At 67.3% G+C, this 115,343-nt stretch carries 98 protein-coding genes and 1 rRNA gene (1 of these 99 running past the window's edge); 62 read left to right on the forward strand and 37 right to left on the reverse strand.

From position 1 onward, the window contains the following. Nucleotides 1-65, reverse strand: a 16S ribosomal RNA gene (locus E6C76_RS13225); the annotation flags it as partial. 399 nt (nt 66-464) lie between these two features. Next, the gene (locus E6C76_RS13230; protein WP_136348716.1) at nt 465-1,862 is read right to left on the reverse strand and encodes a hypothetical protein; all 1,398 of its coding nucleotides are present in this window, start codon (nt 1,860-1,862) and stop codon (nt 465-467) included. Between the two features lie 119 nt (nt 1,863-1,981). Between E6C76_RS13230 and E6C76_RS13235 the strand changes: the two genes are divergently transcribed. After that, the gene (locus E6C76_RS13235; RefSeq protein WP_136348717.1) at nt 1,982-2,776 is read left to right on the forward strand and encodes a thymidylate synthase; all 795 of its coding nucleotides are present in this window, start codon (nt 1,982-1,984) and stop codon (nt 2,774-2,776) included. After that, entirely contained in the window at nt 2,773-3,276 is a 504-nt protein-coding gene (locus E6C76_RS13240) for a dihydrofolate reductase (protein ID WP_136348718.1), read from the forward strand. Before E6C76_RS13235 ends, E6C76_RS13240 begins: the two co-directional genes overlap by 4 nt. A 51-nt stretch (nt 3,277-3,327) precedes the next feature. On the opposite strand, the gene E6C76_RS13245 is transcribed toward E6C76_RS13240, so the two are convergent. From E6C76_RS13245 to apbC, 3 genes are all read right to left on the reverse strand, one after another. Then, nucleotides 3,328-5,580, reverse strand: a complete 2,253-nt coding sequence (locus E6C76_RS13245) for an arginine/lysine/ornithine decarboxylase (RefSeq protein WP_136348719.1) — start codon at nt 5,578-5,580, stop codon at nt 3,328-3,330. 141 nt (nt 5,581-5,721) lie between these two features. Then, nucleotides 5,722-6,288: a dCTP deaminase gene (gene dcd / locus E6C76_RS13250; RefSeq protein ID WP_136348720.1), complete on the reverse strand. Its 567-nt coding sequence runs from the start codon at nt 6,286-6,288 to the stop codon at nt 5,722-5,724. A gap of 123 nt (nt 6,289-6,411) precedes the next feature. Beyond that, complete coding sequence (apbC, locus tag E6C76_RS13255) at nt 6,412-7,503, reverse strand: iron-sulfur cluster carrier protein ApbC (protein ID WP_136348721.1); 1,092 nt, start codon at nt 7,501-7,503, stop codon at nt 6,412-6,414. Nucleotides 7,504-7,654: 151 nt separating this feature from the next. Between apbC and E6C76_RS13260 the strand changes: the two genes are divergently transcribed. Further along, nucleotides 7,655-8,221 (forward strand): OmpA family protein, encoded by a 567-nt coding sequence (locus tag E6C76_RS13260; protein WP_136348722.1) that lies wholly within the window; start codon nt 7,655-7,657, stop codon nt 8,219-8,221. Between the two features lie 142 nt (nt 8,222-8,363). Then, nucleotides 8,364-10,538 (forward strand): methionine--tRNA ligase, encoded by a 2,175-nt coding sequence (gene metG / locus E6C76_RS13265; RefSeq protein ID WP_136348723.1) that lies wholly within the window; start codon nt 8,364-8,366, stop codon nt 10,536-10,538. A gap of 8 nt (nt 10,539-10,546) precedes the next feature. On the opposite strand, the gene E6C76_RS22575 is transcribed toward metG, so the two are convergent. Then, nucleotides 10,547-10,681, reverse strand: a complete 135-nt coding sequence (locus E6C76_RS22575) for a hypothetical protein (protein WP_269140168.1) — start codon at nt 10,679-10,681, stop codon at nt 10,547-10,549. Between E6C76_RS22575 and E6C76_RS13270 the strand changes: the two genes are divergently transcribed. The 6 genes from E6C76_RS13270 (at nt 10,677) to E6C76_RS13295 (ending at nt 16,197) form a co-directional block, all read left to right on the forward strand. Next, nucleotides 10,677-12,371, forward strand: coding sequence for a SulP family inorganic anion transporter (locus E6C76_RS13270; protein WP_136348724.1), 1,695 nt, complete (start codon nt 10,677-10,679; stop codon nt 12,369-12,371). The two genes, E6C76_RS22575 and E6C76_RS13270, sit on opposite strands and share 5 nt — an antisense overlap. Continuing rightward, nucleotides 12,364-12,663 carry an acylphosphatase gene (locus E6C76_RS13275; RefSeq protein ID WP_136348725.1) on the forward strand — a complete coding sequence of 100 codons (300 nt, stop codon included), beginning with the start codon at nt 12,364-12,366 and terminating at the stop codon, nt 12,661-12,663. The genes E6C76_RS13270 and E6C76_RS13275 overlap by 8 nt, the downstream gene beginning before the upstream one ends. Nucleotides 12,664-12,802: 139 nt before the next feature. Then, nucleotides 12,803-13,474, forward strand: a complete 672-nt coding sequence (locus E6C76_RS13280; protein WP_136348726.1) for a response regulator transcription factor — start codon at nt 12,803-12,805, stop codon at nt 13,472-13,474. A gap of 92 nt (nt 13,475-13,566) precedes the next feature. Further along, complete coding sequence (locus E6C76_RS13285; protein ID WP_136348727.1) at nt 13,567-14,259, forward strand: class I SAM-dependent methyltransferase; 693 nt, start codon at nt 13,567-13,569, stop codon at nt 14,257-14,259. Next, nucleotides 14,240-14,914 carry a lipopolysaccharide kinase InaA family protein gene (locus tag E6C76_RS13290; protein ID WP_136348728.1) on the forward strand — a complete coding sequence of 225 codons (675 nt, stop codon included), beginning with the start codon at nt 14,240-14,242 and terminating at the stop codon, nt 14,912-14,914. The genes E6C76_RS13285 and E6C76_RS13290 overlap by 20 nt, the downstream gene beginning before the upstream one ends. Continuing rightward, nucleotides 14,911-16,197, forward strand: a complete 1,287-nt coding sequence (locus E6C76_RS13295) for a HAMP domain-containing sensor histidine kinase (RefSeq protein ID WP_136348729.1) — start codon at nt 14,911-14,913, stop codon at nt 16,195-16,197. Before E6C76_RS13290 ends, E6C76_RS13295 begins: the two co-directional genes overlap by 4 nt. A 5-nt stretch (nt 16,198-16,202) precedes the next feature. Here E6C76_RS13295 and E6C76_RS13300 read toward each other — a convergent pair whose 3' ends face one another. From E6C76_RS13300 to E6C76_RS13365, 14 genes are all read right to left on the reverse strand, one after another. After that, nucleotides 16,203-17,591 (reverse strand): fused MFS/spermidine synthase, encoded by a 1,389-nt coding sequence (locus tag E6C76_RS13300; RefSeq protein ID WP_136348730.1) that lies wholly within the window; start codon nt 17,589-17,591, stop codon nt 16,203-16,205. A gap of 454 nt (nt 17,592-18,045) precedes the next feature. Next, on the reverse strand, nt 18,046-18,435 hold the full coding sequence (locus tag E6C76_RS13305; RefSeq protein ID WP_136348731.1) for a type II toxin-antitoxin system VapC family toxin: 390 nt from the start codon (nt 18,433-18,435) through the stop codon (nt 18,046-18,048). Beyond that, complete coding sequence (locus tag E6C76_RS13310; protein ID WP_136348732.1) at nt 18,435-18,647, reverse strand: AbrB/MazE/SpoVT family DNA-binding domain-containing protein; 213 nt, start codon at nt 18,645-18,647, stop codon at nt 18,435-18,437. Before E6C76_RS13310 ends, E6C76_RS13305 begins: the two co-directional genes overlap by 1 nt. 296 nt (nt 18,648-18,943) lie before the next feature. After that, nucleotides 18,944-20,932, reverse strand: a complete 1,989-nt coding sequence (locus E6C76_RS13315) for a cytochrome C (RefSeq protein ID WP_230976277.1) — start codon at nt 20,930-20,932, stop codon at nt 18,944-18,946. A gap of 116 nt (nt 20,933-21,048) precedes the next feature. Further along, nucleotides 21,049-23,256: an MtrB/PioB family decaheme-associated outer membrane protein gene (locus E6C76_RS13320; RefSeq protein WP_136348733.1), complete on the reverse strand. Its 2,208-nt coding sequence runs from the start codon at nt 23,254-23,256 to the stop codon at nt 21,049-21,051. An 18-nt stretch (nt 23,257-23,274) separates the two neighbouring features. Continuing rightward, nucleotides 23,275-24,201 carry a DmsE family decaheme c-type cytochrome gene (locus tag E6C76_RS13325; protein WP_230976278.1) on the reverse strand — a complete coding sequence of 309 codons (927 nt, stop codon included), beginning with the start codon at nt 24,199-24,201 and terminating at the stop codon, nt 23,275-23,277. 263 nt (nt 24,202-24,464) lie between these two features. After that, on the reverse strand, nt 24,465-24,809 hold the full coding sequence (locus E6C76_RS13330) for a c-type cytochrome (RefSeq protein ID WP_136348735.1): 345 nt from the start codon (nt 24,807-24,809) through the stop codon (nt 24,465-24,467). 451 nt (nt 24,810-25,260) lie between these two features. Continuing rightward, the gene (locus E6C76_RS13335; protein WP_136348736.1) at nt 25,261-25,917 is read right to left on the reverse strand and encodes a response regulator; all 657 of its coding nucleotides are present in this window, start codon (nt 25,915-25,917) and stop codon (nt 25,261-25,263) included. Continuing rightward, complete coding sequence (locus E6C76_RS13340; protein ID WP_168734339.1) at nt 25,914-27,923, reverse strand: PAS domain S-box protein; 2,010 nt, start codon at nt 27,921-27,923, stop codon at nt 25,914-25,916. The genes E6C76_RS13335 and E6C76_RS13340 overlap by 4 nt, the downstream gene beginning before the upstream one ends. Before the next feature lie 141 nt (nt 27,924-28,064). Beyond that, nucleotides 28,065-31,574 carry a DNA polymerase III subunit alpha gene (gene dnaE / locus E6C76_RS13345; protein ID WP_136348738.1) on the reverse strand — a complete coding sequence of 1,170 codons (3,510 nt, stop codon included), beginning with the start codon at nt 31,572-31,574 and terminating at the stop codon, nt 28,065-28,067. Nucleotides 31,575-31,677: 103 nt separating this feature from the next. Next, complete coding sequence (locus E6C76_RS13350; protein ID WP_136348739.1) at nt 31,678-33,153, reverse strand: mechanosensitive ion channel; 1,476 nt, start codon at nt 33,151-33,153, stop codon at nt 31,678-31,680. A gap of 233 nt (nt 33,154-33,386) precedes the next feature. Beyond that, nucleotides 33,387-33,761 carry a hypothetical protein gene (locus tag E6C76_RS13355; RefSeq protein WP_230976279.1) on the reverse strand — a complete coding sequence of 125 codons (375 nt, stop codon included), beginning with the start codon at nt 33,759-33,761 and terminating at the stop codon, nt 33,387-33,389. Further along, nucleotides 33,758-34,732: a quinone oxidoreductase family protein gene (locus E6C76_RS13360; protein WP_136348740.1), complete on the reverse strand. Its 975-nt coding sequence runs from the start codon at nt 34,730-34,732 to the stop codon at nt 33,758-33,760. Before E6C76_RS13360 ends, E6C76_RS13355 begins: the two co-directional genes overlap by 4 nt. 129 nt (nt 34,733-34,861) lie before the next feature. Then, on the reverse strand, nt 34,862-37,156 hold the full coding sequence (locus E6C76_RS13365) for an NADP-dependent malic enzyme (RefSeq protein ID WP_136348741.1): 2,295 nt from the start codon (nt 37,154-37,156) through the stop codon (nt 34,862-34,864). A 461-nt stretch (nt 37,157-37,617) separates the two neighbouring features. On the opposite strand from E6C76_RS13365, the gene E6C76_RS13370 reads away from it, so the two are divergent. The 16 genes from E6C76_RS13370 to E6C76_RS13445 all read left to right on the forward strand — a co-directional run bounded on the left by E6C76_RS13370 (nt 37,618) and on the right by E6C76_RS13445 (nt 54,378). Next, a complete protein-coding gene (locus E6C76_RS13370; protein ID WP_136348742.1) occupies nt 37,618-38,550 on the forward strand; it encodes a type IV pilus biogenesis protein PilM in 933 nt (310 codons plus the stop codon). Further along, nucleotides 38,547-39,188: a hypothetical protein gene (locus E6C76_RS13375; protein WP_136348743.1), complete on the forward strand. Its 642-nt coding sequence runs from the start codon at nt 38,547-38,549 to the stop codon at nt 39,186-39,188. The genes E6C76_RS13370 and E6C76_RS13375 overlap by 4 nt, the downstream gene beginning before the upstream one ends. Then, nucleotides 39,185-39,865 carry a type II secretion system protein GspM gene (locus E6C76_RS13380; RefSeq protein WP_136348744.1) on the forward strand — a complete coding sequence of 227 codons (681 nt, stop codon included), beginning with the start codon at nt 39,185-39,187 and terminating at the stop codon, nt 39,863-39,865. Before E6C76_RS13375 ends, E6C76_RS13380 begins: the two co-directional genes overlap by 4 nt. Next, nucleotides 39,858-40,229: a hypothetical protein gene (locus E6C76_RS13385; protein ID WP_136348745.1), complete on the forward strand. Its 372-nt coding sequence runs from the start codon at nt 39,858-39,860 to the stop codon at nt 40,227-40,229. Before E6C76_RS13380 ends, E6C76_RS13385 begins: the two co-directional genes overlap by 8 nt. Beyond that, entirely contained in the window at nt 40,226-41,941 is a 1,716-nt protein-coding gene (gene mshL, locus E6C76_RS13390; RefSeq protein WP_136348746.1) for a pilus (MSHA type) biogenesis protein MshL, read from the forward strand. The genes E6C76_RS13385 and mshL overlap by 4 nt, the downstream gene beginning before the upstream one ends. Nucleotides 41,942-41,951: 10 nt before the next feature. After that, nucleotides 41,952-42,857, forward strand: coding sequence for an ExeA family protein (locus tag E6C76_RS13395; protein ID WP_136348747.1), 906 nt, complete (start codon nt 41,952-41,954; stop codon nt 42,855-42,857). Continuing rightward, complete coding sequence (locus E6C76_RS13400; protein ID WP_136348748.1) at nt 42,854-44,224, forward strand: SH3 domain-containing protein; 1,371 nt, start codon at nt 42,854-42,856, stop codon at nt 44,222-44,224. The genes E6C76_RS13395 and E6C76_RS13400 overlap by 4 nt, the downstream gene beginning before the upstream one ends. Nucleotides 44,225-44,308: 84 nt before the next feature. Beyond that, nucleotides 44,309-46,081 (forward strand): GspE/PulE family protein, encoded by a 1,773-nt coding sequence (locus E6C76_RS13405; protein ID WP_136348749.1) that lies wholly within the window; start codon nt 44,309-44,311, stop codon nt 46,079-46,081. Nucleotides 46,082-46,109: 28 nt separating this feature from the next. After that, nucleotides 46,110-47,333 (forward strand): type II secretion system F family protein, encoded by a 1,224-nt coding sequence (locus E6C76_RS13410; RefSeq protein ID WP_136348750.1) that lies wholly within the window; start codon nt 46,110-46,112, stop codon nt 47,331-47,333. Next, nucleotides 47,330-47,932: a prepilin-type N-terminal cleavage/methylation domain-containing protein gene (locus E6C76_RS13415; RefSeq protein WP_136348751.1), complete on the forward strand. Its 603-nt coding sequence runs from the start codon at nt 47,330-47,332 to the stop codon at nt 47,930-47,932. The genes E6C76_RS13410 and E6C76_RS13415 overlap by 4 nt, the downstream gene beginning before the upstream one ends. 32 nt (nt 47,933-47,964) lie before the next feature. Further along, nucleotides 47,965-48,378, forward strand: a complete 414-nt coding sequence (locus E6C76_RS22635; protein ID WP_136348752.1) for a type IV pilin protein — start codon at nt 47,965-47,967, stop codon at nt 48,376-48,378. Nucleotides 48,379-48,497: 119 nt separating this feature from the next. Further along, complete coding sequence (locus E6C76_RS22580; protein WP_211090223.1) at nt 48,498-48,938, forward strand: GspH/FimT family pseudopilin; 441 nt, start codon at nt 48,498-48,500, stop codon at nt 48,936-48,938. Further along, nucleotides 48,928-49,371, forward strand: a complete 444-nt coding sequence (locus tag E6C76_RS13430; RefSeq protein WP_136348754.1) for a prepilin-type N-terminal cleavage/methylation domain-containing protein — start codon at nt 48,928-48,930, stop codon at nt 49,369-49,371. Before E6C76_RS22580 ends, E6C76_RS13430 begins: the two co-directional genes overlap by 11 nt. Nucleotides 49,372-49,382: 11 nt before the next feature. Further along, complete coding sequence (locus E6C76_RS13435; RefSeq protein WP_136348755.1) at nt 49,383-50,234, forward strand: prepilin-type N-terminal cleavage/methylation domain-containing protein; 852 nt, start codon at nt 49,383-49,385, stop codon at nt 50,232-50,234. Next, on the forward strand, nt 50,231-50,614 hold the full coding sequence (locus E6C76_RS13440) for a hypothetical protein (protein WP_136348756.1): 384 nt from the start codon (nt 50,231-50,233) through the stop codon (nt 50,612-50,614). The genes E6C76_RS13435 and E6C76_RS13440 overlap by 4 nt, the downstream gene beginning before the upstream one ends. Continuing rightward, nucleotides 50,611-54,378 (forward strand): DUF6701 domain-containing protein, encoded by a 3,768-nt coding sequence (locus E6C76_RS13445; protein ID WP_136348757.1) that lies wholly within the window; start codon nt 50,611-50,613, stop codon nt 54,376-54,378. The genes E6C76_RS13440 and E6C76_RS13445 overlap by 4 nt, the downstream gene beginning before the upstream one ends. A gap of 222 nt (nt 54,379-54,600) precedes the next feature. Here E6C76_RS13445 and E6C76_RS13450 read toward each other — a convergent pair whose 3' ends face one another. Together E6C76_RS13450 and E6C76_RS13455 are read right to left on the reverse strand one after the other, a co-directional pair. Beyond that, nucleotides 54,601-54,789 carry a DUF2283 domain-containing protein gene (locus E6C76_RS13450; protein ID WP_136348758.1) on the reverse strand — a complete coding sequence of 63 codons (189 nt, stop codon included), beginning with the start codon at nt 54,787-54,789 and terminating at the stop codon, nt 54,601-54,603. Then, on the reverse strand, nt 54,779-55,033 hold the full coding sequence (locus tag E6C76_RS13455; RefSeq protein WP_136348759.1) for a DUF4258 domain-containing protein: 255 nt from the start codon (nt 55,031-55,033) through the stop codon (nt 54,779-54,781). Before E6C76_RS13455 ends, E6C76_RS13450 begins: the two co-directional genes overlap by 11 nt. 229 nt (nt 55,034-55,262) lie before the next feature. Here E6C76_RS13455 and E6C76_RS13460 point away from each other — a divergent pair, with 229 nt between their 5' ends. Together E6C76_RS13460 and E6C76_RS13465 are read left to right on the forward strand one after the other, a co-directional pair. Then, a complete protein-coding gene (locus E6C76_RS13460; protein ID WP_136348760.1) occupies nt 55,263-56,042 on the forward strand; it encodes a ParA family protein in 780 nt (259 codons plus the stop codon). Nucleotides 56,043-56,128: 86 nt separating this feature from the next. Next, nucleotides 56,129-56,383 carry a type II toxin-antitoxin system Phd/YefM family antitoxin gene (locus E6C76_RS13465; protein WP_136348761.1) on the forward strand — a complete coding sequence of 85 codons (255 nt, stop codon included), beginning with the start codon at nt 56,129-56,131 and terminating at the stop codon, nt 56,381-56,383. 40 nt (nt 56,384-56,423) lie between these two features. Here the strand turns inward: E6C76_RS13465 and E6C76_RS13470 are convergent, their stop codons facing one another. Then, the gene (locus E6C76_RS13470) at nt 56,424-57,548 is read right to left on the reverse strand and encodes a Fic family protein (RefSeq protein ID WP_136348762.1); all 1,125 of its coding nucleotides are present in this window, start codon (nt 57,546-57,548) and stop codon (nt 56,424-56,426) included. Between the two features lie 205 nt (nt 57,549-57,753). Next, nucleotides 57,754-59,973, reverse strand: coding sequence for a UvrD-helicase domain-containing protein (locus tag E6C76_RS13475; protein WP_136348763.1), 2,220 nt, complete (start codon nt 59,971-59,973; stop codon nt 57,754-57,756). 312 nt (nt 59,974-60,285) lie between these two features. Between E6C76_RS13475 and E6C76_RS13480 the strand changes: the two genes are divergently transcribed. From E6C76_RS13480 to E6C76_RS13515, 8 genes are all read left to right on the forward strand, one after another. Further along, on the forward strand, nt 60,286-60,612 hold the full coding sequence (locus tag E6C76_RS13480; protein WP_136348764.1) for a hypothetical protein: 327 nt from the start codon (nt 60,286-60,288) through the stop codon (nt 60,610-60,612). 246 nt (nt 60,613-60,858) lie between these two features. Beyond that, nucleotides 60,859-63,480 (forward strand): leucine--tRNA ligase, encoded by a 2,622-nt coding sequence (gene leuS / locus E6C76_RS13485; protein WP_136348765.1) that lies wholly within the window; start codon nt 60,859-60,861, stop codon nt 63,478-63,480. A gap of 9 nt (nt 63,481-63,489) precedes the next feature. Further along, nucleotides 63,490-63,996, forward strand: a complete 507-nt coding sequence (locus tag E6C76_RS13490; protein ID WP_136348766.1) for an LPS-assembly lipoprotein LptE — start codon at nt 63,490-63,492, stop codon at nt 63,994-63,996. Beyond that, the gene (gene holA / locus E6C76_RS13495) at nt 63,993-65,003 is read left to right on the forward strand and encodes a DNA polymerase III subunit delta (RefSeq protein WP_136348767.1); all 1,011 of its coding nucleotides are present in this window, start codon (nt 63,993-63,995) and stop codon (nt 65,001-65,003) included. The genes E6C76_RS13490 and holA overlap by 4 nt, the downstream gene beginning before the upstream one ends. Nucleotides 65,004-65,089: 86 nt before the next feature. After that, complete coding sequence (locus tag E6C76_RS13500; RefSeq protein WP_136348768.1) at nt 65,090-66,367, forward strand: glutamate-5-semialdehyde dehydrogenase; 1,278 nt, start codon at nt 65,090-65,092, stop codon at nt 66,365-66,367. Between the two features lie 7 nt (nt 66,368-66,374). Next, nucleotides 66,375-67,289, forward strand: a complete 915-nt coding sequence (gene xerD, locus E6C76_RS13505) for a site-specific tyrosine recombinase XerD (protein ID WP_136348769.1) — start codon at nt 66,375-66,377, stop codon at nt 67,287-67,289. A 59-nt stretch (nt 67,290-67,348) separates the two neighbouring features. After that, nucleotides 67,349-67,837, forward strand: a complete 489-nt coding sequence (gene ybaK, locus E6C76_RS13510; RefSeq protein ID WP_136348770.1) for a Cys-tRNA(Pro) deacylase — start codon at nt 67,349-67,351, stop codon at nt 67,835-67,837. A gap of 156 nt (nt 67,838-67,993) precedes the next feature. Then, nucleotides 67,994-68,368: an H-NS histone family protein gene (locus E6C76_RS13515; RefSeq protein WP_136348771.1), complete on the forward strand. Its 375-nt coding sequence runs from the start codon at nt 67,994-67,996 to the stop codon at nt 68,366-68,368. Nucleotides 68,369-68,432: 64 nt separating this feature from the next. Here E6C76_RS13515 and E6C76_RS13520 read toward each other — a convergent pair whose 3' ends face one another. Next, entirely contained in the window at nt 68,433-68,810 is a 378-nt protein-coding gene (locus E6C76_RS13520; RefSeq protein ID WP_136348772.1) for a dihydroneopterin aldolase, read from the reverse strand. A gap of 261 nt (nt 68,811-69,071) precedes the next feature. Here E6C76_RS13520 and plsY point away from each other — a divergent pair, with 261 nt between their 5' ends. Beyond that, nucleotides 69,072-69,677 carry a glycerol-3-phosphate 1-O-acyltransferase PlsY gene (gene plsY, locus E6C76_RS13525; RefSeq protein ID WP_136348773.1) on the forward strand — a complete coding sequence of 202 codons (606 nt, stop codon included), beginning with the start codon at nt 69,072-69,074 and terminating at the stop codon, nt 69,675-69,677. Here plsY and tsaD read toward each other — a convergent pair whose 3' ends face one another. The 6 genes from tsaD to ffh are packed head-to-tail and all read right to left on the reverse strand — an operon-like array spanning nt 69,678 to nt 74,814. Further along, nucleotides 69,678-70,700, reverse strand: coding sequence for a tRNA (adenosine(37)-N6)-threonylcarbamoyltransferase complex transferase subunit TsaD (tsaD, locus tag E6C76_RS13530; protein ID WP_136348774.1), 1,023 nt, complete (start codon nt 70,698-70,700; stop codon nt 69,678-69,680). Between the two features lie 42 nt (nt 70,701-70,742). Beyond that, nucleotides 70,743-71,126 carry a lactoylglutathione lyase gene (gene gloA / locus E6C76_RS13535; protein ID WP_136348775.1) on the reverse strand — a complete coding sequence of 128 codons (384 nt, stop codon included), beginning with the start codon at nt 71,124-71,126 and terminating at the stop codon, nt 70,743-70,745. 5 nt (nt 71,127-71,131) lie between these two features. Beyond that, nucleotides 71,132-71,932, reverse strand: a complete 801-nt coding sequence (locus E6C76_RS13540; protein ID WP_230976280.1) for a M48 family metallopeptidase — start codon at nt 71,930-71,932, stop codon at nt 71,132-71,134. Continuing rightward, on the reverse strand, nt 71,914-72,663 hold the full coding sequence (locus tag E6C76_RS13545) for a competence/damage-inducible protein A (protein ID WP_136348776.1): 750 nt from the start codon (nt 72,661-72,663) through the stop codon (nt 71,914-71,916). The genes E6C76_RS13540 and E6C76_RS13545 overlap by 19 nt, the downstream gene beginning before the upstream one ends. Next, nucleotides 72,645-73,436, reverse strand: a complete 792-nt coding sequence (locus E6C76_RS13550; protein ID WP_136348777.1) for an EI24 domain-containing protein — start codon at nt 73,434-73,436, stop codon at nt 72,645-72,647. The genes E6C76_RS13545 and E6C76_RS13550 overlap by 19 nt, the downstream gene beginning before the upstream one ends. A 16-nt stretch (nt 73,437-73,452) precedes the next feature. Next, a complete protein-coding gene (gene ffh / locus E6C76_RS13555; protein WP_136348778.1) occupies nt 73,453-74,814 on the reverse strand; it encodes a signal recognition particle protein in 1,362 nt (453 codons plus the stop codon). A 41-nt stretch (nt 74,815-74,855) separates the two neighbouring features. Here ffh and E6C76_RS13560 point away from each other — a divergent pair, with 41 nt between their 5' ends. The 21 genes from E6C76_RS13560 (at nt 74,856) to E6C76_RS13655 (ending at nt 106,828) form a co-directional block, all read left to right on the forward strand. Next, complete coding sequence (locus E6C76_RS13560) at nt 74,856-75,683, forward strand: cytochrome C assembly family protein (RefSeq protein ID WP_136348779.1); 828 nt, start codon at nt 74,856-74,858, stop codon at nt 75,681-75,683. 198 nt (nt 75,684-75,881) lie between these two features. Continuing rightward, nucleotides 75,882-77,603, forward strand: a complete 1,722-nt coding sequence (gene pilB, locus E6C76_RS13565; RefSeq protein ID WP_136348780.1) for a type IV-A pilus assembly ATPase PilB — start codon at nt 75,882-75,884, stop codon at nt 77,601-77,603. Nucleotides 77,604-77,619: 16 nt separating this feature from the next. Beyond that, nucleotides 77,620-78,849 carry a type II secretion system F family protein gene (locus E6C76_RS13570; RefSeq protein WP_136348781.1) on the forward strand — a complete coding sequence of 410 codons (1,230 nt, stop codon included), beginning with the start codon at nt 77,620-77,622 and terminating at the stop codon, nt 78,847-78,849. Nucleotides 78,850-78,901: 52 nt separating this feature from the next. After that, a complete protein-coding gene (locus E6C76_RS13575; protein ID WP_136348782.1) occupies nt 78,902-79,756 on the forward strand; it encodes a prepilin peptidase in 855 nt (284 codons plus the stop codon). A gap of 269 nt (nt 79,757-80,025) precedes the next feature. Next, the gene (locus tag E6C76_RS13580) at nt 80,026-80,289 is read left to right on the forward strand and encodes an FmdB family zinc ribbon protein (RefSeq protein ID WP_136348783.1); all 264 of its coding nucleotides are present in this window, start codon (nt 80,026-80,028) and stop codon (nt 80,287-80,289) included. A 6-nt stretch (nt 80,290-80,295) separates the two neighbouring features. Then, nucleotides 80,296-80,919, forward strand: a complete 624-nt coding sequence (locus E6C76_RS13585; protein WP_136348784.1) for a DUF502 domain-containing protein — start codon at nt 80,296-80,298, stop codon at nt 80,917-80,919. A gap of 64 nt (nt 80,920-80,983) precedes the next feature. Next, a complete protein-coding gene (gene aspS, locus E6C76_RS13590; protein WP_136348785.1) occupies nt 80,984-82,795 on the forward strand; it encodes an aspartate--tRNA ligase in 1,812 nt (603 codons plus the stop codon). A gap of 260 nt (nt 82,796-83,055) precedes the next feature. Further along, complete coding sequence (locus tag E6C76_RS13595; protein ID WP_211090224.1) at nt 83,056-84,594, forward strand: TolC family protein; 1,539 nt, start codon at nt 83,056-83,058, stop codon at nt 84,592-84,594. Nucleotides 84,595-84,602: 8 nt separating this feature from the next. Then, nucleotides 84,603-85,391 carry an efflux RND transporter periplasmic adaptor subunit gene (locus E6C76_RS13600; RefSeq protein WP_136348786.1) on the forward strand — a complete coding sequence of 263 codons (789 nt, stop codon included), beginning with the start codon at nt 84,603-84,605 and terminating at the stop codon, nt 85,389-85,391. A gap of 40 nt (nt 85,392-85,431) precedes the next feature. Next, the gene (locus E6C76_RS13605) at nt 85,432-86,229 is read left to right on the forward strand and encodes a phage tail protein (protein ID WP_136348787.1); all 798 of its coding nucleotides are present in this window, start codon (nt 85,432-85,434) and stop codon (nt 86,227-86,229) included. 95 nt (nt 86,230-86,324) lie between these two features. Further along, nucleotides 86,325-87,386, forward strand: a complete 1,062-nt coding sequence (locus tag E6C76_RS13610; protein ID WP_136348788.1) for a tetratricopeptide repeat protein — start codon at nt 86,325-86,327, stop codon at nt 87,384-87,386. Nucleotides 87,387-87,409: 23 nt separating this feature from the next. After that, on the forward strand, nt 87,410-94,336 hold the full coding sequence (locus E6C76_RS13615) for a DUF4347 domain-containing protein (protein WP_136348789.1): 6,927 nt from the start codon (nt 87,410-87,412) through the stop codon (nt 94,334-94,336). Then, a complete protein-coding gene (locus E6C76_RS22275) occupies nt 94,333-94,836 on the forward strand; it encodes a hypothetical protein (RefSeq protein WP_211090225.1) in 504 nt (167 codons plus the stop codon). The genes E6C76_RS13615 and E6C76_RS22275 overlap by 4 nt, the downstream gene beginning before the upstream one ends. Next, entirely contained in the window at nt 94,737-95,765 is a 1,029-nt protein-coding gene (locus E6C76_RS13620; protein ID WP_211090226.1) for an HlyD family efflux transporter periplasmic adaptor subunit, read from the forward strand. Before E6C76_RS22275 ends, E6C76_RS13620 begins: the two co-directional genes overlap by 100 nt. Beyond that, nucleotides 95,765-97,873 carry a site-2 protease family protein gene (locus tag E6C76_RS13625; RefSeq protein ID WP_211090227.1) on the forward strand — a complete coding sequence of 703 codons (2,109 nt, stop codon included), beginning with the start codon at nt 95,765-95,767 and terminating at the stop codon, nt 97,871-97,873. Before E6C76_RS13620 ends, E6C76_RS13625 begins: the two co-directional genes overlap by 1 nt. 14 nt (nt 97,874-97,887) lie before the next feature. After that, the gene (locus E6C76_RS13630; RefSeq protein WP_136348790.1) at nt 97,888-98,610 is read left to right on the forward strand and encodes a LuxR family transcriptional regulator; all 723 of its coding nucleotides are present in this window, start codon (nt 97,888-97,890) and stop codon (nt 98,608-98,610) included. Nucleotides 98,611-98,813: 203 nt separating this feature from the next. Further along, on the forward strand, nt 98,814-103,535 hold the full coding sequence (locus tag E6C76_RS13635; protein WP_136348791.1) for a cadherin-like beta sandwich domain-containing protein: 4,722 nt from the start codon (nt 98,814-98,816) through the stop codon (nt 103,533-103,535). 308 nt (nt 103,536-103,843) lie between these two features. Beyond that, a complete protein-coding gene (locus E6C76_RS13640; RefSeq protein WP_136348792.1) occupies nt 103,844-105,496 on the forward strand; it encodes a response regulator in 1,653 nt (550 codons plus the stop codon). Between the two features lie 26 nt (nt 105,497-105,522). Continuing rightward, nucleotides 105,523-105,894 carry a ribonuclease domain-containing protein gene (locus E6C76_RS13645; protein WP_136348793.1) on the forward strand — a complete coding sequence of 124 codons (372 nt, stop codon included), beginning with the start codon at nt 105,523-105,525 and terminating at the stop codon, nt 105,892-105,894. Then, nucleotides 105,891-106,289: a barstar family protein gene (locus tag E6C76_RS13650; protein ID WP_136348794.1), complete on the forward strand. Its 399-nt coding sequence runs from the start codon at nt 105,891-105,893 to the stop codon at nt 106,287-106,289. Before E6C76_RS13645 ends, E6C76_RS13650 begins: the two co-directional genes overlap by 4 nt. A 122-nt stretch (nt 106,290-106,411) precedes the next feature. Beyond that, entirely contained in the window at nt 106,412-106,828 is a 417-nt protein-coding gene (locus E6C76_RS13655; RefSeq protein WP_136348795.1) for an Hsp20/alpha crystallin family protein, read from the forward strand. Nucleotides 106,829-106,880: 52 nt separating this feature from the next. On the opposite strand, the gene E6C76_RS13660 is transcribed toward E6C76_RS13655, so the two are convergent. Both E6C76_RS13660 and E6C76_RS13665 read right to left on the reverse strand, forming a co-directional pair. Continuing rightward, a complete protein-coding gene (locus tag E6C76_RS13660; RefSeq protein ID WP_136348796.1) occupies nt 106,881-107,432 on the reverse strand; it encodes a glutathione peroxidase in 552 nt (183 codons plus the stop codon). A 36-nt stretch (nt 107,433-107,468) separates the two neighbouring features. Then, nucleotides 107,469-107,849, reverse strand: coding sequence for a hypothetical protein (locus E6C76_RS13665; RefSeq protein WP_136348797.1), 381 nt, complete (start codon nt 107,847-107,849; stop codon nt 107,469-107,471). A 179-nt stretch (nt 107,850-108,028) separates the two neighbouring features. Here E6C76_RS13665 and E6C76_RS13670 point away from each other — a divergent pair, with 179 nt between their 5' ends. The 3 genes from E6C76_RS13670 to E6C76_RS13680 are packed head-to-tail and all read left to right on the forward strand — an operon-like array spanning nt 108,029 to nt 111,987. Then, nucleotides 108,029-108,859: an AraC family transcriptional regulator gene (locus E6C76_RS13670; RefSeq protein WP_168734341.1), complete on the forward strand. Its 831-nt coding sequence runs from the start codon at nt 108,029-108,031 to the stop codon at nt 108,857-108,859. A 29-nt stretch (nt 108,860-108,888) separates the two neighbouring features. Next, on the forward strand, nt 108,889-109,791 hold the full coding sequence (gene argB / locus E6C76_RS13675; protein WP_136348799.1) for an acetylglutamate kinase: 903 nt from the start codon (nt 108,889-108,891) through the stop codon (nt 109,789-109,791). A gap of 36 nt (nt 109,792-109,827) precedes the next feature. Then, complete coding sequence (locus E6C76_RS13680; RefSeq protein WP_136348800.1) at nt 109,828-111,987, forward strand: VanZ family protein; 2,160 nt, start codon at nt 109,828-109,830, stop codon at nt 111,985-111,987. On the opposite strand, the gene E6C76_RS13685 is transcribed toward E6C76_RS13680, so the two are convergent. From E6C76_RS13685 to E6C76_RS13700, 4 genes are read right to left on the reverse strand one after another with little or no spacing between them, the layout of a single operon-like run. Continuing rightward, nucleotides 111,980-112,642: a tetratricopeptide repeat protein gene (locus tag E6C76_RS13685; RefSeq protein WP_136348801.1), complete on the reverse strand. Its 663-nt coding sequence runs from the start codon at nt 112,640-112,642 to the stop codon at nt 111,980-111,982. The genes E6C76_RS13680 and E6C76_RS13685 overlap by 8 nt on opposite strands. Next, the gene (locus E6C76_RS13690) at nt 112,563-113,558 is read right to left on the reverse strand and encodes a hydrolase 1, exosortase A system-associated (RefSeq protein WP_136348802.1); all 996 of its coding nucleotides are present in this window, start codon (nt 113,556-113,558) and stop codon (nt 112,563-112,565) included. The genes E6C76_RS13685 and E6C76_RS13690 overlap by 80 nt, the downstream gene beginning before the upstream one ends. After that, nucleotides 113,555-114,379: a hydrolase 2, exosortase A system-associated gene (locus tag E6C76_RS13695; protein ID WP_230976281.1), complete on the reverse strand. Its 825-nt coding sequence runs from the start codon at nt 114,377-114,379 to the stop codon at nt 113,555-113,557. The genes E6C76_RS13690 and E6C76_RS13695 overlap by 4 nt, the downstream gene beginning before the upstream one ends. A 28-nt stretch (nt 114,380-114,407) precedes the next feature. Next, a complete protein-coding gene (locus tag E6C76_RS13700) occupies nt 114,408-114,656 on the reverse strand; it encodes an acyl carrier protein (RefSeq protein ID WP_211090228.1) in 249 nt (82 codons plus the stop codon). Nucleotides 114,657-114,826: 170 nt separating this feature from the next. Here E6C76_RS13700 and E6C76_RS13705 point away from each other — a divergent pair, with 170 nt between their 5' ends. Continuing rightward, nucleotides 114,827-115,343, forward strand: partial view of a GNAT family N-acetyltransferase gene (locus tag E6C76_RS13705; RefSeq protein WP_211090229.1) — the 5' portion only. Its footprint extends 224 nt past the window's final position; the window shows 517 of its 741 coding nt (coding positions 1-517); it begins with the start codon at nt 114,827-114,829; the stop codon falls past the right edge of the window.

A 115,343-nucleotide genomic window follows, 5' to 3' on the forward strand; every position in this document is an offset into this window, starting at 1 on the left:
TCGACTTGCATGTGTAAAGCATGCCGCCAGCGTTCAATCTGAGCCAGGATCAAACTCTTAAGTTCAATCCAGCAAAGTACTCAAAAATCATTACTGACTTTCGCGAGCACTTGAATCATTGCGAAACCATTGCCATCCGAAGATGGCTCGGCCGCACAACAACCAAGCACCCACACTTATCGGTTGTTCAACTTTTTAAAGAACTGCTGCACCAGCAGCGAAGAAGCGAGATTGTGGGGCAATCCAGAAAACTCGTCAACCCCCCTCAAACCAACCAACCCCGGACAACCCAAACCGCCAAATCGCCCGAAAGCCGCTTCTGCGCTCGACCAGAGGGCCGGAAAACACACCGCCCTGCAGCAAAGAGCCGCGAATTATAGGCATAGAAAAAAAACTGTCAACCTGGCAACGGAAATCCGCAGCCGGCAAGCTGCGTCCCAGGATGCCGGGCAGGAACCGCCCGTTCAGAGCACCTGATAGACGCGCAGTTCGAAGTCGCGTCCGCTCGCCGCCGCATCGAGCGGCTTGAGCTTGTGCAGACCGCCGTTGGCACTGACGAACAGGGGCACACCGGACATCAGCGCATCCGGAGACACCAGCACGCGGACTGCCTCGCCCTTGAGCAACGGATCGCACAGCAGGACTTCAGCTGCGGCACGGCCATCGTCGGCGGAAATGATTTCCGGACGCTGGGACACGGTTTCCACGCCGACCAGCCGCCCCTCGCCAGTTGCCCGCTTGCGTCGAACGATGCCGAGGTGCCAGGCATCTCCATCTGCCGAACGCAGGCCGACCAGGTCGCCCATCTGCACTGCGTCGTCCCCTGCGCGGGGAACCAGGGCGCCGATGCCTCCCCGACTGACATCGTACATCTGCCATTCACCGCTCGCCGACGTGCAGGCGCCGCCCTGCAGCAGGGTCTTCAATTCATCGAAGCCACGCACGGCTTCGAGGCGGCCATCGAGCAGATGCCGCCGGTAGCGGCGCAGTGGGGGCATGCTGGACCAGTGACGCAGCAAGGTCTGCAAGGCGAGCGCGAGCCCCGCTTCGCCGTGACGTCCATTGCCAGCCAGTTCAGCGGGTACGCTGCCCTGGGCCAGTTGCCCGCTGAGCCCATTGAGAATGCGTACCGCGGCGCCGGGGATCAGGTGCAGCATGCCGGCCATCTGCTCGCCGTGCTCCACCAGACGGCGCGGCGGCTCGCCATCCGCGGGAACGATACCGTACAGGCTGCTGCCCGCGGGCGAGGAAAGCAGGGAAAGATGGGGCAGCAGCAGATCGATCAGGCGGTCCACGGCGCCGACGGCATTGGGAGGAATCTGATCCATGCCACAACTCGCGTAGGCCACCGCGCGCAGATACTCCGCATGCAATGCGCGATGCTCCGGGCGGCGCCCGCGCAATTCGCCGATCAACCGCCAGAGGGTGGCATGACGAGGGCCGCAGGACAGGAATTCCCATTTCACGCGCTGGGCGGCGGCGGCGCACAAGCGCAGGTCGATCTGTTCCGCGACGTCTTCGCTCGCCCCTCCTTGCCCGGCCAGGCCGGCATAGGCATCGAGCAGCATGCCGGACACCGCGCATGCTTCGTCGGCCAGACGCGGCCAGCCGGCCAGGCCGCGCGACGGCAGGCCTGCGGGATGGTCGAGGACGCGGGCGAGATTCTCGCGCGCATCGTCTTCCAGTTGGGAAATCAGCGAAAGGCGGGCGGAAGGCGGCAGGCGGTCCGGAATCATCAGGCCGCGCAGCGAGGCTGCCAAGGCCTGCAACCCGGCGATGGCCTGACTGGCGGTGGACGCCCCCGCACCGCCGGAGGCGGCCGGAGATGGCCGCTCAGCAGCGGTGAGCCTTGCTTCTTCCATTCCTGTTCTCCCTCGCGCGCCGCGCCGGCCGGTGTGTTCGGCCAGGCGATCGAATGCCCGGAGATTAGCATAGGCAGTCCGCGCTAGAATCATGACTTCACCCCACGGGAAACGGATTCATGCGCCAGTACCACGAACTCATGCGGCATGTGCTCGAACACGGGCACCGCAAGACCGACCGCACCGGCACGGGCACCTTGTCGGTGTTCGGCTGGCAGATGCGCTTCGATCTGGGGGAAGGCTTTCCGCTGCTGACCACCAAGAAGCTGCACACGCGCTCGATCATCCATGAGCTGCTGTGGTTCCTGCGCGGCGACACCAACATCCAGTATTTGAAGGACAACGGGGTGTCGATCTGGGACGAATGGGCCGACGAGAACGGCGACCTGGGTCCGGTGTACGGCAAGCAGTGGCGGCGCTGGGAGACCGCCGACGGACGCACGGTGGACCAGATCGCCCAATTGGTGGAAGGGTTGAAGAACAACCCGGATTCGCGCCGCCATCTGGTGTGCGCGTGGAACCCCGGCGAAGTCGGCAGCATGGCGCTGCCGCCCTGCCACGCGCTGTTCCAGTTCTACGTGGCGGACGGCAAGTTGTCCTGCCAGCTCTACCAGCGCAGCGCGGACATCTTCCTCGGCGTACCGTTCAACATCGCTTCCTACGCGCTGTTTACTTTGATGATGGCGCAGGTGTGCGGCTACGAGCCGGGCGATTTCGTGTGGACCGGCGGCGACTGCCATCTGTACGCCAACCATCTCGATCAGGCCCGCCTGCAACTGAGCCGCGAGCTGCGCCCGTTGCCGACGCTGCGCCTGAACCCGGCGGTGAAGGATCTGCTTGCCTTCCGCTTCGAGGACTTCACCCTGGAAGGTTACGATCCGCACCCGCACATCAAGGCGGAGGTAGCAGTATGAACAATCCAGAGTTGGTGCTGATCGCCGCGGTGGCGCGCAACGGCGTGATCGGCCGCGAGAACGCGCTGCCCTGGCGGCTGCGCGCCGATCTGGCGCATTTCAAGGCCACCACCACCGGGCATCCGGTGTTGATGGGGCGCAAGACCTGGGAATCCCTCGGCCGACCGCTGCCGGGACGGCGCAATCTGGTGCTGAGCCGCGACCCGGCCTGGCGGGCGGACGGCGCGGAAGGCTTCACCAGCGCGGCGGCGGCACTGCGGGCCGCAGGCGGCGCCGAACGCGTGTTCGTGATCGGCGGCGCCGAGTTGTACCGCCAGTTGATCGACCAGGCCGACACGGTCATGCTCACCGAGGTGTGGGCCGACGTGGAGGGCGATGCGCACTTCCCCGGATTCGATCGCCAGCAGTTCGAGGAAATTGCCCGCGAACCGCGCCAGGCCGACGCCGACAACGAGTTCGACTTCGACTTCGTCACCTATCGCCGACGGCGCGCGCACTGAGCCGGAATACAAAAGGCCGCCCTGGGGCGGCCTTTTTTCATCGTGCGTCGTTCAATCCTGGCGCACGCAATCCACGAAGTAGTGCAGCTCACCGTTGCGCTCCTCGCGTACGAGGCCGTGGATGTCGGTCTCGAAACCCGGGAAGGCCGCATTGAAGTCGCGCGCGAAGCGCAGGTAGCGGCAGATCGTCCCGTTGAAGCGCTCGCCCGGGATCAGCAGGGGGATGCCCGGCGGGTACGGGGTGACCAGCATGGCGGTGACCCGGCCTTCCAGTTCGTCGATGGCCACACGCTCGATCTCGCGGTGGGCCATCTTGGCGAAGGCGTCGGCCGGCTTCATGGCCGGCACCATGTCCGACAAATACATCTCGGTGGTCAGGCGGGCGACGTCGTGCGCCTTGTAGAAGCTGTGGATCTGCGCGCACAGGTCCTTCAGGCCGACCTTCTCGTAGCGCGGGTGCTTGGCGATGAAGTCCGGCATCACGCGCCACAGGGGCTGGTTGCGGTCGTAGTCGTCCTTGAACTGCTGCAGTTCGGTCACCAGGGTGTTCCAGCGCCCCTTGGTGATGCCGATGGTGAACATGATGAAGAAGGAGTACAGCCCGGTCTTCTCGACGATGATGCCGTGCTCGGCCAGATAGCGCGTGAGGATGCCGGCGGGAATGCCCGAATCGGCGAAGTCGCCATCCACGTCCAGCCCCGGGGTGATCACCGTGGCCTTGATCGGGTCGAGCATGTTGAAGCCTTCGGCCAGTTCGCCGAAGCCGTGCCAGCGCTCGCCGGCCTTGAGCATCCAGTCTTCGCGGGTGCCCATGCCCTCCTCGGCCAGATATTCCGGCCCCCACACCTTGAACCACCAGTCGTCGGCGCCGAAGTCCGCCTCCACCTTGCGCATCGCGCGGCGGAATTCCACGGCCTCGGCCAGCGATTCCTCGACCAGCGCAGTGCCGCCCGGCGGCTCCATCATCGCCGCGGCCACGTCGCACGAGGCGATGATGGCGTACTGCGGGCTGGTGGAGGTGTGCATCAGATAGGCTTCGTTGAAGATGTCGCGGTCCAGCTTGCGGGTCTCGGAGTCCTGCACGAGGATCTGCGAGGCTTGGCTGAGGCCGGCCAGCAGTTTGTGGGTGGACTGGGTGGAGAACACCATGGATTCGCGGCAGCGCGGGCGGTCCGCGCCGATGGCGTGGTAGTCGCCATAGAAATCGTGGAAGGCCGCATGCGGCAGCCAGGCTTCGTCGAAGTGCAGGGTGTCGATCTGCCCGTCCAGCATCTCCTTGATGGCTTCCACGTTGTACAGCACGCCGTCGTAGGTGGATTGCGTAATGGTCAGGATGCGCGGTTTCTTGCCGCCGGCGCCGTTGGCGAACGGGTTGGCGGCGATCTTCTTGCGGATGTTCTCCATGGAGAACTCGGCGAGCGGAATCGGGCCGATGATGCCGTAGTGGTTGCGCGTGGGGGTGAGGAACACCGGCACCGCGCCGGTCATGATGATGGAGTGCAGGATGGATTTGTGGCAGTTGCGGTCCACCACCACGATATCGCCCGGCGCCACGGTGGTGTGCCAGACCATCTTGTTGGACGTGGAGGTGCCGTTGGTGACGAAGTACAGGTGATCGCAGTTGAAGATGCGCGCGGCGTTGCGCTCCGAGGCGGCCACCGGGCCGGTGTGGTCGAGCAGCTGGCCGAGTTCTTCCACCGCGTTGCACACGTCGGCACGCAGCATGTTCTCACCGAAGAACTGGTGGAACATCTGCCCCACCGGGCTCTTCAGGAAAGCCACGCCGCCCGAGTGCCCCGGGCAGTGCCAGGAGTAGGAGCCGTCCGCCGCGTAGTGGGTCAGCGCGCGGAAGAACGGCGGGGCCAGCGTTTCCAGGTAGTTCTTGGCCTCGCGCACCACGTAGCGCGCGATGAACTCCGGGGTGTCCTCGAACATGTGGATGAAGCCGTGCATCTCGCGCAGCACGTCGTTGGGGATGTGCCGGCTGGTGCGTGTCTCGCCGTGCAGGAAGATGGGGATGTCGGCGTTGCGGAAGCGGATTTCCTCGACGAAGGCGCGCAGCCCGGCGATGGCCTTGTCCGAGGCTTCCGACGAGGAGAACTCCTCGTCGTCGATGGACAGGATGAAGGCCGAGCCGCGGCTCTGCTGCTGGGCGAAGGAGGTCAGGTCGCCGTAGCTGGTGACGCCGAGCACCTCCATGCCTTCGTCCTCGATGGCCTTGGCCAGCGCGCGGATGCCCAGGCCCGAGGTGTTCTCGGAGCGGAAGTCTTCATCGATGATGATGACCGGGAAATGAAAGCGCATCCTTCTCTCCTGCGTCCCGCCCCGGCGCGGTGCCGGGGCAAAAGGGCATGTTACCCGTGTGGTGGTTGCCGCCGCGTTACCGCCGGAAAGCACAAGGGGCCGGCAACCGGCCCCCATGATTCCGCCGTCGCGCGTGGGCGTTCAGATTTTCGGCAGGGTCACGCCGGTCTGTCCGAGATACTTGCCGCCACGGTCCTTGTACGAGGTTTCGCAGACCTCGTCGGACTCGAAGAACAGCATCTGCGCCACGCCCTCGTTGGCGTAGATCTTGGCCGGCAGCGGCGTGGTGTTGGAGAACTCCAGCGTCACGTGGCCTTCCCATTCGGGCTCCAGCGGGGTGACGTTGACGATGATGCCGCAGCGCGCGTAGGTGCTCTTGCCCAGGCACACGGTGAGGATGCTGCGCGGAATGCGGAAGTACTCGACGGTGCGCGCCAGCGCGAAGGAGTTCGGCGGGATGATGCACACGTCGCCGGTGAAATCGACGAAGTTGCGCGCGTCGAAATCCTTGGGGTCGACGATGGTCGAGTTGATGTTGGTGAAGATCTTGAATTCGTTCGCGCAGCGCACGTCGTAGCCGTAGCTCGAGGTGCCGTAGGACACGATGCGGCCATTCTCGTTGGTGCGCACCAGCTCGGGTGCGAACGGCTCGATCATGCCGTGCTGTTCCGCCATGCGGCGGATCCACTTGTCGGACTTGATGGACATCGGCGCGAATTCCTTGGCCGCCGGGGCCGGCGGGTGAAAAATCCGCGTAGTGTAGGGCAAGCGCACGCGAATCGAAAGCGCCGCGGCGGACGGGCCGGCAGGGGCCCGTCCGCCGCCCGGTGCTCAGGTGTTCTGCACCACGATGTTGGGGAATTTGTGGCTCATGTCCTTGGCCTTTTCGGCCACGCGCACGGCCACCTTGCGGGCGATCTCGCGGTACAGCGCGGCCACCCGGCCGTCCGGATCGGCCACCACGGTGGGCGCGCCGCCGTCGGCCTGCTGGCGGATGTGCAGGTCCAGCGGCAGGGCGCCGAGGAAGGGGATGCCGTAGTCCGCACAGAGCTTCTGCCCGCCGCCGGTGCCGAAGATGTGTTCTTCGTGGCCGCAGTTGGAACAGATGTGGATGCTCATGTTCTCCACCACGCCGACGATGGGCACGCCGACCTTCTCGAACATCTTCAACCCCTTGCGCGCGTCCAGCAGGGCGATGTCCTGCGGGGTGGTGACGATCACCGCGCCGGTCACCGGCACGCTCTGCGACAGGGTGAGCTGGATGTCGCCGGTGCCCGGCGGCATGTCGATGATCAGGTAGTCCAGATCCTTCCAGTTGGTGTCCTTGAGCAACTGGTTGAGGGCCTGCGTGGCCATCGGGCCGCGCCACACCATGGGCGTTTCCTGATCGACCAGGAAGCCGATGGACATCGCCTGGATGCCGTGCGCCTCCAGCGGCTCCATGCTCTTGCCGTCCAGCGATTGCGGGCGCTCGGCGCCGATGCCCAGCATCTGCGGCTGCGAGGGGCCGTAGATGTCGGCGTCCAGCAGCCCGACGCGCGCGCCCTCGGCAGCCAGCGCCAGCGCCAGGTTGACCGCCGTGGTGCTCTTGCCCACGCCGCCCTTGCCGGAGGCCACGGCGATGATGTTGCGCACGCCGGGCAGCAGCTTCACGCCATGCTGCACCGCATGCGCGACGATCTTGCTGCGCACGTCCACTTCCACGCTGGTCACGCCCGGCAGCTTGCCCACGGCCTCGGCCAACAGGGCGCGGATCGGCTCGATCTGGCTGTTCGCCGGATAGCCCAGTTCCACCGTGAAGCTCACCCGGCCGTCGCGCACGGCGAGGTCGCGGATACCTCGCGCGGAGGCGAAATCCTTGCCGGTGTTCGGATCGATCACGCTCTTCAGCGCATCGTTGATGGATTCGACGGTCACACTCATTTGATTCGGTCCTCAGGGGGCCCGCCGGGCGGGCGCAACGCAGCGGATGATACCGGAGCGCCGGACGGCGCTCACCCTCTTCGCCGGCAGGGTTTATCGACACGGGCGCGGCGCGCTACCATCCCCGCCTTGCGCTTTCCAGGCTTCGACCATGTCCGTGCCGTTCCGCTCCCTGCCGCTCGCCGCATTGCTCTGCGCGCTGCTCGCGGCCTGTGCCACCGTACCCGGCGACACGCCGCCGCCCCCTGCGAGCAGCCCCGCCTCCACGCCGGCCCGCCCGGTGATCGACTGGGCGGGCATCTCCGCCGGGCTGGCCCGCGAACTGGAGGCATTGCCGGGCATCCAGCTGGATCGACAGGATGAGGGCGCGCTGCGCCTGCGCATTCCGGCAGCCGACGGTTTTGCTTCCGGGCAGAACACCCCGCGCGCCGAACTCGCCGCCCGGCTCGACCGCATCGCGGCCGTCCTGCGCACCCAGCCGATGGCGGCGGTGGAGGTGATCGGCCACACCGACAGCCTGGGCAGCGAACTCTTCAACCTGCGACTGTCCATCGAACGCGCGGAGGCGGTCATGGAAGCCCTGCGCGGCCGCGGCGTCGAACTGTTGCGTCTGTCCGCCGACGGACGCGGCGAGGCCGAACCGATCGCCGACAACGGCACGCCGGAGGGCCGCGCCACCAACCGGCGGGTCGAACTGATCCTGCGCCCACTTTACTAGCCCCCTGCAGGAGCAGCCTTGGCCGCGATCCGTGGCAGTTCGGACGCTGTTATCCCGGGCAAGCCCGCTCCTGCGCCACAATCGTCCGCGTGCGGGCGCCAGCGTTTGTTAAGATTTCGGTTTTCGCCTCAGCCCATACGACATGTCCCGCAAGATCCTCGTCACCAGCGCCCTGCCCTACGCCAACGGCGACATCCACCTCGGCCACCTGGTGGGCTACATCCAGGCCGACATCTGGGTGCGCTACCAGCGCATGCGCGGCAACACGGTGCATTACGTATGCGCGGACGACACCCACGGCACACCCATCATGCTGCGCGCCGAGAAGGAAGGCGTGAGCCCGGAGCAGCTCATCGCCCGCGTGCATGGCGAGCACCTGCGCGACTTCACCGACTTCGGCGTGGCCTTCGACCACTACCACTCCACCCACAGCGAGGAAAACCGCGCCTACGCGGAAGATTTCTACGCCAAGCTGAAGGCCGCCGGCTTCATCGACACGCGCGCCATCGAGCAGTACTACGACCCGGTCAAGAACATGTTCCTGCCGGACCGCTTCATCAAGGGCGAGTGCCCGAAGTGCAGCGCGGCCGACCAGTACGGCGACAACTGTGAGGTGTGCGGCGCGGCCTACGCGCCCACCGAGTTGAAGAACCCGTATTCCGCGGTGTCCGGCGCCAAGCCGGAACTGCGCAGCTCCGAGCACTTCTTCTTCCGCCTCTCCGATCCGCGCGCGGTAGCCTTCCTGCGCGAATGGACGCGCGGCACCAACGCCAACGGCCAGCGCCGCCTGCAGAGCGAGGCGGCCAACAAGATGCAGGAATGGCTGGGCGGCGAGGACGAGAACAAGCTCTCCGACTGGGACATCTCGCGCGATGCACCCTATTTCGGCTTCGAGATTCCCGGCGCACCGGGCAAGTACTTCTACGTCTGGCTGGACGCGCCGATCGGCTACCTGGCGAGCTTCCGCCACCTGGCCGGCAAGCGCGGCGCGGCGGGTGAGCAGATCGCCGTGGAGGACTACACCGACCCCGCACGCGCGGCCGCCACCGGCACCGAGATGGTGCACTTCATCGGCAAGGACATCCTCTACTTCCACGCCCTGTTCTGGCCCGCCATGCTGCAGTTTGCCGGCTACCGCACGCCCACCCAGCTGTGCGTGAATGGCTTCCTGACCGTGGACGGCGCCAAGATGAGCAAGAGCCGCGGCACCTTCATCACCGCGCGCTCCTACACCGAGCAGAAACTGGACCCAGAATGGCTGCGCTACTACTTCGCCAGCAAGTCCAACGGCAGCATGGAAGACGTGGACCTCAACCTCGACGACCTGATCGCCAAGGTCAATGCGGACCTGGTCGGCAAGTTCGTCAACATCGCCAGCCGCTGCGCGGGCTTCATCGCCAAGCGCTTCGACGGCAGGCTGGGCGCGAGCGACCCGCGCGCCACCGGCGAGTTCGAGACCGCCTATGAAGCGGCGCTGATCGCGCGCGCCTACGAGGAGCGCGACTACGGCCGCGCGCTGCGCGAGATCATGCGCCTGGCCGACCTGGCCAACCAGTACGTCAATGACCACAAGCCGTGGGAACTGGCCAAGCAGGCAGACCAGGAAGCGCAGCTGCACAGCGTGTGCAGCACCGCGCTGACCCTGTTCCGCGACCTCACCCTGTACCTCAAGCCAGTGCTGCCGGCCCTGGCCGCCAAGGTGGAAGCCTTCCTGGCCATCGAGCCGCTGACCTGGAACGCCGGCTGGCACCCGCTGCCCGCCGGCCATGCCATCAACGCCTACCAGCACCTGATGACCCGCGTGGAGCGCAAGCAGATCGACGCCCTGCTGGCGGCCAACCGCGAATCGCTCGCCCCGGCCGCCGCCGAGCCGGCCAAGACGAACAGCTCGCAGCAGCGCCACGCGGAAAAGCAGCAGCACGACGCCCAGGCGGCCGAGGCAACGCAAACGAGCGCCGCCGCGCACATCTCCATCGACGACTTCGCCAAGGTGGATCTGCGCATCGCGCGCATCGTCGATGCCCAGCACGTGGAAGGTGCCGACAAGCTGATCCGCCTGCAACTGGACATCGGCGAAACCGACGAGGCCGGCAACCCCAAAGCGCGCCAGGTGTTCGCCGGCATCAAGTCGGCCTACGATCCGGCCGCGCTGGTCGGCCGGCTCACCGTGATGGTCGCCAACCTGGCGCCGCGCAAGATGAAGTTCGGCCTTTCCGAAGGCATGGTGCTGGCCGCCTCCGACGCGGACGGCGCCACGCCGGGCCTGTACATCCTGTCGCCGGACGCGGGCGCGGCGCCCGGCATGCGGGTCAAGTAAGCCCCGCGTCAGCAAAACACGCTTTCATGCCTCTGACTCCTTCCAAGCGCTGGATCGCGCATCAGCACAACGGCTTCGGGCATCTTCGCCCGCAAGCCGCGCTGTTCGCCCGCCAGTTCATGGAAGAAATCCGGAGGCATCATGATCGCGTTCCGCCCCAAGCTGCTTGACACCCTGCCCGGCTACGGCCGGGCGGCCTTCGCCGCCGACCTGTCGGCCGGCGTCACCGTGGGCGTGCTGGCCCTGCCGCTGGCCATGGCCTTCGCCATCGCCAGCGGATTGAGCCCGGCCGCCGGCATCTGGACGGCCATCGTCGCCGGTTTCCTGGTTTCCGCACTGGGCGGTTCGCGCGTGCAGATCGGCGGCCCCACCGGCGCCTTCATCCCCATCATCTACGCCATCGTCGTCGATTACGGCGTGGCCAACCTGCTGATCGCCACGATGATGTCGGGCGTGCTGCTGCTGGCGATGGGCGCGTTCAAGCTCGGCAGCATGATCCGCTTCATCCCGTTGTCGGTGGTCATCGGCTTCACCAACGGCATCGCGGTGGTCATCTTCATCTCGCAGATCAAGGATTTCCTCGGGCTGGAGATCGAACAGCTGCCCGGCGAATTCTTCGCCCGCATGGAGGCGCTGGGCACCCATCTGCACACCATCCACCTGCCCACCGTGGCACTCGCGGTGGCCTCGCTGGCCGTGCTGCTGAGCTGGAACCGCCTGGCCGCCACGCGCTACGCCTGGATGCGCCGCCTGCCCGGCCCGCTGGCCGTGCTGATCATCGCCACCGCGTTCAACGCGCTGTTCGCCCTGCCGGTGGACACCATCGGCAGCCGCTTCGGCGGCATCCCGCAGAGCCTGCCGGATTTCGGCCTGCCTGAGCTGTCGCTGAGCACGCTGGGCAAGCTGATCACCCCGGCGATCACCATCGCGCTGCTCGGCGCCATCGAATCGCTGCTCTCCGCGCGCGTGGCCGACAGCCAGGTCGACGACCGCCACGACCCCAACCAGGAACTCATGGCGCAAGGCATCGCCAACGTCGCCGCGCCGCTGTTCGGCGGCTTCGCCGCCACCGGGGCGATCGCGCGCACCGCCACCAACATCCGCACCGGCGGGCGCACCCCGGTGGCCGGCATGGTGCATGCCGGGGTGCTGCTCGCCATCGTGCTGGTGCTGGCGCCGCTGGCCAGCCACATCCCGCTCGCCACGCTGTCGGCCATCGTAGTGGTGGTGGCAGTGAACATGGGCGAATGGCACGCGTTCGCACCGGGCGAGCTGAAGCGCTATTCGCTGAACTATCGCACCATCCTGCTCGGCACCTTCCTGATCACCGTGGTGTTCGATCTGACCCTGGCGGTGGAGATCGGCCTGGTGATGGCCAGCCTGTTCTTCATCTACCGCATGTCGGACCTGACCCGCATCGAACGCATCTCCCTGGATGCGCGGCCCGGCGCCGAAAACCTCCTGCGCGCCGACGGCAGCCCGCGCGTGGTGGCCTACCGCATGTACGGCAGCCTGTTCTTCGGCGCGGCGAACAAACTGGAAAACCTGCTGCTGATGCAGGACGGCCATCCGGAGGTGGTGATCCTCGACCTCAACAAGGTGATCAACATCGACACCACTGGCCTGGACATCCTGCAGACCCTGCAGCGCAACCTGGACAAGCGCGGCGCCCAGCTCATCCTGTGCGACCTGAACACCCAGCCCGCCTCCCTGGTGCGCCGCTCCGGCTTTTTCGACAAACTGGGAGAACCCAACGTGGTCGCCAATCTGGCCGAGGCGCTTGCGCGCGCGGGACAGCTCGGCGGCCGGGACGCGGAGATCGCCTATGCCTGATGCCACTTCCACCAGCCCCATCGTCCGCCACCTGCACATCCACGGGCATGTGCAGGGCGTGTGGTACCGCGCCAGCGCCAAGGCCGAGGCCGATCGCCTCGGCCTCGCCGGCTGGACCCGCAACCTGCAGGACGACAGCGTCGAGGCGCTGGTGGCCGGCCCCGCACAGGCCGTGGCCGAATTCATCGCCTGGGCCCACCAGGGACCCCCCAAGGCACGTGTGGAGCGCATCGACGTTTCCGACAGGGAGGCCCCAGCAGACACGGGCTTCCACATCCTTCCGGACGCCTGAACGCTCCGCCCCGGCCTCGCCGCGCGGCAGCACGAACTGCCCGCGCTGCGGAAACGCTTCGGCACGCGACGCCCCCGCGCCACCAGGGCGCCCGCCACCGCCTGCTGGAAATCCCCCCACCCAACCTTTTGAAACCGCCATGCGCCTGCTGGTCATCGAAGACAATCGCGACATCCTCGCCAACCTCGCCGACTACCTGGGCATGAAGGGCTATGTGGTGGACTGCGCCGCCGACGGCCTGACCGGCCTGCATCTGGCGGCCACCCAGCACTACGACCTGCTCGTGCTCGACGTGATGCTGCCAGGGCTGGACGGCTTCAGCCTGTGCGAGCGCCTGCGCGGCGGCGAGCGCAGGAACGTCCCGGTGATCATGCTGACCGCGCGCGACGCGCTCGACGACCGCCTGCAAGGCTTCCGCACCGGGGCCGACGACTACCTCACCAAACCGTTCGCCCTGCCCGAACTGGCCGCACGCATCGAAGCGGTACTCAAGCGCAGCCAGGGCGGCGCGCGCCACGAACTGCGCGTCGGCGATCTGAGCTACGATCTGGACACCCTCGAAGTGCGCCGCGCCGGGCAGGTGCTGCACCCCGGACCGATCGGCCTCAAGCTGCTCGCCGAGCTGATGCGCAGAAGCCCCGCCGTGGTCCGCCGCGAAGTGCTCGAAGAAGCCTTGTGGGGCGACAGCCCGCCGGACAGCGACGCGCTGCGCAGCCACATCCACGCGCTGCGCCAGCAGATCGACAAGCCGTTCGAAAGCGCGCTGCTGCATACCGTGCATGGCATCGGCTACCGCTTGGCCGAACGCTGACCCGCCGCCTTGACGTTTTCTTCACATCCCCCCGACTTTTCCTTGACTACCGCTGGACCAAGCTACGCGCTCACGCATCCGCTGGAGCCGTCATGTCCCGCAACACCGCCTCGGCCAGCATCGAGCTGCCGTTCAGCGACAAGTACACCCCGAACCATTCGCAGGCCTACCACGACAAGCACCAGGGAGACCTGCGCCGCCGCCTGTCCAACCTGCGCGATCAGCAACTCGCACGCCGCGCGCTCGCCCTCGCCGGCCAACCCCGACTGGTGCTCGATCTGCCCTGCGGTGCCGGGCGTTTCTGGGAAACCCTGGCCGAGCACCCCGAACGCCAGATCATCGCCGCCGACAATTCGGCCGCCATGCTGGAGGTGGCGCTCAAGAACGCCGATGCAGGCCTGCTTGAACGCATCCGCCCGCTGCACACTTCAGCCTTCTCCATCGACCTGCCGGATCAGTCGGTCGATAGCATTTTCTGCATGCGCCTGATGCATCACATCGGCGAAGCCGAGCACCGCCTGAGCATGCTGCGCGAATTCCATCGCGTAACCCGCGGCACGGTGATACTCTCGCTGTGGGTGGATGGCAACTACATGAGCTGGCGGCGCAAGCGGCAGGAAGAACGCCGCAAAACGCGCGGCCAGCATGGATACCAGAACCGTTTCGTGCTTCGCCGCTCCACGGTCGAAGCCGAATTCGCGTTCACCGGCTTCGACGTCGCCGCCCACCTGGACTTCCTACCGATGCATTCCATGTGGCGTACCTATGTCTTGCGAAGAAGCTGACCTCTCGCACTCAATTCACACGATTTCCGATTTCGAATACTGGTGGTCGCTGCCCGGCGACTGGGTCGAACCCCCGAACGAACGCCGCGGCGGCTGGAGTGGGGTGGTCCGCGCCGAGGTCAACGGGCGCATCCTGTACATCAAACGTCAGCTCAATCACCTGTACCGCAACCTGCGCCATCCGTTCGGCCACCCCACGGTCAGTCGCGAATGGCATTACCTGTGCGCGCTGGAAAGCCTGGGCATCCCGGCGCCACGCCCGGTGTTTCATCAAGCCAGACGCACTCGGGGCGGCGTCGAGGCAGTACTGGCGACCGAAGCCCTGGACGGATACCGGGCGATGTCGGAGTTTGGTTCGCTGCCCACCGAACAACGCGTCTTGCTGGCACGCAAGCTGGGCACCCTGCTCGGCCGCCTGCACCGCGCCCGTCTGCAGCACAGCTGTCTGTACGACAAGCATGTGATGATCCGTCCGAACGGCGAAGGCGAACTGGACGTCGCCCTGCTCGATCTGGAAAAGATGCGACCGCGCCTGACCCGCAACCGGGCCGCCCGTCACGACCTCTCCCAACTGCGCAGACGCCAGTCCCTGCTCGATGATCAGGACTGGCGCGTTCTGATGGAAGCCCACGCCCGCCAGATCGACAGCGTGTGAAAACCTCCTTATCCCGCCGCCTGTTCCGCACGCTCTTCGCCATCAGCCTGATCAACGTCGGGGTCACGCTGATGGTTCTGGAGTTCGTGTACGAGGACATGGAAGAAACCATCCTGCAGCAGGAGCTCGCACTGGAGCGCAGGTTCCTCGAAGAGCGCATTACCGAGGCGCGCGCGCGCACCTGGAGCACCGCGCTGCTGAACGCCGTATACATTCCGGATGGTGATGAGGAGTTCGAGCTCCCTTCCCTGTTCCAGGGTCGTGAAATCCCCTTTTCCGCTGAGGTGGAAGTGGGAGCGCTGACCTTTCTGATTTCCATTGAGCGCACCACCGAACCACCCGGCGTCCTGTACCTCGCCCAGGAAATCACCTTGATGGAAAATCGCGAGGACGTACTGCAAATCGGCGTCGGCCTGTTCGCCCTCTTCGCCCTGGGCATGGTGCTGCTGCTCGCACGCATCGGCACCCGGCGCGTCGTCGGCCCGCTGGAGAATCTGGCCCGCGAGATCGCCCGCGTTCGCCCGGGCACCCTCTACGCCCGCATCCAGACACCCTACGCGGACGCCGAACTGGCCAACATCGCCGATACCCTCAACCAGCTTCTGAATGAACTCGACGCCTACGTGCAGCGCGAGAAATCCCTGGTCAGCCTGGCCAGCCACGAACTGCGCACGCCGGTCGCCGTCATCTCCGGCGCGCTCGACGTGCTGGAGCAACGCGATTCACTCGGCGAGGCCGACCGCCGGACGGTGGCGCGCATCCGCCGCGCCGCCGACGAAATGCATGCCGATGTGCAGACCCTGCTCAAGCTCGCCCGCCGCTCCAGCGAGCACGAGCAGAGCGAGGCGGTCGACCTGGCCGCCAGCGTACGCGCGGTGATCACCGATCTCAGTGGCGGAAATCCGGCCCTGAAGGAGCGCATCGAATGCGTCTGGCCCGCCCAGGCTCCCGTGATCGATGCCGATCCGGCGCTGGTGCGCATGCTGCTGCGCAATCTGGTGCAGAACGCGGTACGCCATACCACGGGGCAGGTCCGCATCGCACTGGGTCCGCACAGCCTGAGCATCATCGACACCGGCGCAGGGCTGCCGGAGCACATCCGCGCGCGCCTCAGCGGCCCGCAGGACCGGCGGATCCCGGAAGACGGCCTGGGGCTGTTCATCGTCCGGCTGATCTGCGAACGCCTCGGCTGGCTGCTGCAGGCCCGGCGCGGCGATACTGGCGGCACCATCTTCGATCTGCTGTTCCTGCCGGACGCGGCCCGCGCCATGCCCTCCGACTGAGCATCCTAGCGCGAACGCAACACGTCCAGATCGGCCTGATTGCGCTCATCCGAATACAGGACAGCCTCATCCATCGGTGCATCGGCGAAGCACTGCACCAGCACATTGCTCAGCGACCGGTCGTGAAACAGGATTTCCACCGCGCAGCGTCCATATTCGGCCTCGATGGTCGCCAGCAGGTTGCGCGCATAAGGCGTGGCCAGACGTGCATCGAGCAGCAGATTGGCGAACAGGATGCCGTCCGGCGCCAGCGCGCGCCGCGTATCGCGCCAGAACTCCCGCGTGACCAGATGCGCCGGAATGCTGGTGAGCGCACTGTAGGCATCGACCACCACCACATCGAAGCGCTCGCGCGTCGTGGCGACGAACTGGCGCGCATCGTCGGCCACGAAGCGGCCCCGGATCGGCTCCCCAAGAAAATCGCGCTCGGCCAGTTCGCGGATCGCCGGGTCGATGTCCACATAGACGAACTCGTTCTCCTCCGCGCGGTGCGACAGCGTGAACCCGCCCGCGCCGAGCACCGCGATGCGCCTGCCGCGCAGCCCCATTTCCTCGAATCGCGCGCGCAGGCGCTCGATGTAGCGGCTGTAGCGCGGCGGCTCGTGGCGGTCGATGATCGACGCCACTGAATTGTTGACCCAGAAAACCCGGGGCTGCTGCAGGCCGGGCAGACGCACCTGCTCCACCCGGTACGTGGCATAGGCGGTTTCGGTGTGCTGGGGCAGCAGCAGATTCGCCCCCAGCGCCCCCAGGCCGATCGACAGCGCGGCGAACCATTCCCGTCCGCCCCCCGGCGCCGGGCCGATGAACGGCGCCACCGCCAGCAGCATGCCGGCGCATACCAGCACCGCGGCGGAAACCCCCAGCCACTGCATGACCAGCAGCGAAAGCGACAGCGAGCCGAGAAAGGAGCCCAGCGTGGACCAGTACAGGGCCATGCCGCTGCGCGCGCCCACATGCTCGTGGCGCAGCAGGTTGGTGAGGATGGGCACGGTCTGCCCGAGCAGCCAGGCCACCGGGCACAGCACGCCAAGAACGAACACCAGATAGGCCAGCAGCACCGGCTGCAGCGCGGCGAACAGCGCATCGACCACCGGCCCGGCCAGGCCGAAGGCGATCAGCGCGGCGGAGATCAGGAAGTTGCGCCGCACCCGCGCCAGGTAATCGCCCGCCACCCGCCCCCCGGCGTGATAACCCAGCGCCAGGGCCAGCAGGAAGAAGCCGATGGTGGGCGCGGTGACGGTGATCGCGCTGCCCATGTAGGGCACCAGCCGGCGCAGGGCGATGATCTCCGCGCCGAGCGAGGAGAAGCCTTCGACGAACACCATGACGAACAGCAAGGCGCCTGGCAGGGCACTCGCCGGCGCGGGGCCGGCATTTTCGGCAGAGGACATGAACTGGACCAGAGGACGCAGAAATCGGCAACGCATCGGGGGTCACATCACCCGGTGCGTGCCCCCGGGCCGATGATCCGGACAGGCGGCGCGCTGTCAATGCCGTTCCACCATGTTGCCCGCCACCTTGCGGGTTTCCAGCCAGCCGGCCATCAACGCACGGCACACCTCCACCGGCAGCAGCACGCGCAACTGCTCGGCGGTGACCTGCTCACTCGCCTGCCGGTACGGACACTGCCGTCCCGCTGGACGCGTAGCCGCTCCGAATCGCCGTCGGGCGATACAAAAGCTCGATGAGCTTTGTTAGCTGATCGTCAAAGCTCCGGAACTTTCAAAGATAGGCGGGGCACCATCGAACCATCCATCGAGATGGATTCGCGGGCATTGGATCTCCTTCTTGCCGGCGAGCAGCCACATGAAAGGTGCGAGCGTGCGAGACATTTCCTTCACGCTCTCAGGCGGTCTTGGCGAACAAGGCCACGTCCCGCAGCCCTTTGAAGTGCGCATCGCAGGTGAGCAGTTCGGCGCCCTGGTGCCGTGCCGTCGCGTAGACGATGGCATCGGCGGTGGCCAGCTTGTGCTCGCGATGCAGGTCTGCCGCCAACAGGGCGATGCGGGTATCCAGCGGCACAACGACGCATTTTTGCGTGTAGGCAATCACCTGGTCGGCCTGTTCCTCGCCCAGTTCGCGCACCAGCCACTTCGACAGTTCGAGCTGCACGATGGTGGGCACGATGCACTGCGGCTTGTCCGGGAACTGCTTGCCCAGCTTCTTGCCGACCGCGCTGCCGGTGAGCCATTCGATCCAGGCCGAGGTATCGACCACGCGCAGCGGCGCCGCCATTAGTAACGGTCCTCGCGGTCGCGGTAGCCGTCGGTGCGCGCCCCCTTGGCGATGCCGGCCAACTGCTCCAGCTCGAGCACCGGCATGACCAGCACGCCCTTGCCCTTGGGAATGAACACGAACTCCTGCCCGGCTTCCCAGTGCTGCTCCTCGCGCACGGCCTTGGGGATGGAAATCTGGAACTTGCTGGACAGGGTGGCGGTGGCGGTCATTTTCGTACCCTCAAAGCGTCGATAACGATTTGGTAAGAATACACCCCTGCGCCCTGGGCAGCCAGCCACGTTCATCCCACCTCCATCCCCCGCTGCCAGCCGAATCCCCAGCTCACGCTGCCGCCGCGCACCACCACGCCCCTGGACTCACGTAAATCATTGATAAACCTGACACAGCAGGCTAGATCGTAGTCCAGCGAAGTTCGGCGCTGGAGTCAGCTTGAAACAGAAAAAGGCCGGGGAAGTCTCCCCGGCCTTTTCCATGCGATGGCACGCCGGCGGCATGCCGGCCGCCGTCAGTGGGTGAAGAAACCGACTCCCACCAGCACCAGCAGCACCAGCCCGATGGTAATCAGCGTCAGCCCCAGGACCACCGAACCGACATGCAGCGGCCTGGACGGCTCATCCACCAGATACTTCTCCAGCTCGCCACTGGCCAGCAGGCGCTGGTACTGGGCCGGATGCTCGCGGCGAAACTCTTCCAGCGACTGCGTGCCGGTGAACATCACCACGTCGGGCGGCGGCAGCTTGTCGGGGCGGAAGTGGTTGTTGAAGAAATGCACGGTGAAGAGGAACACCGCCGCGAGGAAGGCTTCCTCACCATGCACCAGCGTCGCCACGTTGAACACCCAGCCCGGCAGGAAGCTCGCGGTGACGTGCGGGAAGGCCAGCATCAGCCCGCTCCAGCCGATCACGTTCACCCCCCAGAATACCGCCCAGTAGTCGAACTTCTCGAAATAGGTCCAGCGGTCGAACTTCGGCTTCGGACCCTTGCCCAGGAACCACTTGAACATGCCCACGCAGTCGTCCAGATCCTTCCAGTTGGGCAACAGCGAATCCGGGCCGAACCAGCGGAAGTTCCTGTCGCGCAGCAGCTTCTGCATCACGTAGAGGAAGTGGATCAGGAAGATGCCGACGAAGAAGCCCGCGGCGATCCGGTGCACGATGCCCATGTTGCGCGGACCGCCCAGGGCCGCGGCCACCTGCGGCGCCCAGTCGGTATGGGCGAACAGTGCCGCCGTGCCGGTGACGATGAGCGTCATGGTCACCAGCGCGAACACCAGGTGGGCAACGCGCCAGCCCCACGGGAAGCGGCGGAAGTGCTTCTCCGGCAAGGCCAGGGTGGCGGTATCCACATGGGTCTCCAGCCTGTGTTCCTTGCGCTCCTTCCACTCGCGGTAGTACCACAGCGCGCAATGCGTCCAGAAGAAGGCGAACACGACGATCAGCAGCCCCACCATGAAGCGGGTGGCGATCCACATCTGCGGATACTTCTCGAAGTCGTGGCTGTTGGCGTGCGGGCCGAAGGTGACGAAGCCCGCGGTGGCCGTGACCATGCCCGGCTTGCGGTCGTTGTGGCACTGCTGGCAGGTCTTCAGGCGGTTGTCCATGTGCACCTTGGAGTCCGGATCTTCCGCCCCCAGGATGCCGTGGCTGCCGTGGCAGTCGGAGCACTTGGCCGTGTAGGTCCAGCCCAGCTTGCTGACCTGGCCGTGGTAGGTGTCGCGATAGCTGTTCAGCTCCGCCAGGTGGCAGCCGCCGCAAGCCTCGATGTTCTCCAGTTTGAACGGATCGGACGACGCGCCGCGCACCTCGTGGGTGGTGTGGCAATCGGTGCACACCGCCCCCTTGGCGTCGCCCTCGCCCATCACCAGTTGGCCATGCACCGAGGTCTCGAAGTCCTCCAACTGGTCCTCGTGGCAGGCCAGCCCGCAAGTCTGCGGAATGGACAGCCGCCATTGCTCGCGCTCCGGCGTGCCCGCCTTGGGTACGGCGAAATCGTGCGTGTTGTGGCAGTCGCTGCAGGCAGCCTTGGGCCGGTCCGGATAATCGGTATCCGGGCGGGCATGGAAGGAGTCCTTGTACGCGGCGATGTTGGCGGCCACCACGCCCAGGCGGTCCTTGTTCTTCGACTCGCCGCGCGCCTGCGCTTCGTCCCACAGCTTCGCGTGGCAGCTGGAGCACTCGGCAGGCGCCACGCCCTCGGCCTTGACGTGGTTTTCCTGGGCGTCGACGATCTCGGCATGGCATGAGACGCAGCTCATGCCGGCATGCACGCCCTTGCCGAAGCGCTCCGCATGGATCGTGGCAAGCGGCCTCGGCTCGTCGTCCAGGCCGGGCACTTCGATTTCCTCCGCACCATCCGCGTGGCAGGAGAGACAGGTGGCATCATCCAGGGCTGCGTGCGGACTGGCCGGCGAGGCCGCGGTCGCGTGGGCCGTGGCGAAGCCCGCCACACAGGCGCAGACCATCAGCAGGCGCGCCACGAGATTCTTGGTTGGCATATCACTGTTCCAGAAACGGGCTCTCCGGCCGCCTGCGGCAGTCCTGGAACCGCCAAGACCCCGACGTCCCGGTGAATCATGGACGCGGCGGAGTCTCGGCGGCCCGAGCCTTTTATTTATTGGAATTTGTAGATGTAACGCACGCTGAAGAAGTTGGAGACCTGCTTCGGCTTGGTATAGACCGTGGTGCCATCGACGTTCGCGTTGGCGCCATAGACGAAGGGCGAGCCGTCGGCGAACTGCCAGGTCCAGTCATCCGTCTTCCAGCGTTCGTGGATGAAGTCGAAGCGCACGTCGGCGGATTTGTCGATCGCGTAGGTCGAGAACAGCGAGAGGCGCAGGAGCTTGTTCTCGATGTCCGGCACGCCCAGCGAGAGGTTGGCCTGCGTGGGGAACACGGCCACGCCGCCAGCGGCCAGCGGGGAGACATCCTGGCCATACTTGCTGACCGAGCGGAACCATTCCAGATCCGCGCCGAAGTTCAGGCGGGAAGTGAATTCCCAGCGCAGGCCCAGGCCCAGGGAGTTGCCCGTATCCTGCAGGTCCGTGTACTTGACCGCCGGATCGCCGAAGCCGCCGCCGGATCCGCCCGTGGTATGGGTGCGGTAGTGGGACTGCTCGGCCTTGTTCTGGTCGTAGCTGTACCAGGCGGTGAGCTTCAGTTCGTCGCTCACCGTGTAGACCGCATCAATGCTGTACAGGCGGTTCGTCCCCTTGTCCAGGCCGTGGGTCATGGTGGCCTGGTTGTCGTAGTCATCCCGCCCTTCCTCGGCGCTGAACTGGAAGGACAGCGCCTCGGACGGCGACCAGTCCACGCTCAGCCGCAGCCGGTCGCGGTCGCGCCCGGCCATGTGCAAGGGGTTAGTCAGGTTGCGGATGTCCTGCAGGCCGCCGAGGCCGACGTCGTCGGAGTGGTCCCACAGCGCCCGCTTGTAGCGGTTGCCGCTGCGGCGGCTGTGCAGGTAGGAGATGCGCCCGTTGGCGACGTCGGATAGGGAACGGCGCAGCTCCAGCCGCCCCGTCGTCTCATCCACCTGGCTGCGCAGGGGCACCACGATCTCTTTCTCCGCGCCGGTCACGCGCAGGGGCCGGTCCCGGTCCTGACGCTTGTCCTCCACCCCGGCGGTGAAGCTGTAGACCTTGGCGAAGCGGTAGGTGCCTTCCAGCTTGCTGGTGACGGTCGTGTAGGAGTTGCGCACGTAATCCGGAGAGGTGGCGTTGTACGCGGCGCCCGCCGTGGAGTAGGTGCGGATCGGCGTCTTGTCCTCGACATCGTGGTAGCGCAGGCTGGCGTTCAGGGAAAAGTTCTTGAACGGCCGGGAGGTCAGGCCCAGATGGACCAGCCTGGTATCCACCTTGCCATCCAACTTGTCCGGGCCAACGGCCCGCTGGTGTTCAGACGGCCAGTCGGTGACGCCATTGGTGGGCAGGGAATCGTCCTGGATGGCGCGGGCGTACTCCAGCTTGAGGGTGGCGCGCGTGGTCGGCGTAAAGTTGTAGCCGCCGTTCAGGAAGAACTGATGCGCCTCGTTGTCTCCCGGGAAGGAGAGATAGGTCGGATTGGTGACGGACCCCGCGCCGGTGTAGCCGACCCGCACCAGCGGATTGTTGTTTTTATACCAACTGCCGTTGTAGCCCCCGCGCAACTGCCATTTCTTGGTGGTGTAGGAGAGGGCCGTCTCGATCTGGCGCGTGGTGCTGTCGACGGGCTCGGTGACGAAATGCACGGAATGGCCCGGGCTCCAGGCACGCGTGCCGGTCTTTTCCTCGTGCTGGTAGTTGATGTTGAGGTCCAGCCCCGGCAGGAGGTTCTTGTAGAGCCCCAGGCTGGTCTGCTCACGCAGGGTCCCCAGGGTGAGGTCGCGGCGCGGGGCCGTGTCGAGCCCGGTATTGACGACGGTCTGCTTCGTCGTGCCGGCGCCCTGCAGCGGGGTGTTGAAGGTCTGGGGCGATTCGCGGGTGATACGGTTGTATTCCAGCTTGATGCCGATATCCCCCTGGCGCAGGTATTCCCCCTGCAGCGAGCGGCTGCCGTCCACCCCCAGGCTGTCGGTCTTCAGGGTCATCCACGTTCCAGTGACCTCGTCCCGCTTGACGATGTCCGCATCCAGCAGCCAGAACGCCTTGTCCCCCTCGCGCATGCCGTCGTAGATACCCTGCTGGGCCCGGTCTTTCGACCAGACGCCGATGCCCACGGAAACCTTGCTTTCCGGCTTGATCAGTTCGTCCAGTTCATCCATTTCCTGGGCCCAGGCGGTGCCGCCGAAGGCGGAATACAGGGCCATGGCCACGGCGCTCAGGCGGAAGCTCTTGTGCATGTTCATGATCGTTCTCCCTGTCGATTAGCGGCGCAGGCTCTGAGATTGGACGTAGCCGCCCGCGGTGCCGTCGGCGCTGTTCTGGGTGCTGTTGCTGCCGTGGATGTTGGTGTGGCAGTTCAGGCAAGCACGCCCCACGGTCTGGAACTGGCCACTGCCCGGACCTTGCGGCAGGGAAGCCGCCGCGCCGTGGTGGCTCAGGCCGTCGTGGCAGCTCTGGCACAGGAAGGGCGGGCGCGACTTCAGCAGGTTGGGGCTGGTCGTGCCATGCGGGTTGTGGCAGATGGCGCAGTCCTCGGTCACCGGCTGGTGGCTATGCACGAACGGGCCGCGCTTTTCCATGTGGCAGGAATAGCAGGTGTCGTTGGTGCTGCTCTTGATGAGCGTCTTCGGGTTGTCGTTATGCACGTCGTGGCAGGAAGTGCACGCCACCTTGCCTTCGAGCACCGGGTGGTGGGACGGGCGGTTCACCTGGACGCGCTGTTCCTTGTGGCAGGCGAAGCAGACCTCGGTCTGGGCCTTCTTGTCGCGCACCTTGTCATGGTCCGTATGCACCTTGTGGCAGGAGGTGCAGGCCACGTCGCTGTTGGCATGCACGCTGGACTGCCAGTTGATGTGCTTGCCGCCCTGGTGGCAGCTCAGGCAGCTTTCGTTGCGCAGGAGGGCGGGCGTATCGGTGTTCTTGCCGAACCACAGATCCGGCTTCGGCGGCTTGCCGCTGCCCTTGTGGTTCAAGTGCGATTCGCTTTCGCCGTGGCAGTCCGTGCAGGTCGGCGTGCGGCCGTCGGCGGTGACGCCGTGCCTGGTCTTGCCGATGGCGAGCACCGATGGCCGCAGCTCCAGCATCGTCGGTTTGGAATCGTCGGCGTCATCGTGACAGGAGGTGCATTGCGCATCTCCTCTCAGGATCAGATCGTCGTCACCCTTTTCCGCGGCGTACGCGGTACTCAAAAAAAATGCGCTGACGCAAAGCGCCAACGCATAAGCCGTTCTCGAACTTATCATTATTTTCTCCACGCAGCCTCAGGCCCAATGCAGCGCTCCGGTCGCATCAGCGGCCTGCCCTGCAAGCTTTCTTGCGGGTTATCAAATCGCAGCATTTGGCGCATTTGCTGCGGCATCCGGACCGCCCGGCCATCACCCCTCACCCTGGGAATTCCCCGGGCCTGCGCTTGCCCCGGGAACGGTGTGGCCGGCGTTTCTCATGCACGGATTTAGTGCCCCAGTATCCAGGCGATCAGGTTCTGGAGTTCGGCGTCATCCTTGACTTCGATGATTCTGTGCTCCTCTTCGGAACCGTCTTCCAGCTTGACCACGGGGCCCGACTTCATGTGCTCGATGAGCTTTGCCGCGGCGTCGGCCTGCCCCCTGTGGTCTTCGGCGATCTTCTTCAGCGAAGGGCCTTTCTTGGATCTGGCGGGCGCATGGCACTTGGTACAGTCTTCCTTCTTGAACAGCCTCGAGGCGGCATCCGCATCGACGGCGCTGGCGCCTGCGGAGAACGACAGCAAGGCAACGGAAGAAACGAGCAAAGTTAGGCGGGAGGGATTGAGCTTCATGATTTCTCCTCTTCTGTAAAAACGTTTGGGGGAGTGTTTCCCCATGTAAATTTCCGGCGAATCTTCCCCCCGCAAGAAGGGAAATAAAATCGGAAGAAATTTAAAGTGCACGTAGGATGAAGCCTCTTTCCATAGGAAATTTCCTACACGCCCGGTGACGGTTTTTCAGTGCCGTACGGCACTCATGACTTAGGTCAAAAACCGCGCACGGCCGGGCGCAACGCACCATTAACCACTTTTCTAAAGGGGGTAAGGCGAGCAGAGGGAAATGCGATTCCTTCTCGACTCTGTACTTCGTCCAGAACACGGGCACTACCCCGATCGGAGTATTCCGACACAGCCCTCTTCCGCCCAAGAAAAAGCCCCGACATTTCTGCCGGGGCCGGTTGAAAGCGCACTGCCGGGTGTACGAAATACAACAGCAGGACTGCCTGCCGATACCGATGAAGTGTTACGTCCCACCCTCCGGCATGCGATCGAGCAGGTCGTGGGCAATCGCGTAGCGGATCAGTTCGGACAGGCTGGTCAGGTTCATCTTCGCCAGGATGCGCGTCTTGTGCGTGCTCACCGTCTTGACGCTCAGGTTCAGTTCGGTGGCGATGTCCGAAAGCCCCTTGCCGACGATGAGCATCTGGAAGATCTGGTACTCGCGGTCGGACAACCGGGTGTGCGGCGGCCCTTCCGTCACGCTCGGGATCAGGCCGCGCGCGAGCTGCTCGGCCATCGCCGGGCTCAGGTAGACGCCCCCGTTCATCACCTTCCGGATGATCGTGACCAACTGCTCGGCATCATTCTCCTTGGTCACATAGCCCGACGCCCCGGCGCGCAGCGCGCGCAACGCATATTGCCCTTCCTGGTGCATGGTGAGCACCAGGATCGGCATCAGCGGCTTCTCGGTGCGGATCTGCTTGATCAGATCCAGCCCGTTGCGGCCCGGCATCGAGATGTCGAGCAGCAGGATGTCCCAGTCGCGCTCGCGGATCTTCGCCAGCACCTCGTGGCCGTTGGCCGCCTCGCCGACCACGGCGAACTCTTCCTCGTCGGCCAGGATCATCTTCAGCCCGTCGCGGATGATGGCGTGATCGTCGGCAATCAGAACGCTGCTCATGCTTGAACCTCCTCGGTCACTGGACGCGACATCGGCACCACGACTTCCACCGTCGTTCCCCTGCCGATCTCGCTCGTGATGTACACCTCGCCGCCCAGCATCCACACTCTCTCGCGGATGCCGATCAGGCCAAACGAACCGTGCGGCCGGCCATGCTCCTCGAGCCGGATGCCCTTGCCGTCGTCCGCGACACGCAACTGCAGGCGCTCGCAGTCGACCTTCAGCGCCACCCTCACGTGCCTCGCCTCGGCGTGGCGCACCACGTTGGTCAGCGATTCCTGCAGGATGCGGAACAGCGCGCTCGACGCCTCGTCGCTGATTTCCAGCGGTACCTCGTCGTCCAGGTCCGCATCGATGAGCAGCCCGCTCTTCTGCGCCACGTCGTCGATCAGCCAGCCCACCGCGGGGAACAAGCCCAGATCGTCGAGCATCAGCGGACGCAATTCGGTTCCCAGCCGGCGCACGGAACTGATCGCCATGTCGATCTGCCCCTGCACGGTAACGACGCGCTCTTCCAGATCCGGACAATCCTTGCGCAGCCTCGCACGGATCGACGACAGGCCCAGCTTGAGTCCAGAGAGCTGCTGGCCGAGATCGTCGTGCAGTTCGCGGGCGATGCGCGTGCGCTCCTCTTCGCGCACCGATTGCAGCGAAGCGGAAAACTCGCGCAACTGCCGGTTCAGCCGGCGCAGTTCGGCCTCGTGCTCGAGGCGCATGGTGATGTCGCGCAGGATCGCCGTGAACAGCTTCTTGCCCGCGACGTTCAACTGCGAGATCGACGCATCCACGATGACCTCCTCGCCGGTCACGCGGCGGGCGACGATGTCCGCCCGCGCGCGCTTGATCCGCGCCGTCTGGCCGCTTTCGGAAAATTTGTCGATGTGGCTGCGGTGGCCGAAACGGTAGCGCTCGGGGATGAAGCGCTCGAGGGGCGTGCCCAGCGCATCGGCGGCGGAACAGCCGAACAGCTTTTCCGCCGCCGGGTTGAACAGCACGATGCGCTGGTTCTCGTCGATGGTGACGATCGCGTCCATCGCCGAACTGATGGTGCCCTGCAGCCGGGCCTGGCTTTCGCGCAGCGACTGCTCCAGCCCTTCCTCGCGCCTGAGCTCCCGGGCCAGCGCGAACGCCCCCAGCCCGAGCAGCACGATCACCCCCACCACCCATCCGGCGGTAAACATGGCCTGATCGTTCCAGGCGCTCAGCGAGGTGCTCACGGAGACCGAGATGGTGGCCATCAGCGGAAAGCCGTCCACGTCGCGCAAGGCGACGATGCGCGGCTCGCTTCCATGCGTGCGGTGCAGGATCTGCGGCGGGTCGCGTTCGGTGGCGCGCCACATCTCCCGGTCGCCGGTCAGCTCCTCGAGGAGCTCGCTCGACATGTATTCGGTGTACAGCGGCACGCCGTCGCGCTTGAAGAGCGCGATCGAAGCACTGTCGTCGGGGGTGATCGAACGATACAGCTCGTCGAAGTAGTTCACCGGCACGCTTGCGACCACCACGCCGAGGTAGCGGCCATCCTCCCCCTCCAGCCTGCGGCTGACGAAGATCGACCACGCCCCGTCGACGCGGTTGCGCACGCGCAGCCCGATGAATGCCCCGTCGACCGTGCCATTGCGCTGCGCCACCACGTAATCGCGGTCGCCGACGAAGATGCCGACCGGAGACCCCAGCGCCGAATAGGCGACCCGGCCGTCCTCGCCGACGATGAACAGGGAACGCACCTGCTTGGCGCCGTGCATACGCGCATTCAGGATGGCGTTGATCGCGCCGACGTGGCTGCCGTCCCTCCGGGTCCACACCTCCTCCTGATGGAGACGCTCCACGGTGCCCTGCAGGATCAGATCGACACTCTGGAAAGCGCGGGCGGTCTGCTCGGAGAGGATCAGGCTGAGCGCGGAGAGGTTGCGCTCGATGCTGTCGACCTGCCGGCTGCGCGCATTCCACAGCGTCAGCGCGGCGGTCAGCGCCAGCACGCAGGAAACGATCAGCCAGAAGCACAGCACGGCCCGCGCCGGCCGTACATGCAGCCTGCCCGGCGGCCTCAGGCCATCGGCCCTAGGGTCTGTCGAGACCCTGTTCGACGTCGCATCCATCGCTTTCCCGTGTTGATCGAAGCAACATCCCCGTGCTGCCACTCCCGCAACTCAGCCGTAGATCACATCCACCGAATCCGACGACAACCATTCACGCAGACTTTCCAGCAAGGCGTCTTCCGGACGCACCCGCCAATCCGCGCCCAGCGGCAGATCGGCCTCGGCCTCGACGTTGCGGTAGCGCACGCGCACCGGGCAGCCGCCATCGCGGAACGGCGTCAACAGATGCTGCAGGCGCTCGGCGGCGGCCAGCGCACCGCCCGGGGCCGACGCTTCGCCATTGATGCGGATCTGCACGGCGCGCGCATGGCGCGCACGCGCCTCGCCCAGCGTGTACAGCCGGTCGGCGATGATGCGCAGGCCGCCCTCGCCGTTGAAATCGTCCTTGCTCACCTTGCCTTCGACCACCAGGATTTCGTCGGTGACGATCTTGCCCCGGTTGGCGTCGAGCACTTCCGAATACACCGCCACCTCGCGCGCCTGCGTGCCGTCGTCGAGCTGCACGAAGGCCATCTTGCCGCGGTTGCCCATCTTGGTGCGCGCTTCCATCACCACGCCGACCATCGTCACCGGCTCGCGCGAGGGTTCGAGCTGCGCCAGCGTGCGGCGCAGGAAACGGCGCACCTCGGCCTTGAAGGCATTGAACGGATGGCCGGAAAGGAAGAAGCCGATCGCGGTCTTTTCTTCCTTCAGGCGCTCGCGCTCGGTCCACGGGCGCACCGTGGCGAACTGGGGCGCCGCGCCGGCGGCCTCCGGAATCAGGTCGAACAGCCCGCCCTGCATGGCGTTGGCGGCGGCCTGCTCGGCGGCCTCCATGGCCAGGCCGACGGTGGCCAGCATCTGCGCGCGGTCGATGCCCGCATGGCCGGCCAGGGTGTCCACGGCGCCGGCGCGGATCAGCGCCTCGATGACGCGGCGGTTCACCATGCGGCGGTCGACGCGCTCGCAGAAATCGAACAGATCGCGGAACGCCCCGCCGCCCTCGCGCGCGGCAAGGATGGCGCGCACCGCCGGCTCGCCGCAGCCCTTCACCGCACCCAGGCCGTAGCGGATGGTCTTGCGGTCCACCGGCACGAAGCGGTAGTCGGACTCGTTCACGTCCGGCGGCAGCACGGCGATGCCGTTGGCTACCGTGTCTTCGTAGAAGATCTTGACGGTGTCGGTGTTGTCCAGGTCGGACGACATGGTCGCCGCCATGAAGGCCGCACAGTGGTGCGCCTTCAGCCACGCGGTGTGGTAGGTCACCACCGCGTAGGCTGCGGTGTGCGACTTGTTGAAGCCGTACTCCGCAAACTTGGTCATCAGGTCGAAGAGCTGCTCGGCGAGCTGAGGGTCGTAGCCCTTCTGCTTGGCCCCCTCGGCGATGGTGGCGCGGTGCTTGGCCATCTCCTCGGGCTTCTTCTTGCCCATCGCGCGGCGCAGCATGTCGGCGCCGCCCAGGGTGTAGCCGCCGATGATCTGGCTGATCTGCATCACCTGTTCCTGGTACACGATCACGCCGTAGGTCGGCTCCAGGCAGGCTTTGAGGTCCGGGTGGAAGTAGTCGATCTCCTGCTGGCCTTTCTTGCGCAGGATGAAGTCGTCCACCATCCCGGAACCCAACGGGCCGGGACGGTAGAGCGCGAGCACCGCGATGATGTCCTCGAAACGGTCGGGCGCGAGCTTCTTCAGCAGCTTCTTCATCCCGTCCGATTCCACCTGGAAGATCGCCGTGGTGTTGGCGTCCTTGAGGATCTGGTAGGCGGCGGGGTCTTCGAAGCCCAGGCTCATCAGGTCGATGCGCTCGCCGGTGAGGCGCTGCACGTAGTCCAGGGCGAGCTCGATGATGGTGAGGTTGCGCAGGCCGAGGAAGTCGAACTTGACCAGGCCGACGGCCTCCACGTCGTCCTTGTCGAACTGCGACACCGGCGAGGCGTCGTCGCCGTCGGCAATGTACAGCGGGCAGAAGTCGGTGAGCTTGCCCGGCGCGATCAGCACGCCGCCGGCGTGCATGCCCACGCCGCGGGTCAGGCCTTCCAGCGGTTCGGCCAGGCTCCACAGTTCCTGCACCGATTCGCCGTCGTTGCCGTCGGCCATCATCTCGGCGATCTGCGGCTCCATGTCGTAGGCCTTGGCCAGCGACACCGGCTTGGCGCCCTCGATGGGCACCAGCTTGGACAGGCGGTCGCACAGGCCGTAGGGCAGGTCCAGCACCCGGCCCACGTCGCGCACCACCGCCTTGGAGGCCATGGTGCCGAAGGTGGCGATCTGGCTCACCGCGTCCTTACCGTAGCGCTCGCGCACGTACTCGATGACGCGGTAGCGGTTGTCCTGGCAGAAGTCGATGTCGAAGTCGGGCATGGAGACCCGCTCCGGGTTCAGGAAGCGCTCGAACAGCAGCGCATACTCCAGCGGGTCGAGGTCGGTGATTTCCAGTGAGTAGGCCACCAGCGAACCCGCGCCCGACCCACGCCCCGGCCCCACCGGCACGCCGTTGCGCTTGCCCCAGCGGATGAAGTCCGCAACGATGAGGAAGTAGCCCGGAAAGCCCATCTGGATGATGGTGTCGGTCTCGAACTTCAGACGCTCTTCGTAGCGCGGGCGCTGCTTCTCCCGTTCGTCCGGATGCGGGTAGAGCTGCGCAAGGCGCTCTTCCAGCCCTTTCTTCGCTTCCTGCACCAGGAAGTCGTCCAGGCTCATGCCCTCCGGCGTGGGGAACTGCGGCAGGAAGTTCTTGCCCAACTGCACCGTCAGCGAGCAGCGCCGGGCGATCTCCACGGCGTTTTCCAGCGCTTCGGGCAGATCGGCGAACAACTCGCACATCTGCGCCTGGGTCTTGAAGTATTGCTCTTCGGTGAAGTTCTTCGGCCGCCGCTTGTCGGCCAGCACGTAGCCCTCGGCAATGCACACGCGCGCCTCGTGTGCGCGGAAATCATCCGGCTTGAGGAACTGCACCGGATGCGTGGCCACCACCGGCAGACCGAGCCGCCCCGCCAGTTGCACCGCCTCGCGGATGTAGCGCTCCGTGCCCGGATGCCCGGCACGCTGCAGCTCGATGTAGAACCCACCGGGGAACAGCCGCGCCCAGTCGGCGGCCAGTTGCTCGGCCAGCACGCTGTTGCCGTGGGCCAGCGCCACGCCCACGTCGCCGTGCATCGCGCCCGACAGGCACAGCAACTGACTGGCCGCGCCGTGCTCGAACCACTCGCGGCGCAGTTCGGCGCGGCCGCGGTACTTGTTCTCCAGATAGGCGCGGGTGAGCAGTTCGCACAGCTGGCCGTAGCCTTCGCGGTTCTTGCAGATCAGCAGCACGCGCGTGGGCTTGTCGCGCTCCGCATCGTTGGTGATCCACACATCCACCCCGACGATGGGCTTGATCCCGCGCCCGCGCGCGCCCTTGTAGAACTTGACCATGCCGAACAGGTTGCCCAGGTCGGCGATGCCCAGGGCCGGCATGCCGTCGTCGGCGGCGGCCTTGAGGGCCTGGTCGATCTGCACGATGCCGTCCACCACCGAGAACTCGGTGTGCATGCGCAGGTGGACGAAACGGGGTTGCGTGGGAGATGCGGCGGCTTGACTCATGGCGCAATTCTACCCGACCCCCTCCCCCGCCGTGGCCCGTCAACGCAAACGGGGCGGACCGCAAAACGCTCCGCCCCGCCGATTCTTCAGGCAGGAAGCCGGCTTATTCCTTGCCGCCGTCCTTCTTGCGCAGTTGCGCCAGCCAGTACTCCATCTGCCGGCCGGCCGCCTCGCGGCCGCCCAGGCCGAAGGACAGCGCCACGGCAACGGCCACGGCGCCCAGCGTGAGGCCGAAGGCCAGATTGACGATGTCGTCGGCGATGCCCATGGCGCGCAGGCCCATGGCGATCACCAGGCCGAGGATGGCCACGCGGGCCACGCGGGCCAGCCCGGTGGTGTGCTCGCCGCTGGCCTTGTTGATCGCCGCGTAGGCCAGATTGGCCAGCCAGAAGCCGATCACCAGGATCACGCCGCCGAGCAGGATGTCGCCGCCGAACTGGATGAACAGCGCGACGATGTCGCCGACCTGCTCGAAGCCCAGGCGGTTGGCCGCTTCCACGGTGGCGAACAGCATGGCGAAGAACAGCACCAGGCGGCCGACCAGGGCCGAGGCGGTCAGCTCACCCTTGAAGACGTGCGCGAAACCCAGGCGCTCCGGCAGCAGATCGAAGCCCACGCCGGCCAGCAGCTTGCCGATCAGACCGGCGGCGAAGCGCGCGACGAACCAGGTCACCACCAGGATCAGCGCGGCGGCGAGGATCTGCGGCACGGCGGCGAAGAACTGCTCCAGCATGCCGATGGCCGGACCGGACACCGCTTCGATCTTCAGCGCGTCCAGCGCGGCGATCAGCGAGGGCACGAACACCAGGATGAACACCACGATGCCGGCCAGGCGCGAGAGCTTCACGTCCTCCGCCAGCCCCAGGCAACCGCTCAGCTTGTCGGCGCCGGCGGCGGCCAGCAGATTGGCCACCAGCCCGCGCAGCACGCTGGCGACCAGCCAGCCGACGAAACCGATCACCGCCGCGGCGAAGATGTTCGGCACCATGCCCAGCGCCTGGTCGATCATCGACTGCACCGGCTCCAGCAAGCCGTGCAGCTGGAAGGCGCCCAGCACCGCCGGCAGGAACAGCAGGATCACCAGCCAGAACAGCACGTTGGCCAGATTGGCGCTCATCGGCTCCATGCCCGCCTCGGCGGACAGACGATCATCCAGCGTGGTGGCTTCCAGCGCCTTGCGCGCCAGCGCGCGCAGCACGCCGGCCAGCGCCCAGGCCACCAGCGCCAGCACGCTGCCGGCAAGCAGGTGCGGCAGATAGGTGGTGATGCGTTCGAGCAGCGCGGCGAACGGTTCGGAGACGGTCTGCAGGTTCAGCGTGTTGAGCACCGCAATCAGCGTCACCAGCAGCACCAGCCAGAACACGCCGAGCGCCAGCGCGTTCTGCACGTCCAGCGTGTGCCCGGTGCTCCTGCCGAGGCGCTCGTTGAGGTGGGCGGCCCCCAGCAGGCGGCGCACCAGCGCGCGCAGGGCGACCGCCGCGAACCAGCCGATGGCCAGAATCGCCAACGCCCCCAGAATGTTCAACAGGCCGGTGCCGAAAGCGGCTCCCAGCGCACCCCACATCGTGCTTTGCTCCATACCGTGTTCTCCCCTGAGCAAGAGTGAAAAAAGAAAAAAGCCCCCACGCTCCGCCGCTGCGCGGGTCGCTGCCCCCCGAGGGGGCGCTTTTTGCCTTGGGGCGGCCCGGCGGCAAAAAAGGGACCGCGCGCAGCGGCGCTTATCTGTCCACCATAAACGGTAGACGTCTCGGGCGTTTGTTGCAATTCGAAACTTTTGCGCCGCACAATCGGCGGGCCGGCGCACGCCGCGGCTCAGCGTCCGGGCAGATGTGCGTTGACCGCGCTCAGCGCGGCCTTGCGGCGCTCGTCGGCATCCAGGATGGCGCGCTTCTGTTCCTCGCTCAGCGCCCGGCCCAGATCCTGTTCCAGTGCGGCGATCAAGCGCGTGCCGACGGCGGTGATGCGCCGCTCCTCGGGCATGGCCGCGCGCACGCGCGCATGCCCGAGCCCGACCACGCCGGCCACCTCCGCGATGAAACGCTCTTCCACGTTGCGGCTCGCCGCCTTGGCGTAGGCGGCCTGCGCCGGCGTCGGCACGGGCGGCTGCGCCGTCACGCCGGCCGCTCCGCCGGCCAGCAGGAAAGCCAGCAGCGCGAGGCGCGCGTGGCGGCGGGCCGTCCTGCTCACGGCAGCAGCACGGTCGATCCGGTGGTGCGGCGCCCTTCCAGGTCGCGGTGCGCCTGGGCGGCGTCGCGCAGGGCGTGGTGCTGATTGACCTGGATGCGCACCTGTCCGCCAAGCACCACGTCGAACAGTTCGGCGGCCATGGCGAGCAGATCGGCACGCTTGGCAGCGTAAGTGAACAGCGTGGGCCGCGTCAGGAACAGCGAGCCATGCTTGGCGAGCAGGCCGACGTCGAACGGCGGCACCGGGCCGGAAGCTGCGCCGAACAGCACCATGGTGCCGAGCGGACGCAGGCAGGACAGCGAATCCAGGAAGGTATCAGCGCCGATGGAGTCGTACACCACCGGCACGCCCTCGCCGCCGGTGATCTCGCGCACGCGCTCGGCGAACTTCTCACGGGTGTACAGGATGGGATGGTCGCAACCGTGCGCGCGGGCCAGCGCGGCCTTTTCCTCGGAACCCACGGTGCCGATCACCGTGGCGCCCAGGGCCTTGGCCCATTGGCAGACGATCAGCCCGACCCCGCCGGCGGCAGCATGGATCAGGATGGTATCGCCGGGCTGCACGCGGTAGGTACGGCGCAGCAGGTACTGCGCGGTGAGGCCCTGCAGCATCATCGCCGCACCCTGCTCGAAGGACAGTGCATCCGGCAGCCCAACCAGCCGGTCGGCCGGTAGATTGCGCACTTCCGCGTAGGCGCCCAGCGGGCCGCCAGCATAGGCCACGCGGTCGCCCGGCGCGAGGTCGGTGACGTCCGCGCCCACCGCCTCCACCACGCCGGCGCCTTCCAGACCGATGCCCGAGGGCAGCGGCACCGGATACAGGCCGCTGCGGTGGTAGGTGTCGATGTAGTTCAGGCCGACGGCATGGTGGCGCACCTGCGCCTCGCCGGGGCCGGGCGGCGGCACGGCCACCTCTTCCCATTGCAGCACTTCGGGGCCACCGGTACGGTGGAAACGGATGGCATGGGTCATGACGGCCTCCCAGGATCGGCGGGGCGGCGCCCCGCATTGCGGCGGATGCTGCACGATGGCGTCCTGCCCCGCCCATGGAGCGGGGCAGGGCGCCGGCCGCGGGACGGGGCACCCCGTCCCGCGGGCCACTCAGCTTTTCTGCTGGCGCAGTTCGGCGGCGTCGACCACCGACACGGCAGTGATGTTGACCAGCCGGCGCACGGTGGCCGTCGGCGTGAGGATGTGCACCGGCAGCGCCGCGCCCAGCAGGATCGGCCCCACCGAGACGCCGTCGCCGTTGGCGATCTTCATCAGGTTGAAGGAGATGTTGGCCGCGTCCAGGTTGGGCATGACCAGCAGGTTGGCTTCGCCGACCAGCGTCGAGTCCGGATTGACCTGGGCGCGGATTTCCGCGCTCAGCGCGGCGTCGCCGTGCATTTCGCCGTCGCAGATCAGATCCGGGTCGCTGGCGCGCAGCAGGTCGGCGGCCGCGCGCATCTTGCGCGCCGAGGCCGACGAGGAACTGCCGAAATTGGAATGCGACAGCAGCGCGGCGCGCGGCTCCACGCCGAAGCGGCGCAGTTCGTCGGCGGCCATGCGGGTGATCTCGGCGACCTCCTCGGCGCTCGGGTTCTCGTTCACATAGGTGTCGGTCACCGCCAGCGTGCGCTTGGGCAGCAGCAGGATGTTCATCGCCGCGTACTGCTTGCAGCCGGGCTTGAGGCCGATGACGTCCTGCACCTGCTTGAAGTGGTAATCGTAGGTGCCGAAGGTGCCGCACACCAGCGCGTCGGCATCGCCGGTGCGCAGCAGCATGGCGCCGATCAGCGTGGTATCGCGGCGCATCTTGGCCTTGGCGATGTCCGGGGTCACCCCGTCGCGGTTCATCAGGCGGAAGTATTCCTGCCACAGATCGCGGTAGCGCGGGTCGGATTCGGGATTGACGATGTCGAAATCGCGCTCGGGCACCAGATTCAGGCCGATCTTCTGGATGCGGCGCTCGATCACGCCGGGGCGGCCGATGAGGATCGGGCGCGCCAGGCCTTCATCGATCACCACGCGTGCGGCGTGCAGCACGCGCTCGTCCTCGCCTTCCGCGTATACCACGCGTTTTTGCTCGATCGGCAGATTCTTCGCGGCAGAGAACACCGGCTTCATGATCACGCCGGACTGGTACACGAAGTCGCTCAGGCTGGCGGTATAGGCCGCCAGGTCGTCGATCGGTTTGGTGGCCACGCCGGAATCCATCGCGGCCTTGGCGACCGCCGGGGCGATCTTGACGATCAGGCGAGGGTCGAAAGGCTTCGGGATGATGTATTCCGGGCCGAAGGACAGGTCCGCGCCGCCGTAGGCGTTGGCGACGATGTCGCTCTGCTCGGCCTGGGCGAGTTCCGCGATGGCCTTCACGCAGGCCAGCTTCATCTCCTCGTTGATCGTGCTGGCGCCCACGTCCAGCGCGCCGCGGAAGATGAACGGGAAGCACAGCACGTTGTTGACCTGGTTCGGATAGTCCGAACGGCCGGTGGCGATGATGCTGTCCGGACGCACGCGCTTGGCGTCTTCCGGCAGGATTTCCGGATTGGGGTTGGCGAGCGCGAAGATCAGCGGCTGGGCGGCCATCTTCTCGACCATCTCGGGCTTCAGCACCCCGGCGGTCGACAGGCCGAGGAACACGTCCGCGCCGGCAATCGCGTCGGCCAGCGTGCGCGCGTCGGTGACCTGCGCGTAGCGTGCCTTGTTGGCCTCCATCCTCTCGTCGCGGCCCTGGTAGATCACGCCCTTGGAGTCGCACACGAAGACGTTCTCGCGCTTCAGGCCCAGGCCCACCATCAGGTCCAGGCAGGCGATCGCCGCCGCACCCGCGCCCGAACACACCAGCTTGACCTTGCCGATGTCCTTGCCGACCAGCTTCAGGCCGTTGATCAGGCCGGCCGAAGAGATGATCGCGGTGCCGTGCTGGTCGTCGTGGAACACCGGGATCTTCATCCGCTCACGCAGCTTCTGCTCGATGTAGAAGCACTCCGGCGCCTTGATGTCCTCCAGGTTCACCCCGCCCAGCGTGGGCTCCAGCGAGGCGATGATGTCGATCAGCTTGTCGGGGTCGTTTTCCGCCAGTTCGATGTCGAACACGTCGATGCCGGCGAACTTCTTGAACAGGCAGCCCTTGCCCTCCATCACCGGCTTGGCGGCCAGCGGGCCGATGTTGCCCAGGCCCAGCACGGCGGTGCCGTTGGTGATCACCGCCACCAGGTTGCCGCGGCTGGTCAGCTCGCGGGCCTCGGCCGGATCGGCGACGATGGCGTCGCAGGCCGCCGCCACGCCGGGCGAATAGGCCAGCGCCAGATCGCGCTGATTGGTAAGGCCCTTGGTCGGCACGACCGAAATCTTGCCGCGCGTGGGTGCGCGGTGATAGTCCAGCGCCGCGGCGATGAAATCCTGATCCATGGTTCTCCCTTCCGGAATGGGTGCGATGATTCTTCGGGCCGTCATGAGCAAGGGCGTGGCCTGCGCGGCCTCGTCCTTTGCGCGCATCCACGGCCTGCAAGAGTTGGGTACGACCACGGCACGAGCCGGCGGGTCACCGCGGAGCGGGCCCCTCGGGCCCGCCTGCCACCGACTTCTGGGGAGGACTGGAGCGCATGACTGACGAACGTGCAGTTTAGCGCACGGGCGCCTTCTTTGGCAGAGGCTCTCTAGGGTAAACCCGGGTGCTCCGATATGGCGCAATCGTTAATTTATTTGCACAAGCGTGACTTATTACCGCTTTCGACATAAAAAATTGCCGCCCCTGGCCGGATACACGCTATTACCCACCGGCGGCGTTGGCCTCCTCATGATTCAAGATGGCATAATCCACGCCGCTCGAAGGGGAACTCAGAACTGCCATCCGGGAGGGGCTTTCAGTTTTGTTCGGTAAGCTTGTCGGAAAGCGCAGCGGCTCCGCCGCCGATGGCCACGTCGGCCTCGCCCTCTCGGGCGAGCGTCTGTGCGCCGTACATCTACGACGTATGGCGGATCAGCCACCCGAGTTGCTCGCCCGCCTCGACGCCCCCGGCGATCCCGCCCGCGCGCTCGAAGCGCTCGCCCCCTGGGTTGCCCGGCACGGACTGCGCGGCGTACCCGCCGCCCTCACCCTCGACTACGGCGACTACCTCATCCAGCAGATGGAAAAGCCCTCGGTGCCGGCCGAGGAACTGCGCTCCGCCCTGCGCTGGCGGCTCAAGGACCAGCTCGACTACTCGCCCGCCGACGCGGTCATCGATTACTTCGAGGCGCCCGCCGCGCGGCAGAAACGCATCGAACCCGTGCAGGTGGTCGCGGCGCGCGCCAGCCAGCTCAAGCCGCGCATCGACGCGATCCGCGCGGCCGGACTGGACCCGCAGCGCATCGACATCCCCGAGTTCGCCCTGCGCAATCTGGTCAGCCGCGCCCTCAACGTGCGGGAAACCACCGCGCTGCTGTATTTCCAGCCCCGGCGCGGCACCCTGCAGATCCTGCGCGAAGACCAGTTCTATTTTGCCCGGGCGCTCGACCAGGGTCTCGAAGCCCTGGCGCGCGGCGGCGATGGCGGCTTTTCCGACATCGACGACCGCATCGCCCTGGAGGCCCAGCGCACCATGGACTATTACGACAGCCACTTCGGCCACGGCCCGGTCAAGCGCGTGCTGGTACTCGGCGGCGGCGCCGACCTGCGCCGCCTGGCCGACTACGTGACCACCGCGCTGGGCGTGCCCGCCAGTCTGGTCGGCCCCGCCGAACTGGCACGCGGGCTGGAAGACGATGCCGACACGCGCACGCTGCCGCCCCTGGCCGTCGGCGGCGCGCTGGGGTTCGAATGAGCGCCGTGGCCCGTCAACAGATCAACCTCCTGCAAGCGGAATTGCAGGAGCGCAAGACCGTTCTGCCCGCCACCCAATTGCTCGCCATCGTCGGCATCGCGGCCCTGCTGGCCGTCGTGCTGTCGGTGGCGGCGAACTGGCGCGCCCAGGCCGCGCGCGCCGAAGTGGCGCGCCTGCAAAGCGAAGCCACCCAGCGCGAGGCCGTGGTGACCGTGCTGCAGACCGAACTGGAGGCACGCTCCCCCGATCCCGCGCTGACCCGCGAGGCCAACCGCCTCGAACGCCAGCTGCGCCACCTGCGCCGCGTCGTCGAACTGGCCCAGCCGCAACCGGCCACCCCGCTTTCCGGCTACCTCGCCGGCCTCGGCCGCCAGCGCCAGGAAGGCCTGTGGCTGACCGGCATCACCCTGGCCAATCGCGGCCGCGACGTGGAACTGGACGGCCGCACCCTGTCGCCCGACCTGCTGCCCGCCTACCTCGCCGCGCTCGGCCAGGAGCCGGCATTCTCCGGTCTGGCCTTCGGCGACCTCAAGCTCGAACGCAGCGCGGATGAACCGCGCTGGCTGGCCTTCCGCATCGCTGCCGGCTGCCTGGCCGCCGACAAGGACTGCCTGACGCGCGCGGAGGCCCGGCCATGAAGAACGTCTGGAGCGCCCTGCTCAAGCGCATCGACGCGCGCACCGAGCGCGAGCGCGTGCTGCTGCTCGTCGCCGGGCTGGCGATCTGCCTGCTGCTCGCCGGCGCGCTGTTCGTCGAACCGGCCTGGCGCACGCAGCGCGCCGACCAAGCCCGCCAGCTCGAAACCCGCGCCCGCCTGACCGCTCTGGAACAACGCGAAGCCACCCTGCGCGCGGAACTGGCGCGCGACCCCGACGCCGGCACCAAGGCACGCATCGCCACCCTGCAAGGCGAAGTCGGCCGCGCCGACGCCTGGCTCAACGAAGCCCTCGCGCGCTTCATCACCCCGGCGCAGATGAACCGCGTGCTGCGCGAGCTGGTCGGCCGCACCGGCGGCCTGCGCCTGGACGGCCTGCGCAGCCTGCCCGCCGAAAAGGCCGGCCCTTCCCCGGAAGCGGCCGCCGACGCCAGCGCCGAACACGCCGGCCCGCCGCCGGTGCAGATCTGGAAGCGTGGCGTGGAGCTGCGCCTGCGCGGCAGCTACAACGCCCTGCTGGCCTACCTGGATGCCGTCGAGAACCTGCCCTGGCAACTCGAATGGGATCTGCTCACCGTCGACGGCGAGCAGTACCCCGAATCGGAGTTCATCCTGCGCCTGCATACCCTCAGCCTGGAGGAGGACTGGATCGGTGTCTAAGCGCACGCTCCCGCACGCTCCCCTCGCCGCGCTGCTCGCCGCCTGCGCCTTCGGCGCCCAGGCCGCACCAGAAGTATCCGACCCGCTGCGCCCGCCCGCGCTCGCCCGCCAAGCGGAACCTGCCGCCGCGCCGGCTGCCGCCGCGCTGCGCCTGCAGGCCACGCGCATCGGCCGCGACGACCGCTACGCCGTCATCGACGGCATCACCGTGCGCCGGGGCGAACGCATCGGCGACCTCACCGTGGTGCGCATCGACGCCGCCGAGGTCACCGTCCGCGACGATCAAGATGTCGACCGGGTATTGCGCTTCGACGCCCCCGGCCTGAACAAACGGCCTGTCGGCCGCACTGGGAAACCACAATGATGCATCCGAGCACCCGACCAGCCCTCGCCGCCCTGGCCCTGCTGCTGACCGCCTGCGCCACACCACGCCCCGCACCGGGTCCGGATGCGCCCCACACCCAGTTGCGCGCCGAAATCGCCGCCCAGCAGCCCGCCGCCGGCGCCGAACTGCCGCCCGATGCCGCCGCCGCGCTGCTGCCGCCGGTGGCCCTGGAAATCCCGCGCGCGCCGGAACACCGCTTCGACATCGACGTGCGCGAAGTCGATGCGCGCACCTTCTTCATGTCGCTGCTGCACGACAGCGCCGAGAACATCGTCGTGCATCCCTCCGTGCAGGGCACGCTGACGCTGAGCCTGCGCAACGTCAGCGTGGCCGACGTGCTCACCGCCGTGCGCGACGTCTACGGCTACGACGTGCGCCGCGTCGCCACCGGCTGGCAGGTGTTCCCCGCCGCGCTGCAATCGCGCATGTTCAACGTCAACTACATCAACCTCACCCGCGAAGGGCGCACCGAAACCCGCGTGAACTCCGGCCAGCTGCGCGGCGGCGGCTCGCGCACCGGCAGTTCGGGCAGCAGCAGTGAGGATGGCGGCAGCGACAACGGCAGCCAGGGCAGCAGCACCATCCCCAGCAGCCGCATCCAGACCTCCAGCAGCAGCAACTTCTGGACTGAACTGGAACAATCGCTGCGCGTGATCGTTGGCGTCGACAACGGCCAGCCTGAAGGCCGCGCCGTGGTGGTCACCCCGCATACCGGCCTGGTGCTGGTGCGCGGCATGCCCGCCGAGTTGCGCGAAGTGGAAAGTTTCCTGCGCTCCCTGCAGAACAGCGTGACCCGTCAGGTACTGCTGGAAGCAAAGATTCTGGAGGTCACGCTTTCCGACGGCTACCAGGCCGGCATCAACTGGGCTGCGCTGGGCAAGCCGGGCAGCGGCAAGACCATTACCGCGGGCACCCAGATCGTTACCCGCAATGCCGATGGCACGCCGAGCCTGATCAGCCCCAACACCCCGATCACCGGAAGTCAGGTCAACAGCACCCTGGAGTCGGCCCTGGGCGGCGTGTTCTCGCTCGCTCTGGACCTGAACGACTTCACCGCCTTCATCGAACTCCTCAAGACCCAGGGCGACGTACAGGTGCTCTCCAGCCCGCGCATCGCCACGATGAACAACCAGAAGGCGGTCATCAAGGTCGGCTCCGACGAGTTCTTCGTCACCCGCATCTCCAGCAACAACACCACGACCAGCACGACCACCACCGTCAATCCGGAAATCGAGCTCACACCCTTCTTCTCCGGCATCGCCCTGGATGTCACCCCGCAGGTGGACGGCGGCGGCGACGTGATCCTGCACATCCGCCCGTCGGTCAGCAAGGTGGTGGATCAGACCAAGAAGCTCACCGTGTTCGGCCAGGAACAGACCCTGCCCCTGGCACACAGCACCATGCGCGAGTCGGACAGCATCGTGCGCGCCCGGAACCAGCAGGTCGTCGTCATCGGCGGGCTGATGGAAGACTCGCAGGAAGAAAACCGCGCGGGCATTCCACTCCTCGGCGACATCCCCGGCCTCGGCCACCTGTTCCGCAACACCCAGCAAAGCCGCCGCAAGACCGAACTGGTGATCCTGCTCAAGCCCATCGTGGTCGACGACGGCGGCGTCTGGCAGAGCGATCTGACCGGTACGCTGGACCGCATCGACGGCTTTTTCACGGCCCCGCGCCCGCGCGCGCAGTAATCCGCCGCCCATGTACGAGCAGCACTTCGGCCTGCGTGAAGCGCCCTTCCTGCTGACCCCGGACACCGGCTACTTCTACGCCTGGCGGGCCCATCAGGAAGCGCTCAACGTGCTGCGCGTGGCGCTGGCCGCCGGCGAGGGCTTCATCAAGATCACCGGCGAGGTCGGCACCGGCAAGACCCTGCTGTGCCGCAAGCTGCTCGCCGCCGCCGGCGACGGGCTGGTCACCGCCTGGCTGCCCAACGCCCTGCTCGAACCGGACGCCCTGCACGAAGCGCTGGCCGGGGAACTCGGCATCGAAGCCCCGCGCGAAGCCGGCCGCCATCGCCAGCTCGCGCTGATCAACCAGCGCCTGATCGACATCGCCGCGCAGGGCGGCCGCGTGGTGGTGTGCCTGGACGAAGCCCAGGCCATGCCCGACCACACCCTCGAAGCCCTGCGCCTGCTGAGCAATCTGGAAACCGAGCGGCGCAAGCTGATGACCGTGATCCTGTTCGGCCAGCCCGAACTCGACCAGCGCCTGGCCGCCGACCAGCTGCGCCAGCTGCGCAGCCGCATCGGCTTCTCCTACCGCCTGCAGGCGCTCGATTTCGACGGCCTGCGCAACTACGTCGCCCACCGCCTGCAGATCGCCGGCTGCGCGCGCGCCGCCACGCTGTTCCGCCCCGGCGCGCTGCGCTGCCTGCACCAGGGCAGCCGGGGCATCGCCCGCCTGGTGAACATCCTCGCCCACAAATCGCTGCTCGCCGCCTATGGCGAAGGCGCCAGCGAAGTACACAGCCGCCACGCCCTGCGCGCCATCGCCGATACGGAGGATGCCACGCCGGTGGCGCGCTTCGGCCTCACCCGCCTGCGCGCCACCTTCGCCAGCCTCGCCCCGGCGCTGGCCGCCACCTTGCTGCTGGGGGCCGCATGAGCCTGATCAACGACATGCTGCGCGACATCGACCGGCGCGGCGTGCAAGCTTCCGGCGAACATCACGCCGTGCTCGACGACACGGTGATCGTGCCGGCGCTGCGCACCCGGCGCTGGCCGCCGGCCTGGGCGCTGCTGCTGTCCGTCGGCGCGGTGCTGTGCGCGCTGGCCGCCTGGCTGCTGTACGGCCAGCAAAGCGGCATCGGCCGCCCGCTGCCCGAACCCGTGCGCCTGGCCGCCGCGCTGGCCGAAGCCCAGACAGCCCCACCCGCAGAACCCGCGACACCGGTGGAACCCGCCGAACCAGCCGCCCCCGAGCAGCCGGCCGCCCCCTCCGAACCGGATGCCCCCGCGCCCGACCCGGCAACCGGGGCGGAACCGACCGTTCCGGCAGCGGAGGCACCACAATCCTCTGCTGCGGAAAGCCAGCCTGCGCCCAGCGCCACCGCAAGCACTCCTCCCCCGCCCGCCGAGCCAGCCCCGCGCATCGCCGATGCCGGCCAGCCGGTCTACATCCTGCCGGGCAAGCGGGTCAATCTGCGTACCGGCCCCGCGCTCAACGCCGAAGTCCTTCACGTGATCAGCGCGCGCAGCCCGCTCGTGCTCACCGACCGTGCGAACGACTTCCTCGGCGTGCGCACCCAAGGCGGCGTCAGCGGCTGGATCAGTGCGGAATTCGCCCAGGTCGGCGGCGTACCGCCCGCCGCCACGGTGGCGGAACCCGCCGCCCCGGCCCTTGCGGCGCATCCAGTCGCTGTGCCGGCCACCCCGGCGACGCGCCCCGGCACGCGCCCGGAAGACGCGCGCGCCCTGCACACCGAAGCCCTGCGCGCCCTCGAACGCGGCCAGGCTGCCGCCGCCGAAGCCAGCCTGCTCGACGCCCTGCGCGCCGATCCGCGCTTCGCCCCCGCGCTCAACACACTGAGCGCCCTGCTGCTGCAACAGGGCCGCCGCGCCGAACTGGAAGCCCGCCTGACCGAACTGGCGCGCCAGGGCCACCCGGACGCCACCGCCGCCACCTTGCGGGCCCGCCTGCAGGCCGAAGACGGCAACCCCACCGCCGGCCTGAGCCTGCTCGAAGCCTTGCCGGCGGATCGTCTCAACGGCGAACAGCTGGTGGTGCTGGCCACCCTGCGTCAGCGCGTCGGCCGCCACGAAGACGCCGTGGACGCCTACCGCCGTGCCCTTGAGCTCGGCCAGCGCGGCGGCGCCACCTGGGCCGGCCTGGCCGCCTCGCTGGACATGCTGGGCAGCGCCGCCGAAGCGCGCCAGGCCTGGCAGGCCGCGCTGGCCGCCGGCCCGCTCGGCGCCGCGCTGGAGCGCCACGCCCGCGCCCGCCTCGCCGCCCTGGGCGGCCCCGGAGACTGAGATGAACGACCCCCACGCTCACTACGTTCGCTGCCCCCCAGGGGGGCGCAGGCCCCCTGGGGGCGGCCCGGCGGGAGGCCTGACATGAGCGAAACCCCCGCCGCCGGCCGCAAGCGCATCCGCCTGGGCGACCTACTGGTCGAAAACGGCATGATCAGCCAGCAGCAGTTGGAAGCCGCGCTGGCCGAGCAGAAGAAGAGCGGCCAGCGCCTGGGCCGCACCCTGGTCGACCTGGGCTACCTCGACGAACAGGCCCTGCTCAACTTCCTCTCGCGCCAGCTGCAGGTACCCTACGTGGACCTGCGCCAGTACCAGTTCCGCCCGGAACTCGTCCGCCGCCTGCCGGAAACCCTGTCGCGGCGCTTCCGCGCCATCGTGCTCGACGACAAGGGCGGCGCCTTCCTGGTCGGCGTGGCCGACCCCACCGACCTGTTCGCCCAGGACGAGCTCGCACGCATCCTCCAACGCCCGGTGAGCATCGCCGTGGTGCGCGAAGCCGACCTGCTCACCGCCTTCGACAACGTCTTCCGGCGCACCGACGAGATCAGCTCGATCGCCGAGGAACTGGGCGAGGAACTCGCCGAAAGCGACATCGACCTGGCCCGCCTCGCACAAGGCGTGGACGTGGCCGACGCCCCGGTGGTGCGCCTGCTGCAGACGCTGTTCGAAGACGCCGTGCAGGTCGGCGCCTCCGACATCCACATCGAACCGGACGAAAACGTGCTGCGCCTGCGCCAGCGCATCGACGGCGTGCTGCAGGAACAGGTGATGAAAGAGCGCCGCATCGCCGCGGCGCTGGTCTCGCGCCTCAAGCTGATGGCCGGCCTGAACATCTCCGAGCGCCGCCTGCCGCAGGACGGCCGCTTCAACATCCGCGTGCGCGAGCGCAGCATCGACGTGCGCCTGTCCACCATGCCCACCATCCACGGCGAATCCGTGGTGATGCGCCTGCTCGACCAGTCGCAGGGCATCCTCGGCCTGGACCGCATCGGCATGCCCGCCGACATGGTGCGGCGCTTCCGCCGCGCCATCCACCGCCCGCACGGCATGGTGCTGGTCACCGGCCCCACCGGCAGCGGCAAGACCTCCACGCTGTACTCCGCGCTGGCCGAACTCAACGAACCCGGCAAGAAGATCATCACCATCGAAGACCCGGTGGAATACCGCCTGCCGCGCGTCAACCAGGTGCAGATCAACTTCAAGATCAACCTCACCTTCGCCGGCGTGCTGCGCACCGCGCTGCGCCAGGACCCGGACATCATCCTGGTCGGCGAAATGCGCGACCAGGAAACCGCCGAGATCGGCCTGCGCGCCGCCATGACCGGCCACCTGGTGCTGTCCACCCTGCACACCAACGACGCGGTGAGCACCGCCAACCGCCTCATCGACATGGGCGCGCCGGGCTACCTGGTGGCCACCTCGCTGGACGCCGTGCTCGCCCAACGCCTGGTGCGGCGCATCTGCCCCAACTGCGCCGAGCCGCATGCCCCGGACGCCCACGAACAAGCCTGGCTGCGCAGCATGCCGGAACTGGAACTGCCGGCCGGCACCAACGGCTTCCGCCGCGGCGCCGGCTGCATGCAATGCAACAACACCGGCTACAAGGGCCGCCTGGGCGTGTTCGAACTGCTGGAAATCGACGACACCCTGGCCGACGCCCTGCGCCGCAACGACGCCAGCGCCTTCCACCAGGCCGCGCTCGCCAAGCCGGGCTTCCGCACCCTGTCGCAGAACGCCCTGGAGATGGCCGCGCGCGGCATCACCACGCTGGAAGAAGTCGTACGCATCGGCGGCGAGTTCGATGCCGAACCCGATGCCTACGAACCCATCGACACGGCCGCCCACGGGCAGGCCTGAAGCGCATGGACACCCAGGCTAGCCCGCGATGAGCACCTACCGCTACCGAGCCCGCGACGCCAGCGGCGCCCTGCGCGAGGGCACGCTGCAGGCCGATTCCGAACAGGCCGCCGCCGCCCAATTGCTGGACAGCGGCGCCAGCCCGCTGGAGATCGTCGAACAAGCCACGCAGGCCGGCAAGGGCCGGCTGGGCGCCAGCCTGTTCGAGCGCAAGGTGCAGCTCGACGACCTGATCCTGTTCAGCCGGCAGATGTACAGCATCACCAAGGCCGGCGTGCCCATCATCCAGGGCCTCGCCCGCCTGGCGGACTCCACCCCCAACCCGCGCTTCGCCGCCATCCTGCGCGAAATCTCGCGCGACCTCGAAGGCGGGCGCGACATCTCCGGCGCCTTCGCCCGCCACGCCGACGTGTTCGGCACGCTCTACGTCAGCATCCTGCGCGTGGGCGAAATGACCGGGCAGATCGAAACGGCCTTCCAGAGCATGTACGACTACCTGTCGCGCGACAAGGTGGTCATCGACCGCGTCAAGGCCGCGATGCGCTATCCGATGTTCGTCATCATCGCCATTTGCGCGGCCATCGGCATCATCACGGTAAAAGTCATTCCCGCCTTCGCAGGCGTGTTCGCCAGCTCCCATCTCGAATTACCGCTAGCAACCCGAGCCATTCTCGCCATATCGGATTTCGCCAGTCACTACTGGTCACTGCTTCTGGTCGCCATATCGTTGGGAATACTGGCCTTCAATCGCTGGACCGCCACCGAAAGCGGCCGCCTCACCTGGGACCGCTTCAAACTGCGCATCCCCAAGATCGGCGACGTGCTGCTGCGCGCCACCCTGGCGCGCTTCACCCGCGCGCTCGGCGTGGCACTGACCGCCGGCGTGCCCATCACCCAGGCCCTGGCCGGCGTGGCACGCGCCTGCGGCAACATGCACATCGCCGAGAAAATCCTCGCCATGCGCACCGGCGTGGAACGCGGCGACTCGCTGCTGCGCACCGCCGCCGGCGCCCAGGTGTTCACCCCGGTGGTACTGCAGATGATGGCCGTCGGCGAGGAAACCGGCCAACTCGACACCATGATGCTGGAGGTGGCCGATTTCTACGACCGCGAGGTCGAATACGACATCGCCAACCTCAGCGCCATCATCGAGCCGGTACTCACCGTGGTGGTCGGCATCATGGTGCTCGTCCTGGCCCTCGGCGTGTTCCTGCCGATGTGGGAACTTACCCAACTGGCAAGCCAGCGATGAACGGCCAAACCCGTCACGAGCGTGACGTATTTCACGCCCACGACATCCGGAGGCATCCGGCCGCTGGGCTATACTCAACCAAAGTCGTACTTGAAGAAGGGGTATTCGACATGTCGCACCATCAACGCCAGAAAGGCTTCACGCTGATCGAGCTGATTATCGTGCTGGTCATTCTCGGCATTCTCGCCGCCATCGCCATCCCTCGCTTTATTTCACTGCAGCGCGAGGCACGCATCGCCACTGTGGATTCCTATTTCACCGCGCTACGATCCGGCACGAATCTCGTATTCGCCAAGAGTGCCGCTGCTGGCCTGAATACTGCCGCCGCAGCCTGCGTCAATCTGGAAACCGGTGCCACAGCAGCCACGCACGGCGATGCCGCCTGCAACGTCGGCACCCAAGGCGTCAATACCGTGTACGGCTACCCTGCGGCCGCGCAGAACAGCCTCTCCCCGTTGTTCGATGATTTGTCGGCACGCTGGAGCTTTTCCGGTGGCACCGCCCAACTCGACGCCATCGCCACCTGCAGTGTCGCCTATGTCGCCCCCACGGCCGCCGGAGGGCGTCCGACCATCACCCGCGACGTTACGGGCTGCTGAACGTTTTGTTTTACCGACTGGAGTATCCAAGCATGAAACAGCAACAAGGCTTCACCCTGATCGAACTGGTCATCGTCATCGTCATTCTCGGCATTCTGGCGGCAGTGGCGGTGCCGAGGTTCGTCGACCTCTCGGTCGATGCGGAAAGAGCGGCCACGCAAGGCGTCGCTGGCGCACTGAGTTCGGGTTCGGTGATCAACCTTGCCGCGCGCCGCGCCGGCAATGCCCAGGCTACGGCACTGAACGCCGCAAACATCTGCACTGCGACCATTTTGAATCCGCTGATGACCGGGGATCCGTTTGTCGATGCCACTCCGACCAACCAGCAGTACACCATCACTGGTACGGGCGATTGCACGGCGGCTACGGCTAATGATGTGGTTACCTGCACGGTAAACTCCCAAAACAGCCAGACCGCAGACGCTCAGATTTTCTGCGCTCGCTGATCTACGGCACGCTTCACGAACATGGCGCATATCAGCGCCATGTTCGTACTTGGCTCCGCTTGCGACCCATGTGCGCCCGGCACCATGCCATCCCTTGCCGCTCCGTGCCTCCCAACGCCATGGAACGCGGCTTCACCCTGATCGAACTCGTCCTCGTCATCATCGTGCTGGGTATTCTGGCTGCTGTTGCATATCCCAGACTGAACACCGCGGAGTTCGATGAATACGGCTACAGGGAAGAAGCAGCCTCCGCATTACGCTACGCGCGCCAAGTCGCGGTAGCACGCAATAGCACCGTGACTGCGGTGTTCGGCAACGGTGCATATCGCATTTGTGCCGCTAATGATTGCCCAGCGAACGGGGGCGCCTACTTGCTTAATCCGGGTAACGGCAGACTATGGAATGGCGCTACCCAAGGACAAGGGCTCGCCCCAGCCGGCGTTCAGGTCAGCAACGCCACTTTGTCGTTCGACGGACTGGGGCGGCCGAATACCGGAACAGTCATAGCCATCGGAGGGCGCAACATTGCCGTGGAAGCCAACACAGGCCATGTACGCTGAACGCCTCCGCTCCCTTGGATTCACACTGATCGAATTGATCGTCGTGATCGTCGTACTGGCCGCCGGCCTGGTCGGCATTCTCGTGGTATTCAACCAGACCGTGGCGCGCAGCGCCGACCCCATGCTCCAGCAACAGGCCATTGCCGCTGCTGAAGGCTACATGGAAGAAATCCTGAGCATGCGCTGCCCTGGCAGTGACGGTGCGGCACGCGGCGCGCGCGAATTCGCCCTGGACTACGATGGCACCAACGAAGTCCCGCGCAACATGGCCGGCGCGCCGATCGCCGCGCTCGGCGCATACAACGTGGCAGTGCAAGTCACTACGCTGACAGTGGATCCTCCCGTCGGCGAACCCGGCTGCCGCATCCGCGTCACGGTCACCGGCCCCGATGGCGCGCGCAGCCAGTTGGCCGGTTTCCGCGCCAACGACTGAGGGGAGCGACGATGAACCGCTCCCGCCCGCCTCCGCATACCGCCGGCTTCACCCTGGTGGAGTTGGTCATCGTCATCATCATTCTGGCCATCCTCGGCGGGCTGACCGTCGGCATCCTGCTCAACCCTTTCCAGGCCTTCCAGGACCAGGCCAACCGCGCTCAACTGGTAGTGGAAGCCGACCTGGCACTGACCCGTATGGTGCGCGAACTGCGCATGGCATTGCCCAACAGCGTGCGGGTGGGCGGCGGCGGGCAGTACATCGAATTCATCCCCACCCTCGCAGGGGGGCGCTATCGCGCGCGCCCTGATCCAAATTCAACGCAGCCAGCCGACCAAGACCGACTCGATTTCGGCGGCGACACGTCCTTCCAGATACTTGGACCACTGCTCAGCGGCACAACGGACATCAGCCAGCTTCCGGGGCGACGCCTGGTCATCTACAACGCTTCTGCGGACGGCAGCAGTCCCGCCAGTGCCTATACGCCGAACTCGAACTGGAGCACGGTCAATGCTTTCGACCCCGACACCGGCATCCTGAGTTTTACCAGCAAGATTTTCCCGTTTGCCTCCCTCGAAAGCCAGCGATTCGACATCGTCGATACGCCGGTCAGCTTTTTCTGCAGCAACGGCACTTTGTGGCGTGCCGACAGCTACGGTTTTTCGGCCAATCAGCCAATCACCGCAGCAGCGTTCAACAGCGGCAATGTGCGAGTATTGGCGGAAGGCGGAGCAACCTGCACGTTCGCGTACCAGGCCGGCGATCACGTCCGCAATGGCGTGGCCAGCCTGCGCCTGACGCTGACCCGCAACAATGAGACCATCACCCTGCTCTACCAGGCCCAAGTGGTGAACGCACCATGAACCGGCAAAGGGGCTTTTCCATCATCGCGGTGATCTTCATCCTGGTCGTGCTGGCCGGACTGGGGGTGGTGATCGCCCAGTTAGGCGCCACCCAGCACCTCGGCGTGCTCGCGGCACAGGAAGGCCGACAAGCATGGTATGCCGCACGCGCAGGGCTCGAGGTAGGTCGTCAACGCGCTGAGGCGGGCACTTGCACCGAAACAGACACCTTCACATTTCAGGGGTTCACCATAACTTGGCAGTGCCAGGAAAATACGGGTATCTGGGAAGGCGACGATACGCTCTCGGTATACGCACTTACCAGTACCGCAACCCGCAACGACGGGGTACTCGGCCAGATTGCACGTGAAGCGCAGATGACCCTTTGGACAAGCCCATGATCTCGGCCAGATTCCGCACCTCCGTGCTTTCGATTCTCGCTGTGCTGGCCTGCTCGGCGGTGCTGCTGCACATGCCCGCCGCGCAGGCCCAAACCGTGGTCGCCGATTACCGCATGGACGAATCCCAATGGAGCGGCCAGAGCGGCGAGGTGACCGACAGCAGCGGTTACGGTAACCACGGCACCCCGTACAACAGCGGCACTACGGCCGACGCACGGGTCTGCCGTGGAGGCTGGTTCCGTGGGGAAGGCTACAACGCTGCTCCCAACAATACTTGGTACACGGCTCGTTATTACGTCGATGTACCCGATCGGGATTCGCTCTCCCCTCTGGCGGCCAGCAGCTCCGCATCGATGACGGTCAGCGGCTGGTTCCGGCTATCCACCACTTCCGGCACCCACACCGTCGTGCATAAGGGAGAGGGCGGCACGTCGCAGGAATACCGCGTGTTCATTGAGGGCGGACGGCTCAAATTCACTGTATGGGACATCTACGGCGGTAGCCAGACCCTGGAGCTTGCGCAAAATCTGTCCGCCGACACGTGGTACTACTTCAGCTTCAGCGCCGATCGCTACGTCTATCTGATTTTCTGGCCACGCATCACGCTCTCTGGACGGATTTATGGCCCCAGCGGGAATACACCGCTGACAACGGCCAGCAACACCTCCGACTACGCCACTGGCACCAAGAACACTTCCGGACGCTTGGTCATCGGAGCAACCCGCTGGGACAGCGGCGCACCCACCAATTATTTCGATGGTCTCATCGACGAGTTGCGCATTTACTCGGGCATCCCGGGCAATGCAGCCATCGTGGCGCACAAGAATGCGACACGCACCTGCACCAGTCCGATGACCTGCTTCACCGACGACTTCGACCGCAGCGCCCTGGGCGACGACTGGTCGGTCACCAACAAGAGCGGCAGCTTCGGCAACCCACGCATCGTCGACAACCGCCTGCGCCTGACCGACAACAGCGGCAACGTCGCCACGGCCTCCACGCTCCAGCGCCTGTTCCCCTCGGAAAGCAACCTGGTCACGCTGGAGTTCGATTTCTACGCCCACAGCGGCAGCGGTGCCGACGGTGTGGCAGTCGTGCTGTCCGACTCGGACGTGACCCCTTCTCCGGGGGCCTACGGCGGCTCTCTGGGCTATGCGAACGGACACGGCCTCGCCGGATTCAGTGGCGGCTGGCTGGGCGTTGCACTGGACACCTACGGCAACTACTCGAACCCCACCGAAGACCGCCGCGGCGGCCCCGGTTTCCGCAGCAACGCCGTGGCCATGCGTGGCTCGGGCAGCGGGCAGGATGGCTACGCCTACATCACCGGCACCGGCACACTGTCACCCACCGTACGCAACAGCACCGGCCACCGCTACCTCATTACCATCGACAGCCAGGTCGCCGGGCGCTCCATGGTCAGCGTGGAACGCAATACCGGCAGCGGTTTCCAGACATTGATCAGTTCAACAAATGTGCTCGCCAGCAGCGGCCAGGCCGCCGTGCCGGAGAACTTGCTGCTCACCCTCACCGGTTCCACCGGCGGCAGCAATGACATCCACGAGATCGACAATGTGCGGATTTGCGCGCTGCGCATGGAGCCGCTGGAACGCCCCATTCACCATTTCGAAATTCAGCATGACGGCGAAGGGCTGACCTGCGCACCGGAAACGGTGACCGTTGTGGCCTGCGCCAACGACGACTGCAGCGAGCGCTATACCGGCGATCTGGCTTTGACCTTGAGTGCGGATAACGCGACCGGAGTAGATGTCGATGGCGCCATTGCCGGAGGTGTGGCCCGTTTCAAGGTGCGCAGGACCACGGTCGGCGATGTCGACAACCTCGACATCGCCAGTAGCGTGCCAACCGCAGCCAACGTCACGCGCTGCTTCAACAACGGCGTGCAAGGCGGCTGCACGCTGAGTTTCGTCAACAGTGGTCTGAAATTCTGGTTCGACGAAGACGGAGACGGGAACGGAGAATTCGGTTTGCCGAATCTGATTTCCGGCAAACCTTCCAGCAATATCTTCCTGCGCGCGCTGAAAGCCAGCGACGACGATCCGCAGACCTGCGCCCCTGGCATGACCGGCACGCGCACGTTGGGTTTCCGCTCGTGCTACCAGGATCCGAATACCGGCACGCTGGCGACTAACGTCGATGGCACCCCGGTCACCACCACCAGCTCATGCAACGGCGCCTGGACCTGGATCAACCTTGAGTTCGACGAAAATGCGCAAGCCCCCATAGAACTCCGCTACGACGACGCTGGCCGGATGCGTCTGCAAGCGTATTACCAAGGGCTGGCGGGCAGCGAAGACGAGGGGCTGACACTCCAGGGCAACAATACTTTCACGGCCAGGCCAGCCGGCTTCTGCGTGGAAAGGCCGTCCCCGCTTACCAACCCCGGCGACCGCAGCGGCTATTGCACGGCCCCCTATCCGGACTGCGGCTCCTTTATCGCGGCCGGACGGAATTTCGATTTACGTATCGCTCCGGTGGCCTGGGAGAAGGAGAACGATTCCGACTTGTGCGAGGGCAATGCCATCACCCCCAACTACAAGGAGTTCGGCTTCGACTACCTGGGCAGCGTACTGCTGGCACCGGCTTCAGGGCGGAATGGCGAGACGGGACAAACCAGCCGGGAGCATGTGGCGGGCGAATCCAGGGAAGTGGTGATCCAGCAGTCCATCAGCGAAGTCGGCGTATTCAGCTTCGATGTCAGGCACAACTATCTGGGAGCGGGCGACGTCTACGGCATTTCCCGCCCCATAGGCCGCTTCGTTCCCGCCCGATTGGCCGTGAGCGCCAACACCCCGAAATTTGAACACGCTTGCCCGGGCGGTTCGTTTACCTATCAAGACCAGCCCTTCGGTTTTCTGATCGCCCCACAGATCACCGTTACAGGAAAGAACACGGCGGACGAGACGACGACGGACGACACGACGACGCACAACTATGGCGGCGCATTCTGGAAACTGAATTCGAATCTCGCTGGACGGGTTTTCATACACAACAGCACGGCGCTTCCCACGGATGCAACACTTACGCAGTTGAACACCGGCAGCGTTAACCTGACCGGCACCGGCGATTACGACGGTCAGGGCATCTTCACGATCACGGATGCACGCCTGCTCTACGACAAACCGGCAATACCCCGGGTGCCGTTCAATGCCAGCGTGGATTTGAACCTCACCGCTCCAGATTTCACGGATGCAGACGGCGTGTGCCATGAGCCTGATCCGGTTGGTAGCCCAGGCGTCTGCGCCGGCTTCAGCATCAGTTCGATTGGAGACACCGAACTTCGATGGGGAAGAATGGTGGTGGACAATGAACACCAGCATCTGGGCAGCCTGCCCATCACATTGCCTGTGAGAGCGGAGTATTACTTTGCTGCGCCCGGATCGAATCCCCGGTTCATGACCAACGGAGAAGACGTTTGCAGCGCTCTCGGCGCCAACCAGGTTCAGATGCGGAACACCACCGGAGAATCGACCACCAGTATCGCCATTGGCTCCGGCACAACTACGCTGGGAGGTTTCGGTACGCTTGCCTCGGGCGTGCTCGGCCTGACGCTGAGCGCACCAGGGTTGAACAACGCCGGCTTCGTCGACGTAAGCCCGGACCTTTCCGCTGCAGGCTTCCCCTGGCTGCAATACGACTGGGACGGCAACGGCTTCCACGACAACAACCCCACCGGCCGCGCAAGCTGGGGCCTGTACCGGGGCAGCCCCAACGTGATCCGCCTGCGCGAGGTGTGGCGCTGAGACGCGGCGGGCAGGCGGGCGGGGGATCGCGCCAGGCAGCTTGAGGGGCGGCTGTCGCTGCGCAGCCCGGTCGATGTGTACCTGGCGGCTGGCATGGCGGCGCATCTGTTGTACACGGCACGCCGGACCGAGGCGGAAAGCCGGGCCGTACCTCGCGGATGAGGCGGCATTTGCCAGGTTCGTCCCCGGCCGGGCCGGTGCCGGCCTGGACGTGTCACCAATTCAAGCGGCTTTCTTGGCCAGATCGTTCTGTGCGCGCTTGCTCACGGACAGGATTTCGATGCCGACAAGGGTTCCGCTTTCATCGTAGTCGGCGATGATGCCGGGCTCGATTTCACGGGTGGAGGCGACTTCCTTTTCGGAGATTCCGACGTAGGCGCAGTCTGCGATGGGATCGAACTCAAGTTTCATGGCTGTCTGCCTCTTCGAAGCAGGCGGTGATGATGAAGGGCGGATTCGTCGTTTCCTTGTAGATCACGCGCAGCACTTTGAACCGTTCCGGGACATAGAGCAGGGCGTGGGCTAGTTCTGGATCGTCGTGGTCGGGCTCGATCCGCAGTGGATTCTCCAGGGCGGCCTGGACCCACTCGGTGCGGACCTTCCGCTGCGCCAAGCGTTTCTTGGCGTGTTCAGTCAGGCATGAATTCCATGGGATGTTCCTGGCTGGACTGGTGACAGACGTAGCTGCTCAATGGACCTGTTTGTCACCGAGCCGGACTCTACCACCGTTTTAGTGACAGAACCGCCAGGGCAGGGCCAAGGCACAGAGGGCCATCGCATGAAAGGCCGTGCCCAGGCCAGTCACATGCCGGCTGGCGGCAGCTCCTCGCGCCGGCGCCGTGCTTTTTCGGCATAATTCCCCCAGCCAACCGGGAGGGAAGACGATGCGACGCGTGGTGTTCAATCAGAAGGGCGGAGTGGGCAAATCCACCATCACCTGCAACCTGGCCGCCATCGGCGCGCACCAGGGGCTGCGCACGCTGGTGGTCGATCTGGACCCGCAGGGCAATTCCACCCAGTACCTGCTGGGCGCCGACGGTGCGGACCAGGACGTCACGCTGGCCGATTTCTTCGACCAGACGCTCAACTTCAAGCTCAACCCCAAGGCCACCGAGGAGTTCATCGTGGCCTCGCCGTTCGAGGGCCTGCACGTGATGCCCTCGCACCCGCAGCTGGAAGAGCTGCAGGGCAAGCTGGAATCGCGCTACAAGATCTACAAGCTGCGCGACGCGCTGGACGAACTCTCGGGCGACTACGACTGCGTGTGGATCGACACGCCGCCGGCGCTCAACTTCTACACCCGCTCGGCGCTGATCGCCGCCAACGCCTGCCTGATCCCCTTCGACTGCGACGATTTCTCGCGCCGCGCGCTGTACGCGCTGCTGGAAAACGTGGAAGAGATCAAGGCGGACCACAACCGCGACCTGGCCGTGGAAGGCATCGTGGTGAACCAGTTCCAGCCGCGCGCCACCCTGCCGCGCAAGGTGGTGGAAGAGCTGGTGGCCGAGGGCCTGCCGGTGCTGGAGCCGTATCTGTCGGCCTCGGTGAAGATCAAGGAATCCCACGAGCAGGCCAGGCCGATGATCCACCTGGACTCGCGCCACAAGCTGTCGCAGGAGTTCATCGATCTGCACGATACGCTGGCGCGCAGGTACGGGGCTTGAGTGGCGGGCGGGCCTTGCCCGATCCGAACGCGCTTCCTGGATCATGCCCATAATCTGGCCAACCAAATCGCTCAGGAAGTACCGCGATGAGGACCGTTCCCGTCTATGAAGCCAAAACCAGGCTTTCCGAGCTGCTCGCCGCAGTGGAACACGGCGAGCAGGTGACCATCACCCGCCACGGACGCGCAATCGCCCGTCTCGTTTCGGCCGTCGAGGCCGACGCATCGGTGCAGTCGCAACGCCAGCGGGTCGTCGGCGCCTTTGCGCGGCTCCGCGAGTTGCGCAAAGGGGTAAGCCTGGGGCAGGAACTCAGGGAGGCCATGGAAGAGGGGCGCGACTGATGCCCTTCGTACTGAGAAGCGCAGGCGGCGCCTCCCCGGTTTACACCCGGACCTGCCGCATCAGCGGCTCGAAGCGATACATCGCAGAACGCCGCCCGGACGCCTCCCGCACCGTCTGCAACAGGCCTTCCTGTAGCAGTACCCTGGTAAAGCGGGCTGCGGTCTGCACTGGGATGCTGGCATTACGGGTGAAGCGGCTGTTGCTGAAAACCGGGTTGGTGAACAGGTAGTCCAGCGCCGCAACGGCATACTTGGAGGCCAGCAGTTCCGCAAAGATCGGCTTCATCTCCGCGTAGAAATCGCTGATCGCCCGCGCCGCCTCCAGGTTGCGCACCGCTTGCTGTTCGACGGCCGCCAGAAAGAACAGGCACCAGCCATCCCAGTCGTTCTCGGCCGATACCTTGCGCAACCGTTCCAGATACTCATCCTTGTGGTCTTCGAAGTAGCGGCTGATGTAGAAGTGGGGAGCGGCAATGACCTTGCCCTGCCATAGCATGAGCGTTATCAGCATGCGTCCCACCCGGCCGTTGCCATCCTCAAAGGGGTGCAAGGCTTCGAACTCCGCATGCGCGAGCGCGGTGCGCAGCAGCACCGGCATGGATTCGTCACTGATGAGCCGGAACAGGCTTTCCATGCCCACGGGCAGATGCTCCGGCGCAATCGGCACGAAACTCACTTGCCGGCTGCCGCGCTCGCCAATGTAGTTTTGCTCGCGCTTGTAGGCCCCCGGAGACTTGTTGGCGCCGCGCCCGAAGGACAGCAACTGGCGGTGGATGCTTTTCAGCAGGGATTCGGACAAGGATTGGCCCTGCTCCATCCGTAGCTGGGCGGTATTCAGGGCGCGCCGGTACAACGCGGTTTCGATCGCGTCGGAGCGAAACTCGTGTGAGGCATTCACATCGTCCTCGCCAAACTCGGCCTCCAGTTGAAGGATCTCGTCCAGCGTGCTGATGGTGCCTTCCATACGCGAGGAGACCACGGCCTCCTGGCCTCGCAGGGGCGCCAGAAAGAGTTCGCTGTTGTGCAGACCGCTCAGCATCTGATCGTAGCGGGCGAGCGCCGAAGTGGCCCCCAGCAAGGGTTGCATCAGACGCGCCAGATCGAGCCGGGCAGGTGGAAAGTGGCCGAGGTGGTAGTGGACTGCCTGGCTGATATCAAAGCTCATTTTCGCGTGCAAAATATCATCAAAAGCTCTTGTTGTTTACGTATACGCCATTTTTCAACAACAAGAAAGCTAGCTGATGATGAGTGATCGACAAGCACGTTTGTCGTTAAAATTTTTCACGACGTCAACGACAAGCGGATTTGTTGCTCACCTGTAAACATCGAGCTCGGTTGTCTTCAAGATTTCCCGGCTTTTGCAACACAACTCAGCAAGGCTCCAGCTTGGCCACGCCGAGCAGCAGCCACTTCACCCCGGCATCGCCGAAGTTGATCTGCACGCGGGCGTCCGACCCACTGCCCTCGGCGGCGATGATCACGCCCTTGCCGAAGCGCGCGTGGGCCACCAGTTGACCAATGCGCAGGCCGCCGGGCAGTTCCTGCGTGGACTTGGGCGCTGGCGGCGTTGCCGCGCGGCTGGAAAACGCGCCGCGCGGGGGCTGGTAGAACCCACGGCTGCTTTCCTGCGCGAAGCTGCGCGGATGCTGTGGGGTGAGCCAGCGCGTGAGCCCCTCCGGGATCTCTTCCAGAAAGCGCGAGCGCGGGTGGTAGCGCGTCTGGCCATGCAGCATGCGGCTTTGCGCGAAGGAAATGTACAGGCGTTTGCGCGCGCGGGTGACCGCCACGTACATCAGCCGGCGTTCTTCTTCCAGGCCATCGGGGTCCTGGATGCTGTTCTCGTGCGGAAACAGCCCCTCTTCCAGGCCGGAGAGGAACACCGCGTCGAATTCCAGCCCCTTGGCGGCATGCACGGTCATCAGTTGCACGGCGTCCATGCCCTGGTCGGCCTGGTGCTCGCCAGCCTCCAGCGAGGCATGGGCGAGAAAGTCGGCCAGCAGGGCGTGGTCGGCTGCCAGCGCGTCGGTGTCGGCCTGGGCCTCGGCGACGAAGTTGGCCGCGGCGGCGATCAGTTCGTCAAGGTTTTCCAGGCGCTCGCGGCCTTCGCGTTCGGCCTGGTAGTGCGCGCGCAGGCCGGAGGCGTCGAGCACGTGGTCGACCAGTTCGGGCAGTTGTAACTTGGCGGTGTCGCGGCGCAGGTTTTCCACCAGGCGCACGAAATGCCCCAGCGAGGTGCCCGGCTTGCCGCTCAGATGCGGCACGGCGGCGTACAGGCTGGTGTTCCAGGTGCGCGCGGCTTCCTGCAGGGCTTCGACGGAACGCGCGCCGATGCCGCGCGTGGGGAAGTTCACCACGCGGGCGAAGGCGGTGTCGTCGTCCGGATTGGCGATCAGGCGCAGATAGGCCAGTGCATGCTTGATCTCCTGGCGCTCGAAGAAGCGCAGGCCGCCATACACGCGGTAGGGGATGCCGGCGGAGAACAGCGCGTGTTCCAGCACGCGCGACTGCGCGTTGGAGCGGTACAGCAGGGCGATGTCGGCACGCAGCGCGCCCTCGCGCACCAGTTGCTGCACTTCGTCGACGATCCAGCGCGCCTCGTCCTTGTCCTCGAAGGCCTCGAAGATGCGGATCGGTTCCCCCGCGCCGCTCTCGGTCCACAGATTCTTGCCCAACCGCCCGGCATTGTTGCGGATGATGGCGTTGGCCGCATCGAGGATGTTGCCGTGGGAGCGGTAGTTTTGCTCCAGGCGGATCACTTCCTGGATGTGGAATTCGCGCTCGAAGTCGCGCATGTTGCCCACTTCGGCGCCCCGGAAGGCGTAGATGGACTGGTCGTCGTCGCCCACGCAGAACAGGCTGGCCGGCGGCTCGCCGCCAGCCAGCAGCTTCAGCCAGCGGTACTGCAGCACGTTGGTGTCCTGGAACTCATCGACCAGGATATGGCGGAAGCGGCCCTGGTAGTGGCGGCGCACCGGCTCGTTGCGTTCCAGCAGTTCATAGCAACGCAGCAGCAATTCGGCGAAATCCACCACGGACTCGCGCTGGCATTGCGCCTCGTACTCGCGGTACAGCTCGACCCGGCGCTTGGTGTAGTCGTCCCAGGCTTCCACCGCCTCGGGCCGCAGGCCGGCTTCCTTCTGCGCGTTGATGAAGTGCTGCAGTTCGCGCGGGGGGAATTTCTCGTCGTCGATGTTGAGCGTCTTCAGCAGGCGCTTGATGGCGGCCAGTTGATCGGCGGAATCGAGGATCTGGAACAGCTGCGGCAGGCCGGCATCGCGGTGATGCGCGCGCAGCAGGCGGTTGCACAGACCGTGAAAGGTGCCGATCCACATCCCCCGGGTGTTGATCGGCAGCATCGCGGTCAGGCGCGCCACCATCTCCTTGGCCGCCTTGTTGGTGAAGGTGACCGCCAGGATATTGGCCGGACTGCAATCCCCCTGGCTGAGCAGCCAGGCGATGCGCGTGGTGAGCACCCGCGTCTTGCCCGAGCCGGCGCCGGCGAGGATCAGCGCATGCTGCGCCGGCAGGGTGACGGCACGCTGCTGGGCTTCGTTGAGATGGGCGACGAGCGGGGAAGAAGTGGCGGGCATTGGCGTTTCCTTGTTTGCCGCCATTTTATCCGCCCTGCGGCATGCGCTGCGGGCGCCAGGCGCCGGCACACCTTTGTTGCGACGCAACAACATTTGACTTGCGGGGACAGACTGGCTGCGCTATCTTGCAATTGCGTGATTGTGCGCAGCAACAATTTGCTACTAAAGACATAGTTGAAAAACGCGTATCGGCCCTAAAATTCAGGCTAACGCGCAATGTCGCAACGCACACCACAGAGAGCCGCCCGCGTCTCCGGCCCACAAGGCCCGACAGGGCAACAGGCCGAGATCCGGCCGACAGGAGAACAGAACATGAACACACCGAAACTGCTGCCTTGGTACGCCAGCAAGGCCGGCGTATCCGAAGAACGCGCCGCCGTACTGTGGCGCAAGGCCGTGCGCAAGGCCACGGCGGAAACCGGCTGGGTCGGCACCTCCGAATACTGGGGTGCGACCATGACCCACTTCCAGCGCCTGCTCGAAGAAGAACGCGACACCCTCTGTGCGCCGCAGGTCACCGCGCTGGTGCGCAGCCAGAACCGCATGTGGCGCCTGCCGCTGATCGCCATGGAAGACATGTGCTCCGCGATCAACGCCAACTGGCAACGCAATCTGAACACTCACCGCCGGGCTGCCTGAGCGCGACCCGGCCTACCGTCTCCCTCCTCTCCTTCAATAGGAGTTCGGCATCCGGTGCACACCGGATGCCGTTTTTTTTTGCCGCCGGGCCTCCCCAACGCAAAGAACGCCCCTCGGGGCAGCGACCCGCGCAGTGGTGGAGCATGGAGGCCCTTGAATACGTACGCCGCCCGGCCACGCGGCGGGCCACCCCGCCTTCGCGCTATACTTGCACGTTATCTTCGCGCCCAACCCTAGAGCTTCTTCATGCAGGACAAATACCAGCCCGCCGCGGTCGAAACCGCCGCTCAACAGCACTGGGACGACACCCAGGCATTCCGCGCCGTCGAAGACACCAAACGCCCCAAGTACTACTGTCTGTCGATGTTTCCCTACCCGTCCGGCAAGCTGCACATGGGGCACGTGCGCAACTACACCATCGGCGACGTGCTCTCGCGCTACCACCGCCTGCGCGGCTACAACGTCATGCAGCCGATGGGCTGGGACGCCTTCGGCATGCCGGCGGAAAACGCCGCCATCCAGAACAACGTGCCGCCGGCGCAATGGACCTACGCCAACATCGATTACATGAAGGGCCAGTTGAAACGCCTGGGCTTCGCCATCGACTGGTCGCGCGAGGTCGCCACGTGCACGCCGGAGTACTACCGCTGGGAACAATGGCTGTTCACCCGGCTGTACGCCAAGGGCCTGATCTACAAGAAGCTCGGCACGGTGAACTGGGATCCGGTGGATGAGACCGTGCTGGCCAACGAGCAGGTCATCGACGGGCGCGGCTGGCGTTCCGGCGCGCTGGTGGAAAAGCGCGAGATCCCCATGTACTACATGAAGATCACCGCCTACGCCGACGAACTGCTCGAAGCGCTGGACGGCCTGCCCGGCTGGCCGGAGCAGGTCAAGCTGATGCAGAAGAACTGGATCGGCCGCTCCCAGGGCGTGGAAGTGCACTTCCCCTACGATCTGTCCACCGTGGGCAAGTCCGGCGTGCTGAAGGTGTTCACCACGCGCGCGGACACCTTGCTGGGCGCCACCTACGTGGCGGTGGCCGCCGAGCATCCGCTGGCCGCCCAGGCCGCCGCCGGCCACCCGGAGCTGGCCGCCTTCATCGAAGAATGCCGGCACGGCGGCGTGGCCGAGGCCGATCTCGCCACCATGGAAAAGAAGGGCATGCCCACCGGCCTGCGCGTAGTGCATCCGCTCACCGGCGAATACCTCCAGGTATGGGTGGCCAACTATGTGCTGATGGGCTACGGCGAAGGCGCGGTGATGGCCGTGCCCGCGCACGACGAGCGGGATTTCGCCTTTGCCACCAAGTACAGCCTGCCGATCAAGATGGTGGTGCGTTCCACCCACGACGCCTATGAAACGGTGGTGGCGCCGTGGATCGACGCCTATGCCGAACACGGCAAGCTGGTGAATTCCGGCAAGTACGACGGCCTGCGCTTCGACGCAGCGGTGGATGCCATTTCCGCCGATCTGGCCGCCAAGGGCCTGGGCGCCAAGCGCACGCAGTACCGCCTGCGCGACTGGGGCATCTCGCGCCAGCGCTACTGGGGCTGCCCGATTCCGATGATCCACTGCGCCGATTGCGGCGACGTGCCGGTGCCCGACGCGCAACTGCCGGTGGTGCTGCCGGAGAACGTGGAGATCACCGGGCGCGGTTCGCCGCTCGCCAAGATGCCGGAGTTCTACGAATGTGCCTGCCCGCAATGCGGCAAGCCGGCGCGGCGCGAAACCGACACCATGGACACCTTCGTGGAATCGTCCTGGTACTTCCTGCGCTACGCCTGCGCCGACAATGCCACGGCAATGGTCGATGAGCGGGTCAACTACTGGGCGCCCGCCGATCAGTACGTGGGCGGCATCGAGCACGCCATCCTGCACCTGCTGTATTCGCGCTTTTTCACCCGCGCAATGCGCGACGAAGGACTGGTGAACATCTCCGAACCCTTCACCAACCTGCTCACCCAGGGCATGGTGGTGGCCGAGACCTATTACCGCGAGCAGGCCGGCGGCAAGAAGCAGTGGATCAACCCGGCCGACGTGCAGGTCGAACGCGACGACAAGGGCCGCATCACCGCCGCCCGGCTCGCCGCCGACGGCCAGCCGGTGGTCATCGGCGGCACCGAGAAGATGTCCAAGTCGAAGAACAACGGCGTGGACCCGCAGGCCCTGGTGGACCAGTACGGCGCCGATACCGCCCGCCTGTTCATCATCTTCGCCGCCCCGCCCGACCAGCAGCTGGAATGGTCCGACTCCGGCGTCGAAGGCGCCTCGCGCTTCCTGCGCCGTGTGTGGAACTACGGCCACGCCTTCGTGCAGGAAGTACGCCCCGCGCTGCCGGCGGCGCGCAAGCTGGGCACGGGTGAGCTGCCCGGCGCGCTCGCCGACGTCCGCCGCGAAATCCACACCCATCTCAAGCAGGCCAACCACGACTTCGGCAAGCACCAGTTCAACACCGTGGTGTCGGCGGCCATGAAGATTCTCAACGCGCTGGAAAAGGCCCCGCGCGAGCCGGCCGGCGCCCACGCAGAGATCGCCGAGGAAGGTTTCGGCATCCTGCTGCGCCTGCTCTCGCCGATCACCCCGCACATCAGCCACGCCCTGTGGCAGGACTGCGGCTTCGGCGCGGACATCCTCGCCGCTTCCTGGCCGGAGCCGCAGGCAGCCGCCCTCAAGCAGGACGAGCTGGAACTGATGGTGCAGGTCAACGGCAAGCTGCGCGGCAGCATCAAGGTGCCCGCCAGCGCGGGCAAGAGCGACATCGAAGCCGCCGCGCTGGCCAGCGAGGCTGCCCAGCGCTTCATGGAAGGGCAAGCACCGAAGAAGGTGGTGGTGGTGCCCGGCCGCCTGGTCAATATCGTGGTCTGAGGCCCAAACATGACCGATCTCTCCCGACGCCGTCTGCTCGCCGCCGGTGCCCTGCTGGCCACCGGCCCGCTGCTCGCCGGCTGCGGCTTCCGCCTGCGCGGCCCGCAGCCGATGGCTTTCTCCACCATCTATCTGGGCGTCAACCCGCACAGCGGCCTGGGCCCCCTGCTCGCCCGCCAGATCCGCACGTCGGGCAGCACCACGGTGACCGACGACCCGGCGCAGGCCGACGTGCGCCTGCAGATTCTGCGCGATACGCACAGCCGGGAGATTCTCAGCCTCACCGGTGCCGGCAAGGTGCGCGAGTACGAACTGACCCGCGAACTGGGCTTCCAGCTCGTCGCCCGCAGCGGCGAGGTACTGATCGAGCCCACACTGCTGACCGCGCGGCGCGACTACACCTTCGATGACTCCCGCATTCTCGCCAAGGAGCAGGAAGAAGCCCTGCTGCTGCGCGACATGCAGGACGAACTGGTGCGCCAGTTGATCCGCCGCCTGTCCGCCGTGCAGATGTGAGCTCGCGTAGCGACCCGGTCTCCGCGCTGCTGGCGCGCGAACCCCTCGCACCGCTCTGGCTGCTGCACGGCAACGAGCCCCTGCTGGTGCTCGAGGCTGCCGACGCCATCCGCGCCGCCGCGCGCGCGAGGGGTTTCGAGGAGCGCGAAACCCTGGTGGCCGGCCAGGGTTTCCGCTGGGACGCGCTGGCACTGGCCGCCGGCAACATGTCGTTGTTCGGCGGCAACAAACTGATCGACCTGCGCATTCCCAACGGCAAGCCCGGCCGCGACGGCGGCGAAGCCCTGCAGCGCCACGCACGCGCCTTGCCGGAAGGCACGCTCACGCTGGTCACCCTGCCCGAGCTCGACTGGGCCACCCGCAAGACCGCCTGGTTCACCGCGCTGGCGCAGGCTGGCCACGCCCTGGAACTCAACGCCCCGGAGCGCGAGCGCCTGCCCGAATGGATCGCCAGCCGGCTGGCCACACAGGGCCAGAGCGCCGAGCGCGACGCGCTGGTGTTCATCGCCGACCACGTGGAAGGCAACCTGCTCGCCGCCCACCAGGAAATCCGCAAGCTCGGCCTGCTGCACGGCGAGGGCAAGCTGAACCTGGAACAGGTGCAGGATGCCGTACTCAACGTCGCACGCTACGACATCGACAAACTGCGCCAGGCCGTGCTGGAGGGCGATCCCGCGCGCTGCGCACGCCTGCTCGACGGCCTCGCCGGCGAAGGCGCGGCGCCGCCGCTGGTGCTGTGGGCACTGGCCAACGAGATCCGCACCCTGGCCACGCTGAAATCCGGCCAGGCCGCCGGCCAGCCGCTGCCCGCGCTGCTGAAGGCCGAACGTGTGTTCGACGAACGCCGCAAGCAGGCCATCAGCCGCGCCCTGCCCCGCCTCGGCCTGGGCGCATTGCGCGCCGCACTGCTGCACGCCGCGCGCATCGACCGCATCATCAAGGGCCTGGCCGCCGGCGATCCGTGGGACGAGTTCCTGCAACTCTCCCTGCGCCTGGTACGGCGCTGATCCTCGGCCCGGCATGCGCCGATGCCCACAAGCGCCACATTCGATGCTCTAATCGTTTCTTTGCCTTCCGCAAACCGGTTTTGACGATGGACGTCCAGCAACTCATGCAGACCCTGGGCCGCCAGGCCCGCGCCGCCTCCCGCCACCTGGCTGCCGCCTCTACCGAGGCCAAGAACGCCGCGCTGCTCGCCATGGCCGCCGAAATCCGCGCGCGCCGCGCCGAACTGCTCGCCGCCAACGCACGCGACCTGGAAGAGGCCCGCGCCGCCGGTCTGGAAGCCGCGCTGGTCGACCGCCTGACCCTTACCGAAAAGGGTGTGGAAGCCATGGCCGTGGGCCTGGAACAGGTCGCCGCGCTGCCCGATCCGGTCGGCGAGATCGACGGCGTCAAGCGCCGGCCCTCGGGCATTCAGGTCGGCAAGATGCGCGTACCGCTGGGCGTCATCGGCATCATCTACGAGGCGCGCCCCAACGTCACGGCGGATGCCGCCGCGCTGTGCCTGAAGTCCGGCAACGCGGCCATCCTGCGCGGCGGCAAGGAGGCCCTGCACAGCAATCAGGCCATCGCCGCCTGCGTGCGCGCCGGCCTGGCCGCCGCCGGCCTGCCAGAACACGCCGTGCAGGTGGTGGCCACCACCGACCGCGCAGCGGTGGGCGCGCTGATCACCATGCCGGAATTCGTTGACGTCATCGTGCCGCGCGGCGGCAAGGGGCTCATCGAACGCATCTCGCGCGAGGCCCGCGTGCCGGTCATCAAACACCTGGACGGCAACTGCCACGTGTATGTGGACGACGAGGCCGATCCCGCCAAGGTGGTGCCCATCGTCGAGAACGCCAAGACCCAGCGCTACGGTACCTGCAACACCACCGAGTCGCTGCTGGTATCGCGCACCGTGGCCGACCTCTTCCTGCCCGCCATCGGCCAGGCGCTGGCCGCCAGGGGTGTGGAGATGCGCTGCTGCACCGACGCCCTGGCGCTACTGCGCGAAGCCGGCATTCCCGCCGGACTGCTGCGCGCGGCGGTGGAAGAGGATTGGCGCGAGGAATACCTGGCGCCGATCATCGCGGTGAAGCTGGTCGACGGCCTGAGTGAGGCCATCGAACACATCAACACCTACAGCTCCGGCCATACCGAGGCGATCCTCACCGAGAACCACACCAGCGCGATGCGCTTCCTGCGCGAGGTGGATTCGGCCTCGGTGATGATCAATGCCTCCACCCGCTTCGCCGACGGCTTCGAATACGGCCTGGGCGCGGAAATCGGCATTTCCACCGACAAGATCCACGCACGCGGCCCGGTCGGCCTGGAAGGACTGACCAGCCAGAAGTGGATCGTCTTCGGCAATGGCGAGGTCCGCCGCTGACCAGACGATGAGCGCCGACGACGCCCTGCCGGCCACGGAACGTGCGGAACTGGATGCGTTCTGCGACGCGATGTGGCTGGAACACGGCCTGGCGCGCAACACCCTGGCCGGCTACCGCAGCGACCTCACCTTGTTCGCCGGCTGGCTGGTGCGCCGTGGCGGCAGCCTGCGTGCGGCCAGCTACGCGGAGCTGAGCGCCTATCTGGCCGATTTTTCCAGGCGCGCCAAGGCCACCAGCCAGCGCCGCCTGTTGTCCGCCTGGCGGCGCTATTACCGCCACCTGCTCGCCGGCGGACAGCGCGACGACGACCCCACCGCGCGCCTCGACCCGCCGCTGCCTGGCCAGCGCTTCCCGCGCACGCTTAGCGAAAAACAGGTGGAAGCCCTGCTCGCCGCGCCGGATCCCGGTACCCCGCAGGGCCTGCGCGACCGCTGCATGCTGGAAGTGCTGTACGCCACCGGTGTGCGCGTGTCCGAACTGGTCGGCCTGAAGACCTTTGCCGTCGGCCTGGCCGAAGGCGTGGTGCGCGTCATCGGCAAGGGCGACAAGGAGCGCCTGGTGCCGCTGGGCGAGGAAGCCGCCGACTGGATCGCGCGCTACCGCGCCGAGGCCCGCCCCGCCCTGCTTGCCGGACGCAGCTGCGACGAATTGTTCGTCACCCGTTTCGGCGCCGGCATGACCCGGCAGATGTTCTGGCGCATCATCAAACAGCACGCGGCCACCGCCGGCATCGCCGCGCAGGCGATCTCCCCGCATGCGCTGCGCCATGCCTTCGCCACCCATCTGCTCAATCACGGTGCCGATCTGCGCGTGGTGCAGATGCTGCTCGGCCATGCCGACATTTCCACCACGCAGGTCTATACCCACGTCGCGCGCGAACGCCTCAAGTCCCTGCACAAAACGCATCACCCACGCGGCTGAACGGAATTCCCAGTCCGCCGCGCCTGTCGAAAACCGATCACCGGATCACGAGCACGAACATGGCCAGACACGAATCGAACGGCCCGGAAACACCGGCCACGCGCTTTCTGCGCACGCATGGCGTGGCTTATTCCAGCCATCCGTATGCCTACGAGGAACACGGCGGCACGCGGGTTTCCTCGCGCGAACTGAATGTCGCCGAGCATGCGGTGATCAAGACCCTGGTCATGGAAGACGAAAAGGCCGCGCCATTGATCGTGTTGATGCACGGCGACCTCAAGGTTTCCACCAAGGAACTGGCCCGCCAGGCCGCACGCAAGCATATCGAACCGTGCAAACCCGAAACGGCCAACCGCCATACGGGTTATCTGATCGGCGGCACCTCGCCGTTCGGTACGCGCAGGAAAATGCCGGTATTCATGGAAAAAACCATCCTCGACCTGCCGCTGGTGTATATCAATGGCGGCCGCCGCGGCTTTCTGGTCGGCGTGCATCCGCACGACATCCTCCGGATATTGCAGCCAACGCTGGTTCTGGTGGGCCATTGAATGGCTGTTTTCAATTCTTTTGATATTTTTCTCCGATTTATTTTGTACTTCCGGTTTTTTTGATGGCAAAATGCGCGGCATCACGCCGATGAAATTTCTTTTTCACTGCGTGTCGACACCCGGATGAATGATCCCGATACGTATAAAGGAGAAATCATGGAACTTGCCAAACTGTCGCTGACCGAGCTGCGCCGCCTGCAATCCAAGGTGGAAACCGAAATCCGCCGCCGCAGCGACACCGCCCGCCGCGATCTGCTGAAGAAAATCCAGAAACTGGCCGCCGAGGAAGGCCTGTCGCTGTCCGACGTGATTCCCGGCGCGAATGTCGCGGAAAAGAAAGCCGCCGCACCGAAGGCCAAGCGCGTGGTCAAGGCAAGTGCCAAGAAGGGTACCCGTGTGCCCGCCAAGTACCGTCATCCGGAAGATGCCACGCTGACCTGGAGCGGCCGCGGCCGCAAGCCGCTGTGGGTGGAAGGCTGGCTGGGTGAGGGCAAACCGCTCGACGCGCTGCTCATCCAGCAGGCCGCCTGAACGCCGGCAGCACCAAACAAACGGGGCGCCAAGGCGCCCCGTTTTGCGTTCACCACCTCTGCGCTCAGGCCGGCGTGGGCGGCGGCGAATAACCGTTGCGGCCACGCTGGATATATACACCGACCCGGCGCACACCCTGCATCACGCCGATCTTGGCGATGCGGATCTTCACCCACGGCGCGCCGAATTCCTCGAACAGCAGATTCACCACAAACTCGCCCAGGGTTTCGATGAGATTGAAATGGCGCTCGGCCAGTTCGGCGCGGATGCGTTCGATCACCTCGGCGTAATTGATCGTGTCGGCAATGTCGTCGTGCTCGGCAGCGGCGTCCGGCACACCGAAGGTGAGATTCAATTCGACCATCTGCGGCGCGGCCTTTTCACGCGGGTAGATGCCCACCCAGGCACGCACGCGCAACTCTTCGATAAAGATGAAATCCATGTCGGCAACCCGTTGGCCCGTATTTCTCACAGCATCCCTACTGCGGCCGCCGATGCGCTCGCCGTGGCACGCCGTACTCCCTCACGCCGCTTCGACGTAGTGCCCACTACGCCTTCAGCGTCGTTCAGTCCGTGCGCCGCACCACAGCAACGCCTCGACGACCCCGCGACGGGACGCTGTGAGAAATGCGGGCTAGAATCGCGCCATTGTAGCCCCCGGACGCGGCGCCCCGCGTCCGTTTTCATTCCTTCTGGACATTCGATGACGCTGATTCTGCTGCTCGCCGCCGCCTACCTGATTGGCTCGGTGCCGTTCGCCATTCTTTCCAGCCGCCTGTTCGGCCTGGCCGATCCGCGCAAGTACGGCTCGGGCAACCCCGGCGCCACCAACGTGCTGCGCAGCGGCAGCAAGGGCGCGGCGGCGCTGACCCTGCTGGGCGACTGCCTGAAGGGCACGCTGGTGGTATGGCTGGCAGCACGGCTGGGCTTTTCCGCCGTGGAAGCGGCCTGGGCCGGGCTGGCGGCCTTCTTCGGCCACGTGTTCTCGCTGTTCCTGCGCTTCAACGGCGGCAAGGGCGTGGCCACCGCGCTGGGCGTGCTGCTGGGCATCGACGGCTGGCTGGCACTGGCCTGCCTGGGCGCCTGGCTGCTGGTCGCGCTGCTCACGCGCTATTCCTCGGCCGCCGCGCTGGCCGCCGCGCTGGCCGCCCCGGTGGTTGGACATCTGCTGATCGGCTCCATGCCGGTCACCGCCGCCCTGTTCATCATGGCCGCGGTGCTGTTCTGGCGCCATGCGGCCAACATCCGCCGCCTGCTCGCCGGCACCGAGGGGCGCCTCGGCGAAAAGCCGGCCAAAAGCGTCCAATAATCAAACGGGGGGACGCAACTCCACCAGCGGCCAGCGCGGCCGGATGGCGATCGCCCCGCCACCGCCCGGCATCGCTCCTGCGGCCAGACGCAGCGCGCCGGCAAAGGCAATCATCGCGCCGTTGTCGGTGCACAATTCCGGTTCCGGGTAATACACCCGCCAGCCGCGTCGTCTGGCCGCTTCGTCGAGCTGGGCGCGCAGACTGCGGTTGGCGCCCACGCCGCCGGCCACCACCAGGCGCTTCAGGCCGGTGCGACGCAGGGCGCCGAGTGCTTTCTTGACCAGCACTTCGACCACCGCCTGCTGGAAATCCGCGGCCAGATCGGCGGCATCCGCGGCATGCCAGCCCGGCGCCGAAACCACGTTGAGCACCGCCGTCTTCAAGCCGCTGAAGCTGAAATCCAGATCGCCGGAATGGAGCATCGGGCGTGGCAGACGGAAGCGCCCGGCGGTGCCGCCCTCGGCCAGGCGGGCAAGCTGCGGCCCGCCCGGATACCCCAGGCCGAGGAGTTTCGCGGTCTTGTCGAAGGCCTCGCCGGCGGCATCGTCGAGCGATTCGCCGAGCAATTCGTAATCGCCCACGCCGCTCACGCGCATCAGCTGCGTATGCCCGCCGGACACCAGCAGCGCGACGAAGGGGAATGCCGGCGGATCGGCGGACAACAACGGAGAAAGCAGATGGCCTTCCAGGTGGTGCACCGGCAGCGCCGGCACCGCCAGCGCCATGGCCAGCGCCTCGGCCGCGCCAGCGCCGACCAGCAGCGCGCCGGCCAGACCGGGACCGGCGGTATAGGCCAGCGCGTCCACCTCGCTCAATGCACAGCCGGCCTCAGCCAGGGTTTCGCGCACGAGGATGGGCAGGCGGCGGATGTGGTCGCGCGAGGCGAGTTCGGGCACCACGCCGCCATAGGCGGCGTGCAGGTCGATCTGCGAGTGCACGCGGTGGCCGCGCAGGCCGCGCTCGGTGTCGTAGAGCGCGACGCCGGTTTCGTCGCAGGAGGATTCGATGCCCAGCACCTTCATGGCGGCTACCCGTTCTTCAGCAGGCGCGCATTCTACCCGCGGTCAATCGCGCTGGATCAATTCGACCTTGTAGCCGTCCGGGTCCTCGACGAAGGCGATCACCGTGGTGCCGTGCTTCATCGGCCCCGCTTCGCGCACCACCTTGCCGCCGCGCGCGCGGATCTGCTCACAGGCCTGGTAGGCGTCCGGTACGGCCAGGGCGATGTGGCCGAAGGCGTTGCCCAGTTCGTAGGAGGGCGTGTCCCAATTGTGGGTCAGTTCGATGACCGCGCCGTCGGCTTCGTCCTGGTAGCCGACGAAGGCCAGCGTGAACCGGCCGTCCGGGTAGTCTTCGCTGCGCAGCAGGCGCATGCCCAGGATTTCGGTGTAGAAGGCGATGGAGCGTTGCAGATCGCCGACGCGCAGCATGGTGTGCAGGATACGCATGGGGTTCATTCCTCGTGCAGGTTGGGGACGGAGACATCGGCGCCGCCGATGTTCGGCAGGCCCGCGCCGGCCTCGCGCAGACGCGCGCGCGCGGCACGCCAGTCCGGATACAGGGACTCGACAAGCGACCAGAAGCGCGCCGAGTGGTTCATTTCGAGCAGATGGGCGACTTCGTGGGCGACCACGTAGTCGATCAGTTCCGCCGGCAGGTGGATCAGCCGCCAGTGCAGGCGGATGCCCCCATGGCGGCTGCAACTGCCCCAGCGCGTGCGCGCCGAGGTCAGGCGCACGGCCGGCGGCGGCAGGCCGAGGCGGTGGCAGTATTCCTCCACCCGCCCGGCGTACCAGTCGAGCGCGCGGCGGCGCAGCGCGCGCTCCAGCAACGCGGCGCCATCGCCCTGTGCCGGCAGCAGCAGTTCATCGCCGCCATCGGCTGCGACGCGCCAACGCACACGCCGGGCGCTCTCTTCCAGACGCAGGCGGCAATCGCGCCCCAGCAGCGGAAAGAGCGCGCCATCGTGAACCGCGAAGGCAGCGGGACGCGGACGCGCGGCCAGCGCGTCGAGCTTGTCGAACAGCCAGCGCGCGTGCGCAGCCAGGAAACGGTCGATCTCCTTCTGCGCGCAGGCATGCGGGGCGGATACCCGCACACCGCGCGCCTCGACCTGCAGGGCCAGCGTGCGGCGCGCGGAACGGCGCAGGGTGTAGGGCACCGCCCGCCCCTGGAGCAGCGCCTCCCGGCACTCTTCCGTGGGCGCGGGCGGCTTGCGGCGCAGCAGGCGGCCGATCAGTTGCGCGGCTCCCACGGGAAGCCACGGCGATCGAGTTCGGCCTGGATGCGCGTCATGGCCTCGGCCACCCGCGCGGCCGGCCCCTTCATGCCCAGCTCCAGGCTGCGCCGCTCGCCTTCGGCGGCCAGCGTGGGCAGGCTGAACAGGGTGGCATCGGGGAAATCGGCGGTGATCGCGTTCATCAGGTCGACCAACTGGCCCTCGAAGGCATCCCACACCGTCATCGCGCGTTCGACGTAATCCTCGGCGTGGTGCAGATGGGCGTAGTGCGTGTCCAGCGCCCATTCCACCATCGGCCAGGCCATCTGCGGAAAGCCCGGCACGAACCAGTGTCCGGCGATGGTGAAGCCGGGAATGCGGTTGTAGGGGTTGGGGATGATCGCCGAACCGACCGGATACACACCCATCTGCAAGCGCGTGGGCGTGGTTTCCGCGCCGAAGCGCGCGCGGATTTCGGCCTCCGCCTCGGGGTGCAGCGCCAGTTCCACGCCGAGCGCGGCGGCGGCGGCCTGGCGGGTGTGGTCGTCGGGCGTGGCGCCGATACCACCGAAGCTGAACACCGCGTCGCCGGTGGCAAAGGTCTGCCGCAGGGTTTCGGTGAGCGCGGCGCGCTCGTCGCCGGCGTAGCGCGCCCACGACAGGCGCAGCCCGCGCGCGGCGAGCAGTTCGACGAGGCGGGCGAGGTGCTTGTCGGCACGCCGCCCGGAGAGGATTTCGTCGCCGACGATCAGCGCACCGAAGGCCATCCGGTTTTCTCCGAGGAAGCCTCCGGCAGCGGGTCGAGCACGGACACGCCGCGCTCGGCGCGCTCGCGCCGCAGGGCTTCCAGCATGTAATGGACGAACGCCAGCCCGCAGAAGGCCGGCGCGACGAAATTGACGAAGGGCACATAGGCCAGCAGCGCGCCGATGCCGCCGAGCAGCAGCATCTGCGGCCGGCGCACGCTGCGCAGGGCGGCAAGTTCTTCCCGGTCGGCATGCAGCATCAGCGCGTCGTAGCCGAAGGCCTTCTGGTTGAGCCAGGCGGTGAGCCCCACCGAGACCACCAGACCGACGCCGGGAATCAGCCAGAACGGCAGCGAGAGCAACAGCCCGAGCACGAACAGCAGGCCGGCGAGCACGGAGTTCCAGGCGCTGCCCAGCGTGGTGCCGCCGCGGCGCTCCTCCAGATCGGCGTAATCGCGCCGCGCTACCTTTTCCAGCATCACCGGCAGCGCGACCACGGCCACCAGCAATGCGGCGGTGAGATAGATCAGCGGCACGAACAGCAGGAACACGGCGATCTTGGCGAGCACCAGCAGCGCGCCGCCGGCCGCCTCGGATTCGCTCACCCACGGGCCGACCCAGGCCCAGCCGCGCACCCAGTTCACCAGTGCCTCGACCAGTGTGGCCCAGGAGAACACCGCCACCACCACCCACAACACGGCGGCGGCCAGGCCCGGCCAGATCAGCTGCCACAGGATGCCGCGCTGCCCCAGGCTGCGCAGCGCGCGCGCGAGCGAGACGAAGATGGACTGCATGGCCGGCCGCGGAGACTCAGCGCATCATGCCGCCGGGCAGCATGCCCTTCAGGCCGCGCATCATCTTCTGCATGCCCCCCTTGGAGAACTGCTTCATCATCTTCTGCGTCTGCTCGAACTGGTTGAGCAGGCGATTGACCTCCTGCACGCTCACCCCGGCGCCGGCGGCGATGCGCCGCTTGCGGCTGGCCTTGAGGATTTCCGGCTTGGCGCGTTCCTGCGGGGTCATCGAGTTGATGATGCCCTCGACACGGCTCATGGCCTTTTCCTCCGCCCCGCCCTGCAACTTGCCGGCGGCCTGGGCGAACTGCGCGGGCAGCTTGTCGAGCATCGCGCCGATGCCGCCCATGCCGCGCATCTGGGCGATCTGCTCCTTGAAGTCGTTGAGGTCGAAGCCCTTGCCGGTCTTCAGTTTCTGCGCGAAGGCGCGCGCCTTGTCCTCATCCACGCCGCGGCGCGCCTCTTCCACCAGGCCGAGGATGTCGCCCATGCCGAGGATGCGGCTGGCCATGCGCTCGGGGTGGAATTCCTCCAGCCCGGAGAGCTTCTCGCCGACCCCGGCGAACTTCAGCGGCTTGCCGGTGACGTGGCGCACCGACAGCGCCGCGCCGCCGCGCGCGTCGCCGTCGAGCTTGGTGAGCACCACGCCGGTGAGCGGCAGCGCCTCGTTGAAGGCGCGCGCGGTATTCACCGCGTCCTGGCCGAGCATGGCGTCGACCACGAACAGGGTCTCCACCGGATTGACCGCCGCGTGCAGCGCGCGGATCTCGGCCATCATGGCCTCGTCCACCGCCAGCCGGCCGGCGGTATCGACCAGCAGCACGTCGAAATAGTGACGGCGGGCGTGGTCCAGCGCCGCCAGCGCGATATCCACCGGCTTCTGCTCGGCGGTGGACGGGAAGAACTCGATGCCCGCCTGCCCGGCCACGGTGCGCAGCTGCTCGATGGCCGCCGGGCGGTAGACGTCGGCGGACACCGCCAGCACCTTCTTCTTCATGCGCTCGGCGAGCAGCTTGCCGAGCTTGCCGGTGGTGGTGGTCTTGCCGGCGCCCTGCAGGCCGGCCATCAGGATCACCGCCGGCGGCTGCGCGGCCAGGTCGAGCCCGGCGTGGCTGCCGCCCATCAGCGCCTTCAGTTCGTCATGCACCACGCCAACCAGGGCCTGGCCGGGCGACAGCGAGCCGACGACTTCCTGGCCGACGGCCTTTTCCCTGACCCGGGCGATGAAGTCCTTGACCACCGGCAGGGCGACGTCCGCCTCCAGCAGCGCCATGCGCACTTCGCGCAACGCATCCTGGATATTGTCCTCGGTGAGGCGGGCCTGCCCGCGCAGCGTTTTGACGACTTTGGACAGGCGCTGGGTGAGATTGTCGAGCATGGATATGGGAGCTTGGCGCGTTGGAGTAAACTGCAGGGGCTATGGCCTCGATTCTACTTCATCTCGTTCCCGCCTCGCTGTACGGCGCCCTGGGCCTGTACTTCTGGCGCACCAGCTGGCTGAACAACAGCGCCGCGCCGCGCCAGTCGATGACCCGCCGCGAGCGCCTGCTGCTGCTCGCCGCCCTGCTGGTGCACGGCGCGGCGCTGCACACCGCGCTGTTCTCCGACGGGCAGATGCACTTCGGCTTCGGCGTGGCGGTATCGCTGATGATCTGGCTGGCGATCTGCTTCTACTGGGTGGAAACCCTCTACGCCCGCCTGGACGGCCTGCACGCGCTGGCCATGCCGGCCGGAGTGATCGGCGCCCTGCTGCCCATCCTGTTCCCCGGCGAACATGTGCTGACCAACGCCGGCTCGCCGGCCTTCCGCGCGCACTTCATCATCGCCATGCTGGCGTACAGCCTGTTCACCCTGGCGGCCCTGCACGCCATGCTGATGGCCGTGGCCGAGCGCCAGTTGCACCACGCGCGCTTCACCCGCGCGCTGTCCAACCTGCCGCCGCTGCTCACCATGGAGGCCCTGCTGTTCCGCCTGATCGGCATCGCCTTCGTACTGCTCACGCTCACCCTGGTGTCCGGCGTGGCGTTCTCCGAGTCGCTGTTCGGCCAGGCCTTCCGCATCGACCACAAGACGGTGTTCGCCTTCGTCTCGTGGCTGCTGTTCGGCATCCTGCTGGCCGGCCGCCATCTGTGGGGCTGGCGCGGGCGCATGGCGCTGCGCTGGACGCTGGCCGGTTTCGTCGCCCTGCTGCTGGCCTACGTGGGCAGCCGCTTCGTCATCGAGGTGCTGCTCGCCCGCGCGGGCTGAGCGCAAGGCGCGCCGGCCTTTGACCACGGGCCAAAGCGCAAACCTCGCCCTTCAGGGCGAGATCAAGCGAGGCAAACCCACCCTGGCGCCGAAGGCGCCCCCATTTCGTGGCGAGGAATCTCCCGCCTTCAGGCGGGAGTGACTCACAAGGCCACACGCGGCGTGCAAGATCGGGCGCACTCAGCTAGCATTGCGCCGATGGCAGCCAATCCCCAATCCGCCCTGAGCGGTCTCGCCCGCGCCCTGGTCCAGCACGGCCGGCTTTCCGAAGCCGACGCGCTGTCCTGTGCCGCCGGCTCGAATCATGGCTCCACCAACGGTTTCCTGGTCGAACTGGCGCAGCGCGGCCTGATCAGCACCCGCAACGTGGCCAGCTTCGCGGCCGAGACCTTCGGCTATCCGCTGCTCGACGTCGCCGCGCTCGACAAATCCTCCCTGCCGCGCGACGCGATCGACCGCAAGCTCACCGCCAAGCACCAGGTGGTCGCCCTGGGCAAACGTCAGAACCGCCTGGTGGTGGCCATCGCCGACCCGTCGAACATGCGCGTGCTCGACGAAATCCGCTTCCAGACCGGCCTGCAGGTCGATCTGGTGGTCGCCGAGGCCGACAAGCTCGCCAAGCTCGCCGAATCCCTGTCCGAATCTGCAGAACAGTCGCTCAAGGATCTGACCGGCGACGAATTCGACATGGACCTGCTGGACCAGGAAGGCGGTCCGGCGGAGGCGAGCGCGGACGATGCCGCCTCCGAGGTGGATGACGCGCCGGTGGTGCGCTTCATCCAGAAGGTGCTGATCGACGCGATCAACGAAGGCGCCTCGGACATCCACTTCGAGCCCTACGAAAAGTACTACCGCATCCGCGTACGCACCGACGGCGTGCTGCGCGAGGTCGCCCAGCCGCCGCTGGTGCTCAAGGAAAAGATCGCCGCGCGCATCAAGGTCATCTCGCGCCTGGACATCTCCGAAAAGCGCGTGCCGCAGGATGGCCGCATGAAGCTGGTGCTGTCCAAGACCAAGGCCATCGACTTCCGCGTATCCACGCTGCCCACGCTGCACGGCGAGAAGATCGTCATGCGGATTCTCGACCCCTCCTCGGCCATGCTGGGCGTGGACGCGCTGGGCTACGAGCCGGATCAGAAGAAGGCGCTATTGGACGCCGTCGAGCGCCCCTATGGCATGATCCTGGTGACCGGGCCGACCGGCTCGGGCAAGACGGTGTCGCTGTACACCTGCCTGAACATCCTCAACAAGGCCGGGGTGAACATCTCCACCGCCGAGGATCCGGCGGAAATCAACCTGCCGGGGATCAACCAGGTCAACGTCAACGACAAGGCCGGGCTGACCTTCTCCACCGCCCTGCGCGCCTTCCTGCGCCAGGATCCGGACGTGATCATGGTCGGCGAAATCCGCGACCTGGAAACCGCCGAAATTTCCGTGAAGGCCGCGCAGACCGGCCACCTGGTGCTGTCCACGCTGCACACCAACGACGCGCCGACCACGCTGGAGCGTTTGAAGAACATGGGCGTGGCGCCGTTCAACATCGCCTCCTCGGTGATCCTGATCACCGCGCAGCGCCTGGCGCGCCGCCTGTGCTCCTGCAAACAGCCGGTGGACATCCCCATCGAGGTGCTGCTGCAGGCCGGTTTCTCCGAGGCCGACCTGGACGGCAGCTGGCAGCCGCAGGGCCCGGTGGGCTGCGAACGCTGCAAGGGCTCGGGCTACAAGGGCCGGGTGGGCATCTACCAGGTCATGCCGATCAGCGAGGACATCGCCCACATCATCATGACCAACGGCAACTCCATGGACATCGCCGAGCAGGCCCAGCGCGAAGGCGTGCGCGACCTGCGCCAGTCCGGGCTGCTGAAGGTCAAGCAGGGCGTCACTTCGCTGGAAGAAGTGCTGGCCACCACCAACGAATAGGACAAGGAGTCCGTACATGGCCACCGTCAGCCAAACCAGCCGCGCCCCGCGCGCCGGTGATGCGCTGTTCAACTGGGAAGGCAAGGACAAGACCGGCAAGATCGTGCGCGGCGAGATGCGCGCCGCCACCGAGGCCGTCGTGCAGGCCACGCTGCGCCGTCAGGGCGTGCTGGCCACCAAGGTCAAGAAGCAGCGCATGTCGCGCGGGCGGCGCATCAGCGACAAGGACATCGCCCTGTTCACCCGCCAGTTGGCGACCATGATGAAGTCCGGCGTGCCGCTGCTGCAGGCCTTCGACATCGGCATCAAGGGCGCGGGCAACCCTGGTCTGGCCCGCCTGCTCAACGACGTGCGCAACGACGTGGAGACCGGCTCCAACCTGTCGCAGGCCTTCAGCCGCCATCCGGTGTATTTCGACAAGCTGTTCTGCAATCTGGTGGCGGCCGGCGAACAGGCCGGCATCCTAGACAGCCTGCTCGACCGCATCGCCACCTACAAGGAAAAGATTCTCGCCATCAAGAGCAAGATCAAGTCGGCGCTGTTCTACCCGGCCGCCGTGGTGGTGGTGGCCGCGCTGGTGATCTCGGTGATGATGCTGTTCGTCATCCCCGAGTTCAAGAACGTGTTCGACAGCTTTGGCGCGGATCTGCCGGCGCCCACGATGATCGTGATCGCCATGTCCGACTTCTTCGTCGATTACTGGTATGCGGTGTTCGGCATCCTCATCGGCATCGTGGTGGCCATCACGATGACCTACAAGCGTTCGACCGCCGTGCAGATCGCCACCGACCGCATCGTGCTCAAACTGCCGGTGATCGGCGCGATCATCCGCAAGGCCACCGTGGCCCGCTGGGCGCGCACGCTGTCGACGATGTTCGCTGCCGGTGTGCCGCTGGTCGAGGCACTCGATTCGGTGGGCGGCGCCTCCGGCAACCACGTCTACCTGACCGCCACCAGGCAGATCCAGAACGAAGTCAGCACCGGCACCAGCCTCACCGTCGCCATGCAGAACGCTGTGGTATTCCCCACCATGGTGGTGCAGATGGTGTCCATCGGCGAGGAATCGGGGCAACTCGATTCCATGCTCGCCAAGGTGGCCGACTTCTTCGAGCAGGAGGTCGACGACGCGGTCGCCGGCCTGTCGCAACTGCTTGAGCCGATCATCATGGTCTTCCTCGGCACCGTGATCGGCGGCCTGGTGATCGCCATGTACCTGCCGATCTTCAAGCTCGGCTCCGTCGTCTGATTCCTTCCGGCCGCCCACCGGCAGCGGTGGGCGGTACGCCACCCGCTCCCCCATGATCGAATTCCTTCACCAGCCGCTCGCCTTCACCGTGCTGGCGGCCCTTCTCGGCCTGTTCGTCGGCAGCTTCCTCAACGTCGTCATCCATCGCCTGCCGCGCATGATGGAACGCGAATGGCAGGCCCAGGCCGCCGAGCTGCGCGGCGAGGACGCCCCCGCCGCCTCCGAGCGCTTCAATCTCGCCACGCCGCGTTCGCGCTGCCCGCACTGCGGGCACCTGATCGGCGCGCTGGAAAACATCCCGGTGGCCAGCTATTTGCTGCAGCGCGGGCGCTGCCGGCACTGCCAGGCACCGATCGGCCGGCGCTACCCGGTCGTCGAACTGCTCAGTTCGGTGCTTTCGGGCTATGCCGCCTGGCACTTCGGTTTCGGCCTCGCGGCGGCCGGCGCCCTGCTGTTCCTGTGGGCAATGATCGCGCTGGCCTTCATCGACCTGGACACCCAGCTGCTGCCCGACGACATCACCCTGCCGCTGCTCTGGCTGGGCTTGGCGTTCAACCTGTCCGGCACGTTCACCAGTCTGCCCAGCGCGGTGATCGGCGCAATGGCGGGCTACCTGGCGCTATGGTCGGTGTACTGGCTGTTCAAGCTGCTCACCGGCAAGGAAGGCATGGGTTACGGCGACTTCAAGCTGCTCGCCGCCATCGGCGCATGGCTGGGCTGGCAACAGCTGCCGCTGACCATCCTGTTCTCCTCGCTGGTCGGCGCCGTGATCGGCATCGCGCTGATCGTCTTCGCCCGCCACGGACGCGGCACACCGATTCCCTTCGGGCCCTATCTGGCGGCGGCCGGCGTGCTCGCGCTGTTCTGGGGCGAATCGATCACCCGCTTCTACCTCGGCAGCTTCTGACCACGGGTCGCGTGCAAGCCCCGCCATGCATGGCGGGGCAGCGAGACCAGCGTACCTGGAGCCGAAGGCTCCACAAGCCCGTGGCGAGGAAACCCCAGCCTTCAGGCTGGGGGGACTCACATCGCCCCCGTGCACGGGGCCGGCGCTTGAAAGCGCCGCGCGGCACCCTCATCTGGGTCGCACGGCGGCACCGGCGCACGCCCTGCCGCTTCCTTTTCCCTGATGCTGCGTTGCGCTAGACTTACGCGCTTGCCTTGCCGGAGGTCATCATGCCCATTTACGAATATCGTTGCCAAAGCTGCGGGTTCCAGAAGGAACACATGCAGAAGATGAGCGATGCTCCGCTCACCAACTGTCCCTCCTGCGGCGCGGAAAGCTACACCAAGCTGCTGTCGGCCGCCGGCTTCCAGCTCAAGGGCAGCGGCTGGTATGCCACCGACTTCAAGGGCGGCAGCTCGTCCGCCAAACCCGCCGCGAAAGAAGCCCCGGCCACCGGCGGCTGCGGCGGTGGCTGCGCCTGCCATCCTTCCTGAACGCGCGTGAAGCGATACTTCGTCACCGGTCTGCTGATCTGGATTCCGCTGGCCATCACCTTCATGGTGCTGGCCTGGATCGTCGGCACGCTCGACCAGATTCTCGAATGGCTGCCCGACGGCATCCAGCCACGCGTCATGCTCGGCTTCAACCTGCCGGGCGTGGGCCTGCTGGTGAGCGTGCTGATCGTGCTGAGCACCGGGCTGGTCGCCGCCAACGTCATCGGCCAGCGCCTGGTGGCCTACTGGGAGGCCCTGCTGGCACGCATCCCGGTGGTGAAGTCGATCTACTACGGCGTCAAGCAGGTTTCCGACACGCTGTTCTCCAGTTCCGGGCAGGCCTTCCGCAAGGTGCTGCTGGTGCAGTACCCGCGCCACGGCTCGTGGACCATCGCCTTCCAGACCGGACGCCCGGGCGGTGACGCCGCCCGTCACCTGCACGGCGACTACGTCAGCGTGTACGTGCCGACCACGCCCAATCCGACCTCGGGCTTCTTCCTGATGATGCCCCGCGAGGACGTCATCGAACTCGACATGAGCGTCGACGAAGCGCTCAAGTACGTGATCTCCATGGGCGTGGTGGCGCCGCCGGCGCGCACGCCGCCGCAGCCCGCCCTGCTCAACGAATGAGCGCGCCCGCACGGGCGCCTGCTCTCTCGAATCCCTTACCGTTCTCAGCCGGAATTTCAACACCATGCGTACCCATTACTGCGGCCAGGTAACCGCCGCCGACCTCGACCAGACCGTCACCCTGTGCGGCTGGGTGCACCGCCGCCGCGACCACGGCGGGGTGATCTTCATCGACCTGCGCGACCGCGAAGGCCTGGTGCAGGTGGTGTGCGACCCGGACCGCCCGGAGATGTTCGCCATCGCCGAATCGGTGCGCAGCGAATTCGTGCTCAAGCTCTCCGGCCGCGTGCGCCGCCGCCCGGCCGGCACCGAGAACCCCAACCTGACCTCGGGCGAGATCGAAGTGCTGTGCCTCGACATCGAGGTGCTCAACGCCGCCGCCACTCCGCCCTTCCAGCTCGACGACGACAACCTGTCGGAAAACGTCCGCCTCACCCACCGCGTCATCGACCTGCGCCGCCCGCAGATGCAGAAGAACCTGATGCTGCGCTACAAGGTGGCGATGGCCTTCCGCCGCTTCCTCGACGCCGAGGGCTTCATCGACGTCGAAACCCCCATGCTCACCAAGAGCACACCGGAAGGCGCGCGCGACTACCTGGTGCCCTCGCGCGTGCATCCGGGCCAGTTCTTCGCCCTGCCGCAGTCGCCGCAGCTCTTCAAGCAGTTGCTGATGGTGGCCGGCTACGACCGCTACTACCAGATCACCAAGTGCTTCCGCGACGAGGACCTGCGCGCCGACCGCCAGCCGGAATTCACCCAGGTGGACCTGGAAACCTCCTTCCTCGACGAAACGCAGATCACCGCGCTGGTCGAAGAGATGATCCGCTTCGTGTTCCGCGAGGCGCTCGCCGTCGAGCTGCCCGCGCCCTTCCCGCGCATGACCTACGCCGAGGCCATGCGCCGCTACGGTTCGGACAAGCCCGACCTGCGCGTCACCCTGGAACTGGTGGACGTCACCGAAGACGTGTGCGACGTGGCCTTCAAGGTGTTCTCCGGCCCGGCCACCTCGGGCGGCCGCGTGGCCGCGCTGCGCGTGCCCGGCGGCGGCGCGGGCGACAAGGCGCTGACCCGCGGCGAGATCGACGAACTCACCAAGTTCGTCGGCATCTACGGCGCCAAGGGCCTGGCCTACATCAAGGTCAACGACGCCTCGCAGCCCAACGAACAGGGCCTGCAGTCGCCCATCGTCAAGAACCTGCACGAAAGCGCGCTGCGCGCCATCCTGGAGCGCACCGGCGCGCAGTCGGGCGACCTGATCTTCTTCGGCGCGGACAAGACCAAGGTGGTCAACGACGCCCTCGGCGCCCTGCGCGTCAAGCTCGGCCACGACAAGGGCTACCTCACCGGCGATGCCTGGAAGCCGGTGTGGGTGGTGGACTTCCCGATGTTCGAATACGATGAGGACGACAAGCGCTGGACCGCCTGCCACCACCCCTTCACCAGCCCCAAGGACGGCCACGTCGAACTGCTCCGGAGCAACCCGGGCGAATGCCTGGCCAAGGCCTACGACCTGGCGCTCAACGGCTGGGAAATCGGCGGCGGCTCGGTGCGTATCCACCGTGCCGACGTGCAGGCCCAGGTGTTCGAGGCCCTCAACATCGGCCCGGAGGAACAGCAGGTCAAGTTCGGCTTCCTGCTCGACGCGCTGAAGTACGGCGCGCCGCCCCACGGCGGCCTGGCCTTCGGCCTGGACCGCATCGTCACCCTGATGACCGGCGCCGAATCGATCCGCGACGTGATCGCCTTCCCCAAGACCCAGCGCGCCCAGTGCCTGCTCACCGACGCCCCGTCGGCGGTGGACGAAAAGCAATTGCGCGAGCTGCACGTGCGCCTGCGCCAGAAAGTGGAAACCCAGGTGGAAGTCACCGGGGGCTGAACACCCAACCCGTTCCCGTATGACGGGGCGGCAGGCGGCAGCGCCGGCCGCCACTGCCGCAATGTCCCGGGCGCCACGCCCGGGCAGCCGCCCCAAGCCCCTCCCGATCCGGCCGCCAAAGCGCCCCCGGCGGCCTTTTCCCGCCTCCACCGCCGCACCGCCACGAGAAAACCTCCGCAGAACTGCAAAAAGATGTTTCTCGTCATATCTCCATGTAGTACCTTTGGATCACCGAATTTCATCCGGCGTACCCAAAGACCATGCCCAAGACCATTTCCGGCAGCATGCCGGCACGAGTCATCCTTTCCCTGGGGTTCGCGCTCGCACTCGGCGGCTGCGCCACGTTCGAGCCCGTCGCCCTGCAACCCGCCGAAATCCGCGCCGCCGTCGACGCCGACCGGGCCGGGCTGAACCGCGACGTCGAACCACTGGCCGGCCCGCTCTCCCTGGAAGAGGCCATCGCCCGCGCCATCAAATACAACGCCGAACACCGCCTGCGCGCCATGGAAGAAGCGGTGGCCCACGGCACCTTCGAAGCCGGGCGCTTCGACATGCTGCCCAGCCTGGTCGCCTCCGCCGGCTACCGCTACCGCAACAAGGACCTGATCACCCGCAGCGAGGACTCCGTCACCGGCCTGCCCTCGCTCGCCAACCCCTACATCTCCTCCAGCCGCGAAGTCACCACCACCGACCTGGGCTTCTCCTGGAGCCTGCTGGACTTCGGCCAGAGCTACTTCGCCGCCCGGCAGAACGCCGACCGCGTGCTGATCGCCGCCGAGCGCCGCCGCAAAGCCATCCACAACCTGATCCAGGACGTGCGCACCGCCTACTGGCGCGTCGCTGCCGCACAGGCCCTGGGCGGCACCCTGCGCGCCACCATCCAGGAAGCGGACGCCGCCCTGGCCGACGCACGCAAGACCGAGGAAGAAGGCCTGCGCTCGCCCCTCGACCCCCTGCGCTTCCAGCGCCAGTTGCTGGAAAACCTCCGCCTGCTGGAAATCATCGAGGATGAACTATCCACCGCCCGCATCGAACTGGCCGCGCTGACGCAACTGCCCCTGTCCCAGCCCATCCAGGTCAGCGAACCGGCCGACGGCCTTCACGCCGCCTGGCTGCAGATGCCCGTGGAAGAACTGGAAACCCATGCCCTGCTGGCCAACCCGGACCTGCGCGAAAGCCTCTACAACGCCCGCATCGCCCAGCAGGAAACCCGCCGCGTCCTGCTGCGGCTGTTCCCCGGCCTGTCCTTCAACTACTCGCTGCGCCACAGCGACGACAGCTACCTGATCAACGACTCCTGGCGCGAAGCCGGCGCGCAGATCTCCTTCAACCTGCTCGGCCTGCTCTCCGTGCCGGCGCAGATGCGCCTGGCCGAGGCCGGCATTGCGCTCGCCGACCAGAAGCGCATGGCCACCCAGATGGCCGTGCTCGCCCAGTTGCACACCGCCCGGCTGCAGTATGGCAACGCCGTCCGCCAGTTCGAACGGGCCGACGGCATCGCCCGGATCGACCAGCGCCTCGCCGCCCATGTGGACAACCAGGCCCAGGCCGGCCGCCAGACCCGGCTGGAGCGGGTTTCCCAGCACACCGCCGCCATCCTCTCCAGCCTGCGCCGCTACCAGGCCCTGTCCAACGCCCAGGCCGCCGCCTCCCGCCTGCAGGCCACCCTGGGCCTGGAAACCGTGATCGACGGCAGCGACGACATGCCCCTCGGCGAACTCACCGCCGCGGTGGCGCTTGCCCTGCAGAACTGGGAAGCCGGCCACCTGCCGGCCCTGTCCGAAGCACCACAGGACTGAAGCACCCCATGCCCGCCGGCCGCCCCATCCGCGCCACCCTTTCACTGCTGGCCGCGTTGTTGCTCTGCGCCCAGGCGCCGGCCGCCGCGCAAACCGCGCAGCCACCGGCTGCACACCTGCCGGCCCTGGAACAGCGCGAAATCCGCGCCCAGCTCGCCCCCCGGCGCTACACCACGCTGGCCGCCGAAATCGGCGCCCGCATCCAGCGCATGCCGGTGCCCGAAGGCGGCACCTTCAAACAGGGGCAGAACCTGGTGCAGTTCGACTGCGTGCTGCAGCAAGCCCAGCTCGACCGCGCCCGCGCCGCCCTCGACGCGGCCGACAAGACCTGGCAGGCCAACCGGCGCCTGGCCGAACTGGGCTCCGCCGGCCAGGTGGAACTGGACATCTCCGCGGCGGAAACCCGCAAGGCGCGTGCCGAAGTCGCCGCCGGCAGCGCCGTACTGGGCAAGTGCAACCTCCCCGCACCCTACCCCGGGCGCATCGCCGAGCAGCGGGTACGGGAGCAGCAGTACGTCCAGCCCGGCCAGGCCCTGCTGGACATCATCGACGACTCGGTGCTGGAACTGGAATTCATCGTCCCCTCGCGCTGGCTGGTCTGGCTCAAGGCCGGCGCGCGCTTCGAGGTGCGCATCGACGAAACCGGCAAGACCTACCCGGCCAGCGTACAGCGCATCGGCGCCCGCGTGGACCCGGTCAGCCAGTCCATCAAGATCAACGCCGTCATCGACGGCAGGTTCGAAGAGCTCATTGCCGGCATGAGCGGTCAGGTTCTCATGGCGCCGCCCACCCACTGACTTTCGCTGTGCCCTTCCACTCCATGAAAGGAGACGCACCATGAAGCAACGCCATTCCAAACGCATCCGCACTCTGCTCCTGCTGACAGGCCTGGCCGGCGGCCTCGGCACCGGCACGAACGCTCTCGCCTGCGCTGCAGAGCCCTATATCGGCTCGGTCTGCATCATGGCAATGGTCCGAACCAGCTTTTACGGTTTCCTGCCGGCCAACGGTGCCACTCTGAACGTCGCCCAGTACCAGGCACTCTACTCTCTGGTCGGCAACACCTATGGTGGCAGTGCCCCCCAAAACTTCAAAATCCCCGACCTGAGAGGCCGGGTAGTCGTCGGGGCCGGCCAGGCTTCCAATAAAATCTATGCTCCAGGCGAATACGGCGGCGCCGCCGTCACCACACTCACCCTCAGCCAGATACCCCAGCACACCCACACGCTGGGCACTGGCGCGACGGCCACCGCCGGCATCGGCACCTTGGCCGCCAGCACCACACTGAGCGGGCTGAGCGGAACGGTGAATGGCGCATCCTTCTCGCTCCGGGGTTCCAGCGGCGGCACCCTGACCAACAACCCCAGCGGCAACTCTCTGGGCACTTCTGCTGGTACCGTCCGCGTTTACTCCGATGCCGCCCCCTCGGTCGACATGAAGAGCGGCAGCATCGGCGGCAGCGCCACCATCCAGTTCACCGGCACCCCCAGCACGACCCTCTCGGGTGCACCGGCCGTGAGTCTGGGAGGCCATACGGAAAGCACGGGCGGCGGCCAGCCGATTTCCATCATGCCGCCCTACCTAGCAATGAATTATTTCATCGCTACCTCTGGCACCTACCCGATGCAGGACTAAAAGGAAGCCGTGGGATGCCCCGGACAACCATACCCGTCCACGTCTCCGCCTCCATAAATGGAGGCGGAGGGGGCGTCCCTCTCCCCGGGGCGCCCATGACCCCGCACCTGTTTTCGTTTTACCGTTCTTCCGCGACCCGCTCCTTTTTCCGGCTCATGATCCTTTTCGGTCTCGCAGCCAGCCTCGGCCTGCTGGGCATAGCGCCATCGCGGGCCATCGCGGCCCCCGGTGACTGGATCGCCGACTTGGCGCCCGCCGAGGCCGCCCTGGCAAGCCGGGATTACCTCCAAGCCTATGCCCTTTACCAAACCCAAGCCGACCGCGACAACCCCCTCGCCCAGTTCAGCCTCGGCCTGTTCCACCACAACGGCTGGGGCATGAACGCGGACCCTGCTGCCGCCTGCGCCTGGTTCGAAAAAGCCGCCCGGCATGGCATCCCCGCCGCCCAGCACTACTGGGGCGACTGCCTGGCTCAGGGCATCGGCCGTCCGGCCGACATCCCCACGGCGCTCACGTGGTACGACAAGGCAGCCAGCCTCGGCCACCTGATCTCCTGGTGCTCGGTGGCCGACCACTACATTCAGGGCCGGGGCGTGGAACGAGATGTCCCCCGCGGCATCGAGCTATGCACGCGCGTGGCCCGGGCCCGCTCGCCGGTGGCTATGCTGCAGCTCGCCCACTATTACCGCGAGGGGCTGCACCTGCCCCAGAATCTGGCCCTGGCCCGGCAGTGGTATCAGGAAGCCGCCGCGTTCCAGGTGGCAGAAGCCCAATACTGGCTCGGACTCATGCTGGCCCAGGGCCTGGGCGGCCCTCAGGACAGCGGAGAAGCCCTGCGCTGGCTGGAGGAAGCCGCCGGCGCCGGCCATGCGCCGGCCTACCTGCCCACCGCGATCCTCTACGCCAACCAGCCGCTCCAGGAAAAAACCGGCGCTCTGGCGCCCGAACACCTTGCCCGCACCTACCTGTGGACCCGGGCGGCCAGGGGGCACAGCACCGATCCCAACGACCTGGCCGAGATCGGACGCATCGAGGACCTGCTGGCCCAGATCGTGCCCCCCACCTGGCGGCCGACCCTGGACCGGCAGGTTGACGAGCACCTGCGCCAATTCTCGGCAACAAGGGAGGCGGCCCATGCCTCCCACTCCCCCGACTGAAAATCCTCACGGGAGCAGACATCATGACGACCCACTCCGGCAATGCCCTCCCCCGCCTTCCCAGCAAAGGCCTTCTGTTCAGCGGCATCCGCCCCCTGGCCCTGGAGCAGCGCTTCATGTTCGACGGCGCAGCCGTCGCGGAGGCCGCGCAGGCCCTGGCCGGCGACGGTGCGGCCACGGCCGATGTCCCGCCGCTCCTTCCTCCGCCTCTCGAAAACGGCAGTGGCAGGGAAAGGCAGGAAGTGGTGTTCGTCGACACCTCCGTCAGCGACTACCGAACCCTGGTGGCCGGCATCCGGGCGGGCGTTGAAATCGTCATGATCGACGGCGGCCGCAGCGGCCTGGCGCAGGTTGCCGAATGGGCACAGGGTCGCAGCGGCTACGATGCCATTCACATTCTCAGCCACGGCAGTACCGCTGCCTTGTATCTGGGGTCGGACCGGCTGTCCACAGCGGACCTGGACGGGGAGGCGGTGCAAGCCAGCCTGGCGCAAATCGGCGCCGCCCTCACGGAAAGTGGCGACCTGCTGCTCTATGGTTGCGACATCGGCGCCGGCGAGGATGGGTTGGAATTCCTCGGCCGGCTGGCCGAAGCCACCGGCGCCGATGTGGTGGCTTCCGAGGATGCCACCGGCGCCGCTACCCTGGGCGGCAACTGGGTACTGGAACGGCAGACAGGCAGCATCGAAAGCCTGCTGGCCTTGAGCGCATCCGGTGTCGGGGCCTATGGCGGCCTGTTGGCAACTTTCGATCTGGAGGCCACTTCCTCGGACGACGCGCTGCAAATCCAGCAGACAGTCGGTGTCCACACCGTCACCTTCGCAGCAGAGAAGCATAATCTCCTGGTGGGCACCGGCGACGATCTACTGTCTTTCACCCCTGCCGGCATGTCGGGACGAATCATGCTGGCGGGCTTCGATCCAGATGCCACGGGCTCCTCGGAGTCCAAGCTGACCATCTCCGTGGATGGCGGCAAAATTTTCGACCTGGCCTCTTTCACTATTTCTGACCTGACCGGAGACAACCAGTATCTCACCATCACCACCGACAAGGGGAGCCAGACTTTTGATCCATCCTTCATCGGTAGCGATCTGGTATGGAACGTATCCCTTTCCGGCGAGCTATTCGAGAGCATCGCCTGGGCCGAGATCACCACCAGCACAAACAATACTGCTGGCGCCAAGGAGTTCTACTGGGCCTTCGACAACTTCATCCTGAACAACATCAATAACGCCCCCACTCTAACCGGGGCAGGCGTCGGCCAGAGTTTCACCGAAGGCGACAGCCCCACCAGCAGCCTATTTTCCGGCATCACCGCCAATACCAACGACGCGGGAGAGAACTTCACCGGCCTGACGCTGACCGTCACCAACGTGGGCAGTGGAGAAAGCCTGTCCATCGGCGGTACCGGCGTTGCGCTCACCAACGGCGCCAGCGGCGCCATCAGCGGCGGCGGCAGCTATGCCGTCAGCGTCTCCGGCGGCACGGCCACGGTGAGCCTCACCGGCCTGGACCGCGACAACGCGGCCATGCAGAGCCTGGTCGAGAGCATCACCTACAGCAATACCAGCGACGATCCGGGCAATGCCAGCCGGGTGGTCACGCTGACCGGAGTCAGCGACAGCCCCACGCACGCCAGCGGCGCCACGCCGAACATCGCCGCCACCGTCAGCATCACCCCGGTCAACGACGCGCCCACCCTGTCCGCCACCGGCACCAATCCCACCTACACCGAGAACGGCTCGGCGGTGGATCTGTTCAGCGGCGTCGGCATCAGCACCATCGAGGCGGGCCAGACCATCACCGAGCTGACCCTGACGGTGAGCAACCTTGCCAATGGCGCCAGCGAAATCCTGCGCATCGACGGCACCGACGTCGCGCTCACCGATGGCGCCAGCGGCACCACCACGGGTGGAAACGCCGTCGGCTACACGGTCAGCGTGAGCGGCGGCACCGCCACCGTCACCCTGAGCAAGGCGGGCGGCCTGAACGCGACAGACGCCCAGTCCCTTGTCGACGGCATGGGCTACCGCAACGACAGCGAGGCACCGGGCACGGCCAGCCGCGTGGTGACCCTGACCAGCATCACCGACAGCGGCGGCACCGCCAACAACGGGAGCGATACCGCCAACCTGTCGATCATCAGCACCGTCGCCGTGGTGGCGGTGAACGACGCGCCGACGCTCTCCGGCGGCCCCTTCAGCCTGCCCGGCACCGACGAGGACACCGCCAGCGGCGGCACCCCGGTATCCACCATCCTCGCCGGCCTGAGCGTCGCCGACCCGGACGGCGTCGCCGTGGCCGGCATCGCCATCACCGCCAGTTCCGGCAACGGCACCTGGCAGTATTCCACCGACGGCGTGTCCTGGAACGGCGTGGGCAGCGTGTCCAACGGTGCCGCGCTGCTGCTGTCGGCCAGCACACAGGTGCGCTATGTACCCGATGGTGCCAACGGCGAAACCGCCACGTTGACCTTCCGCGCCTGGGATGCGACCAGCGGCAGCGCATCGACGAACACCACGCGGGAAACCGCCGACACCGGCAGCAACGGCGGCATCACCGCCTTTTCCACCGGCACCGCGCAGGCCGGCATGACGATCGGCAGCGTCAACGACGCACCGGTACTGACGCCCGCCGCACCCACCCTGACCGGCCTGAACGACACCGACACCAACAACCCCGGCCAGACCGTCGCCAGCATCGTCGGTGCCAGTATCACGGACGTGGATACCGGCGCGCTGGAAGGCATCGCCATCACTGGGCTGGATGCCGGCAACGGCACCTGGCAGTACAGCCTGGACGGCAGCACCTGGACCGACATCGGCAGCGTGTCGGTTGCAAGCGCCCTGCTGCTGCGCGCCAGCGACCATGTGCGCTTCGTGCCCGACGGCGCCAACGGCACCACCGCCGGCATCACCTACAGGGCCTGGGACCAGACCGGCGACACCGCCGGCCAGCAGGGCACCAAGGTCGATACCGCGGGTTCCGGCGGCAGCAGCGCCTTCTCCACGGCCAGCGACACGGCCGGCATCACGGTCGTGCTGACGCCACCGCCGCAGGTCACGGGCGTCACCTCCGCCACCACCGACGGCACCTACAAGATCGGCGACACTATCTCGATCCAGGTGAGTTTCAGCGAGAACGTCACCGTCACCGGCACGCCGACCCTGGCGCTCGCCAGCGGCGGCACCGCCACCTATGCCGGCGGTTCCGGCACCAACACGCTGACCTTCACGTACACCGTCGCCGCCGGCCATGCCTCGGCTGACCTCGATTTCACCAGCACCGCAGCGCTGTCCGCGGCCGGTGGCAGCGTCCAGGGCAGCACCGGCAAGGATGCCGCGCTCACCCTGCCCAGCCCGGGCGACGCCGGTTCGCTGGGCGCCAACAAGGATCTGGTGGTGGACGGCATCGCCCCGGCGGTATCGGGCAACCTCTCGGTTCCGGCCAACGGCACCTACGGCGCAGGTCAGACGCTGGACTTCACCGTCACCTTCGACGACACGGTGACGATCACCGGCACCGGCTCGACCCTGACCCTGGACATCGGCGGCGTCGCCCGCCAGGCCACCTTCCTGTCCAAGACCGGCACCTCCGTCACCTACCGCTATACCGTACAGGTCGGCGACAGCGACGCCGACGGCATCGCCATCACCAGCATCGCGCTGAACGGCGACACCATCCGGGACGCCGCCGGCAACGACGCCGCCCTGAGCCTTGCCGGACATCTGCCCAGCCTGGCCGGCGTGCTGGTGGACGCCGCCCTGCCCGAGCTGTCCGGCAACGTGACGGTGGCCGACGGCAGCTACAAGGCCGGCGACGTGCTGAGCTTCACCGTGCCGCTGAACAAAGCCGTCACGGTGAACACCGGCGGTGGCTCTCCCACCCTGGACATCACCATCGGCGCCACCTCCCGTTCCGCGGTCTACGATGCGGCGGCCAGCACGGCCACGGCGCTGGTATTCACGTACACCGTGCAGGCCGGCGAAACCGACGGCGACGGCATCGCCATCGACGCGCTCAGCCTGAACGGCGCGGTGATCCAGGACAGCCACGGCAACCACCTCGACGCCACGCTGACCGGGCATCTGCCCCCGCTGGCCGGCGTGCTGGTGGACACCACGGCGCCGACAGTCGCTTCCGTGTCGACGCCTGCCGACGGCACCTACAAGGCCGGCGACACCCTGTCGTTCACCGTCAATTACGACGAGGCGGTGACGGTGGACACCACCGGCGGCACGCCGCGCATCGCCCTCACCCTCGATACCGGCGGCACCGTGTATGCGGACTACGTCTCCGGCAGCGGCACGACGGCGCTGACCTTCGCCTATACCGTGTCGGCGGGCAATTACGCCGACCACGACGGCATCACCGTCGGCGCGCTGTCGGCGAACGGCGGCACGCTGCGCGACACGGCCGGCAACGACGCCGCCCTGACGCTGAACAGCATCGGCGCCACCGGCAACGTTTGGGTGGACGGACGCTCCCCGGTGGTGACTTCGGTCGCGGTGCCGGCGGACGCCACCTATACGCAGGGCCAGGCCCTGTCATTCACGGTCAATTTCGACATGGCGGTAACGGTGGACACCACCGGCGGCACGCCGCGCCTCGCCCTCACGCTGGACACCGGCGGCACCGTGTATGCCGACTACGTCTCCGGCAGCGGCGGCACGGCGCTGGTGTTCAGCTACACCGTGGCCGGCGGCCACCAGGACCACGACGGCGTCGCCATCGGCGCGCTGGCGCTCAACGGCGGCACGCTGCGCAACGCGGCCGGCAACGACGCGGTACTGACACTCGGCGGCGTCGGCGCCACCGCCGGCGTGCTGGTCGATGCCAAGGCGCCCGACTTCGTTGCCGCAACCGTCGACGGCGCAACCCTGACGCTGACCTACGACGAGGCGCTCGACGCGGCGAACCCGCCCACGGCGGGCGACTTCACCATCACCGTGGCCGGCAATCCGGTCGCCGTCGCCGGCGTGTCGGTGAACGGCCCCGCCGTCACGCTGACCCTGGCCGTCCCCGTGACCGCCGGGCAGGCGGTGACGGTCGCCTATGTCGACCCCAGCGCGGGCGACGATCCCCAGGCCATCCAGGACCAGGCCGGCCAGGATGCCGCCTCCCTGGCCGCCACGGCGGTGGCCAATCTGACCCCGGCCACGGCGCCGGCGGTCGCCTCGGTGTCGGTACCCGCTGACGGAACCTACAAGGCCGGCGACACCCTGTCGTTCACCGTCAACTACGATGAGGCGGTGACGGTGGACACCACCGGCGGCACGCCGCGCATCGCGCTCACGCTGAACACCGGCGGCACGGTGTACGCCGACTATGTCTCCGGCAGCGGCGGCACCGCGCTGGTGTTCGCCTACACCGTGGCCGATGGCCACCAGGACCACGACGGCATCGCCATCGGCGCGCTGTCGGCCAACGGCGGCACGTTGCGCAGCGCGACCGGCAACGACGCAGTGCTGACGCTCGACGGCGTCGGTGACACCGACGGCGTACGGGTGGACGGCATCGCCCCGACGGTGAGCGCGGTGTCGGTACCCACCGACGGCACCTACACCGCCGGCCAGACCCTGGCTTTCACCGTGCACTACGGCGAGGCGGTGACCGTGGATTCCGTCGGCGGCACCCCGCGCATCGCCCTCGCGCTGGACAGCGGCGGCACCGTGTATGCCGACTACGTCTCCGGCAGCGGCGGCACCGCGCTGCTGTTCCACTACACCGTGCAGCCCGGCGATCACGGCAGCGTCACGGTCGGCGCGCTCGGCCTGAACGGCGGCGCCATCCGCGACGCCGCCGGCAACGATGCCGCGCCGGCCCTGAACGGGGTGGGCGACACCGACGGCGTACGGGTGGACGCCAGGGCGCCGGTCTTCGTCTCCGCAACCGTCAACGGCGCAACCCTGACGCTGACCTACGACGAGGCGCTCGACGCGGCGAACCCGCCCACGGCGGGCGATTTCACCGTCACGGTAGCCGGCGATCCGGTCGGCGTGAGCGGCGTGGCGGTGAACGGCCCCGCCGGCACCGTCACGCTGACCCTGGCTGCCCCCGTGACCGCCGGGCAGGCGGTGACGGTCGCCTATGCCGACCCCAGCATGGGCGACGATCCTCAGGCCATCCAGGACCTGGCCGGCCAGGATGCCGCCTCCCTGGCCCCCACCGCCGTGACCAACCAGACCCCCACATCGCCGGCACCGGAACTGGAGCCACCGCCCAGGCCCGACTCCACCCCTCCGGTTCCGCATGCCGGATCCATGCTCGCCATTGCGCTGCCGGTACCCCAGGCCGACCCGCTCCCGCCTTCCACAACCGTCTTCCTGTCCTCCACCGTGACCCAGGGGCTGTCCGGCATCCCCGCATTCGATTCTTCCGCCGCCAGCTTCGCCCTCGCTGGACTTGGCGCGCCCATGGCAGGAGCCGGCATGGCCGGCGACACGGCGGAGGCCCTGACGCCGCCCCAGCTCCCGGGCGGCTTCCAGGCCGTCGTCCTGCCGCGCCCGGCGGGCATGCCCGATACCCTGCAGGTGCTGCGCGGCATGGCCGACGTTCAGCTTTCAGCCGATGGTCCGGTTGAAATCGCCGTGCCCGTGGATGCCTTCGCCCACACCAATCCGGACGCCACCGTACAGCTCGCCGCCACCCTGGCTGACGGCAGCCCCCTGCCGGCGTGGATACGCTTCGACACCCTCACCGGCACGCTGTTGGTCGACGCGCCGGACGGATTCGAAGGCGAACTGCTCGTCCGGCTCGTCGCCCGGGACAACCAGGGCCGCGAGGCAGTCACCACCTTCCGCATCGTCGTCGCCCGGGAGAACCAGGAGCCGGCCGGCCGCGCCGGGCTGCATGAGCAGATCCGCCAGGCCGCACCGGCGCACGGGCTGTCCATCCATCTGGCGGCGCTCTCCCACAGTGCCGAGGCCGCCCGGCAAGCGCACGCATGAGTGCGGGCCCATCCCCCGCAGCGCCCCAAGGCGGCGGGGGGTCGCCGGCCAACCCGCTGCTCGTCCTCCTCGACCTCGGCCGCCGTGCGCGCACGGCGGCCAGCGCCGAGGAACTGGCCTTCCTGCTGGTCAACGACACCCGCCGCCTGCTGCCCTACCGCCAGGCCGCGCTGTGGTTTCAGGGCGAGGGCATCCGGACGCTGTCCGGCGTCATGCAGGTGGAAGCCAACGCCCCCTACGCCCAATGGCTGCGGCAGGCGTGCGCCCATCTGGCACAGGCGGACGAGGTGGACGAGAGGCCCGCCGCGCGCCGCATCGGCGCGGCCGATCTGTCCGGCGCCGATGCGACGGGAGAACTTGCCGCCGCCTGGGGGAATGGCTGCCCGCGCGGGCAGCCTGGGTGCCCCTGGCCGGCAGTGCGGAACACCCCGGGAGCAGTCCCGGCGGCCTGCTGCTGGCCGGCGAGAACCGTTTCGGCGACGGCGAACTGGCCCTGTTGAACGAGTGGATGCACATCTGGCGCCACGCCTGGCTGGCCCGCTTGCGGCCTTCTCCCTGGTCGCCCAAAGGCATGTGGCGGCGCCTGCGGGACTGGCGCGCGCGGCACAGGCAGGGCCGCTGGTGGCAACGGCGGCCCAACCAGATCCTGCTCGGACTGGTGGTGGTGCTCTGTCTGCCGGTGCGCCTCACTGTCCTGGCGCCGGCGGAACTGGTGCCGGCCGATCCGGCGATCATCCGGGCGCCGCTGGACGGCGTGATCGGCCAGTTCCACGTCAGCCCCAACGACATGGTCGAGGCCGGGCAGTTGCTGTTCAGCTTCGACGAGGCGGCCATCGCCAGCCGCCTGGAAGTGGCCCGCCTGGCCCTGGCGACGGCCGAAACCGAATACCGCCAACTGGCCCAGATGGCGCTGACCGACCCCCGGGCCAAGGGCCAGTTGGCCGTGCTGGTCGGCCGCATCGGCGAAAAGCGGGCGGAGGCGGAATTCCTCGCCGGGCAGTTCGAGCGCGCCCGGGTGCTGGCGCCGCAGGACGGCGCAGCGATCTTCGACGACCCCTCGGAGTGGATCGGCCGCCCGGTGCAGACCGGCGAGCGGGTGATGCGCATCGCCCGCCCCGAGGAAGCGGAAATCGAAGCCTGGATCCCCATCGGCGACGCCATTCCGCTGGCCGCGGACGCCCCCGTGGACCTCTACCTGGCGGCCAGCCCTTTCGCTGCCGTGTCCGGGCGCCTGCGCTACCTCAACCATGACGCGACGCCCCGGCCGGACGGCCACTACGCCTACCGGGCGCGGGCACGGCTGGATGCCGCCGCCGCGCAGCGCATCGGCCTGAAGGGCACGGCCAGGCTGCACGGCAGCCGCGTGCCGCTGGCCTACTGGGTGCTGCGCCGCCCGCTGGCCACCATCCGGCAGTTCCTGGCGCTCTGATGGCTGCGACCCGCCTGCCCGCGCTGCGCCAGGAACTCGATCTGCTGCCCGGCCCGCCATTGCCGGACGGACAGCCCACGTGGACCCTGCACGACCCGGTGCGCAACCTGTTCTTCCAGCTGGACTGGCCGAGCTTCGAGATCCTGCGCCGCTGGGAACTGGACGATCCCCAGGCCATCGCCGCCGCCATCGACCGCGACACGCCCCTGGAGATGACCCCGCAGGACGTCGAGGCGCTGCTGCTGTTCCTGCGCCAGCACCAGTTGCTGCAGCCCGAGCCCGGCTCGGCGGGCCTGCTGGCGGCCCAGCGCGCGCAGATGCGGGGCAGCCGGCTGAAATGGCTGCTGCACAACTATCTGTTCTTCCGCGTCCCGCTGGTCAAGCCGGACCGCTGGCTGACGCGCTGGGCCGGACGGCTGGATTTCCTCTTCAGCCGCGCCTTCCTGCGCCTCACCGTGCTCGCCGCCGTGCTCGGCCTGATCAGCGTATACCGCTCCTGGGAGAGCTTTTCCGCCACCCTGGTGGACCTGCTGAGCTGGGAGGGCCTGCTGGCCTACGGGGCCACCCTGGTGGCGGTCAAGGTGCTCCATGAACTGGGGCACGGCTTCACCGCCAAGCGCTACGGCTGCCGGGTGCCGACCATGGGCGTCGCCTTCATGGTGCTGTGGCCGGTGGCCTATACGGACACCAACGAAGTCTGGAAGCTCACCCGCCGCGACCAGCGCCTGAAGGTGGCGGCGGCCGGCATCGCCACCGAACTGACCATCGCCGTCTGGGCCACGCTGGCCTGGGCCTGGCTGCCGGACGGCACGCCGAAATCCGTCGCCTTCCTGCTGTCGACCACCACCTGGGTATCCACGCTGCTGATCAACGCCAGCCCGTTCATGCGCTTCGACGGCTACTTCCTGCTCTCCGACTGGCTGCAGTTGCCCAACCTGCACGCGCGCGCCTTCGCCCTGGCGCGCTGGGACCTGCGCGAACGCCTGTTCGCCCTGGGCGAGGAACCGCCGGAACATTTCCCCCGCGCGCGGGCCGCGGGGCTGATCCTGTTCGCCTGGGCGACCTGGCTGTACCGGCTGGTGCTGTTCCTCGGCATCGCCGTGCTGGTCTACCACTTCTTCATCAAGATGGCGGGCATCCTGCTGTTCGTGGTGGAAATCGCCTGGTTCATCCTCATGCCGCTGGCCAGCGAACTGAAGGCCTGGCGGGAACGCTGGCCCGCCATCCGGCGCAGCACACGCGCACGGCGCAGCGCCTGGATCGCAGCGGCCGGCGTGCTGCTCTTCGTCCTGCCCTGGCCGACCCCGGTGATGACCCAGGGGCTGCTGCAGCCGCGCCTGCAATGGGTGCTGTACGGCCCGGCGCACGCCCGGCTGAATGAACTGCCGCACGCCGAGGGCGCCCCGGTGGAAGCCGGCGCCACGCTGATGCGCTTCGACGCCCCCCTGCTGCAGGCCCGCGGCGCGCGCAGCGAGGCGCGCCGGGAACAACTCTCCCGCCAGTCGGCCGCGGCCGGCTTCGACCCCGACATGCGGCGCAACTGGCTGCTGCTCCAGGACCAGGAAGCCACGGCGGCGGCCGAACAGGCCACCATCGCCGCGGATGCGCAGCGTTACGCCCCACGCGCGCCCTTCGCCGGCGAGTTCCGCGACCTGGCCGCCGACCTGCGCGCGGGAGACTGGGTGGCCGAGAAGGAACTGCTGGGCCGGCTGATCGCGCCGGGCGCCCGGCAGGTGGTGACCTACGTGGAAGAGGCCGACATCCAGCGCATCGCCGTGGGCGACCGGGGCCTGTTCATCGCCGACGGCCTGGCGGGCCCCGCCGTCCGGCTGAGGGTGGCGAGCATCGACCGGGACGCCACCCGCATCCTCACCGAACCGGCGCTCGCCACGCCGTACGGCGGCCACGTGCTGGTGCGCGAGCAGCACGGCGGCCTGTACCCCGAACGGGCCATCTACCGCGTGCTGCTCGACGTGGAACAGGAGATGCCGGCCAGTGCCCAGCATACCTGGCGCGGCCGGGTCAGCATCGCGGGGCGCGGGGAAGCGCCCGGCCTGCGCTTCGCCAGGACCGCCGCCGGCGTGTTCTGGCGGGAAATGGGCTTCTGAAGGGGATTTCGGCGATGACGGCCTATTTGGCGAAGTACCGCGACTATCTGGAAGTACTGGCCTCCCCGGACATGGACGAACTGCTTGCCAGAACGCAGAAGCTGGTCAAGTTCCTCGATTTCGACCACTTCATGTTCGGCGGCCATATCCATACGGGCCATGGCGAACCGCAGGCGGTTCATTACGGCACCTATCCCGCGGCCTGGATCGAGCGCTACCGGAGCAACAACTATCACCTGGTCGACCCGTGCTTTGCGCACATGCAGCATCACGTGCATCCGGTTCCCTGGGCCAGGGAATCCTTCGTCGGCCCGGATGCGCAGGAAATGCTGGAAGAGGCGAGCTCCTTCGGCGTCGTTTCCGGCGGCTTCAGCCCCCTGCCCTGCCACGCGCTCGGGAACTTCGGCTTCGGCATCGCCCGCGGCGATTCCAGGCCCGGCGCATCGGCCCGTGCCGCCGCGCATCTGCCGGAAATGCACATGCTGGCCAGCTATTTCCTGGAATCCTTCAGGAGCATCCAGAAACATGCCTCGCAGCCCGTCGCACTGACGGCGCGCGAGCGGCAATGCCTGGTTCATGCCGCGAACGGCCTGCGCGATGGAGAAATCGCCGCGAAACTGCGGATTTCGACCCGCACCGTGTTCTTCCACCTGAACAATGCACGGACCAAGCTGCGCGCGGACAACCGCAGCCAGATGGTGGCAAAAAGCGTCATCCTGGGCATCGTAGCCCCCTGAAACCGCGGCAACCTGCGAGTTTTGACAGCTAGACGCCTCCCCCGGGGGCTGACGACAATCGTCGGCAGTTTGCGCACCCGGGGCATGGCGAGTGGGGCTGCCGCCGACGGCGCGACTCGCTGCGTTCGTCGTGATGGCGTGGCGATCTCCCCCATGGCCGGGGCGCAATTCTTCCGGACCTTCGACCGAGGAATCGTCCCGTCATGCAGACCTCCGCGAGCGCTGCCGCCCGGCACCCGAACGTCATTCAATTCGTGCATCCATGTCTCGCTTCGTTCATCCCATGGTTGCGGCAATCCGAACGGCCGCGCCTGGCGGATGCCATCTGCGGGCGCCTGCTCCTGCTGTTTTTCGTCACGGCCTGCATGTTCGCCGGGGCCAATCCGGCCCATGCCCAATCTGCCGGATGCACGGCGGTCGAGGCGGCGTGGACGAACTTCAATGGCAGTGGAAACCCATACAACGCCAGCAGCCATCCCGCGAGCTCTTTTCTTGCCAGCGATCAGATCGCCTTCACGGTAACCGGCGCCCCGTCGTCGGCAATGAGCTATTTCACCTTGATGGATGGCAACTACGACACATACGTTCATCTCATCCCCGGAGGTTATGCGGCAGGGAGTGCTTCGACGGTCGTTTCCGGCGCCCAACTGACGTCGCTGGGTCTTGAAATCGATGCCATCAGCTCGGGGGAGTTCGCGGTTTCGGTGTACTGCGTGTCGGCGACGCCGGCCCCCACCGTAACCTCGCTTTCGCCCACGTCCGGCCCCACGGCGGGCGGCACCTCCGTCACCATCACCGGCGCCAATTTCACCGGCGCGACGGGTGTGACCTTCGGCGGCACCGCCGGCACGGGCCTCGTCGTCACCAACGCCACCACGATCACGGTGGCGACCCCGGCCCATGCGGCGGGCGCGGTCAATGTCGCGGTGACGACACCCGGCGGGACGGCGACGCTGCCGAACGGCTATACTTACGCCGCCCCCTCGACCGATGCAACGCTGTCCAGCCTCGCGGCCAGCGCCGGGGCCCTCGACCCGGCCTTCGCCTCCGGCACCACCAGCTACACGGTGAACGTGCCGAACGCGACCACCTCCACCACGGTGACGCCGACGGTCACCGACGCCAATGCCACCGTCACGGTGAACGGCACGCCGGTCGCCTCCGGCTCCCCCTCCGGCGCGATCAGCCTCAGCGTCGGCGCCAACCCGATCACGGTAGTAGTCACTGCTCAGGACGGCACGACCACCCAGACCTACACGGTGACCGTCAACCGCGCCGCGCCGGCCTCGACCGAGGCGACGCTCTCGAATCTAGCGGCGAGCGCCGGCACCCTTGATCCGGCCTTCGCCTCCGGCACCACCAGCTATACGGTGAACGTGCCGAACGCGACCGCCTCCACCACGCTGACGCCGACGGTCACCGACGCCAACGCCACCGTGACGGTGAACGGCACCCCGGTCGCCTCCGGTTCCCCGTCCGGCGCGATCAGCCTCAACGTCGGCGCCAACCCGATCACGGTAGTAGTCACTGCTCAGGACAGCACGACGACCCAGACCTACACGGTGACCATCCATCGCGCCGCGCCGGCCTCGACCGAGGCGACGCTGTCCAGCCTCGCGGTGAGTGCCGGGGCCCTTGACCCGGCCTTCGCCCCGGGTACCACCAGCTATACGGTGAACGTGCCGAATGCCACCGCCTCCACCACGCTGACGCCGACGGTGACGGACGCCAACGCCACCGTCACGGTGAACGGCACGCCGGTGACCTCCGGCTCCCCGTCCGGCGCGATCAGCCTCAACGTCGGCGCCAACCCGATCACGGTAGTAGTCACCGCCCAGGACAGCACGACCACCCAGACCTATACAGTGACCATCCATCGCGCCGCGCCGGCCTCGACCGAGGCGACGCTGTCCAGCCTCGCGGCCAGCGCCGGCACCCTCGATCCGACCTTCGCCTCCAGCACCACCAGCTATACGGTGAACGTGCCGAATGCCACCGCCTCCACCACGCTGACGCCGACGGTCACCGACACCAATGCCACCGTCACGGTGAACGGCACGCCGGTCGCTTCCGGTTCCCCCTCCGGCGCGATCAGCCTCAGCGTCGGCGCCAACCCGGTCACGGTAGTAGTCACCGCCCAGGACAGCACGACCACCCAGACCTATACAGTGACCATCCATCGCGCCGCGCCGGCCTCGACCGAGGCGACGCTGTCCAGCCTCGCGGTGAGTGCCGGGGCCCTCGATCCGGCCTTCGCCCCGGGCACCACCAGCTATACGGTGAACGTGCCGAATGCCACCGCCTCCACCACGCTGACGCCGACGGTGACGGACGCCAACGCCACCGTCACGGTGAACGGCACGCCGGTGACCTCCGGCTCCCCGTCCGGCGCGATCAGCCTCAACGTCGGCGCCAACCCGATCACGGTAGTAGTCACCGCCCAGGACAGCACGACCACCCAGACCTATACAGTGACCATCCATCGCGCCGCGCCGGCCTCGACCGAGGCGACGCTGTCCAGCCTCGCGGCCAGCGCCGGCACCCTCGATCCGACCTTCGCCTCCAGCACCACCAGCTATACGGTGAACGTGCCGAATGCCACCGCCTCCACCACGCTGACGCCGACGGTGACGGACAGCAACGCCACCGTCACGGTGAACGGCACCCCGGTCGCCTCCGGCTCCCCCTCCGGCGCGATCAGCCTCAACGTCGGGACCAACCCGATCACGGTAGTAGTCACTGCCCAGGACGGCACGACCACCCAGACCTATACGGTGACCATCAACCGCGCCGCGCCGGCCTCGACCGAGGCGACGCTGTCCAGCCTCGCGGTGAGTGCCGGGGCCCTTGACCCGGCCTTCGCCCCGGGTACCACCAGCTATACGGTGAACGTGCCGACCGCGACCGCCTCCACCACGCTGACGCCGACCGTCACCGACGCCAATGCCACCGTGACGGTGAACGGCACGCCGGTCGCCTCCGGCTCCCCCTCCGGCGCGATCAGCCTCAACGTCGGCGCCAACCCGGTCACCGTGGTGGTCACCGCCCAGGACGGCACGACCACCCAGACCTACACGGTGACCGTCAACCGCGCCGCGCCGGTGACGCTGGCGCTTTCCCCGGCATCCGGCGCGCTTCCGGGCGGCACGACGGGATCCGCCTATTCACAGACCCTCACGGCCTCGGGCGGCATCGGCGCCCACACCTTCACGGCGACGGGCAACCTGCCTGCGGGGCTGACACTTGCACCGGACGGCACGCTGTCGGGCACGCCGACGGCGGCGGGTTCATTCAGTTTCACCGTGACGGCGGCGGACAGCGCAACGCCGGCCAATACCGGCTCGGCGAGCTATACCCTGACGGTGGTCGTGAGCCCGGTGGTGCTGACGTTTTCCGGTGGAGTGCTGCCGGAGGGGATGGCCGGCGAGGACTATTCCGCGTCGATCACCGCCAGCGGGGGGGCCGAGCCCTACACCTACAACCTGGCTGGCGGCACGCTGCCGCAAGGCATCAGCCTGAACGCATCGACGGGCGAGTTGGCCGGCCCGCTGGAGGCCGACGCGGCGGGCGACTACAGCTTCACGATCCAGGCGCAGGATGCCAACGGTGCCACGGCCTCGGTGGCGGTGACGCTGAAGGTGGCCGCGCGCGAGGTGACCGTGACCGACAAACAGGTGGAGGTTCCCGCCGGTGCGGTGCCCGCCGAGGTGGACCTGGCGGAGGGGGCGACGGGCGGGCCGTTCACCGCAGCGGAGATCGTGTCCGTTGCGCCGGCCAACGCGGGGACGGCGGAGATCGTCAGTGCCCTGGCGGCACAGGCATCGGTGCCCGGCTGGTACCTGAAGTTCGCGCCGAACCCGGCCTATGCTGGGCAGGCGGTGGTGCGCTTCCGGCTGACCAGCGCACTGGGGGTTTCCAACACGGGTGCCGTGACCTATACGCTGGGCCATGATGCGGATGCGGTTGCGTCCGAGATCGATACGCTGGTGCGCGGCTTCGTGCAGACGCGCCAGAACCTGATCGCCTCGACGATCAAGGTGCCCGGTCTGCTGGAGCGTCGCCGGATGCAGGCATCCACGGAACCGGTGAGCGTGCGCCTGTCGCCAGCGGCGGATGGCCTGACGCTGGGCTTCGCCACCGGCCTCGCGCAGGCGGAGGCGGCGCGCAAGGACGGCGCGCATGCCGCGCCGTTCAACGTGTGGATCGACGGCTCGCTGATGGTCCACAACCGCAGGCGAGACGGCAGTCGTTGGGGCCGTTTCGGCATGCTCTCCGCCGGTGCCGACTATCTGCTCACCGACAAGGCGCTGGCCGGCCTGTCGTTCCACTACGACCGGACGACCGATCCGACGAAGGAGGACGTGGAACTGACCGGCAATGGCTGGCTGGCCGGCCCGTATGCCTCGTTCGAGCTCGGGTCGGGCGTATTCTGGAACACCAGCCTGCTGTATGGCGGGTCGTCGAACAAGATTGATACGCTGTTCTGGGATGGCTCCTTCGACACGCGGCGCTGGCTGTTTGATACGTCGATCAGCGGGCAGTGGCAACTGGAAGGGGAGATGACGCTGACGCCACGGCTGCGCGCGGTGTATCTGAAAGAGCGCGTCGATGACTATGCCGTGGCCAACGCCCGGGGCGACGTCGTTGACGTCGGCGGATTCGCCACGGAGCAGTCGCGCGTGAGCCTCGGGGCCGAGCTTGCCCGGCGGTTCAGGCTGGACAGCGGCGCGACACTGACGCCGAAGCTCGGCCTGACCGGCGGCTTCAGCGGTCTCGATGGCTCGGGCGCCTTCGGTTCGGTTTCGGCCGCCATCAACTACCAGTCGCCGCGCGCCTGGACCCTCGATGCAGGCCTGCTTTTCAACTTCGAAGGCAAGGGCCGGCGGTCGGCGGGCGCCAAGGTGGGCATCGGGGCCATATTCTGAGCAGTGCAACTGCATGACGTTCGCCAAGTACCCGAGCCCCTCTCCTACGAGGGGAGGGCGTGACGCTCCCGTTTCATCGGCCGCGGGTGGCGCGCAGCGCAATGGATAACTGAAATAGCGGCGGTTGGGGCAAGGCCGGCAAGAGACGGCAATGGCCGGGCAGGGAAAACCCGGGCGGAAGGCGCCTCCGGCACGGATGTGGCAAGATGGGCGGGCCTGCAACCGTTCGCCCCGGCCACTCAAGCGCCTTGCCGCGCTGCCGATAAGACCAGGCATCACCCTCCATTCGCCGCACCGCGCTTTCCACCATGGCCGAACTCGCCACCGTCTCCGTGCTCGTCATCGACGCCAATCCCGGCATGCGTACCCAGCTGCGCGCCATGCTGGGCAGCTTCGGCGTCAACGGCGTGCAGTTCGCGGTCAGCGCCGCCAACGCGGTGCGCAAGCTGCGCGGCGCGCGTTTCGACATCGTGCTGTGCGAATTCAACCTCGGCGACGGCCAGGACGGCCAGCATCTGCTCGAAGACCTGCGCAGCCAGGAAATCATCCCGCTGTCCACGCTGTTCATCATGGTCACCACCGAGCGCAACTACGAGCGCGTGGTGGGCACCGCCGAACTGGCGCCCAACGACTACGTGCTCAAGCCGCTTGCCGCGCATGCCCTGCGCGAGCGCCTGCAGCGCGCACTCGACAAGCGCGAGATATTCCTGCCCGCCTACCTCCGCGTCGAGATCGGCGACCCGCTGGGCGCGGTGGAACTGCTGCGCCAGGCCGAGGCCGACCAGCCGCGCTACCTCACCGACCTGCTGCGCCTGCAGGCTGAACTGCTGCTCGCCACCGGCCACACCGACGATGCCCAGAAGACCTACCGCCGCGCGCTCGGCGAAAAGGATCTGCCCTGGGCGCAGCTCGGCCTCGCACGCATCCTGTTCCTGCGCAAGCAGCACGGCGAGGCGGAGGAGATGATCGCCACGCTGGTGGCCGAACGCGAGCACTACATCGACGCCTACGACCTGCTGGCGCGCTGCCGCGAGGAAGACGGCCGCCTCGAGCTGGCGCGCGACGCCTTGCTGGCCGCCAGCGCGCGCTCGCCGCACCGCGTCTCCCGCCTGCGCCATCTCGGCGAGGTGTCCTTCCAGCTCGGCGAACACGAACGCGCCGAACGCGTGCTCGCCGAAGTGGTGCGCAAGGGCAAGGTCTCCGGCTTCCGCGAACCGGAGGATCACGTCCGCCTGCTGCAGGTCCAGCTTGCCCAGGGACGCGACGAAGCCGCGCGCGCCACCATCCGCGATCTCGACAACAGCATGGGCGGCCACCCCAAGGCATCGACCTGCGCCGCGCTGGCGCGCGGCCTGTACTACGCCGCCGACGGCGAGGACGAACAGGCCCGCGAGGCGCTGCGCACCAGCGCGCTGGCCGCCAGCGCGGATGGCGGGCTGCTGTCCGCCACCCTCAAGCAGGAATTGCTCAAGGCCTGCTTCGACAACGATCTGGAAACCGAAGGCAGCGAACTGGTGCTCGACATCCTGCGCAACGCCGCCGACGAACGCACGCTGGAGATCACCCGCGGCGCACTGCGCATGCGCGGCCGCGAGATGCTGGCCGAGGAGCTGGAGGAACGCACCCGCGAGGAAGTGCGCGGCCTGATCGCGCGCGGCGCGGCCAAGGCCAAGGCCGGCGACTACGACGGCGCGGTGAGCGAGATGATGAGCGCCGCGCGGCGCATGCCCGGCAACCCGCATGTGCTGTTCAACGCCGCGCTGGCCTTGCTGCGCCATATCGAACACCGTGGCTGGAACGAGCGTTTCGCCACGCAGGCCAGCACGCTGATCTCCCGCGCGCGCCGCTTCGATCCGGCCAGCCCCCGGCTGGCGGCCATTTCCGGCCTGCTGCACAGCCTGTTCAAGAAGTTCTCCATTGCCCCGCGCGGTGAAGGCCGGCGCCGCGGCATCGCCGTCTGAACCCAGCCCGGCAGCGTCCGCAGCCCATGTCCGCCCGGCGCATCCTGCTCACCCTGCTGCTGCCGGCCGCCGTATGGCTCGGCGGCTGCGCACCGGCCGGCGGCGACGCCGGCCTCCAGGCCACGGCCCTGCCGCCCGAGGCGCTCGCCACCCTGGCGCTGATCGACGCCGGCGGGCCCTTCCCCTACCGCAAGGACGGCACCGTCTTCCAGAATCGCGAAGGCCTGCTGCCCGAACGCCCGCGCGGCTACTACCGCGAATACACCGTGCCCACGCCGGGCGCGCGCGATCGCGGCGCGCGGCGCATCGTCACTGGCGGCCGCCCGCCCGAGGTGTATTACTACACCGCCGACCACTACCGCAGCTTCCGCCGCATCGACACCGCGCCCACGCCATGACCGCCACTCCCCTGTCCTTTCTGCCGGGCGTGCATGCGCCCCCCGTGTCCGACGTGGCGGCACTGCTGGAAGCCGCGCAGGCGATCGGCGCCCGCGTGGCGCGTGTCGATCTGTCCGCCGTCGCGGACAAGGCCGGCCTGCTCGACGCACTGGCCGCGGCGCTGGATTTTCCCGGCTGGTTCGGGCGCAACTGGGATGCGCTGGCCGACTGCCTGGGCGACCTGTCCTGGGTAGACGCGGCGCAGGTGGTGGTGCTGCTCGAACATGCCGAAACCCTGCGCGGCGCGGCGCCGGACGACTACGCCACGCTGCTGGAGATCTGCGCCGAGGCGGCCGATGCACTGGCCGGCGAGGGCCGTGTGCTGGCGGTGTTCACCGTGCCATCCGGGCACTGAGCAAGCACCGCCCCGCCGCCGGGCGGGACGCGCGTCCGGGTGCTTGAAATCCATCCGGGCACACCCATCTTGGTTGCACGGGCGGACAGCACCGCCCATTCACCGACCAAGGAGAATGCATCATGGCCAACATCATCAGCCGCGATCCGTTCGAAGATATTCTGCGCGGCTTCTTCGTCCGCCCGGTCGAATTCGGCAACACGCCGGCCGAGGCTCCGCAGATGCGTGTGGACGTGCGTGAGCACAACGACGGCTACCAGGTACACGCCGAACTGCCGGGCGTGGGCAAGGAAGACATCCACGTCAGCATCGACGGCGCGGTGGTGTCGATCAGCGCCGAGCGCAAGCAGGAAAAGGAAGTGAAAGAAGGCGAACGCGTGCTGCGCACCGAACGCTACTTCGGCAAGGTTTCGCGCAGCTTCCAGCTCGGTCAGGAAATCGACGAGGAACGCGCCAGCGCACGCTTCCAGGATGGCGTGCTGGAACTCGACCTGCCCAAGAAGCAGGCCGCGCAGGCCAAGCGCCTGAGCATCCGGTAAGCGTCCCCGTCCGTCGACAGGCCCGCCGGCTTCCCCAGCGGGCCTTTTTCCCTCATCGGCCTTCCAGCAGCGCGGCCTCGACGGCCCCCACCAGTTTGCTGTCGTCCGGCAAGGTATCCGGCGCAAAGCGGCGCAGTACCCGCCCGTCCCGCCCGATCAGGAATTTCTCGAAATTCCACAGCACCTCCGGGCTGGGCTGCGGATCGATGCCGTGCTCTTTCAGCCCCGCCTCCATGGCGGCCCGCCCTTCCGCTTCCGGCAATGCCTGTGTCAGCCAGGCGTAGAGCGGATGCTTATCCGGCCCAGTGACCACCAGCTTGCTGTAGAGCGGAAATTCGACCCCATACGTAGCCGTGCAGAATGCCTGGATTTCGCTGTCGCTGCCCGGTTCCTGCCCGGCAAAATCATTCGCGGGAAAACCCAGCACCGCGAAACCCCGCTCCCGGTAGCGTTCGTGCAATTGCACCAGCCCCGCGTACTGGGACGTCAGCCCGCACCGGGAGGCTACGTTGACGATGAGCAGAACCGAACCTCTGTAGGTTTCCAGCGTGGAATCGGTTCCATCGATCCGGCGCACTGGAATGGCATGAATGTTCTTTTCCATGGAAAACTCCGATGAACAACCGCACTGCGGAATCCGTCAGATGGGCTTGGCCGCCATCACATACGCCGCCAGCAGCAAGGCCAGGTTCTGCAGGATCAGGGCGGTCTTCGGCACCGCCTTCCGCCCGGACATGAGCGTGCGCCAGGCAGCGCCGGCCGCCAGCCCATGGCCGATGAAGGCCACCAGGCCGATATAGGGGAACAGCATCAGTTTCCACGGGCCGACCAGCGTCACCAGCAGGCCGCTCAGCCCCGCAAGGCCGGCAGCGGCCTGGTCCAGGATGTAAAACACCCGCACCTTGCCGGGCTGCCCACCCGGTGCGGACGCGGCTCGCCAGGCGGCCAGGGTCCAGACGAAGGCCAGCAGCAGTGAAAGGACTGCGGTGGCGAGGTGAATGTGCTTGAAGGCAAGGTACATGGATCGTGCGTCTCCACGGCAACGGGTTTCCACCCACTCTGCCAGACCGGAAACCTATCCGATCGGCGACATGAAAAATCAGGAACACACTATATTTCCCATGAAATACGCGATCTTGTAGAATTCGCCAGAGTTCATATACGATCGGCCAAAAAATGCTATGGAGTGCCAAGCTCCATTTGAACGCTTCCAGCGGCTGGCACCGCCATGACGTCTTCGAATGGATCTTTTGCCTGAGCGACGGCGGACGGCTGGAATTCCACGGGCAACGCGACGGGCAGCAAATCGGGTTCCGCAGCGGGCGCAGCATCTGCATCGCGCCCCAGGTCGAACACCGCTTCGCCTTCGCGCCGGGCGAATCCGCCCGGCTCAAGCTGATCTGCCTGGAGGCGGCCGACATCGGCACCTTCCTGTCCCTCACGCAGGCGGCTTTCCTGTCCAGCATCCGGACAGCAGGCGCGACCTTCGCCGATCACGATCAGGCCGCCGGGGGTGGAAACCAGGACGGCACGGGCGATGCGCACGCCCTGCTGGCGCACGTTCCGGACGACGTCGGCCAGACCGACGTTCCCGGACTGCAGGTCGCCTGGGGGGCCGTCAGCCTGCTGCTGGCACTGCATGGGCAGCGGCACGTCATGTGCGGCAATCCAAAGCCCGACCGTTACCGGGAGACGATCCGCAATATCCGCGAGTGGCTCGAACCCCGCCTGGACGACACCATCGACCTCGACCGCACCGCGCGGCAGTTCGGCCTGTCGCGCAGCGTGCTGACGCGGGAGTTCCGCCGCCACACGGGCAGAAGCCTGATCGATTACTGCAATGCGCGGCGGGTGGAAAAGGCGGCGCGCATCCTGGCGGCCAGCACCCGCTCGGTCACCGCCGTGGCGCTGGAGAGCGGCTTTGCCAACCTCAGCCACTTCCACCGCCAGTTCAAGGCCAGCTACGGCATGACCCCGGCCGCATTCCGCCGCATGGTAAACGCCGGCACCAACCTCCGGCGCCCCGGTTAGAATTCCTCCTTTCCCAAGGATCGCCCGCCATGACACACACGCCCCAGAGCAGCGACGTCACCCCCGCCCGCCAGGCCGCCATCCTCGCCGAGGCGCTGCCCTACATCAAACGCTTCTTCGACAAGACCATCGTCATCAAGTACGGCGGCAACGCGATGACCGACCCGCACCTGAAGGACTGCTTCGCGCGCGACGTGGTGCTGCTCAAGCTGGTCGGCCTGAACCCGGTGGTGGTGCACGGCGGCGGCCCGCAGATCGAGAACCTGCTGGCCCGCGTGGGCAAGAAGGGCGAATTCATCCAGGGCATGCGGGTGACCGACGCGGAGACCATGGAAGTGGTCGAAATGGTGCTCGGCGGCCAGGTGAACAAGGAAATCGTCAACCTGATCAACCAGCACGGCGGCAAGGCCGTGGGCCTCACCGGCAAGGACGCCGGCTTCATCCGCGCCAAGAAGCTGCTGATGCAGAAGAAGGACGCCCCCGCGGGCGACGTGGTGGACGTCGGCCAGGTGGGCGAGATCACCGGCATCGACCCCAGCCTGATCGCCTTCCTCGACCAGGGCGACTTCATCCCGGTGATCGCCCCCATCGGCGTGGGCGAGCACGGCGAAACCTACAACATCAACGCCGACGTGGTGGCCGGCAAGCTGGCCGAGATCCTCAAGGCGGAAAAGCTGGTGCTGCTCACCAACACCCCGGGCGTGCTCGACAAGGCCGGCAACCTGCTCACCGGGCTCACCCCGCGCCAGATCGACGAACTGGTGGAGGACGGCACCCTGTCCGGCGGCATGCTGCCCAAGATCGGCTCGGCGCTGGATGCAGCGCGCAACGGCGTGAAGTCGGTGCACATCATCGACGGCCGCGTGGAGCACTGCCTGCTGCTGGAAATCCTCACCGACCACGGTGTCGGCACGATGATCAAGAGCAAGTAGGCCGCCGGACCGCTCCCCCGGACCGCGCGCTCTCCGATGGCCGCCGCGTCCGCTCCGCTGAACCGCTGGCACACGCTGCTGGCGGTGCTGATCGCCTACGGCTCGCTGTATCCGTTCGACTTCGTCCTGCCCGCGCAGCCGCTCGATGCGCTGCGCGGCATGCTCGACGACGCCGCGCTGTGGTCCAACCGGGGCGACGTGCTCGGCAACATCCTGCTGTTCCTGCCCTGGGGGCTGGCCACCGGCTGGCCCCGCCCGCCGCGCGCCGCCGCGCTCGCCGCCAGCGTGCTGGCCGGACTGGTGCTGGCGGCCATCCTGCAGATCCTGCAGCTCACCCTGCCCAGCCGCGACGCGGCGCTCTCCGACGTGCTGTGGAACGGCGTGGGCCTGCTGCTCGGCCAGTTTCTCCTTGCCCCGCGCGTGGGCATGGCATGGCAGGGCACGCGGGCCGCCGCACTGCTGCCGTGGGCGCTGGTCGCCCTGTGGGTCGCCGCCCAGGCCCTGCCCTTCGTCCCCAGCCTGGATCTGTCCCTGCTGCGCGAGCACCTGCGTGCCTTCTTCGCGCCACGGCCGCTCGCGCCCGGCGTGCTCGCCGTTGCCTTCGGCAGCGTGCTCGCCCTCGGCCACCTGGCCCACGCGGCGCTGCCCGCGTATCGCGTGGCCACGGCGCTGGCGCTGCTCCTGCCGGCGGTGCTGCTGGCCCGCCTGTCCATTGCCGGCGGCGCCCCGCACTGGCACGAGGCCGCCGCGCTGACCGCCGGCTGGGTGGCCGTGGCGCTCTTGCGCGACCCGCGCAGACTGGCGCCGGCCGCCTTCGCCGTGCTGCTCGCCGGGCTCACCCTGAACGGCCTCGCGCCCTACCGCCTGGGCGGCCCGCCGGGCGCCTTCAATTGGCTGCCTTTCGCCGGCCATCTGCACGGCAACATGCTCGCCAACCTGCGCGAACTGCTCGACACCGCCTGGGTCTGCGCCGCGCTGCTGTGGCTGGCGCATGCCATGGGCGCGCGCCTGGCCGGCGTGGGCGCCTTCCTGGTCGCCTGGGTGCTCGGGCTGGAAATCGTCCAGCTCTGGCTGCCCGGACGCAGCGCGGACCTGACCCCGGCCCTGATCGTGCTGCTGGTCGCCCTGCCCACCATCCACCTGCTGCGCGACAGCCCGCCACCGCGCGCCGATCTGCCGGCGCCGCTGCTGCGCCCGCGGGTACCCTCCGACCAGCCGCCGGCGGCCCGGGTCGAGCGCAGGCGGGCGCTGCTGTGGGCCGCGCTGGCCTGGCTGGCCGCCAGCGCCGCCCTGGTCTGGCTGATCCGTCAGCCCGGCACGCCGTACAACGTGCGCGAGCTCTTCCTCGGCAACGGCCACCCGGCCGCCATCGCGCTGTTCGCCCTGGTGCTGCCCTGGCTGGGCGCCGGCCCGCGCCTGGCGCTCGACCAGGCCACGCGCTGGCGCGCCGGGGCGCTGCTCCTGCCCGTCCTGCTGTGCGCGGCCGGGCTGGCCACCCTGCTGATGCTCGCCGGCAGCGTCACCGCCGAAAGCCTGGACGACATCGCCGGCAGCAACAACCGCTACTGGTGGGTCACCGAACGGGAGGTCTGGGGGCCGTGGTGGGCGACGCTGTTCCGCGAAACCCTGAGCGCGGAGCGGGTCGCTCCCATCGAGCGCGCGGCGCGCTTCCTTGCCCTGTACTTTCCTCCCGCCGCGCTGCTGGCGCTGGCCCTGGCAGCCTTCGACCTGCGCCTGCCACCGCGCCGCCTGGCCCTGCTCGCAGTGCCGCTGCTGCCCCTGCTGTGGCTGGCCAGGAAGGTCGCCTTCGACTGGTCGTCCACCGACAATCTCAACGAGCTGATCGCCCCGGTCGACGCCCTCGGGCTGCGCGGCGGCGTGTATCTGTACCTGCTGCTGGCCCTGTTGTGCGTGCATGTCGCGCTGCTCGCCGGCGCGCGCCGGCGCCCCTGGCCGGCCGTGCTGTGCACGCTGGCCGCGCTGCCGCTGTCGTGGTGGCTGCTCAATCAGGGGCTAGCGACGGAAGTGCACAAGTACGGGCTGGTGTATTCCGGCGCACAGTTCCTGCTCGGCGCCGACCGCCAGGCGCTGCCCGGCGACAGTGCCCTGCTGATACGCTGGCTGGCGCTGTACCTGGCCGGCACAGCCTTGCTGGCCGCCGGTGCGGCGCTGGCGCGCCGTTCCCCGCCTAATTGACCCCGGTGGTCTCCACGGCCGGGCGCCATTGCCCGGCACGCTGGAGCTTGTCGCGCAGGCCGGGCAGCGGAAAGCCGCGCGCGTAGGCGCCGTGGGCGCTTTCCAGGGCGCGCTCGTATTCCTTCAGGTCGAAATAGGCCAGACCCAGGTTGTACAGCGCGTTGGCGTCGGCAGGCGCCAGGGCGCGCGCCTCATCCAGCTTGGTGCGTGCCTGGGCGGGCTGGCGGGTGCCGATCAGGTACAGGCCGTGGATGATCTTGACCATGGGGTCGTCCGCCGCGTAACGCTCGCCGCGGTCGAACCAGCATTCGATGGTGCGCGAGGACTCGCTCGGCCGCGCGCGCTTTTCGCGCAGCGCCAGCTTCATCATCGCCATCAGTGCGCGGTGATGGTTGGGATAGACGTCCAGCGTATAGCTCAGATCGCCCCCGGGCCCCATCGAGGTGTTGCCGCCGAGCAGGTTTTCCACGGTCGGCGTGAAATGCACGCGCTCCACGATCGCGCGCTGCTCCGCGCTGGTCATGCGGTAATCGTAGGGACCGTAGTGGTTCTGGAACGGATTGCCGCAGATCGGCTCACCCAGTTGCTGGGCCATCGCCCCGCCCGACAGGGCGAGCAGCAGCGCCGGGAGAATCCGGCGGAGCGTATCCGGCATGCACGTCATGTTTTTCCCCTGCTGATCCCTGAGAGTCGGGCAACTGGGCGGAAAGGGTACGCAACCAGCAGGCGGTTTGCCGTGCAACTTCATCACGCCAGGGCGCACTGGAAAAGGTGTGGTCGGCCTCCGGCAGGCGATGGATGGCGGAGGGCGGATGCAGCGTTCCCCAGGCCGCGCCGGCCAGTACCTGCTCGAACTCCTGCGCGACGTAGTCGCGCCCGCTGAGGATCAGCAGGCGGGGAAGCCCCCCCGTCCACAGGGCCGCGAGCATTCTTTCCGGCAAGGGCAGCGCGGCCTGGGCGACGGCGCGCGCCTCTCCCTGCGTGGCCGGCGCGGACCCGCGCAGCTGGGCGAGACGCTGGCGGATCTCGCCCAGCGCGCGCCCCAGCGCCACGCCGCCGCCCGCCAGCTTCTTCCAGAAGGCCACGGAGAACAGACGGCGCAGGTAGTAGTGCCACAGGTAGGTCCTGGCCTCGCCCGCCTCGGTGCGCACCCAGGGGTTGAGCAGCACCAGGCCGGCCACGCGGCGATCCGTCGGCGCGTAGAACGCCGCCGCGCTCGCCCCGTCGCACAGCCCCCACAACACCACGCCGCGCAATCCCGGCACCCGTTCGTGGAAGGTATCCAGCGCCGCGCGGAGATCGTCGTCGATCTCCTCGAAACCGCACGCCGCGCCGCTCGAATCGCCCATGCCACGGTAGTCGAAGCGCATGCAGGGGATGCCCTCCCCGGCCAGATGGCGGGCCAGCAGGGCGAACTGGCGATGGCTGCCCACGCGGTACTGCGGGCCGCCCACGACGATCAGCACGCCCAGCCCAGCGGCCCCGGCAGCCTCGTCGGCGGGCGTGCTGACGAGGCCGAGCAGGGATTCGCCCCGGCATTCGAAGAAAAAGGCGGACTCCCGCACGCTCATGCCCGCAACCCGTTCAGCGCGTCGAGGGAATGGTCCACCAAGGCCGGCGGCGCCTCGATCTCCTGCGTCTGCCAGAATGCCGCGCCCGGCACGACATGGCCCTGCACGGCCACGCCGGCCGCTTCCAGCCTGCCGCGCAGGGCGAGCAGGGCCGGGCTGAGTTCGGTACGCCCTTCGGCGCCCATTTCCAGCAGCACGACGGGGCTGATGTACCCAGCCGGCAGTTCGAAGGCGCTGGTTTCCATGCCGCGCGCCAACAGGGGAGACAAGGTATAGCCGGCGATCTCCACGCACTCGCCGCGTTCCAGCCCGGCGCGCACCGCCTTCATCGATGCCTGCGCGTCGGCTTCCGCCAGCATGTCCGCGGCTCCCCGCAGGCGCAGGAACTGGGTGAGATGCTGCCGGCCGCCGGACACGGGCTGCCACAGCAGCAGGGCCGGGGCTTCCGCCGAGGCGCGCAGCCAGTCCGCCGCCAGCAGGCTGCCCGCGCGCAGGGACCAGACCACGCGTATGCCGCCGGCGCGCGCGCACAGCCAGTCCCAGGCCAGTTGGAGATCGTCGAGCCAGTCCTGCCAGCGGGCTTCCGCCAGTTCGCCCTCGCTGTCGCCGCAGCCCATCAGGTCGGGCTGCAACACCAGCCAGCCCCGCGCGGCGAAGGCACGCGCGGCCAGCGCGGCCATGCGCCGCGACTTGTTCATTTCCTCGGCGAACGGGGGAGCGTAGAGAATGGTGCCCAGCGCTTGACCGGGCGGCCGGCTGGCAATGCAGAAACGCCGGCCGCGGGGGGAATCGAGGAAAAAGGCTTCGCGCGCGATCTCCACGATATCCGGCCTATGGGGCTGGCACACCTCAGCCCAGCTTGCCCTCGACGAAGGCCACCAGGGTGCCTACCGTGGCGAAGGTGGAACCATCGATTTCGTCATCCTCGACGATGAAATCGAAGCGTTCCTCGAGCAGGTTCAGCACGCCCACCACGGCCATCGAATCGAGTTCCGGCAACGCGCCGAGCAAGGGAGTGTCCGCATCGAAACCTGCTGCTCGGCCGCCCAGACTCAGCACTTCGTCGATGACGGCCAACACTTCCTGTCTGATATCCAATTCACGGCTCCGGGTGAAGTTCAACGACATGCCGTGACGGATTGTACTTTCGCCCGGAATGCTGGCCGCTATTATAAATCGGACACCGGCTCCCACCCCGGTACTATTGCCTTATCGATACCCGCCTGCCGATGACCGGACCCTCTCCCTCCCCCTCCCTGCGGCAACGGATGCGCCAGAACATCCGGCTTCTCGGCTGGGTGGACGGCCTGCTGCTGATGGCCTCCCGCCTGCTCGAACGCCTGTCCGGGGGGCGGGCGCGGATCGTCCGCTACCACCTGATCGCCCAGCCCACCCGCCACGCCCTGCCGTTCAAGGCGGCCGGCAGCCCGTTCAGCGAGACGGCCTTCTGCCACCCGGATTCTCCCGCCGTGGCGGGTTTCCCCAGGGCGGGGGAAGTCATCGCGGCGCGTTTCCGGCGCGGGCACGAATGCCTGTGCACCCGGGTTGGCGGCGAATTCGCCGGTTTCCTGTGGCTTGCGCGCGCGCAGTACGACGAAGATGAAGTGCGCTGCCGCTACCGGCTGCTCGCGCCGGAGCGCAGCGCGTGGGACTACGATGTCTACGTAGCCCCCGAATTCCGTATCGGCCGCAGCTTCTTCCGCCTGTGGGAACGGGCCAACGCGCATCTGGCGGCTCAGGGCATCGACTGGTCCTTCTCGCGCATCTCCGCCTTCAACGCCGATT

Origin of the sequence: Pseudothauera nasutitermitis (genome assembly GCF_004801295.1) — a bacterium.
GTDB lineage: Bacteria > Pseudomonadota > Gammaproteobacteria > Burkholderiales > Rhodocyclaceae > Pseudothauera > Pseudothauera nasutitermitis.

Excerpts from the sequence above, each read along its gene's own strand:
- E6C76_RS13615 (WP_136348789.1), top strand. The coding sequence starts at position 87,410 with ATGACGACCCACTCCGGCAATGCCCTCCCCCGCCTTCCCAGCAAAGGC.
- E6C76_RS13375 (WP_136348743.1), top strand. The coding sequence starts at position 38,547 with ATGAGCGCCGTGGCCCGTCAACAGATCAACCTCCTGCAAGCGGAATTG.
- metG (WP_136348723.1), top strand. The coding sequence starts at position 8,364 with ATGTCCCGCAAGATCCTCGTCACCAGCGCCCTGCCCTACGCCAACGGC.
- E6C76_RS13240 (WP_136348718.1), top strand. The coding sequence starts at position 2,773 with ATGAACAATCCAGAGTTGGTGCTGATCGCCGCGGTGGCGCGCAACGGC.
- apbC (WP_136348721.1), bottom strand. The coding sequence starts at position 7,503 with ATGAGTGTGACCGTCGAATCCATCAACGATGCGCTGAAGAGCGTGATC.
- E6C76_RS13605 (WP_136348787.1), top strand. The coding sequence starts at position 85,432 with ATGAAGCAACGCCATTCCAAACGCATCCGCACTCTGCTCCTGCTGACA.
- E6C76_RS13400 (WP_136348748.1), top strand. The coding sequence starts at position 42,854 with ATGAGCCTGATCAACGACATGCTGCGCGACATCGACCGGCGCGGCGTG.
- ybaK (WP_136348770.1), top strand. The coding sequence starts at position 67,349 with ATGGCCAGACACGAATCGAACGGCCCGGAAACACCGGCCACGCGCTTT.
- E6C76_RS13645 (WP_136348793.1), top strand. The coding sequence starts at position 105,523 with ATGTCCGCCCGGCGCATCCTGCTCACCCTGCTGCTGCCGGCCGCCGTA.
- E6C76_RS13570 (WP_136348781.1), top strand. The coding sequence starts at position 77,620 with ATGGCCACCGTCAGCCAAACCAGCCGCGCCCCGCGCGCCGGTGATGCG.
- E6C76_RS13550 (WP_136348777.1), bottom strand. The coding sequence starts at position 73,436 with ATGCAGTCCATCTTCGTCTCGCTCGCGCGCGCGCTGCGCAGCCTGGGG.
- E6C76_RS13650 (WP_136348794.1), top strand. The coding sequence starts at position 105,891 with ATGACCGCCACTCCCCTGTCCTTTCTGCCGGGCGTGCATGCGCCCCCC.
- dcd (WP_136348720.1), bottom strand. The coding sequence starts at position 6,288 with ATGTCCATCAAGTCCGACAAGTGGATCCGCCGCATGGCGGAACAGCAC.
- E6C76_RS13380 (WP_136348744.1), top strand. The coding sequence starts at position 39,185 with ATGAAGAACGTCTGGAGCGCCCTGCTCAAGCGCATCGACGCGCGCACC.
- E6C76_RS13480 (WP_136348764.1), top strand. The coding sequence starts at position 60,286 with ATGAACACACCGAAACTGCTGCCTTGGTACGCCAGCAAGGCCGGCGTA.
- E6C76_RS13350 (WP_136348739.1), bottom strand. The coding sequence starts at position 33,153 with ATGGAGCAAAGCACGATGTGGGGTGCGCTGGGAGCCGCTTTCGGCACC.
- E6C76_RS13305 (WP_136348731.1), bottom strand. The coding sequence starts at position 18,435 with ATGGCGGCGCCGCTGCGCGTGGTCGATACCTCGGCCTGGATCGAATGG.
- tsaD (WP_136348774.1), bottom strand. The coding sequence starts at position 70,700 with ATGAAGGTGCTGGGCATCGAATCCTCCTGCGACGAAACCGGCGTCGCG.
- E6C76_RS13475 (WP_136348763.1), bottom strand. The coding sequence starts at position 59,973 with ATGCCCGCCACTTCTTCCCCGCTCGTCGCCCATCTCAACGAAGCCCAG.
- E6C76_RS13275 (WP_136348725.1), top strand. The coding sequence starts at position 12,364 with ATGCCTGATGCCACTTCCACCAGCCCCATCGTCCGCCACCTGCACATC.
- E6C76_RS13465 (WP_136348761.1), top strand. The coding sequence starts at position 56,129 with ATGAGGACCGTTCCCGTCTATGAAGCCAAAACCAGGCTTTCCGAGCTG.
- E6C76_RS13415 (WP_136348751.1), top strand. The coding sequence starts at position 47,330 with ATGAACGGCCAAACCCGTCACGAGCGTGACGTATTTCACGCCCACGAC.
- E6C76_RS13690 (WP_136348802.1), bottom strand. The coding sequence starts at position 113,558 with ATGAGCGTGCGGGAGTCCGCCTTTTTCTTCGAATGCCGGGGCGAATCC.
- E6C76_RS13235 (WP_136348717.1), top strand. The coding sequence starts at position 1,982 with ATGCGCCAGTACCACGAACTCATGCGGCATGTGCTCGAACACGGGCAC.
- E6C76_RS13665 (WP_136348797.1), bottom strand. The coding sequence starts at position 107,849 with ATGTACCTTGCCTTCAAGCACATTCACCTCGCCACCGCAGTCCTTTCA.
- E6C76_RS13685 (WP_136348801.1), bottom strand. The coding sequence starts at position 112,642 with ATGCCGGATACGCTCCGCCGGATTCTCCCGGCGCTGCTGCTCGCCCTG.
- E6C76_RS22580 (WP_211090223.1), top strand. The coding sequence starts at position 48,498 with ATGGAACGCGGCTTCACCCTGATCGAACTCGTCCTCGTCATCATCGTG.
- E6C76_RS13635 (WP_136348791.1), top strand. The coding sequence starts at position 98,814 with ATGCAGACCTCCGCGAGCGCTGCCGCCCGGCACCCGAACGTCATTCAA.
- leuS (WP_136348765.1), top strand. The coding sequence starts at position 60,859 with ATGCAGGACAAATACCAGCCCGCCGCGGTCGAAACCGCCGCTCAACAG.
- E6C76_RS13560 (WP_136348779.1), top strand. The coding sequence starts at position 74,856 with ATGGCCTCGATTCTACTTCATCTCGTTCCCGCCTCGCTGTACGGCGCC.
- E6C76_RS13595 (WP_211090224.1), top strand. The coding sequence starts at position 83,056 with ATGCCCAAGACCATTTCCGGCAGCATGCCGGCACGAGTCATCCTTTCC.
- E6C76_RS13545 (WP_136348776.1), bottom strand. The coding sequence starts at position 72,663 with ATGGCCTTCGGTGCGCTGATCGTCGGCGACGAAATCCTCTCCGGGCGG.
- E6C76_RS13515 (WP_136348771.1), top strand. The coding sequence starts at position 67,994 with ATGGAACTTGCCAAACTGTCGCTGACCGAGCTGCGCCGCCTGCAATCC.
- E6C76_RS13575 (WP_136348782.1), top strand. The coding sequence starts at position 78,902 with ATGATCGAATTCCTTCACCAGCCGCTCGCCTTCACCGTGCTGGCGGCC.
- E6C76_RS13655 (WP_136348795.1), top strand. The coding sequence starts at position 106,412 with ATGGCCAACATCATCAGCCGCGATCCGTTCGAAGATATTCTGCGCGGC.
- E6C76_RS13630 (WP_136348790.1), top strand. The coding sequence starts at position 97,888 with ATGACGGCCTATTTGGCGAAGTACCGCGACTATCTGGAAGTACTGGCC.
- gloA (WP_136348775.1), bottom strand. The coding sequence starts at position 71,126 with ATGCGTATCCTGCACACCATGCTGCGCGTCGGCGATCTGCAACGCTCC.
- E6C76_RS22275 (WP_211090225.1), top strand. The coding sequence starts at position 94,333 with ATGAGTGCGGGCCCATCCCCCGCAGCGCCCCAAGGCGGCGGGGGGTCG.
- E6C76_RS13640 (WP_136348792.1), top strand. The coding sequence starts at position 103,844 with ATGGCCGAACTCGCCACCGTCTCCGTGCTCGTCATCGACGCCAATCCC.
- E6C76_RS13490 (WP_136348766.1), top strand. The coding sequence starts at position 63,490 with ATGACCGATCTCTCCCGACGCCGTCTGCTCGCCGCCGGTGCCCTGCTG.
- E6C76_RS13435 (WP_136348755.1), top strand. The coding sequence starts at position 49,383 with ATGAACCGCTCCCGCCCGCCTCCGCATACCGCCGGCTTCACCCTGGTG.
- E6C76_RS13320 (WP_136348733.1), bottom strand. The coding sequence starts at position 23,256 with ATGAACATGCACAAGAGCTTCCGCCTGAGCGCCGTGGCCATGGCCCTG.
- dnaE (WP_136348738.1), bottom strand. The coding sequence starts at position 31,574 with ATGAGTCAAGCCGCCGCATCTCCCACGCAACCCCGTTTCGTCCACCTG.
- mshL (WP_136348746.1), top strand. The coding sequence starts at position 40,226 with ATGATGCATCCGAGCACCCGACCAGCCCTCGCCGCCCTGGCCCTGCTG.
- E6C76_RS13600 (WP_136348786.1), top strand. The coding sequence starts at position 84,603 with ATGCCCGCCGGCCGCCCCATCCGCGCCACCCTTTCACTGCTGGCCGCG.
- E6C76_RS13280 (WP_136348726.1), top strand. The coding sequence starts at position 12,803 with ATGCGCCTGCTGGTCATCGAAGACAATCGCGACATCCTCGCCAACCTC.
- E6C76_RS13500 (WP_136348768.1), top strand. The coding sequence starts at position 65,090 with ATGGACGTCCAGCAACTCATGCAGACCCTGGGCCGCCAGGCCCGCGCC.
- E6C76_RS13450 (WP_136348758.1), bottom strand. The coding sequence starts at position 54,789 with ATGAAACTTGAGTTCGATCCCATCGCAGACTGCGCCTACGTCGGAATC.
- pilB (WP_136348780.1), top strand. The coding sequence starts at position 75,882 with ATGGCAGCCAATCCCCAATCCGCCCTGAGCGGTCTCGCCCGCGCCCTG.
- E6C76_RS13440 (WP_136348756.1), top strand. The coding sequence starts at position 50,231 with ATGAACCGGCAAAGGGGCTTTTCCATCATCGCGGTGATCTTCATCCTG.
- E6C76_RS13470 (WP_136348762.1), bottom strand. The coding sequence starts at position 57,548 with ATGAGCTTTGATATCAGCCAGGCAGTCCACTACCACCTCGGCCACTTT.
- E6C76_RS13410 (WP_136348750.1), top strand. The coding sequence starts at position 46,110 with ATGAGCACCTACCGCTACCGAGCCCGCGACGCCAGCGGCGCCCTGCGC.
- E6C76_RS13580 (WP_136348783.1), top strand. The coding sequence starts at position 80,026 with ATGCCCATTTACGAATATCGTTGCCAAAGCTGCGGGTTCCAGAAGGAA.
- ffh (WP_136348778.1), bottom strand. The coding sequence starts at position 74,814 with ATGCTCGACAATCTCACCCAGCGCCTGTCCAAAGTCGTCAAAACGCTG.
- E6C76_RS13610 (WP_136348788.1), top strand. The coding sequence starts at position 86,325 with ATGACCCCGCACCTGTTTTCGTTTTACCGTTCTTCCGCGACCCGCTCC.
- E6C76_RS22575 (WP_269140168.1), bottom strand. The coding sequence starts at position 10,681 with ATGATGCCTCCGGATTTCTTCCATGAACTGGCGGGCGAACAGCGCGGC.
- E6C76_RS13660 (WP_136348796.1), bottom strand. The coding sequence starts at position 107,432 with ATGGAAAAGAACATTCATGCCATTCCAGTGCGCCGGATCGATGGAACC.
- E6C76_RS13315 (WP_230976277.1), bottom strand. The coding sequence starts at position 20,932 with ATGCCAACCAAGAATCTCGTGGCGCGCCTGCTGATGGTCTGCGCCTGT.
- E6C76_RS13360 (WP_136348740.1), bottom strand. The coding sequence starts at position 34,732 with ATGACCCATGCCATCCGTTTCCACCGTACCGGTGGCCCCGAAGTGCTG.
- E6C76_RS13625 (WP_211090227.1), top strand. The coding sequence starts at position 95,765 with ATGGCTGCGACCCGCCTGCCCGCGCTGCGCCAGGAACTCGATCTGCTG.
- E6C76_RS13365 (WP_136348741.1), bottom strand. The coding sequence starts at position 37,156 with ATGGATCAGGATTTCATCGCCGCGGCGCTGGACTATCACCGCGCACCC.
- E6C76_RS13285 (WP_136348727.1), top strand. The coding sequence starts at position 13,567 with ATGTCCCGCAACACCGCCTCGGCCAGCATCGAGCTGCCGTTCAGCGAC.
- E6C76_RS13395 (WP_136348747.1), top strand. The coding sequence starts at position 41,952 with ATGTACGAGCAGCACTTCGGCCTGCGTGAAGCGCCCTTCCTGCTGACC.
- E6C76_RS13310 (WP_136348732.1), bottom strand. The coding sequence starts at position 18,647 with ATGACCGCCACCGCCACCCTGTCCAGCAAGTTCCAGATTTCCATCCCC.
- E6C76_RS13335 (WP_136348736.1), bottom strand. The coding sequence starts at position 25,917 with ATGAGCAGCGTTCTGATTGCCGACGATCACGCCATCATCCGCGACGGG.
- E6C76_RS13260 (WP_136348722.1), top strand. The coding sequence starts at position 7,655 with ATGTCCGTGCCGTTCCGCTCCCTGCCGCTCGCCGCATTGCTCTGCGCG.
- E6C76_RS13330 (WP_136348735.1), bottom strand. The coding sequence starts at position 24,809 with ATGAAGCTCAATCCCTCCCGCCTAACTTTGCTCGTTTCTTCCGTTGCC.
- E6C76_RS13445 (WP_136348757.1), top strand. The coding sequence starts at position 50,611 with ATGATCTCGGCCAGATTCCGCACCTCCGTGCTTTCGATTCTCGCTGTG.
- argB (WP_136348799.1), top strand. The coding sequence starts at position 108,889 with ATGACACACACGCCCCAGAGCAGCGACGTCACCCCCGCCCGCCAGGCC.
- E6C76_RS13300 (WP_136348730.1), bottom strand. The coding sequence starts at position 17,591 with ATGTCCTCTGCCGAAAATGCCGGCCCCGCGCCGGCGAGTGCCCTGCCA.
- E6C76_RS13245 (WP_136348719.1), bottom strand. The coding sequence starts at position 5,580 with ATGCGCTTTCATTTCCCGGTCATCATCATCGATGAAGACTTCCGCTCC.
- E6C76_RS13680 (WP_136348800.1), top strand. The coding sequence starts at position 109,828 with ATGGCCGCCGCGTCCGCTCCGCTGAACCGCTGGCACACGCTGCTGGCG.
- E6C76_RS13405 (WP_136348749.1), top strand. The coding sequence starts at position 44,309 with ATGAGCGAAACCCCCGCCGCCGGCCGCAAGCGCATCCGCCTGGGCGAC.
- E6C76_RS13230 (WP_136348716.1), bottom strand. The coding sequence starts at position 1,862 with ATGGAAGAAGCAAGGCTCACCGCTGCTGAGCGGCCATCTCCGGCCGCC.
- E6C76_RS22635 (WP_136348752.1), top strand. The coding sequence starts at position 47,965 with ATGAAACAGCAACAAGGCTTCACCCTGATCGAACTGGTCATCGTCATC.
- aspS (WP_136348785.1), top strand. The coding sequence starts at position 80,984 with ATGCGTACCCATTACTGCGGCCAGGTAACCGCCGCCGACCTCGACCAG.
- plsY (WP_136348773.1), top strand. The coding sequence starts at position 69,072 with ATGACGCTGATTCTGCTGCTCGCCGCCGCCTACCTGATTGGCTCGGTG.
- E6C76_RS13460 (WP_136348760.1), top strand. The coding sequence starts at position 55,263 with ATGCGACGCGTGGTGTTCAATCAGAAGGGCGGAGTGGGCAAATCCACC.
- E6C76_RS13290 (WP_136348728.1), top strand. The coding sequence starts at position 14,240 with ATGTCTTGCGAAGAAGCTGACCTCTCGCACTCAATTCACACGATTTCC.
- E6C76_RS13520 (WP_136348772.1), bottom strand. The coding sequence starts at position 68,810 with ATGGATTTCATCTTTATCGAAGAGTTGCGCGTGCGTGCCTGGGTGGGC.
- E6C76_RS13430 (WP_136348754.1), top strand. The coding sequence starts at position 48,928 with ATGTACGCTGAACGCCTCCGCTCCCTTGGATTCACACTGATCGAATTG.
- xerD (WP_136348769.1), top strand. The coding sequence starts at position 66,375 with ATGAGCGCCGACGACGCCCTGCCGGCCACGGAACGTGCGGAACTGGAT.